The sequence below is a fragment of the Arthrobacter sp. FW306-05-C genome (assembly GCF_021801725.1).
Classification (GTDB): Bacteria; Actinomycetota; Actinomycetes; order Actinomycetales; family Micrococcaceae; genus Arthrobacter.
The window spans coordinates 3,651,959-3,765,069 of record NZ_CP084556.1 but is presented as its reverse complement, the minus strand read 5'-3'; the positions used below and the strand labels follow the sequence as shown (position 1 = coordinate 3,765,069).

Below are 113,111 nucleotides of genomic sequence, written 5' to 3'. Positions count from 1 at the left end.
TAATGCTCTCCTTGCTCGGTACCGCTGAGCCTGCAGTTCTCCACGACTGGTTCAACAAACTCAGCCTTGGCGGCCGGGTGGTTGACCCTCTTGCGGCCAAGCCCTGGGGCGCCTCTGATGGCCAGGTCATCGACCGCTACGGGCTCCACTGGCTCATTGGCTATGAGCCCGGCGCCGACGCTTAGTGCCAGCCCAAGGGCTGCGGGCCGGGGCAAGTTCCTAGCTGCCCACCTTTGCCTGCGCCGTTTCCACAATGTTTTCAGTGACCGCCCACGACGCCAGGAGCTTCAGGGCCTCAGCGGACGGGCTTCCGGGTGTGGCCGGGTAGACCGTAAGGGTATGTCCGGGGTCCTCTTCCAGCCCCAGGACCTGGTAGTTCAGCTCAAGAAGGCCCACCACGGGGTGCTGGAAGAACTTGGTCCCGGCGTAGTGGCGGCGGACGTTGTGGGCGGCCCACAGGGTGCGGAACTCGTCGCTGCGCATGGACAGCTCCCCAATCAGTTCGGCGATGCCCTTGTCATGCGGGTTGCGGCCGGCCTCGCGGCGGAGGATGGCCACGTTGGTGTTAGCCGCCCGGTCCCAGTCCGTGTAGAAATTGTGGGCGCGCGGATCCAGGAAGATGAACCGGGAGTGGTTGGCCGGCCGGGACGGATTGCGGTACATGTCCGAATAGAGGGCGTAGCCCAGGGTGTTGGCGGCCACGATGTCCAGCCGGTTGTTGCCGATGAAGGCCGGCGCGTCCGTGATGGCGTCCAGGAGGTACTGCAGCTCCGGCCGAACCTTTGACGGGGACGCGGCACCCGCGCTCGCCGCCCGCTTGCGGCCCGATGTGTTGGCCGCGCGGGCAAGGTCGTAGAGGTGGTCGTGCTCGGCGCGGTCCAGTTCCAGGGCGCCGGCAATGGCATCCAGGACGCTGTCCGAAACACCGCTGAGGTTTCCCCGTTCCAAGCGCGTGTAGTAGTCCACGCTGACACCGGCCAGCCGCGCCACCTCCTCGCGCCGCAGCCCCGGCACCCGCCGCCGGCCACCATACGGTTCGATGCCTGCCTGCTCCGGGGTGATGCGTCCACGGCGTGAGGACAGGAACTGTCGGACCTCGGCTCGGTTATCCATATGGAACACGTTACGGCGCCCGCGGCGGCGCTAAGGAGGTTCTGCCAGAACCAGTTTCAGCAGGGCCCTCGCAAACGGTTCCCACGCCGGGTTTGATGGGAGTGTCCGCTTTCAGCCTTTCACCCTTTGGAGGAGCCAGCATGCGCGCAACCATCATGCACGCCCCCGGCGACGTCCGCGTCGAGGACCGGGACAAGCCCGCCATCCAGCAGCCCACGGATGCCGTGATCAAGGTTGTTGCCGCCTGCGTCTGCGGGTCGGACCTGTGGCCCTACCGCGGCGCCGACACGCTGCACGAACCAAGGCCCATGGGCCACGAGTACGTGGGGATCGTCGAAGAGGTGGGCGCGGATGTGAAGAATGTGCAGCCGGGCCAGTTCGTCGTCGGCTCCTTCTTTGCCTCGGACAACACCTGCGAAATCTGCCGCTCCGGCTACCAGAGCGGCTGTGTCCACCGGCAGGGCGTAGGCGGCGCCCAGGCCGAGTACCTGCGCGTCCCGCTGGCGGACGGCACCCTGGTGGCCACCCCGGGAACGCCCGACGCCGGGAAGGTTCCGTCGCTGCTGGCCGCCTCCGATGTGTTGGGAACCGGATGGTTTGCAGCCAAGGCAGCCGAGGCGGGACCCGGCAAGACCGTGGCGGTAGTGGGCGACGGGGCCGTGGGACTTCTGGGCGTCCTCGCGGCGAAGCAGATGGGTGCCGAACGGATCATCGCCATGTCCCGGCACGCGGACCGGCAGGCCCTGGCCCGGGAGTTTGGCGCCACCGACATCGTGGAGGAGCGGGGGGACGCAGGCGTGCAGAAGATCAAGGAGTTCACGGATGGGCTCGGTGCGCACTCCGTCATCGAGGCCGTGGGCACGCAGGAATCGATGATGCAAGCCATCCACGCCACCCGCGCCGGAGGCCACGTGGGGTTCGTTGGAGTATCCCACGATGTGGCGCTGCCCGGCCGGGACCTGTTCTCCTCGCTCGTGCACCTGCACGGCGGCCCCGCTCCCGTCCGGCAGTACCTGCCCGAGCTGATCGACCTGATCCTGGGCGGTGGGATCAACCCTGGAAAGGTGTTCGACCTCGAGCTCCCGCTTGACCGGGCCGCAGAGGGGTACAAGGCCATGGATGAACGCCGCGCCATCAAGGTGCTCCTCCGCCCGTGACAAGTTAGTCCGAATGAAGTCCGCGTCCCATCACTTCCGCCAAAGGTAGGACTCAGAAGACCAGGCACAACAGGGCCACCCTTGCCCGCCCATTTCCGGGGTTTGCTCCGAACAACCCCGGTAGCATTTAGAAGTCCCCCAACAGATCACAGGAGAACCATGACTACCGTCAAGGCTTATGCATCCCCGTCCGCCACGGAGGACCTGGTGGCAACCACCATCGAGCGCCGCGAAGTGGGTCCTCACGATGTCCTGATCGACATCAAGTTCGCCGGCATCTGCCACTCGGACATCCACACCGTCCGCGGTGACTGGGGCCCGCAGCAGTACCCCCTGGTCCCCGGCCACGAAATCGCCGGCATCGTCACCGAGGTCGGCTCCGAGGTGACCAAGCACAAGGTAGGCGACCGCGTTGGTGTTGGCTGCATGGTCAACTCTTGCCGGGAGTGCGTCAACTGCCAAAAGGGCGAGGAACAGTACTGCCTCAAGGGCAACGTTGGCACCTACGGCGCCGTTGACCGCGATGGCACCATCACCCAGGGCGGCTACTCCACCCACGTCGTGGTGACCGAGGACTTCGTCGTGACCATCCCCGAGGGCATCGACCTCGACGTCGCCGCACCGCTGCTGTGCGCCGGCATCACCACGTTCTCACCCCTGCGCCACTGGGGTGCCGGCCCCGGCAAGAACGTTGCCGTCGTCGGCCTTGGCGGGCTGGGCCACATGGCCGTCAAGCTCGCCCACGCCATGGGCGCCGAGGTGACGGTCCTGTCGCAGTCCCTGAAGAAGCAGGAAGACGGCCTGAAGCTGGGCGCTGACCACTACTACGCCACCAGCGACGAGAACACCTTCTCCGAGCTCGCCGGCTCCTTCGACCTGATCATCAACACCGTCAGCGCCTCCATTGACATCAGCTCCTACCTTGGCCTGCTGAAGCTCGACGGCGCCCTGGTGAACGTCGGCGCTCCCGCCGAGCCGCTCCCCGTCAACGCCTTCGCATTGATCGGCGGCCGGCGTTCCTTCGCCGGTTCCATGATCGGCGGCATCCGTGAAACCCAGGAGATGCTCAACTTCTGCGCCGAGCACGGCCTGGGCGCTGAGATCGAGGTCATCCCGGCCGAAAAGATCAACGAAGCCTACGAGCGCGTCCTTGCCTCGGACGTCCGGTACCGGTTCGTGATCGACACCGCCACCCTCTAAGGCACCACGGACGCATGGCGGGCCGGCTCCCAAAAGGGGCGGGCCCGCCGTCGTGCTTTAAAGAGCGGACGACGGCGGGCCAAGCCTTTCGGCAGGGCTTACGGCGCGAGGCTCTTCAGGATTGACGCCGCCGGGCCCTCCACGACGTTCCGGTAATTGATGCCAGCCCACAGATTCAGCCAGTCCGGTTCCCCTGCCGCCGCAGCCGCGGCGCGCAGGGGAGTGGTGAGGTGGTGGATCTCGGGATAGCCGTAGGGGGCGTCGCCATCATGGCGGCGCATGAACTCGTTGTGCAGGCCCCTGGCGTTGCGGCCGGAGAAGACCCGGGTGACGGCCGTGGTGGTGAAACGGTGCGACGACGTCAATGCGGCCCGGTGGGTGGCCTTGGTTCCGGCTTCGTCCGCGCAGAGGAAAGCGGTGCCGGCCTGGACCGCCGCGGCACCGACGGCGAGTGCGGCACGGGTGTGCTCCGCAGTGGCGATGCCGCCGGCGGCAATGAGCGGCACCTCAAGGTCGGACAGCTCGCCCAGAATCCCGTGCAGGGGCACCAGCGGGGGAGGCGCGTCGGCCTTGAATGTGCCACGGTGGCCGCCGGCCTCGGGGCCCTGCACGCACAAGGCGTCGGCGCCTGCCGCCAGCGCCCGAAGCGCCTCTTCACGGCCCGTGACCGTGGCTATCACGTACATCCCGCGCTTCCGGAGTTCCTCCACCACACTGGATTCGGGGAAATCGAAAGTGAATGAGACCACGGCCGGTGCGAGCTCCAGGAGTACTTGGAGCTTTTGGTCCCAGTCGTCATCGTCGTGCTTGGGCTCTCCCAGGCTGACACCAAACCGCTCAGCGTCAGCCGCCAGCGAATCGGCGTACTGCTGCAGGGCTTCGGGGCTGATGACCGAGGGCTGGGGGACAAAGAGGTTGACACCGAAAGGGTGCGTTGTGAGCGACCTGACTGCTTCGATCTCTGCACGCATGGCCGCGGCACTCTTGTAGCCCGCCCCAAGGAAGCCGAGCCCGCCGGCGGAGCTCACCGCAGCCGCCAATTGGGCTGTGGAGGGTCCGCCGGCCATCGGGGCCTGGACGACGGGCAGCGCCAATGACTTGAGACTGAACCTTTGGCCGTGGTGCTGCGTGTCCATCTGCCCTCCCAATCGTCTGCGCGTACCTGACGAATGCTACGCCGGTACGCGCTTTCGTTCGACGAGGCAGGGGCCTGTCGCCACGATCAGCTTTGGCCGGCTTCAACCAGGAGCTTGAGGTTCTCGAGGGTCTGTTGGCGCGCCCGTTCCTGCATGCGCTCAATGATCAGTTCATCAGCGAACTTCCCCACGGCGCTGGCCGGGACGTTGTAGTCGAACTCCGCGGTCACCACGGTGGTGTTGTCTCCATCCGGGGTGTAGTCCCACGTTTGCCAGCCCTTGAGCGGGCCATCGAACTCCAGCCGCAGTCTCTGTCCACCGTTCGGAGTCTGCTCCCTGCCGGTCACGCGGGTGGTCACGTGGAACGGGACACCCGCCATGAGGTACCTGTGCTCGACGACGGTTCCCACACCGCCGTCGCCCTCAATCTTCTCCGCCTCACCGAGGTTGACCCACCACGACGCCCAGTGCTTCGGGTCCGACGCAACCTCGACGACGCGGTCCACCGATGCGTTGATCGGCGTGCTCACCTTGATATGGCCCATGGGAATCTCCTCGTGCTCGCGGCCGGATAGTTGGTGATGAGCAGACGCTATCGGCAGCCTGCCGGGCCAAACAGGGGCCAAAGCCCCGAGGGGGCCCTTGGGCGCCGGCAGCAAAAAGGACGCGGACGACGGCGGGTGGGTCCCGCCGTCGTCCGCGTCCTCTGTTTGGGGCTGCTTACAGCGCCAGTGCCGGCTCGTCCCCGCGCACGCTCAGCGTGAAGGTGTTCGGTCCGCTGCAGTGGACTGCAATGCGGCACGTGGTGGTGTTGTGACGGGAAGAGAGGTCGGAGACCGCGGAATCAAGGGTCTCGTGGAGCGACGCCCGGTCCCAGATCTTAAGCGTCACGGATTCGGCAGTGATAAACGTCATTGTTCAGTACTTTCCTGTGTCTAGCCGGTTGTCTGCCGGCGGTGGCCTGTCCGCGCTCGGAGGGTCGGTGGCCTGTGCTCACCGGTGGGCCTCGTTGCGTCACCAGGATGTCAAGGGCGGATGGTTCCCGCCCTGCCCATCCATAGTGCCCATGCCGAAAGGCGAGACTCAACCGGACGGCACAGTTATTGCGAGTGTTTCTCATCACGTGTGAGCCGCGCCACAGCTTCTATTCCTCGAAGTGGGTGGTGATGCGTTCTTCCCCCGAGATGGAAGCGATGACCATCGCGGCAACATCGCGGAGCTTGACGTTCCTGGTGCTCGAGGCCCTGGTCAGGATGTTGAAGGCCGTGTCCCGGTCGCATCGGTTCTCGGCCATGATGGCGCCCACTGCCATGTCGATCACGGTGCGGGACTGCATGGCCGCTGCAAGGTCATTCCTCGCATCACTGAGCTGGGTGATCCGCAAAATCAGCCGCAACGAACTCGCCGCCTGGCCGGCAAATGACTCCACAAGGGCGATGTCCTGCGATGAGAACCCGTTGCTGCGGCCTGAGTACAGATTGAGCACCGACTCGGCGTCCCCGGCCAAGTCCAGGGGAACGGCAAGGATGGAGTACACGCCGTGCTGCATCGCAGTCCGTACATAGGGACCCCAACGGGTTTCGGCGGCCAGGTCCGGCACAAGGAGCGTGGTCTTGTGCCGGAGCGCGGTGAGGCACGGCCCCTCGCCAAACCCGTTTTGCAGCTCATCGAGGGCCTTGGCTGCAGCATCACTGGAAGCTACTGCCTCCGGCTTCTTGCGCCGGAGGACGGTGACCCCGCTGTGGATGGTGTTGCCCGGGGCGGACAGCCGCGCCGAAGCCAGGATGGCCAGTTCCCCGAGGAAGCCCTTGATGCTGGGGTTTTCCAGGACCAGCCGCTGCAGCGAAACTTCCGGTTCAGCTGCGGCCAAGCCATCAGTTTCCCGGAAGGGACCCTCGTCGGCGCTCATTCGTCCTCATTTGCGCTTAATTCCGTCATGGCCGTGGTGATCAGTCCCACCTGGGCAGCCGGGAGGTGCAGCGCCTCATTGAGGTACGCATCCAGTGACATCTCGTCGGCATCTCCGCCGAGGCCGAAATAGTACGTCCACAGCTTGACCAGGGGGACCTCACCCTGGTGGAAACGCTGTGCCACTGCCCGGCGCTGTTCGTCTGCTTCCAGCAGGTTGTCCGGGCCGCCGGTCCAGTCGGCGTTCATGGCCGGCCTCCGTTTGCTGAAGCGGCCACTGGCACCACCTTTGGCGGGGCCTGGCGCAGCGGGGCGCCGCAGCGGATAAAGGAATCTTGGGGCAGAAGCTCCGGGAACCCCTCACGGGCTGCTGGTGGATGGTAGCTGGCCATAAGGCCTCAATCCCTGATTACGCCTGAAGGTTTAGGCCCCGGCTGGCGGCCGCCGCTCTTGGCGCGGACGGCCCGTACATTCAACCCCTGGACCTGCGCGCAATCCCGAAATCTCCTACCTTTGACACTACGCGCCCTGGCGGATTTCTGATACAGGAACTTATTCGCCTCCGGTTCACCTCCGGTTCGCCCGGCCGGAGCACGCCCGTGGCCGCTTGAACTCAAGTAAGCTGGGCGAATGTTGAGTTCATCGGACCACGAATCTGTACAGGTACTTCAAAGTATTCTGGTGGGCTCAGAGAACGGGGTCGAGTTCCTTTCGGGACTGTCCAGCCTTGCCGCTGCTGCGGTGTCTGAAGCTGCCGGGGACACGATTGAGTGCGCTGTCACGCTGAAAATGCGACGTAGGCCGGCAACCGCTGCCGGCAGCAGCGCGCGGGCTATCGAAATTGACCATGTCGAGCAGGAGTTGGGCGACGGCCCCTGCGTCCGGGCGCTCAGGGAGATGGCCCCGGTAATCATTGATGACGTGGACAGGGATCCGCGCTGGCAAACGCTGAACCAGAAGCTGGCTGAGTACAATGTGCACAGTACTTTGGGTGTGCCGCTGGAGATCACCGACGATGCCAGAGCTGCGCTGAACTTCTTCGCCACAAAACCGGGAGTGTTCACAGCTGACGTCTACGACAAAGCAGTTGGCTTCGCCGCTGCCGCCCACAACACCCTGAATCTTTCCGTTCGTATCAACAACGCGCAGAGCAGGGCGGACGACCTCGAAGCGGCAATGCAAAGCCGCACCGCCATCAACCTGGCCTGCGGGGTGATCATGGCGCAGAACCGGTGTTCACAGGAAGAAGCGATGGAGATCCTCACCAAGGTCTCCAGCAACCGCAACAGGAAGCTCCGGGATGTGGCCAGCGAGCTGATCGAGCAGTTGTCAGGAAGCAGCGCCAGGACGCACTTCGACGGATAACCCGGCTGCGCCGGGAATTAGCCCCGGGCCGTCGCCTTAACCGGGCCAGTCAGCTCAGTCGCCTTTCAGCACGGAGACCGAAGTGGCCGCGCCGCCGGTGCCCCGGATGTCCCAGCAGTTTCCGGCACCAATGACCCTGTAGTCGACGTCGCCCGCTGATTCCACCACCACTGCTGTGTTCTCGTCGATGGCCACTGCCCGCTCCGCCAGTCCGGCTGCCACGGCACCAAGTGCCCGGCTCAGCGTACCGGCCTGGGCGGCGTGGACATCCACTGTGAACGGGACCAGCCCCAGGCCCTTGCGGAGATCCACGGAATCCAGGCCTTCTGAACACTCCTCCCCGCAGACCTCTACCCCATTGATCCGGTATCCGCCGATCAGTGCCAGGCGCGGTGCCATCATCGCCCCGGCGGAAAAACCCAGGTAGGGCACACCGGCAGTGACGAGGTTGGAAATGGCGCTGGCCGCGGGGTGGAGCCATTCCCAGTAGCCGGGCGTCAGCCCGCCACCCACCACCACGCCGTCGACTCCATCAAATGTGGCCGGATCCGCAGGCTTGCCCGGCGCCAGCGGTACAACAACGATCCGGCAGTCGATCCGGCCCTGCAGGGGTTCCGCGTAAGCTGCCACGAGGTCCTGCAGGTTGACCCCCGTGCCATGCACGGCGACGGCGACATGGGCGGGCCGGCGCTGCCCGGCCTGCTGCCGGACTTCAGCTGCAAACGCGTCGAAGACGTCCGGAAAGGCATCCGGATCCGGGCCCGCTCCGGCGAGGAAGATGGTCATGCGGCCCAAGATACCGTGACCGGCTGGCGTCCTCCGGGCAGCGGGGCATGTCCACGCAGAAAACCCATTGACGCCAGTGAGCGGGCGGACTAATCTACAACCAAATGGTTGTAGATCAGCTCCGTGAGACCGAAGTGGATCGCCTCTTCCAGGCGTTCGCGGATTCCACCCGCCGGGACATTGTCCGCCGGGTCACCGTCGGCGAGTACTCCATCTCCGGCCTGGCAGCCCTCTACGCCATGAGTTTTGCCGCCGTACAGAAGCATGTGGCGGTATTGGAGCGCGCATCCCTGGTCACCAAGGAAAAGCGCGGAAGGGAGCAGATCGTGCGGGGCAATCATGAAGGACTGCAAAAGGCCCGGCGGCTGCTCGACGAATATGAACAGGTCTGGCGGCAGCGCGCCGCCAAGATGGCAGACATTCTCGCTGAAGGTTAGGACGGCATTGCCATGACAGTCATCAGTACGGAAAAAAATCCTGAGGCCCTGAGCCTTACCGTGGTCGCCGAGTTTGACGCCGGAGTCGAACGCGTCTGGCAGCTCTGGGAAGACCCCCGCCAGCTTGAGCGGTGGTGGGGGCCGCCCACCTATCCGGCAACCTTCTACCTGCATGATTTCGTGCCGGGCGGCAAGGCCAAGTACTACATGACAGGGCCTGAAGGGGATAAGGCGCACGGCTGGTGGGAGTTCACCAGCATTGAGTCACCGCGCAGGCTGCAGTTCGACGACGGGTTCGCGGACAATGACGGCAATCCCACCGGGGAATACGGCACTGCCCACGCCACGGTGACGCTGGAAACAGTGGGGGAGCGGACGCGCATGACCATCCTGTCCACTTTCGAATCCGAGGAACAGCTGGAGCAGATGGTGCAGATGGGTATGGAAGAAGGCATGAAGCAGGCAGTCGGACAGATTGACAGCATCCTCGCCGAGCACGCCAACGCCTGACTGCACAGCATCAACCAGGAACCTTTCCACGGCGCCAGGTGGAGCGGACGACGGCGGCACGTCCCGCCGTCGTCCGCTCGCCCTGGGCGTTGAACGTGCGAGCTGCCCGCTGAATACTGGAAGGTGGGGATTGAGCGAGGGAAGGCGGTGGCAGCGATGAGCGGCGGCGCACGGGATTTCCGGAAGCGGCTGGAGCGGGCGTCGGAGCTGCGTTCATACCGCGGCGCCGGCATCAGTGCCGAGGAAGAAGCAGCGCTGGATGCCCTCGACGCGCAGGAGCGGGAGAAGCGCCGGAAGGTCAGCGACGCGGCCCGCGCCGAATACCTGGTCCGGGACGCCATGGCGCAGGGCAAGTTCGACAACCTCAAGTACGCGGGCAAGCCGATTCCAGGCCTGGGCGAAAGCTATGACCCCGACTGGTGGGTCAAGGGATTGATCCAGCGCGAGAACATCAGCGGCCTGGGCCCGGCCGCCATCCTGCTCCGCACCGAGGACGCGGAACTGGATGCAAAGCTGGACGTCCAGTACACGGAGCAGCAGGTCCGGGACGTTCTGCAGGACTTCAACCGCCGGGTAATCGATGCCCGCCGCCAGCTGCAGGGCGGGCCGCCGGTGATCACCAAGACCCGCGACGTCGAGGAGGAAGTGCAGCGCTGGCGTGGCAGGCGGGCCGCGCGCGTTGAGGACGCTCCCGCCGAGCCCGAGCCCGAGCGGTCCTGGTGGAAGCGGCTCTGGAAGGGAACCGGCTAGGAGCCCGGGTTCATGCCCTCAAAAAGCTCGCATACGGCGTTGTAGTACTTGTCCGTCTGCCCCCGGTGGCTCAGCCCGATCCTGGTGCACACCCGCTGCGAGGCTGCATTCGCGGGGTTGGTGACCGCAACAACCCGTGGCAGGCCGCGCGCGAAGGCGTGGTCGAGGACCACCCGGGCGGCCTCGGTAGCGTAGCCCTTTCCCCAGTGGTCCGGGTGAAAATGCCATCCGATCTCCGTGTCGCCCGAGGGCTGGAGCGGCAATTCGCTACCCGACGCCGGAATGGACTTGAGGAGCAACGTTCCGGCGAGCTGGGGCTTTGCGGACCCGGGCTGGGAGGGCTCCGGTCGGGCGAGCCCGGGATGGGTCTTGAGCTCGACAGCCCAGATCCCGTGGATGGAGTGGTCAAGTGCGCGCCATTTCCCTATAAGTTCCACAGCCTCGCCCATGCCCACCATGACGCGGGGCTGGTTGCCAATGAAGCGCTGCACTTCCCAGCGCGAGTATAGGTCAAGCACGAATTCCGCGTCGCCCGTATGCCAGGGGCGCAGAATGAGCCGCTCAGTCTCCAGGATCGTCACGCCACCCATCGTGCCAGAGTAATCGGAACGGCTGACTTTGCGTTTTCCACATAGGGTTTTGGGTGGCTGTCGATGTCACACCCTGGTGGAAGACTTTGGTTATGGAGGCGGTTGTGGGGACGGCGGGAGTACTGGAGGCAGAGCCTCGGGGGCTGTTTGCTGCTGGTCTGCCGGAGTCATCACCTCCGTTGTCTGCAGCAGTATCTTCCGCTGCTGATGCGCGTCGGTTCCCGCCTGCTGTTCAACCCGCCGCCCCTTCCATGGGTGATGTCCTGAGCCTGCTGGCCAGCGTCCCGGTCCCTGCTGATGGTGCGGGCATGATTGACCAGCTGCGCGGGTTGGAAGACCTGAAGTGCCTGGCGGGTGCGCGGCAGGCCGAGGTTGCTGTGGCGTTTGATCGTCAGCAGCGCCGGGAGCAGGCTGCCGCCGGGGTACCGGCCGGTGAGCAGGGTGCCGGGGTGGCGGCGCGGATCGCGCTGGCCCGGCGGGAGTCCCCGGCGAAGGGTTCCCGGCTGCTGGGAATGGCCAAAACGCTCACCGGCATGCCGCACACCTCCGCTGCGTTTCAAAGTGGTTTGTTGAATGAGTGGCGGGCCACGCTGGTCGTAAAGGAAACCATTTGCCTCTCCCCCGAGGACCGGGCCGGGGTGGATGAGGAACTCGCCGCCGACACCGGCGCCCTGGATGGCATGGGCGACAAGGCCATCATCGCCGCCGTCCGCGCCGCTGCCTGCCGGCGGGATCCGGCCTCGGTCGCGAGGCGTGCTGCACACGCGGTCACGGAACGCAGCGTGAGCCTGCGCCCGGCCCCGGACACCATGACGTACCTGACCGCCCTGCTCCCCGTCTCACAGGGGGTAGCCGCCTACGCGGCACTGAACCGGGATGCCGACACGCTGCGTTCGGCCGGGGATGAGAGGTCGCGGGGACAGGTCATGGCAGACACCCTCGTCGAGAGGATCACCGGGATCCCGGGCGGGATCAGCGGCGTGGAGGTCCAGCTCGTCATGACAGACCGCACCCTCCTCCAAGCCGATGCCGAACCCGCACGGCTGCCCGGTTATGGCATCATCCCGGCGGCATGGGCAAGGGAACTCGCCCTCGCTGGTTCGTCAATGCGAATGCCGGTAACAGCCCCCGGCCCCGGCAACCTTGGTTCTCCGGCCACCCCTGAAGCCGCTGGCGAGGCCACCGTGGACGCGTCCGGCCGTCACAACCTGAATCTCTGGGTCCGCCGGCTCTACACCGCCCCCGGCAGCGGGGAACTGGTGGCGATGGACTCCAAAGCCCGGTTGTTCCCGGCGGGTTTGAAGCGTTTCCTCCAGGTCCGGGACGATACGTGCCGGACCCCGTACTGCGACGCCCCGATCAGGCACCACGACCACATCAGGCCTTGGCACAGCGGCGGCCCCACCACCACCGGCAACGGCCAGGGGCTCTGCGAAGCCTGCAACCACGCCAAAGAAACACGCGGCTGGACCACCAAACCAGTCCCCGGCCCCCGCCACACCGTGGCAACCTCCACTCCAACAGGCCACACCTACCACTCCACCGCACCGCCACTCCCCGGAACCCCGCCCAGCGCAACCTGTGGTCCACCGGGCACGACCGCCGTCGTGCCTTCCAGATCAACGGCAGCTGACTGCGCCCCTCCAAAGCGGTGGCCAGTGCCTCGCCGACAGTGAGGAACGGCAGCACTGAGGGGCGCGTCCCAACCTATGGCTTGTAATTCGGGTTCGGACCGATCATCGAAGGGGAAGGTGGTGCGAACGGGCCTGCCGGATAGAGCGGTGCCACCTTGAGCATGTAGTTGGCCCACTGCGGGCCCGCAATCATGTAGCCGTCCAGGCGCGGGTAGAAGGTGCCGTTGATGGTCACGTTCTGGCCTGCACGTTTCTGTCCTTCCAGTGCATCGCCGAAGAAGGAAGCGGTCACCAGGCCGGTGGTGTATCCCACCACCCACGTGGACCCGTTGTTGTTGGAGGTACCGGTCTTGGCAGCGGTGGGAAGCTTGTCCTGCACTTTGGGGTTGATCCAGACGCCTGAGCCCTTCTTCAAAACGTCCTGCAGAACAGAGTTGACCCCGCGGGCCACATCCGGTTTGACGGCGTCGTGGCAATCCGGGGCTTGGGCAGGCAGTTTGGCACCAGCGGCATCCTTAATCTCAACCAGTGCCATGGTGGCGCAGAACCGGCCGTCCGTGGCGAAGGTGGCAAAGGCGTTGGCCAGGGTCAGGGGAGCGACGCCTGTGCCGCCGAGCAGATTGCCCAGCTGGTGCATGTTGACGGGGGAACTATCCAGGCCGCTGTGCAGGCCAACCGCATCCACCATCTTCTGGATGCCGCAGAAATCCAGCTGGGAAGCTGAGGCGAAGGTGGCGGTGTTGATCGAGTTGTAGAGGCCGTAGTTCACGGGCATGGGCCGGTAAAACCCGTCTTCGGCATTTTGCAGGTCATCGGCCGCGCCAAGGGCCGGGTTCGCCTGGGCCGTGCTGTAGGCCCCAAGCACCTTTCCGCAGCTGTCCCTCCAAGGGAACCCAAGTGGATAAACCCGGCGTGAAGCGTCCACTTCGGCCGTGAGCGTCTTGCCCTCGTTCAGCCACTCGGCGAACGTGAAGGGCTTCATGGTGGATCCCGGCTGGAACCCCCCGGCACCATTCAGGTCGTTCCCCTGCGCGTCCCGGGCATCCACATTGAAGTTGAGGTTGGTATCGAACTTGCCGGGCTGGGGAAGGAACACCGTGTTTTGGGCCATGGCCAGGATCTTGCCGCTGCCGGGTTGGATGCTCACCAGCGACGCTGCCCAGTGGTCCGGGTTAGCCCCCGCGGTCCCGTCCACCTGGGCCTGGGCGGCAGCCTGGAGCCGGCTGTCCAGGGTAGTGACGATGGTCAGGCCGCCCCGGAAGAGCCGCCGCTCACGTTCAGCTTCCGTTGGGCCATAAGCGGGATTGTTCAGGATCAGGTGGGAGATGTAGTCGCAGAAGTACGGGGCCATGGTGGCATTGGCACAGCCCTGCTGTTGGGGGCTGATCTTCAGCTGGATGGGCGTGGCCACGGCTTCATCGTGCTGGGTCCGGGAGATCTTCCCCAGCCGCAGCATCTCGTCCAGGACCTGGTTCCGCCGCACGATCGACTTGGCCGGGTTGGTGGCCGGGTTGTAGAGGGTGGGGCTGTTGACCACCCCGGCCAGCAGGGCTGCCTGGGGGAGGGTGAGGTCCTTCGCAGTGGTGCTGAAGAGGCGGCGGGCTGCGGCTTCGATGCCGTACGCGTTGTTGCTGAAGAACACGATGTTGAGGTAGCCCTCAAGGATCTGGTCCTTGGAGTATTTCTTTTCCAAGGTGATGGCAAGCTTCATTTCCCGCAGCTTGTCGCCGAGGTTCTTTTGCCCGTTCAGGACCACCGCGTCCGGCCGGTCCTGGGAGAGTTGCGCCTCATTAAGGACATTGGTCACGTACTGCTGGGTGATGGTGGATGCGCCCTGCTCGCCGCCTCTGGTCAGGTTGGAAACCAGCGCCCGCAGTATCCCCTGCGGATCCACGCCGGCGTGCTCATAGAACCGGCTGTCCTCGATCGCGATGATGCCGTCCTTGATGAAGGGTGACATCTGGTCCAGCGGCACCTGCACCCGGTTTTCGGCGTAGAACGTGGCAATTTGCTGCCCGTCGGCAGTCAGGACCTTCGTGGCCTGCGACGGCGGCTGCACTGTGAGGTCCGACGGCAGCTTTTCGAAGAAGTCTATGGAGGAACTGACCCCCATCCCCGCGGCGGCGACGGCAGGGACCACCAGACTTGCCACCAGGACGCCGCACATAACACTTGCGGCCAGGAACCCCAGGATCCTACCCATTGTGGCGTTCAAACCGCGCCTGCGCCTAGGCTTCCGCTGCTTCGCCATTCCCCTGCCCTCGCCCTCGAAGGTGGGACCAGAATACGCTCCTGCACGAGGCGGAAACAGGTGCGGAAAGGTCAGGATTTGGTCACGTCAAAGCGTTGACGGGCGATAGTTACCGATATATCTTTTAACTATCGCTGACGCCAAAGCGACTACCTATCAATGAAAGGACGATGCCACCATGAACGGCATATTTGACGACAAAAATCCCGGCCCTGGATTCGGCCGGGGCCGCTTCGAGCGGGGAAGGGGCCATAAAGGTCCGCACGGGCACAGGGGTCCGGGGTTCGGGCCGGGATTTGGTCCCGGTTTCGGGCCGGGCTTTGGTCCGGGTTTTGGCCCTGGGTTCGGCCCCGGTTTCGGACGGGGCGGCCAGCGGGCCAACCGGGGTGATGTCCGCGCCGCGATCCTCTCGCTGCTGGCAGACGCCCCCTCGAATGGTTACGGACTGATCAAGACCATCGCCGCAAAGACCGGCGGCATGTGGCGGCCCAGCCCCGGATCCATCTACCCCACCCTGCAGCAACTGGTGGACGAAGGCTTGATCGCGGCCCTCAGTGAAGGCCGCGGGACCGAGTTTTCCCTCACCGATGCCGGCAAGGCCTACGTGGCGGAGCACGCAGAGGAAATGGAAAACGCCTGGAACGCTGAACCGGACAGTGCGGACCGGGACTTCCACCAGAGCATTGGCAAGCTGATGGGTGCCATCCACCAGTTCCGCAGTGGAGTGTCAGAGGAACAGCGGGCTGCCGCCATCGAGAAGATGGATGAAACGCGGCGCGCGCTCTACAAGATCCTTGCGGACTAGCTGCTACGCGAAGGAATCTTCCTTGGCGAGCCGTTCCACGGGGACGGCGGCAGGAGCAGTTCCGTGGTGGTGGCTCAGCATGTGGCCCAGGCTGCTGAAGCCGGAACCCATCTCGCCGAAGGCGTAGGCGGTCTCGGCGTGCTCGGACAGGTCCACGCCGGCGGCTTCGGCCTCGTGGCTGACGCGGAAGCCCACGGTCTTGTTGATGATCCGGGCAATGACCGCGGTGCCGATGCCGGACAGGAGCAGGGTGATCACGACGGCGGCTGTCTGGGCGATGAGCTGCTGGACGCCGCCGCCGTAGAAGAGTCCACCGCCCAGGCCGTCCACGGGGAGGGCGATGAAGCCGAGTGACAGGGTGCCGATCAGGCCGGCGCCGAGGTGGACGCCCACCACGTCCAGCGAGTCGTCCAGGCCGAAGCGGTATTTGAGGTCCACGAACACGCAGCACGCGGCTCCCGCCACCAGGCCCAGGCCGATTGCCGCCACCGGGCTGATGTTGGCACAGGAAGGTGTGATGGCCACCAGGCCGGCGACAACGCCGGAGGCGGCGCCAAGCGACGTGGGGTGCCCGTGGCGCATCTTCTCGGTGACCAGCCAGCTCAGCATGGCTGCCGAAGGGGCCACCAGCGTGTTGATCCAGATGAGGCCGGCCTGCTCAGCGCTGGTTGCCGCACCGCCGTTGAAGCCGAACCAGCCAAACCAGAGAATGGCCGCGCCCAGCATGATGAAGGGGATGTTGTGGGGGCGGTGGTTCGGGTCCTTGGCGAAGCCGTGGCGCTGTCCCACGATGACGGCGAGTACCAGGGCTGCCGTTCCTGAGCTGATTTCGACGACGGCGCCGCCGGCGAAGTCGATGACCTGGCCGAAGATCCGGGTGACCGCCCCGCCTGCACTCATTAGTCCGCCGCCCCAGATCATGTAGGCAAGCGGGCAGTAGATCACCGTGATCCACACCGGCACAAACAGTGCCCAGGCGCTGAACTTGGCCCGGTCGGCGATGGCGCCGCTGATCAGGGCCACGGTAATGATGGCGAACGTGGCGCTGTAGCCGGCCTTGAGCAGGTCAGGGGAGCCCATCAGGTTCTGCAGCCCGAAGCTGGTGAAGGGGTTGCCGAACAGCCCAAGGATCCCGTTGCCGGTGGTCATCGAGTAACCCCAGAGGACCCAGACAACGCCAACGATCCCTGCCGAGATGAAGCTCATCATGATCATGTTGAGCGCAGCCTTGGCGCGGGTCATGCCGCCGTAGAAGAGGCCAAGCCCGGGGGTCATCAGCAGTACCATTGCGGCTGAAATCATCAGCCAGACGTGTTGGGCAGTGATTTCCACCGGTGGGTCCCTTCGCAACGTGATCTTGGTGCGGGACCCGATTGGGCCCCGGAGCATTTCCCCCGGGATCCATTTTTGGTGCAGCGTGTTTCAGCTGATGCCCTTTAAAGTTGCGCCCACGTTACACAAATCCCGTGGGCGTGAAGATCACGTGTCGGCAATGTTTCCGGAATGTAAACGGCCTGGTCTCTGCGTTCGGGCGCGAAAGGCGAACACGGCCTCAGTTCCCCGAAACGACGGGGCGCACGGGCCTCTTGAGGTGAGGACCGCCGTCGTACGCTCTTTTGCCTTCTGTTTCGGGGCCGTGAACGGCACCTCACCCGGATCAGAACTTGCGTGCGTTGGCCAGGACCGGCAGCTTGGCGCGAACGTCGTCCACTGTTGAGGGATCGATATCGACGACGGCGAGTTCGGGCTTCCCGCCCAAGGCCACCACGGCCTTGCCCAGGGGAGTGACCACCGCGCTGTGCCCGATGCCGGTGGGCGCTGCTCCGGCCGGACCCGCGCCGATGGCTTCGGGGTCGCCCTGGCCGCACGCAACCACGAAGGTGGTGCTGTCCAGCGCACGGGCGCGCACCAGCAGGTCCCACTGTTCAGCCTTGCCCGGACCCGCGCCCCAGGAAGCGCACACAATATTCACCTGGGCGCCTGCATTGGCGTTGGCCGTGAACAGGCCGGGAAAGCGGACGTCGTAGCACGTGGCCAGGCCGAAGACCGTCCCGTCCAGCTCGAAGGTCACCGGCGCTTCCCCCGCATCAACTGTCTTTGACTCGGTGAAGCCGAAGGCGTCGAAAAGGTGGACCTTGTCGTAGGAGGCCTCCACCCCGGGACCGGTGACCAGCAGCGTGTTGCGGACGCGGCCGTCCTGGCCCGGGGTGAACATGCCGGCCACGACCGTGATCTCCAGCTCCCGCGCCATCCTGCGGACCTCGCTGGCCCACGGCCCGTCGAGGGGCTCGGCGATGCCTTTCAGGGAGTGGCCGAAGGCACGCATGGTCGCCTCCGGGAAGACCACCAATTGCGCACCCGCGTTCTTTGCCTGGGCGGCGTAGTCCCACACCAGTTCAAGGTTGGCGGCGGTGTCTGCGCCGCTGATGATCTGCGCTACTGCGATACGCATGGAAAGGCTCAATCTGTTGGTGACGGAAACAGGTGTCCGGGCCAAGCGGCCCGGACACCCAGGTTGACTCAGTGCGGCGGACTTACTGCCGGTAACCCTCAACCTCGCTGATGGGGCGGGCCTCGGCGTCGTCCGGGTTCTCGCCGGACTCCTTCTTGGCGCGGCGCTGGCGCAGCAGGTCCCAGCACTGGTCCAGGCTCTCTTCCACGTGCTTTAGCCGTGCCGGGTCCGGCTGGCCGCCTTCTGAACCTTCCCGCAGCGAGTGCTCCTCCTCCACCAGGGCCTGGATGTGCGTCAAAATATCCTGATCATTCATGGTTTCCCCTTACTCCGGTCCGGTCCCCTTCAGCGTACGTACCTGGTGCTGAAGCCACCAGTCCCCGCGCTGTACCATCAATTTCATGCCCACTGCGCTGGATATGGCAGGTCCCATCCTGGAGGTCCTCACTTGGTTGTGCCTGCCCGCCGGGCTGGGCCTGCTCTTCTATACCGGCTTCCTCCGCCGCTACGTACACCCCTGGGACGTGGCCGAGGCGGTGGTGTACTCCGATTCCACCGGGGTGGGGTTCCGCTGGTTCGACCGGAAACACCAGGTGCACAACGCCCCCATGTCCCCGTACGACATCAGGGACATGTCTGTGGGCGACACCCTGCCCATCTACTACCACCCCAAACGGCCAACTCAGTGGCAGATCACCCAGCCTGAGGAAGCAGGCCGGACGGCGTCGGTCCTTGGCCGCTGCCTGACCGCTATCGGCTCGGTGGCATTGTTGGCCGGCTTCGTCCTGCCGATGTTCTAGGAGCATCAGCCGGTGGCCGGCACCTTCAACTGACCAGGACCACAGCGATGCCCAGCACTGCCAGGGCGACTCCGGCCAACGCCGTCCACAGCACCGCCGGCAGGTCCGCCTCGATGCTCTCGCCGGCCAGCCCGTGGGACCTCTTCCGGTAGCGGCGGCGCTGGGTGAGGTAGATGGCAAGCGCGGCGCCGCCGGAAACCATCGGCAGCATCAGGATGGGCGCCCCGTACGTGGGAAGCCAGCGCAGGAAGAAGGCGCTCGCCGTCACCAGCGCCAGCATGGTCCGGCCCCACGCGAGGGCTGTCCGTTCGGGCTGGAGCCCGGGATCGCCATGGGGGATGGGTGCGGGGGACGGCACGGAATCAGCGCCAGAGGATAAAGACCAGTACGACGGCGGCGGCCAGTGCGCCTGCCCCGGCCAGGAGGGGCACAAAGAGCGGCAGCGGCAGCGGGGCTTTGTTGCGCATGCTCCGTTCCACCCGGAGCCAGCGCACGGCGGCCCCGCCGCTGAGCATCATGCCCAGCAGCAGCAAAAGGACCGCCAGGCCTTTGCGGACAGGTTCAACGAAGAGGCCCGAAGTGAACGCCTCGATCGCGATGCCGCCCGCCAGCAGCGCAAGGGACGTGCGGATCCAAGCCAGGAAGGTGCGTTCGTTGGCAAGGGTGAAGCGCGGGTCCGGTTCTTCGCCGCCGGGCAGCAGCCGTTCGGCGATTTTTCCGCGCGACGGCGGGACCGCCGGGGTGGACGGCTGCTCACTGTTGATCACCGGGCCAGTTTAGCTGTGCGGGAATGGCGCGGCCGGGCAGCCGATTTGGAAACTAAGCAAGCTTCCTATTATTTTGGTTCCAGCCTCTCCGTTTGGCCCCCCAATCAAGCGGAGAGGCTTCCATCTTCCGGCGGAGGCGGAGCACGGCCTTGTCCGCCAAAATGTTTCAGCGATCGGCAGGTCAGCGGTAAGCCCGTGCAGCCGTCATGCCAGCCGGGAATGCAGCCGCCGCCCGCGCAGTTGGGGGAGGTATGGAGCGTATCGGATTCCTTTCATTCGGCCACTGGGGCCCCGGCCAGGGTTCCCGCACCAGGACAGCGGCGGACGCCCTGCTCCAGGGAATTGAATTGGCGGTTGCCGCTGAGGAGATGGGCGTGGATGGCGCATTCTTCCGTGTCCACCACTTTGCCCGCCAGCAGGCCTCCCCGTTCCCTCTCCTGTCCGCCATCGCCGCCCGCACCAGCCGGATCGAGATCGGCACCGGTGTCATCGACATGCGCTACGAAAATCCGTTGTATATGGCGGAGGAGGCCGCGGCAGCGGACCTGATCAGCGGCGGCAGGCTGCAGCTCGGCATCAGCCGTGGTTCACCCGAGCCCGCCTTGGAAGGCGCCTCAGTCTTTGGCTACCGTCCGCAGCCGGGGGAGACCGATGCGGACATGGCCCGTCGCCACACTGATGTCTTTCGCAAGGCCATCACCGGTGCCGGCATGGCCCAGGCCGATCCGCGCTACGCCGGTGGTGCCACCGGACTCCTGCCCATCCAGCCGCAGTCACCGGGACTGGCGGAACGGATCTGGTGGGGTGCCGGCACCAGGAAAACCGCGGTTTGGGCCGCGGAACTGGGCATGAACCTGATGAGCTCAACCTTGTTGACCGAGGACACCGGCGTTCCCTTCCATGAACTCCAGGCCGAACAGATCCAGCTTTTCAGGGAAGCATGGACCGCGGCAGGACACCCCCACGCCCCGCGTGTTTCGGTCAGCCGCAGCGTCCTGCCCATCGTTGATGAAGAGGACAACTACTACTTCGCAGGCAGTGCCCTCCGCGACGGCCGGGACCAGGTGGGCGTCATCGACGGCACCACTGCCCGCTTCGGCAAGAGCTATGTGGGGCCGCCGGACCTCCTGGCGGAGCAGCTCGCTGCCGACACTGCGGTACAAGCGGCGGATACCCTGCTGCTGACCGTCCCCAACCAGTTGGGCGTGGATTTCAACGCCAAGCTGCTGGGCACCATCGCGGAGCACGTTGCCCCGGCCCTGGGATGGAGCCGATAGGACGCTGGGAACTATTAGTGAGACCCAACCGTTACTCTTGAAGAGCGTAGTGGGGGCTTCGCGCCCTACTACTAGTGTGACTGCTGAACGGTCATATGACGGAGAGAGAGAAATATGGCTCGCGCCGCCTTAGGCTTTGACGCATGATCCGGCTACGACAGCTGGCCCAGGCGGCTTCAGTACTCACTACCCCTTTGACGCCCGAGGACGTCCTCTCGCTATTCAATCCGGTCTACTCGGCCCGGCAGTTGCGTGGCGTGGTCACCCGGGTGGTCCAGGAGACCGCCCAGTCCGCCACCATCTTCTTCCGCCCCGGACGAGGCTGGAAGGCGCACCTTGCAGGGCAGTGGGCGCGCATCGGCGTCGAACTCGACGGTGTCCGCCACTGGCGCTCCTACTCGCTCAGCGCACCCGCCGGCAAGGACCCGGCGATCACCGTGACCGACGTCGGTGCCGTCTCCGGCACCCTGGTCCGCACCACCAAGCCCGGGGATGTCCTGTTCCTGGCCCCGCCGCAGGGTGATTTCGTCCTGCCGGAACATCCGCGCCCCCTCCTGATGGTTACCGCGGGCAGCGGCATCACCCCGGTGATGTCCATGATCCGCACCCTCGTGCCGCGGCGCCCGGACGCCGACGTCGTCCTGGTCCACTCAGCCCGCACGCGGGATGACAGCCTGTTCCGTGAGGAGCTGGCTGAGCTTGCCGACCAGTTCCCGAATTTCCGGCTGGCACACTGGTACACCGGCGAGCAGGGCCGCATGGACTTCTCCAGCACCAAGGAGCTGGACGAGATCTGCCCGGACTGGAAGGAACGGGCTGCCTATGCCTGCGGCCCGGACAGCTTCCTGGACGACGCCGAAGCGTTGTGGCAGCGGGCAGCCCTGACAACGCGGGCGCCCGGCACTGACGTGGCGGTGGCCGGCAGTGCCGGCAACCTGATGATCGAACGCTTCAACACCAGCTTCGACGCCGCCGTGGGGCACGACGGCGGCCTGGTCACCTTTGAAGCCAGCGACCGGGAGGTGGAGGCCGACGGCGACACACCCATCCTGGACGTCGGCGAGGACGCCGGGGTGCTGATGCCCAGCGGCTGCCGGATGGGCATCTGCCACAGCTGCCTCACGCCGCTCCTGGCCGGGCAGGTCCGCGACCTCCGTACCGGGGAAGTCCACGGCGAACCCGGCCAACTGATCCAAACGTGTGTCTCGGCAGCCGCCGGACCCGTCAACCTCGAAATCTGAGGAGCAGTACCGTATGTCTGTCATCTCACCCACAAAGACCACTGCCGCCGGAGGGGCCAGCGCCGGCTCATCGAGGACACGCCCCGGCAAGCTCGCCGAGTCCGGAAGCCCCACTGTTCGGCCGCCCGCCGCCGCGCACCTCACCGACGAACAGGTGGCGGAGCTGGGCCGCGAGCTCGACGCCATCCGGGATGAGATCCTGGGCAAGCGGGGCGCGGAAGATGCCGCCTACATCCGCCGCATGATCAAGATCCAGCGCGGCCTGGAACTCTCCGGCCGTGCCGCCCTGCTGGTGGGAAAGAACAAGGCCGCCTGGGTCACGGGCACCACGCTGCTGAGCCTTGCCAAGATCCTGGAAAACATGGAGCTGGGCCACAACATCCTGCACGGCCAGTGGGACTGGATGCGGGACCCGGACATCCACTCCACCACCTGGGAATGGGACTTCGTCACGCCGTCGCGGTCCTGGCAGCACACCCACAACGACCTGCACCACCGCTGGACCAACGTGGTGGGCAAGGACAATGACGTCGGATACAACCTCCTGCGCATGGACGAGCAGCAGCCGTGGAAGCCCATCAACCTGGCCAACCCGCTGTTCAACGCCATCCTGGCACCGGTCTTCGAGTGGGGCATTGCCATCTACGACCTCGAACTCACCGAGTACAAGGAAGGCACCAAGTCCAAGGAAGCCCTGCTCAAGGACCTGAAGGCGCTGGGCAAGAAGGTGGTCACCCAGTTCACCAAGGACTACGCCGCCACGCCCGCCCTGGCAATGCTGACCGGCTCCGCGAAGCAGGCCCTGTTCGGCACCATCGCAGCCAACGCCATCCGCAACGTCTGGGCCCACGCCGTCATCTTCTGCGGCCACTTCCCGGAAGGCACCGACACCTTCACGGAAGAGATGGTGGACGGCGAGACCCGCGGCGACTGGTATGTTCGCCAGATGATCGGGTCCGCCAACATTTCGGGCTCCAAATTCATGCACCTCATGACCGGCAACCTGTCGCACCAGATTGAGCACCACCTCTTCCCGGACCTGCCGTCCAACCGGTACGCCGAGGTGGCCCCAAGGGTCCGCGAAATCTGCCAGCGCTACGGCCTGAAGTACACCACCGGCCCGCTGCTGAAGCAGGTGGGGTCATCCTGGGCCAAGGTCTTCAAGCTGGCACTGCCGGGCAAGACCGCACAAGCCTAGCCAAAATCCCTGAATGCAGAAGTGACCCGGCCGGCCCTGCCCGCCGGGTCACTTCCGCATTTACCTGTGTTACCGCCGGGTGCCCGGAGCCAGGAGCATATGGTCCAGCTTGGGCAGCGCATGCCGGAGCTGGTGCTCCGCGCGGTGAAGGGTCTCTTCCGCCTGCGACAACGCGGTGTCCGCCAGCTCGATGCGGGCCGACCCCTGCAGCCGGTGGCCGGACCAGCGCAGCTGCAGGTGCTGCACTGAAAGCACGCCCGGCGTCCGCGCCAGTGCGGCCTCGGCACGTGATACCAGTTCCGGTTCGATCCCGTCCATCAGCCGGCGCCCGATGCTGCGGACAGTGCCCCACAGCAGCACCATGATGGCGGCGGAGATGACGAGCCCGACGATCGGGTCTGCCAACGGAAAACCGAGCATGACTCCCACGGCGCCGATCACCACGGCCAGCGAGGTAAAGCCGTCCGTCCGGGCGTGCACGCCGTCGGCAACCAACGCTGCGGAACCGATCCTGCGGCCAACCCGGATGCGGTAGATCGCCACGGCCTCGTTTCCTGCAAAGCCGATCAGGCCTGCCGCGATGACCCAGCCCAGGTTCTGCAGCGGCTGGGGATTGATCAGACGGTCCACCGACTGCCAGCCAGCCACGACGGCCGAGAGGGCCACCACGGCAACGATGAACAGGCCGGCCAAATCCTCGGCCCTGCCGTAGCCGTAGGTATATCGCCGGGTGGCGGCCCTGCGCCCAAGGATGAAGGCAACCCACAGGGGCACTGCCGTCAGGGCGTCGGAAAAGTTGTGGATGGTGTCCGCCAGCAGGGCCACCGAACTGCTGAACAGAACCACCACAAACTGCAGCACCGTGGTGGCCAGCAGGAGGAACATGCTGATCTTGAGCGCCCGGATGCCCTCGGTGCTGGCCTCCATCGCATCGTCAATCGAATCTGCAGCATCGTGCGTGTGCGGGACGAACAGCTCGATCAGCCAGCCCTTGAAACCGGAGTGGTGATGATGGTCGTGGTCGTGGTCGTGGTCGTGGTCGTGCCTGGCGTGGCTGTCCTCGTGGGGATGGCTATGCGTGTGCGTCGACTCCGGGTGCGGCCCGGTCATGAGGCGCTCCTCTCTGCACTGTGTACGGGGGCGCCGGTGTGGGAAGGGACGCGGTGGTGGGCGGGTTCCCCGCCCAGGGCGTGCTCGGCCTGGAAGATGGCGTCGGCCACCAACTGGCGGGCGTGCTCGTTCTCCAGACGGTACAGCACCCGCGTGCCTTCCTGCCGGGTGGAAACCATCCGGGCGAGGCGCATTTTGGCCAGGTGCTGGGAGACCGCCGCGGGGGACTTGCCCACCACCTCCGCCAGCGCGCCTACAGCCATCTCGCCGTCACGCAGCGCCAGGATGATCCGCACCCTGGTGGCGTCCGCCAGCATGGCGAAAACCTCCACAGCCAGCTCCACGTATTGGCTGTCCGTGCCAAGGGAGCAAGCATTCTTATCTGCATTCATGCGCATATAGTGTCACACCTTTGGCTCCCGCGGCACTTTTGGGCGTACCGCCGCCGTGAAATTCGGGCCTGCTCCCGAGCAGTCGCGCACCCTAGAGTAGGAGGTGCACTGGCGCGGCGCTCTGCCTGCCGCCCTGATCAGTCTCGAAAGGAATACGCCCCGATGGCTTTCATCACCGTAGGTACTGAGAACAGCACTGACATCGAGCTCTACTACGAGGACCACGGCTCAGGCCAGCCCGTGGTGCTGATCCACGGCTACCCGCTGGACGGCTCCTCCTGGGAGAAGCAGACCGCGGCGCTCCTGGGTGCGGGCTACCGCGTCATCACCTACGACCGCCGCGGCTTCGGCAAATCCAGCAAGCCCACAGAGGGTTATGACTACGACACCTTCGCGGCGGACCTCAACACCCTGCTCACCACCCTGGACCTGAACAACGTCGTACTGGTGGGCTTCTCCATGGGGACTGGTGAGGTGGGCCGCTACCTTGGCACCTACGGCTCCGGCCGAGTGGCCCGCGCCGCGTTCCTGGGCTCGCTGGAACCGTTCCTGCTCAAGACCGACGATAACCCCGACGGCGTCCCGCAGGACGTGTTCGACGGGCTCAACGAAGCTGTTACTGCTGACCGCTACGCCTTCTTCACCGAGTTCTTCAAGAACTTCTACAACTCGGACACCTTCCTGGGCACCCCGCGCCTCAGCCAGGAAGCGGTGAACGCCAGCTGGAACCTTGCTTCAAGCGCCGGCGCCACGGCATCCGTTGCCGCCCAGCCCACCTGGCTCACGGACTTCCGCCAGGACATCCCCAAGATCGATGTTCCCGCGCTGATCGTGCACGGCACCGCGGACAACATCCTGCCCATCGATTCCACGGGGCGGCTGTTCGCCAAGGCCCTGCCGAGCGCCGAGTACGTCGAGATTGAGGGCGCGCCGCACGGCATGTTGTGGACCCATGCGGCAGAGGTCAACGAAGCGCTGCTCGGCTTCCTTTCCAAGTAGGCACTGAAGGAAGAAGGGCGACGGCGGCTGCCCGCCGCCGTCGCCTTTCTTCCTAACTGCCGTTCCCGGCCGGGGCGTTGTGCCTGGGCGTGGGTTGTCCCGCCGCCAACTGCCGGGCAAGCTCCTTCAGTTCCCCTGGGTGGAACGGCTTGGTGAGGTAGCCGTCAGCCCCTGATGCCATGCCGGCCAGCAAATCGTCGTTCTCGGAACGGGCTGTCAGGAACAACTGCGGTGCGGTGCTGAGGGCACGGATGGCACGGGCCACTACGTGCCCGTCCATGTCCGGAAGGCCAAGGTCCAGGGTGACCAGGGCGATGGTGGGATCAGCAGCGGCGGCTATGCCCTCTGCCCCCGTGCCCACGGCTGTCACTTCGAAGCCGGCACGGGACAGGACCATTGTGATCAGTTCCCGGATATCGTCGTCATCCTCCACGACAAGGCAAACACGCTGCTGTTCCATTAAGGCCCCCCGGCGAAAAGTTGGCACTAGTCTACTTGTGGCGGAACACGTTGCCGTGTGCCGGCCACCTAACCGTCGTAATGTGTACGCGCAGGCCCCTGGCCCAGGGCATTCACCACAGCAGCGGCCACATCGTGCAGCTTGGTGTTGCGGGTGCTCGATGCCGTCTTAAGGATGCCGAACGCGTCCTGCTGGCTGCACCGGTTCTGGGCCATGATGATTCCCACCGCCATATCGATGACCGTGCGGGATTCCAGGGTGGCGCGGAGGTTCGCAGCGGTTTCGCTGTAATGCGCAAAGCGGACTGCAAGGCGGAGCGCCAGCGAAGTCTGGCTGACGAAATCCTCGGCGAACGCCAGCACACGGCCTTCGAAGCGGTGGGCCCGGCGTGAGTACAGCAGCAGCGCAGCCTTGGTTTCCCCCTCAAGCCGGAAGGGAAGTGCCGCGACCGATTGCACACCCTGGGCCACGACGGCCGAGGAGTATTCCGGCCAGCGCTCGTCCCCGGCAAGGTTCGGCGCGTGCACAGTCTCCTGGGCGGTGATTGCGGTGAGGCTGGGGGTCTCTGCAAACTTGTGCTCAAGCAGGCCGATCGACTTGGCGTCCTGGCTGCTGCTCGCGATTGTCGCCGTCTTCCGCTGCCGGAGCAGGGTGATGGCACATAGCATTTCATCGCCCGGCTCGGAGAGGTTCCGGGCGGACACCTGCGCCAGTTCCGTTAGGAAGTCCTCGACGTCGGAGCTGTTGAGGACCAATTCATGCAGGTGTTCTGTTATGGATGTATCGGTTTTTGCTGTTGACTCGCTGGCCACGGTTCTTGGTGCCATTCGTTCAGGTCAAAACGAGCCTGCAACACACAAACGCCCCGCAACTGGGCGGGGAGCCGGTGATGGTCGCTGGATCGACGAACTTTCCAACGGCCTGCTGCTAAACCGATAACCAGAGTATATACATTCGGGGCGGCGCCAAGCCCACAACCACCCGGGGCCCGACGCCGTTTGCCGGCGCCGAAAAGGGGTACCGGTCACAATGAAGCGGGCAGCACCTCGGGGAAGGGCAGGAACATGACCAGGCTCCTCATCATCGGCCCACCAGGCTCCGGCAAAGGGACCCAGGCAGAACACTTGGCCCGGCACTTCGGAGTGCCCGCCGTTTCCACCGGCGACATCTTCCGGAGCAACGTCAGCCGGCAAACGGAGCTGGGGAGCCAGGCCGCGGACTACCTGGACGGCGGCCGCTTCGTACCGGACCATCTCACCAACGCGCTCGTGAAGGACCGGCTCCTTGAACGCGATGCCCGGCACGGCTTCCTGTTGGACGGGTATCCGCGGACGCCACCGCAGGCAACGGAACTCGACAACATGCTCGCGGCGCAGGGGCATGCGCTGGATGCCGTCATCGAGCTGCAGGCGCCGGATTCGGAACTGGAGGAGCGGATGCAGCGCCGCGCCTCGGAACAGGGCCGAACGGATGACACCATCGACGTCTTCCGCCGCCGGCTGGACCTCTACCGCCGGCAGACGCATGAAGTAGTCTCGGTGTACGCGGGCCGGGGCATCCTGGTGTCCGTCAACGGCAGCGGCGATCCGGGAACGATTACCGGCCTGGCAATCGCCGCCGTCGAACAGTTCCTGGCAGCCCCGCGTCCCCCGTCCTGACCGAAACACCGCACGGAGAAGCACTCGAACAGAAGGAAACACTGATGAGAATTGCCGTTACAGGCGGAAACGGAAAGCTGGGGCGGCACGTGGTGCGCCGGCTCACCGACGACGGCCACCAGGTCCTTACCCTGGACCGCGCGGGTGACCGCAGCCCGGGCCTGCTGGTGTTGGACCTACGCAACTATGGCCAGGTGGTGGACGCGCTCTTGGGCGTTGATGACCGGCATGATGGGTTCGACGCCGTGGTGCACCTGGGTGCCATTCCCGCCCCCGGCATCCTTCCGGACGCAGCAACGTTCGAAAACAATATGCTCTCCACCTACAACGTGTTCCAGGCCGCGCGCCGCGCAGGCATCAAAAAGGTGGTGTATGCCTCCAGCGAGACCGTCCTGGGGCTGCCCTTCGACATTGACCCGCCCTACATTCCGGTGGACGAGGAATACCCGCCCCGGCCGGAAAGCACCTACTCCCTGGTGAAGCGGCTGGAGGAGCAGATGGCCGTGGAAATGACCCGATGGGATCCTGAGCTGAGCATCACGGGCCTGCGGTTCTCCAATGTGATGGATGAGGCCGACTATGCACGGTTCCCCTCCTTCGACGAGGACGCAACCCTGCGGAAGTGGAACCTCTGGGGCTACATCGACGGCAGGGACGGTGCACAGGCCGTGGCGCGGGCTCTGGAGAACGCCAAACCGGGATTCGAAGCCTTCATCATTGCCAATGCCGATACCGTCATGAGCCGGCCAAGCGCCAGCCTGGCGGCAGAGGTCTTCCCCGGCGTCAAAGTCACCAAGGACCTGGGCGAACACGAAACGATGCTGTCCATCGACAAGGCGCGGCGCCTGCTGGGTTTCGAACCCGAGCACAGCTGGCGGAACCACGTGCCGGCAACCAACAGCGCCGGCTAAAACCAGCAAAATCGCCGGCCCGCAGGAATCCCGAAGGGTTGGCACAGGATCATCCAAGGAGCCGGAAGCCATGCGCTTCCGGCTCCTATCCTTTTGGTACAGCCACCGTTGGTCCGGTTCCGCGGGGGAGGATTCTCCAGCCAGGGACCGGCCACCCAGCCACCACGAGGACCCCAAAATTCGTACCCGATCCTTCCTGCTGCCTGCCCTCGCGGCGCTGCTTTCCGCCGTCGCCCTTTCCACCGCGTCCCTTCCAGCCGTCGCCGCCCCTGCCTCCCCGGCAGGTTCCGGCGGAGCCGGCAACGCAACCGGCCGCTACATCGTCCAGTACGCGCCCGGAACCGATGTCGCTGCGGAGGTGTCCGGACTCCACGGCCAGGGACTCGCCGTCGGCCGCACCTTTGAGCACGCCATCCGCGGCGCCGTCGTCAACGCCAACCCGGCCCAGGCGGCTGCCCTTGCCAAGTCCGGAAAGGTGCTGTCCGTGGAGCCCGATGCCCCCGTCAAGGCCTCCGGGACCGAGCAGCCCGCCCCTTGGGGCCTGGACCGCGCCGACCAGCGCGCGCTCCCTCTCTCGGGTTCCTACTCATGGACCGCTGCCGGAGCCGGCGTGACCGCCTACGTGGTGGACACCGGCATCCTGGCCTCACACACCGACTTCGGCGGCAGGGTGGCCGCCGGCTGGACCGCCGTGGCGGACGGCAACGGAACCACCGACTGCAACGGACACGGCACCCACGTGGCCGGAACCGTTGCAGGCTCCACCTATGGCGTGGCCAAGAGCGCCACCCTGGTGCCGGTCAGGGTGCTTGACTGCAGCGGATCCGGATACAACTCCGACGTCGTGGCGGGCCTGGACTGGATCGCCGCCAACCACGCAGCAGGAACCCCCGCCGTGGCCAACCTCAGCCTGGGCGGAGCCGCCAGCAGCACGGTGGACAATGCCATCCAGGCCGTCCTGGACGACGGCGTCACCACCGTGGTTGCCGCCGGGAACTCTGCTACAGACGCCTGCACCACATCTCCCGCCAGGGTTCCCGGGGCCGTCACGGTGGCAGCCAGCGACTCCGCCGACAAACAGGCATCGTTCTCCAACTTCGGATCCTGCGTGGACCTCTACGCTCCCGGCGTCGGCATCACCTCCGACTACTACACCTCCACCACTGCCACGGCATCCATGTCCGGAACCTCCATGGCAGCCCCGCACACGACCGGGGCTGCGGCCCTCCTGTTGTCCCAGAACCCGGCCCTGACGCCGGCGGGGGTAGCGGCCGCCCTGGTCTCCAACGCCACGCCCGGAGTGATCAGCGGGGCCACCACCGGAACCCCGAACCGCCTGCTGTTCACGGGTACCGACGCAGCTGCTCCGGCACCTGCCCCCGCCCCTGCACCAACCGTAACGTCCGTATCGCCCGCCGGGAAGGCAGCGGCGGTGGCAGTTGACACCAACGTGACGGCCACCTTCAGCACCTCGGTGCAGGGCGTTTCCGCTGGAACCTTCGTGCTGCGGAACGCGGCCGGCAGCAGCATCACCGCGGCCGTCAGCTACAACGACACCACTAGGACGGCCACCCTTGACCCGGCCGCAAACCTGGCTGCAGATGCCACCTACACCGCAACCCTGGTGGGCGGTACCTCGGCCATCCGGGATGCCGCGGGTACGCCTCTGACCACTACCAGCTGGACGTTCACCACGGGCCCCGCGCCCACGGTCACCAGCTACAGCCCTGGCAGCAATGCCCTCCTGGTCCGCAGGAGCAGCAACGTCAGTGCCACGTTCAGCGAGACGGTCCAGGGGGTTGGTACGGCCACCTTCACCCTGAAGAACGCTTCCACCGGGGCGGTGGTGGCGGCAACCGTCTACCGCAACGGCACCACCAACCAGTGGATCCTCGATCCCCAGGCAGCATTGGCCGCCAAGACCCGGTACACCGTGACGCTGACCGGTGGCGCCACCGGCATCCAGGACCTGGCAGGGAACCCGCTCGCCTCCCGCAGCTGGCAGTTCACCACCGGCTCGTTCTAGCCGCCAACCTGCCGGACCACCGAGGCGCCCGCCCTGGACCATGCGTCCAAGGCGGGCGCCGTGGTGTCCAGCCCTGATGGAGTGAATGGCGGTTCACCGGGATAATCTTCAGCCTAGGCATTTACCATGGCCGTTATTCGGCATGGCTAGAACAGGGCGCAGGGATGGGCAGCACATTGGCACATAATTCAGCAGGTTCCGCAGTCAGGGAAAATGGCAACGGCCGGTGGCGTACTTTCCATGAGAAGTTCGTGGTGGAGGAGCGGTATATCGACCCTGCCGACCGGCGCCGCCTCTACCGGACGTCGGTGGTCCTGGCCGTGGTGGGGCTTGCCCTCTTCATTGCAACGCTGGTCAGCGTTGTCCAGGCCGACGGACTTTCCTTCGCCGACCACCCGGTGCATGACTGGCTCCTGACGACACGTTCAGCGGCAGTGACGGCCATCATGATCTTCCTGGCGGTGTTCTTCGGCCCCGTCGCGCTGCCCATCATCATCCTGGTGGTGATCCTCATCTGGGGATTCGCGGCCAAACATGCCTGGCGCCCCATCCTGCTGGCCGCGGCCATGCTGGCCGGGGTGATCATCTCCCAGATCATCCTGCATATCGTCCAGCGCTCGCGCCCACCCGTGGACCAGATGCTGTTCGGTGCGGACCAGACCTTCTCGTTCCCGTCCGGGCACGTGCTGGGGGCCTGTGACTTCCTGCTGGTGGGTGCCTACCTGATCTTCTCCCGCCACAGGAACCCGCGGGCTGCGGTCTTCGGATTTATCGGCGCCGGGATCGGGATCGTCCTGGCCATCGCCAGCCGCCTGTACCTCGGATACCACTGGCCCACGGACACACTTGCTTCGTTCTCCCTCTCGCTGCTCATCCTGGGCGGCGTCATTGCCCTGGATACCTGGCGAACCGCCCGCGTCCCCGGGGAACCTGTCACCGGAGAGCTGTCAAAGGAAGAATCTTCCCGGGAGTGAAATCTGCACTCCGGGCCTGGCCACTGCCGGGCCTGGTCACTGCGGCCGGGAACGGGCGCGCTTCAGGGCGCGGTGGAGTTTAACGTTCGCTGCCTCCAGCTCCAGGACCTTGGCAACGCCCGCCAGGTTCAGCCCTTCTTCGAGGAGCTCGCCAATCCGCAGCAGCACGGCAATATCATCTTCGCTGTACTGGCGGGTTCCGCCGGCAGTCCGCGACGGTGTCAGCAGCCCCTTTGTTTCATAAAGCCTGATGTTCTGCTGTCCCGTTCCTGTTAGCTCGGCCGCCACCGAGATCGCGTACAGCGCCCTTGAGCCGGGGGAGCGGGCGCTGCGTCCTGCATCAGGTCCTGCCATTTCTTCTCCCAAAATCGGTCCAGCCGGTGTCTTGCTTCAGTTTCCCACCAGTGCTATAAAAAATCTATATCCACCACCATAGATTACGCGGAGGTGGGTAACCACAGATCCAACACCTGGAAGCTGAAGGAGTGGGAAATGATGTTGATGCGTACCGACCCGTTCCGTGAGCTGGACCGGCTCACGCAGCAGGTCTTTGGAACCACCGCCCGCCCGGCTGCCATGCCCATGGACGCCTGGCAGGAGGACGGCGAATTCGTGGTGGCGTTCGATCTTCCCGGCGTGAAGCTGGACTCGCTGGACCTGAACGTTGAACGGAATGTCCTGACCGTCCGCGCGGAGCGCCAGGACCCCACACAGCCCAACGTCGAGCTAGTGGCCTCGGAGCGTCCCCGCGGTGTGTTCAGCCGCCAACTGATCCTGGGCGACACCCTGGACACGGAGAAGATCAAGGCCAGCTACGACCAGGGCGTCCTGACCCTGCGGATTCCGATGGCTGAGCAGGCCAAGCCACGCAAGATCGAGATCAAGACCCAGCAGGGCGAGATGCACCAGATTGGCACCTAGGTCCATGCTTTCCAGCCTGTGCCCCTGCCGTCCCGGCAGGGGCACGGGCTGAAGAGGAGGCTGGGATGACTGACCCCCCTGATTACTACGCCATCCTGGGGGTGGGCCGTGATGCCACCCGGCAGGACATCTCCCACGCGTACCGCGCCCTGATGCGCAGCCACCATCCGGACATGGACGGCGCCCGCGCTGACGGCGATGGCGGCGGGGGCGCGCAATCGAAGGCGGACAAACCGGCGAAGAACGTGGACCCTGGACAGGGGGACCAACTCCTGCGGATCATGCAGGCGTTCAACGTGCTGGGGGACCCGGAACGGCGTGCCGCGTACGACAGGAAGCTGGCGGCACCGGCACCCACGATCATTCCCGTCCGGAAAGTCCGCAGTACCCGGGGACCGTCCGGGCCCGTCATCCGCATCACTCCGGTGCGGTGGGAAAGCGGACCCTGGGCCTGAACACACAACCTTTAAACACTTTCCAAGGAGGCGGAACACCGCATGAGCGAGTGGCGGCGCTACGATTCACACCTGATCCCCGCGTTCCATGAACGTTTTGAGCAACGGTGGGGCGCCGGCACCGCGCCCTTCCTGGACCCCGAGGCGCATGAACAGCCGCTGCCCCGGGCACAGTGGATCAACCCGGCCACGGGTGCCGCCCTTGCCGTCGTCCCGGTCTGGACCGCCGACGAGCGGCAACAGCGCTCGTTCGGGGTGTTCTACCTGCCGCCAGGCGGGGACATCTGGGTCCTCCGGCCCGGGTACACCGGTTACCTGGAACCATCCGACGGCGACACCGAGCATCTCGTGACCCTGCGCAATGATGCGTTCCGCAAAGCAGTGGCGCACGCCAAGGAGTTCCTTTTCGGTTCGCAGTAGCAGCGGTGCCGGGCGCGGGTTGCTGCTCGTCAGCCGCCCTCCGCTATGACATTCTGGGACGTACCCTGACCACCGTGACCAAAAGGCTGGACCCCAAATGCACATCTCCGCCAAGGACCTCGCAGCACTCATCCCCCCGGGGTTCACCCTTGGCGTTGCCACCGCAGCATTCCAGATCGAGGGGGCACTGGACGAGGACGGACGCGGTCCAGCAGCCTGGGACAGGTTCGCAGCCAAGCCTGGTGCAATCGTGGAGGACCACAGCCCGGTGGTGGCCACAGACCACTACCACCGGATGCCCCAGGACGTGGCCCTCCTGAAGCAGCTGGGCGTTGACTCCTACCGGTTCTCCTTCTCCTGGCCGCGCATCCAGCCCGGCGGCACCGGTCCCGCCAACCGCGCCGGCCTGGCGTTCTACGACCGGCTCCTGGATGAGCTCCTGGCCAGCGGCATCTCGCCGATGGCCACCATCTACCACTGGGATACACCCTTGGAACTGGAGGAAGCCGGCGGGTGGATGAACCGGGACACCGCCTACCGCCTGGGTGAATACGCCGCCATCCTGGCCGAGGCGTTCGGGGACAGGGTGGCCCGCTGGGTCACCATCAACGAACCGGCGACGGTTAGTGCCAATGGCTATGCATTTGGGCTGCATTCGCCGGGCAAGGAGCTGGCACTGGGCGCCTTCCCCACCGTCCACCACCAGCTGCTGGGCCATGGGCTGGCTGTCCAGGCACTGCGCGCGGCGAAGGTGCCGGGCGAAATTGGCATGACCAACGTCTACTCACCCATGGTGCCGAACTCGATCAACCCGCTGGACAAAATCAGCGCCGGGATCATGGACCTGGGCCAAAACCGGCTTTACGCGGACCCCGTCCTCACGGGTAAGTACCCGGACCTGATCCGTGCCGCAAAGTTCTTCAGCTCCTTTGAGCACCCCGAAGAGGACATGGAGATCATTTCCCAGCCCCTGGACTTCTACGGGCTCAACTACTACATGCCCACCAAGGTGGCGGCCGGGCCGGGCGGCGGGACCGTTCCGTCAAGCATGGCGGAGGCCATGGGCAGCGACCTCAGCGCGACGGGCAGCGGCGCAACGCCGTTCCACGTCGAGACCTGGCCGGAAGCCGACATCACCGCCTACGGCTGGCCGGTCAAACCGGAGTACATGGCGGTTGCCCTGAAGGAAATGGCAGAGCGGTACCCCAACCTGCCCCCGGTGATCATCACCGAAGGCGGCGCCAGCTTCGAGGACATCATTGTCCGGGACAAGTCCACCAACACCCGCTTCATTCCGGACGAACGCCGGCTGAAGTACCTCTCCGACCACCTGGAAACCGCGCTGCGCGCAACGGCGCCGGGCGGCGTGGCGGAGTCCATGGATCTCCGCGGCTATTACGTGTGGTCCTTCCTGGACAACTTCGAGTGGTCCGCCGGCTACAACCAGCCGTTCGGCCTCCTGCACGTGGACTTCGAAACGCTGGAGCGGACCCCCAAGGCGTCCTACTTCTGGTTCCAGGAACTCATCGAGGAACGCGACCTCGCCGCAGCGGCGGAGCTGGCCATCGCCCAGGCAGTGGTCCCGGATCTTCTGGTCGAGGAAGGTGTGGAGGGCACCGAAGCGCCCGACGACGGCGCGGCGCTGGGTGCCAGCGCCTAGGGACCGGGGGGTGTCAGCCCCGGAGCAGGTCCAGCATGGCGAGCTGCTTTGCGATGCCGGCGCCGTCGGGGGAATAGATCCAGGGCACCCTTGAGGTGCTGTGGTCCCCGTCTTCGGAGTGGCCGCCGGCGAAGACCGACTCGCTGACGGACAGTTGACGAATGGCGATCGCCGCAACCTTGTCCGGGTTCTCAGCCGCGAAGGCGGAGTAGATGGCCTCGTCGTGCTGGCCGTTGTCGCCGATCAGGAGCCACCGCATGTCCGGAAACTCCTGCGCCAGCCGCTCCAGGTTCCGGTGCTTGTGGTCCTGCCCGCTGCGGAACCAGCGGTCCTGGGTGAGCCCCCAGTCCGTCAACAGCAGCGCGCCCTTGGGGTACATGTTGCGGGTCAGGAACCGTGCCAGCGTGGGGGCGGCGTTCCAGGGCCCCGTGGACAGGTAGATGATCGGGGCTTCAGGGTGCTCGATGGTCAGCCTGTCCAGCAGCACGGCCATGCCCGGGGTGGCCATGCGGGCGCGTTCGCTGAGCACGAAGGTATTCCACAGCGCCAGGAAGGGCCGGGGCAGGGCGGTGACCATTACGGTGTCGTCGATGTCGGAGACGATGCCGAATTCCACTCCGGGGGCGATCACCTGGATCAGTGCCTCTGCCGGCTCGGTACCCTCCGCGCGGAGCACTGCGGTGTGCCAGCCGGGGGAGAGCTTGACATCCACCTCGGTGTCGATCAGCCCGCCCCGGTCCGCCGTGACGTGGGTGACCACGTCCCCGATGGTGATTTCGACGTCGCTGTACTGCAGCGGCACCCCGGTGAAGGCGCGCCAGCCGCGGACGTTCTGGTTGCCGTTTTTCGCTTGGTGCTCCGCCTTGCTGCCCGGCTGCGGCTTCTGCGTCAGCAGCACCCGCCCCAACACCCGCACCCGGGTGGTGGAACCGTAACCCTGGTAGGCGATGGTCTGCGGCACGAACTTCCACCGTTGGGCGAGCTGGATCCTGACGTCATTGAGAGCGTCGGACAGCCGGTGTGCCAGCCGGAAGAACTGGCCTCCGGAAAGCGCAACGCGGCCCTTGGTGTTGTCCCGGGGCGGGCGTGCCGTGTCATGGGCGGGGTTCTGCGGAGCCGTGTCCATGGCACCACTCTGCCACAGGCCGGCCCCGGGCAGGCATCAGCCGTTGCCCAGGATCCCGCGCAGGGTCTGGGCGTTCCGCACCGCGTTCCCGCCGCCGTCGTTATTGAAGTAGGCGTACACGTCGACGCCGGCGCTGTCCCACTCCCGGATCCTGTCCGCCCACCAGTGCATGTCCGCGTCTGAGTAGGAGCCGCCGTACAGGTGCTCCTGGTCCGGTCCGTGCAGCCGGATGTACGTGAATGGCGCAGTGGTGCGCAGGATGCAGGGCAGGTTGGCGCCGCTCATGATGCAGTACGCCGCCTGGTGGCGCTCCAGCAGCTCAAATACCTCCGGGCAGTCCCAGGTGGGGTGCCGGAACTCAACGGCAACCCTGATCCAGGACGGCAGCACGGCCAGGAAATAGTCCAGCCTCGCATCGTCCCGCGCCAGTTGCGGAGGCAGCTGGACCAGGAGCACGGCACGTTTGTCCCCGAGCTCATGCCAGCACCTGGCGATGCGCTCCACCCAGACTTCGGGGGAGTACAGCTTGCGGGCGTGGGTCAGTCCGCGGGGAGCCTTGACGGACATGCTGAACCCTGGCGGCAGGCGCCTGTTCCAGCCAGCGAAAGTGGTGTCCCGCGGCCACCGGTAAAAGCTGGCATTCAGTTCAACCGTGCTGAACCTGGAGACGTAGCACTGGAGCCGGTCCCGGACGGGCAGTCCGGGCGGGTACAGCACGTTCTCCCAGTGGTCGTAACTCCAGCCGGAGGTGCCAATGTGGATTGCCATTTGCCTCAGGCTACACCCGGACATTTCCCCTTCCATTGGGGACTCTGTGTGGCAGGGTAATGTCATGGTGCGAATTGAGGATTATGCGGTGGTTGGCGACCTTCACACCGGGGCCCTGATCAGCAAGGACGGCTCGATCGACTGGCTCTGCCTGCCGCGGTTCGATTCCCCTGCGTGCTTCAACGCGCTGCTGGACACCCCGGACGCGGGCCGCTGGCTGCTGGCGCCCGTGGGTGGAGGTGCCTGCACGCGCCGCAGCTACCGGGACGGCAGCCTGGTCCTGGACACCGAGTGGGACACGCCGGACGGAACCGTGCGCGTTACCGACTTCATGCCGCCCCGCGACTCCGTGGCTGACATCGTCCGGATCGTGGAAGGCGTCAGCGGCAGCGTCAAAATGCACGGGGAGCTGATCCTGAGGTTCGACTACGGCCACATCATTCCGTGGGTCCGCAAGGACAAGCGCGGGCTGCACGCCATTGCGGGGCCGGACGCCGTCTACCTGGTGACCCCCGCACCCCTGCACGGGGAAAACATGCATACCGTCAGCGACTTCACCGTGAACGCCGGCGACAAAGTCCCGTTCGTACTGACCTGGGCGCCCAGCCACGTGGGCAGGCCCGTCTCCGTGGATGCCGAGGACGTCCTGGCGAGCACCTTTGAATTCTGGCGGGGCTGGTCCTCGCAATGCACCGTGGAGGGGAAATACCAGGACGCGGTGGTGCGCTCCCTGATTACGCTCAAGGCACTGACCTACGCCCCAACCGGGGGCATCGTAGCCGCGGTCACCACCTCCCTTCCCGAGCAGCCCGGCGGCCAGCGCAACTGGGACTACCGCTACTGCTGGCTGCGGGATGCCGCCATGACCCTGCAGGCGCTCCTGGCCGCGGGGTACACCGCCGAGGCCGCCGCGTGGCGGGACTGGCTGCTCCGCGCGGTTGCCGGCGACCCCGCCGACCTGCAGATCATGTACGGGATCCACGGTGAACGGCGGCTGCCGGAAATGGAGCTGCCCTGGCTGAAGGGCTATGAGAACTCGGTTCCCGTGCGGATCGGAAACGCGGCGGCCGAGCAGTTCCAGCTGGACGTGTGGGGCGAGGTCCTGGACTGCCTGGCGCTGACCCGGAACTCGCTGCTGAAGCATACCGACGAGGCTTGGGACGTGCAGATCGCGCTGATGGAACACCTGGAAACCATCTGGGACCAGCCGGACAACGGGCTCTGGGAAATGCGGGGGCCCCGCCGGCACTTTACCCATTCCAAGGTCATGGCCTGGGTGGCGGCCGACCGGATGGTGAAGGGCGTCCGCGAGTCCGGTCTGCCGGGTCCGGTGGAGCGCTGGGAAGCGCTGCGGGACCAGATCCGCGCGGACATCATGGCCAACGGTTTTGACGCCGAGCGCAATACGTTCGTCCAGTCCTACGGCCGGCCCGAGCTGGATGCGAGCCTGCTGCTGATTCCCAGGGTGGGATTCCTGCCCAACGACGACCCCAAGGTCATCGGCACCATCGAGGCCATCCAACGGGAGCTGACCCAGGACGGGTTCGTGCTGCGGTACAAACCGCAAGAGAGCGACGACGGCCTGCCGGGCGACGAAGGCGTCTTCCTGGCCTGCTCGTTCTGGATGGTTGAGGCGCTCCTGGGTGCCGGGCGCCATGAGGAATCGCGTGAACTTTTCGAACGGCTGCTGGAACTGCGCAATGATGTGGGGCTGCTGAGTGAGGAATGGGCGGTCAAGGCAGGCCGCCAGCTGGGTAATACACCGCAGGCATTCAGCCACTTCGCCCTTGTGACTAGCGCTCTGGAGCTACATCAGGATACCGTTCGGCGCAGTGACATCCCTCTTCCATCTGCAAGGGCGGATTCGCGCTGAGGCGGCGCGGACCAGGGCTGGAACTTCTCCTTCGCGCGATAGATAAGTATACTTACTAACACCTCATGGAGTGCTCCCAGGCACAGCGCCGTGATTGATGGAGGAGTGATTGTTATGGCCGGATTTTTTGAGCTCGTTGATGCCCCTGACGGTGGATACCGGATCAGGATGATGGACGGAAGCGGGAACCTGATGGCCATCTCGGTGACCTTCCCAACCAAAAGGGCAGCTGTGGCAGGCGTCGCCATGGCCCGCGAAATCGCCGGCACCGGCCTCATTCGGGACAAGAGCCTGGACGGCGCCGGGTCCGTCATCCGTGACCGCGTGCGGCCCGTCAGTTCCCCCAAGGATGAAGCGGCCAAGCGGAAAAAGGCGCCGGATGTACGACGGGCAGCGGTGGGCTGATGACTGAGTCCACGACACCCCCTGACGGTGTCCGCCGGGGGGTCCTCTTTGACGTTGACGGCACCCTGATCGACTCGTCCTACATCCACACCATCTCCTGGTGGGGTGCCTTCCGCCAATACGGGCACGACGTGTCCATGGCGGCCATCCACCAGCTCGTCGGCATGGGCGGTGCCCGCTTGGTGGACAACCTGCTGCCGTCCGGCCGCGACCGTGACGAGGACGAGGACATCATGGCCAGCCACGGTGCACTGTACGCTTCGCACTGGCCCTCGCTCCGTCCCTTGGACGGGGCCAAAGAACTGTTGGGCCAGTGCCATGCCGGCGGGTTGGCCGTGGCGCTTGCCTCCTCGGCCCGGGAGCGGGATCTGCAGGTCATGCGGTCCGTCCTGGATGCAGACGCCTTTATCGATGCCGCTACCAGCGCCAACGATGCGAAGGAAAGCAAGCCGGCGCCTGACATCCTCGAGGCGGCCCTCGAATCTGCCGGCGTGGACGCGGCGCACGCGGTCTATGTCGGCGACGCCGTGTGGGACATGAAGGCGGCCGGAGCCCTGGGGATCCCGGCCATAGGAGTCACCTGCGGGGGCATCCAGGCCGCGCAACTGCGCGAGGCGGGCGCCGTCGAGGTTTATGAAGGGCCGCGCGACCTACTGGAGAACCTTGCCTCCAGCGCCATCGGCCGCTTGCTTGCACTGCAGCCGAATCCCTGAAACCGGCTAGCACCGGTTCACAGCGGCTGGCCGCCTGGCACTGAATCCTCATCGCCCGCGATGGCCGGCTTCGGCCAGGACACCACTACCACCACCGAGCCGTCATCGTTCCGCTTGATGTCCGTGGCCACCTCGGCCGCGGGCGCACCCATCTCCTCTACCCGCCTCCGGTAGGTGCTGACCAGCTCCGTCAGGCTTTCCTCCGTCCATTCGCCAGGGCGCATGCGGGTGGAGATCTCGACCGGTTCCGGCTGGTACAGCGACATGGCGTTCCTCTTTCGGGTGCTCTTCTTGGTGTTCCGGGACTCTCCCTACGCTAGAAGCAGCGGACGGCCGCCACAAGCTTTTAGTCAGCATGCTTACTTTTTTCCCTCAAAACCGATACGGTCGAAGAAAGGGTGCCTCCGGGTGCCCTGCCCCGCCCAAGGAGATCTCCACGGGCAAAGCAGAGCGAAAGGGAGACTGTGAAAGCACTGACGTGGCAAGGAAAACGGTCGGTAAGCGTAGAAGAAGTACCTGATCCCGTTATCCAGGAACCGACGGATGCAATCGTACGGATCACCTCCACCGCCATCTGCGGCTCGGACCTGCACCTCTACGAGGTCCTGGGCCCGTACATGCACAAGGGTGACGTCATTGGCCACGAGCCGATGGGCATCGTGGAAGAAGTGGGCAGCGGCGTCACCAACCTCCGCAAGGGCGACCGTGTGGTGATTCCCTTCAACATCTCCTGCGGCTCCTGCTACATGTGCAAGCTGGGGCTGCAGTCCCAGTGCGAGGTAACCCAGGTCAAGGAAAAGGGATCCGGCGCCGCCCTCTTCGGCTACTCAGAGCTGTACGGGTCCGTTCCCGGCGGCCAGGCCGAGTACCTGCGGGTGCCGCACGCCGACTACGGACCCGTCAAGGTGGGCAACGAGCTTCCGGACGAACGCTACCTGTTCCTCTCCGATATCCTGCCCACCGCCTGGCAGGCCGTGGAATACGCCGACGTCCCGGCAGGCGGTACCCTGGCCGTGTTCGGCCTTGGCCCGGTTGGCCAGTTCGCCGGCCGGATCGGCGTCCACCGCGGGTTCCGCGTCATCGGTATTGACCCCGTTCCGGAGCGCCGGGAGATGGCTGCGCGGCACGGGGTGGAAACGCTGGACTTGAGCAAGACCATCGGGGACGAACTCCGCGAAATGACCGGGGGACGGGGCCCGGACGCGGTGGTTGACGCCGTCGGAATGGAAGCCCACGGCTCGCCTATGGCAGGCTTCGCCCACCAGGCGCTGGGGCTCCTGCCGGACAAGCTGGCCCAGAAGGCTATGGAGACCGGCGGCGTGGACCGGCTGGCAGCGCTGCACGCTTCCGTCGACGCTGTGCGCCGCGGCGGCACGCTGTCCCTGAGCGGTGTGTACGGCGGCACGGCCAGCCCCATGCCGCTGCTCACCATGTTCGACAAGCAGCTGCAGGTGCGCATGGGGCAGTGCAACGTGCGGAACTGGACGGACGCCATCCTTCCCCTTGTGGAGGACGACGCCGATCCGCTGGGTGTGATGGACCTGGTCACCCATCGTGCGGGCCTGGAAGGCGCGCCCGCTCTGTATGAGAAGTTCCAGAAGAAGGAAGACGGCTGCATCAAGGTGGTCCTCAACCCGGGCGCCTAAGCCTTCCCCAACAGCACTAAAAAAGCAGGGGCCGTTATGGAATTCCATAACGGCCCCTGCTGCTGCCCGAACGCACAAATGGCTAGGTCAGCTTCACCTGCCGGTTCATGTCCTTGTACAGCAGGTAGCGGAACTCGCCGGGGCCGCCGGCGTAGCAGGCCTGCGGGCAGAAGGCGCGCAGCCACATGAAGTCGCCGGCCTCCACCTCAACCCAGTCGTTGTTCAGCAGGTACATGGCCTTGCCCTCCAGGACGAACAGGCCATGCTCCATCACGTGCGTTTCCGGGAACGGGATGACGCCGCCGGGCTGGAACGTCACGATGTTCACTTGCATGTCGTGGGCCAGGTCGCTCGAGTCGGTGAAGCGGGTGGTCTTCCAGACGTCATTGGTGTCCGGCATTGAGGTCGGCTCCACGTCCTTTTCATTGGTGACGAAGGACTTGGCCTCGTATCCCTCGAGCCGCTCGTAGGCCTTGCGGATCCAGTGGAAGGAGACGATGTCCTCGGAGACGTTCTCCAGGCCCCACTGCGCTCCGGCGGCCAGGTAGGCGTAGCCGCCTTCCTCGAGCTTGTGCAGTTCGCCGTCAAGGGTCAGGTTGACGGTTCCCTGCGTGACGAAAATGACGCCCTCCACGCCTTCTTCGAATTCGGCGCGGGGTGCCCCGCCGCCCGGTCCGATCTCCACGATCAGCTGCGAGAACGTGGTGGCGAAGCCGGAGATGGGGCGGGCGATGATCCACGACCGGGTGTTGGCGAAGCCCGGCAGGTTGGAGGTGACGATGTCCGTCAGCACGCCCTTGGGGATGACGGTGTAGGCCTCGGTGACGATGGCGCGTTCGGTGGTGAGGTGGGTCTGCGGCGGCAGGCCGCCGGTGGGGGTGTAGTACTTGCCCATGAAGGGGTCCTTTGCTTAGGAGTTGGAAGTGGTGGCCAGCCGCGGGTGCGCCAGCGCGGTGAGCTGCGGAATTCCGACGCCGGCAAGCGCCTGGACCTCCTCGCCACCAACAGCGCCGCACTGGACGCCGCGGAGCACGAAGGCGGCAAGGGCGCGGGCGGTGGCGGGCTCGTCCATCACGCCGCCTTCGGTCCGCTCCACGTAGTTGCGCAGGCGGGCCGCGGCGGCCGGGAGGCCTTCACGGTAGAAGGCGTAGGTGGCAGCGAAGCGGCTGGGCAGCTGGGCCGGATGCAGGTCCCAGCCCTGGTAATAGCCGCGCTCCAGCGACCGGCGGACCAGGCGGCCGTGCAGCTGCCAGGCGTTCTCCACGTTGTCGCCCACCGGGATGATGTTGGTGGAACCATCGGAGAGCCGGATGCCCGTGCCGGCCACGGCCAGCTGCATGACCTCCTTGGCGAAGTCCGCCACGGGGTGCTCCATGGACTGGTATTCGGCGGAGATCTGCAGGGACGCGGAGTAGTCGTAGGTGCCGTAGTGCAGGCCGCTGATCCGGCCGGGCACGGCGTGCGGCAGCTGCGCCACCGGCGATGTGCCTTCCGGGCCAAGGATCAGCTGCGGAGTTTCCACCTGCACCTCGAACCGGAGGCGGCCGGCGGGAAGTCCGTGGACTTCCTCCAGCCGCGACACGGCAAAGTCCATGGCCTTCACCTGCGCCACCGTGGTGACCTTGGGCAGGGTCAGGACCAGGCCCTCGGGCAGTTCACCGGCCGTGGCCAGGCCGGAGACAAAGAGGTCCAGGGTCCGCAGGCCGCGGGCCCGGGTGGGGGCCTCAAAGCACTTGAACCGGATGCCGATGAACGGCGGAGCGGAGCCCGCCGCGACTGCCTGGGCCACCGTGGAAGCCGCGGCAACCGCGGCGGCGTCCTCGGCGTCGTCGCCCCTGTCCCCAAAGCCGTCCTCAAAGTCCAGGCGCAGGTCCTCAATTGGCTCGGCTGCCAGCTTTGCGGCAACCCGGCAGGCGACCGCCTCGGCGAGGCTGGCTTCCTGGCCCAGGAGCCGGCCCAGCTTTTCGAACCCGCCGTGGGCTTCCACCGTCGTGGCTGCCTGGGCGCCCCAGTCGGCAGCGAACGACGGCGTGAACCGGTCCGCCGGCACGTACACCGTATGCACGGGCTGGCGGGAGCCGTCGTCGCCCGGGTAGTTCTGCTCCAGCAACCGGTCCGTGGCGGCAAGTTGCCCGTCGATGGCGGCCAGGTCCCCTGCGGAGAGCGAAGGTTTGGGTGTTGCCATCTCAGCCCACCAGCTCGTAGGCGGGGGTGGTCAGAAAGTCCGTGTAGTCATCGGACAGGCAGATGTCCGCGATCAGTTCGCTGGCCGGCTGGTAGTAGCGGCGGAACGCTTCGTCGCCGAACTCGGTGCGGAGCCGCTCGGTTTCCTCGCTGAGGACCCGCTCCACCAGTTCCTTGGTCACGGTGTTGCCGGAGTCCGCCAGGATGGACTTGTTGCGGATCTGCTGCCACACCTGGGAACGGGAGATCTCCGCAGTGGCGGCATCTTCCATCAGGTTGTGGATGGCCACGGCGCCGTTTCCGGACAGCCACACCGCCGTGTAGGCGACGGCTACGTACAGGTTCAGCCGCAGTCCGGCCTCGGTGACCTGGCCGTCGGCGGACTGGACGTCCAGCAGCTGCTCCGCCGTCACGGAAACCTCGGGCCGCTGCTTGTCCACCTGGTTGGGCTTGTCACCCAGCACGGAGTCGAAGACTTCGCGGCAGGTGGGGACCAGGTCCGGGTGGGCAACCCAGGAACCGTCGAAGCCGTCGTTTGCCTCGCGGGTCTTGTCCGCACGCACCTTTTCGAAAGCTGCCGCGGTGACTTCCGGGTGGCGCCGGTTGGGGATGACCGCTGCCATGCCGCCCATGGCGAACGCGCCGCGCTTGTGGCAGGTCTTCACCAGGAGTTCGGTGTAGGCACGCATGAACGGGGCGGTCATCACCACGGACGCGCGGTCCGGCAGGACGAATTCCTCACCGGCGTCGCGGAAGTACTTGATGATGCTGAACAGGTAGTCCCAGCGGCCGGCATTCAGGCCGGAGGCGTGGTCCCGGAGTTCGTACAGGATCTCGTCCATCTCGAAGGCGGCCGGGATGGTTTCGATCAGCACGGTGGCTCGGATGGTGCCCTGGTTCAGGCCCAGGTAGTCCTGCGCGAACACGAACACGTCGTTCCACAGACGCGCCTCGAGGTGGCTCTCCATCTTGGGCAGGTAGTAGTACGGGCCCTGTCCGTTGAGCACCAGCTGTTTGGCGATGTGGAAGAAATGCAGCCCAAAGTCCACCAGCGCGCCCACGGCCGGTTCACCGTTGATAAGCAGGTGCTTTTCCTGCATGTGCCAGCCGCGGGGGCGGGCCACTACGACGGCGAGCGGTGCGTCGGTTCGGAGGCGGTACTCCTTGCCTTCCTCCGAGGTGAAGCTGAGGGTACCCTGGGCCGCGTCGCGGAGGTTCAGGATGGCGTCGATGACGTTGGCCCAGGTGGGCGTGCTGGCGTCCTCAAGGTCCGCCAGCCACACCTTGGCGCCGGAGTTCAGGGCGTTGATGGCCATCTTTGCCGGCGACGCGGGTCCGGTCATCTCCACGCGGCGGTCCTGCAAAGCCGCCGGTGCCGGCGCAACCTTCCAGTCGCCGTCGCGCACGTCCTTGGTCTCCGGCAGGAAGTCCAGCTTGCCGGTCTCGGCTACCCGCTGCCGCTTGACGGCGCGGGCCGCCAGGAGCTCGTTGCGGGTACCCGCGAACCGGTTGTGGAGCTCTTCCACGAAGGCCAGTGCCTTGGGCGTGAGGATCTCCTCCGCGCGGTCGATCGGCCGGGGATCTGTGACGGTGATGGCCATTTCTGGTCCTTTCCTTGGGCTGGGAAGTCGGGCGGGTCAGGCGGAGGCGAGTGCCGGCACTGATTCCTTGGCAGAGTCGGCCGATTCGGCGGCCGTTGCAACGTTTGAGGCCTGGGCTGCGGCCGCTACGGCCGCTGCGACGTCGGCGGTCACATGGGGGTCGAAAATGCTCGGAATGATGTAGCTCGCATTGAGCTCATTATCATTCACGCGGTTTGCGATTGCCTCGGCGGCAGCCACCAGCATTTCCGGCGTGATGTCGCTTGCGCCGACATCAAGGAGCCCGCGGAAGAGGCCGGGGAAGGCAAGGACATTGTTGATCTGGTTGGGGAAGTCGCTGCGGCCGGTGGCCACGACGGCGGCGTGCCGGGAGGCAACGGCGGGGTCCACCTCGGGGGTGGGGTTGGCCATGGCGAACACGATGGCGTCCTTGGCCATGGATGCAATGTGCTCTTCGCCAAGGATGTTCGGGGCGGAGACGCCGATGAAGACATCGGCACCCGCCAGGGCCTCGTGCAGGCTGCCGGCGAAGCCTTCCTGGTTGGTGTTGTCCGCGATCCAGGTGCGGTGGGGATCGTTGTAGGTCTCGCCCTTGTGGATGGCGCCGGAGCGGCCGGCGGCCACGATGTGCCGGGCGCCCTGGGCTTTGAGCAGCTGGATGATGGCAGAACCGGCGGCGCCGACGCCGGACACCACGATCTTGACGTCCGCGATCTTCTTGTCCACTACGCGCAGGGCGTTGACCAGGGCTGCCAGGGTCACGATGGCCGTGCCGTGCTGGTCATCATGGAAGACCGGGATGTCCAGTTCCTCGCGCAGGCGGGCCTCGATCTCGAAGCAGCGCGGAGCAGCGATGTCCTCCAGGTTCACCCCGCCGAAGACGGGTGCCAGGAGCTTGACCGTGCGGATGATTTCCTCAGTGTCCTGGGTGTCCAGGCAGACCGGCCAGGCGTCCACGTTGGCAAACTGCTTGAAGAGTGCGGCTTTGCCTTCCATGACCGGGAGCGCGGCTGCGGGACCGATGTTGCCCAGGCCCAGCACCGCGGAGCCGTCGGTGACCACTGCCACCGTGTTGCGCTTGACCGTCAGGTTGCGGGCAGCGGCAGGGTCCTCGGCGATGGCCAGGCAGACGCGGGCGACGCCCGGCGTGTAGGCACGGGAGAGATCGTCGCGGTTGCGCAGCGGGACCTTGGGGACCACCTCGAGCTTGCCGCCGAGGTGCATCAGGAAGGTGCGGTCCGAGACGTGCTGGACCGTAACGCCGTCGAGCGCGTTGAGGGCGTCCTTGACGCGTGCGGCGTGGTCGTCGTCGGTGGTGTTGCAGGTGACGTCAACGACGAGGGTTTCGTGGTGGGACTCCGTGACGTCCAGTGCGGTGATGGCCGCGCCGGCTGCTCCGACGGCTGCGGCAAGTTCGCTGGTGGCGCTGAAGCTTGAAGGCGCTTCCACGCGCAGGGTGATCGAATTTCCGGGGCTGGGGTTCGCCATTGAATGTCCTCCTGTTAGGCCTGGTCGGGCTTCTACTCTAATCCGAATATTTTCGTATTATGGATATTATTATCTACTTTATGGAAATACAAGCCCTGCGAATGCGACTGTCCCTGCGCGTCGCGGTGGCGCTTGCCGTGCTGTATGTTGGGTGTTCTAAGCAACTCTTTTCACGATGCGGATAAGAGTTGTCGGATTCCGAGCCATAGGAGACAACGGAATGGCAGAAAAAGCCTCTGGCGGGGTGCAGTCGGTGGAGCGCGTCTTCGAACTGCTCGAGCTCATCACCGATGCCGGCGGCGACGTCACCCTCAGCGAGCTGTCGTCCTCGACAGACCTGCCGCTGCCCACCATCCACCGCCTGCTCCGCACCCTGGTGTCGCTTGGCTACATCCGCCAGCTGCCCAACCGGCGCTACGCGCTGGGCCCCCGGCTCATCCGCCTTGGCGAGGGTGCGAACAAGCAGCTCGGAGCCTTGGCCCAGCCCCAGTTGAAGATGCTGGTGGACCGGCTGGGGGAGACCTCCAACATGGCCGTGCTGGACTCGGACATGGTGATCTACGTGGCCCAGGTGCCATCGCTGCACTCCATGCGCATGTTCACCGAAGTGGGCCGCCGCGCCCATACCCATGCCACCGGCGTGGGCAAGGCCATCCTGGCCCAGCTCGACGACGACACCGTGCGCGGCATCGTTGCCCGCGCCGGCATGCCCACCCCCACCGCCAAGAGCATCGGCGACGTGGAGGAACTCCTGGCCGACCTCAAGCTCATCCGCGAGCGTGGCTACTCCATCGACGAGGAGGAACAGGAACTCGGCGTCCGCTGCTTCGCCATGGCGGTACCCAACGCCCCCACGCCCAGTGCGATTTCCGTTTCCGGGCCGGTATCCCGGGTGGATGAAGACTTCGCCGACAAAGCTGTGCCCATCCTGCGGGAGGCCGCCGAGGCCATCTCCCGCGAGCTCAACCGCACCTGAGGCAGCGACGCGGCGTCCCGCCGTCGTCCTTAACCCGCGAGATGGCAGTTCGCGGCAATGTTCCTGGGGAACACTGCCGTGAACTGCCATCTCGCGTTGGTCACTCAGTGCTCTGATGCCTTCTCGGATGACTGGACCGGTACTTCCTTGCCGTCGCAGTCGATGAGCTTGCCGTTCTCGAACCGGTCACCCTCGGCCAGGCAGCGCAGGTCCTCGGCGCGTACCAGGCGTTCGGTACCGGCGACGAACACGGACTGGTTATCAGAGTTGCCGGCCTTGAGGTGGTTGAACAGCAGGTTCAGCAGGATGGCCATGACGGCCGCGGAGCTTATGCCGGAGTGGAAGATGGTGCCGAACCAGGACGGGAACTGGTCGTAGAAGGTGGGCGCGGCGATGGGGATCATCCCGAAGCCGATGGAAGCGGCCACCACGATCAGGTTCATGTTGTTTTTGTAGTCGACCTTGGACAGGGTGCGGATGCCGCTGGCCGCGACGGTGCCGAAGAGTACTACGCCGGCACCGCCCAGGACGGGCGTGGGGACCGCTGCCACCACCCGGCCAAGGACGGGCAGCAGGCCAAGGACCACCAGGATGATGCCGCCGGCGCTGACAACGAACCGGCTCTTGACGCCCGTGATGGCCACCAGCCCCACGTTCTGGGCGAAGGCGCTTTGGGTGAAGGAGTTGAAGAGCGGGGAGACTGCGCTGGAAAGCATGTCCGCCCGCAGGCCGTTGCCGATCCGTTTCGAGTCCACCTTGGTGCCCACGATCTCGCCCACGGCGATGATGTCGGCAGAGGTCTCGGTGAGGGTGACCAGGATGACGATCAGCATGGAGATGATGGCGGCTGCCTCGAACGTAGGCGGTCCGAAGGCGAAGGGGGTGGGGAAGGCGACAATCTCGCCCTGGCCCACCTTGGAGAAGTCGGCCATGCCGAAGACGACTGCGATCACCGTGCCCAGGACCATGGCCAGCAGGATGGACAGCCGGGAAATGGCGGCGCTGCCCACCTTGCTCAGGAGCAGGACGATGCCCATGGTGGCGGCGGCGAGCCCGATGTTCGCCATGCTGCCGTAGTTGGGCGCCTTGTTGTTTCCGCCCATGGCCCAGTTCGCGGCAACCGGCATCAGGGTCAGGCCGATGGTGGTGATCACCGTGCCGGTAACGACTGGCGGGAAGAAGCGGATGATCTTCGAGAACAGGGGAGTGATCAACAGACCGATCAGGGACGCCGCGATGACCGACCCGAAGACGGCCTGGATTCCCCCGCCGCCGTGGACGATGGCCACCATGGTGGAGACCCCCGCGAAGGAGACGCCCTGGACCAGCGGCAGCTGCGAACCGAAGAAGGGGACGCCGACGGTCTGCAGGATGGTGGCCAGGCCGCCGACGAAAAGGCAGGCCGCGATGAGCAGGCCGATGTCCTGGGAGTTCATCCCTGCGGCTGCGCCGATGATCAGGGGAGGGGCGATGATGCCGCCGTACATGGTCAGGACGTGTTGGAAGCCGTAGGCAAACATGCTTCCAATTGGGAGCCGCTGGTCCTCGGGGCGGGCCGGCCGTGCGCCTTTTGCAGCGGCTGCGGCGGCGAGTTTCTTCTTGGTGTTCATGGCAGACTTTCTTGGTTCATGGCAGACGTCATCGTCTGGCTAACTGGTGTCTGGCTAACAGGTGAATCTGTGGGGGTGACGACGGGCCCAACCAGGTAGCTGAGCCCGTCGATGGTGAATCCGGGATTTAGCAGAAGCCCGCGATGCCCGACCAGGCGGTGGGAGCCGGGGCCGCGTCGTCGCGCTGGACGGTGGCCTCGATCAGGCCGTAGGGGCGGTCCGCCGCGAAGAAGACCTCGTTGGGGTTGTCGAGGCCGAACGGTGAGAGGTCCACCAGGAAGTGGTGCTTGTTGGGCATGGAGAACTTGATCTCATCGATTTCGCTGTGTGCTTCAAGCACCTTGGTGCCCATGTCGAACAGGGTCTGCTGGAGGGCGTGGGAGTACTTCTCGGTGAAGCCTTCCAGCAGGAGGCCCTTGACGTCGTCGTAGCTCTTGTTGAAGTCCAGCGTGCTGAAATCGGTGCCGGTCTTGAAGCGCCACCGGGCTGAAACGTCCGTGGCGAGGATGCGGTCGGTGGTCTCGGGCAGCGTGGTGTAGCGGTCCCGGGGGTAGCCGACGAATCCTGACTGGGTGGACTTGAGGACGGTCAGGTCCTTGAGTCCGGAGATCAGGTGGCTCGTGGCACCGTCTCGGACCAGGACGGCGGTCCGGACTTCCTGGCCATTGCGGACGAAGGAGTGGTCGTGTTCGCTGCCGTGGGCCTGGATCCGGTTCCAGGCGTAAGACTCGGCTTCCCAGCGTCCGCCGGTGACCCAGTCGAAGCTGGAGGTGAAGTGCTCACCGAGGCGCAGCAGGAACTGTTCCGGTGACCCGATGCCCTCACGGGCAAAGGCGTAGATGGTGTTCTTCTGGGTGTCGGTGGCCACCACGTGGGCGTTGTCGCCCTCAAGGTGGGCCGCGGCGAAGTCGCCCCGCAGTTGCGAGGTGACGTTCAGGTCTTCGATCTCGTGGCGGTTCGTGTCCCGGGTGATCTTGACGACGCGGACTTCTGCCTTGCCGTACTGGTTTTCGCCGAGGATGATCTTGCTGCTCATGGTCTTTTCCCAACTTCCGGTAAGTGGAACCTAGGTTCCATCACTGAAATTAAGCGCGCGTTTCATGCGCGTTTCCGATGGAGCCGACCCAACAAAAAAGAGCCGGCATCCGTTGATGCCAGCTCATTACGACCCTGCCTGCTGCTCCCAGGTTACGTGACGTGCGCCACGAGTTGCACAACAGCGTACCCCGCAATGGCGGTGGTGTACATCACAGGTGCAAAATTCGGTTTGTGACCGGACTAGGCACTTGGGCCTCGGCAGGGGCTATTGACCCCCCGGCCAACCCAGTTCTAGAATTTCATAAAGCAGAAACAAATTTTCGTACTATGAAAAATAGGAGGCTTCGATGTACCAGCAGGACAGGACCCCGGTCGCGCCACAGCCAGCCGCACCGTCAGCAGTCCAGGAGTTCTACCTTCCCCTCGGCGGCGGTACGGACCCGGACTTCTTCGTTCCGGAGGACCGCGTCCACGAACCCGGCCGCTTTTCGCGGTGGATTTCCGCCCTCCCTGGATTCGGGCGGCGCTAAGACCAGCAGGGAGTTCCGGCTACTCCCGCCCCGGCCACTGCTTTCCGGCCCAGGGATCATAGTCGGCTATGAGCTTCTCCTGCGCCGGGCGTTCGTCTTCGGGAACATGCTGCAGGTTCACCCGCACCCGGTACCAAAGCGAGCTGGACCCGCGCATCCCGTCGACCAGGACATCAGCCGGCTGCAGGGAATTGACGACGGCGGCGTGCCGGGTTTTCCATTCGTCGAGGGCCGCGAGGGCCTCTGGCTTGGTCTTGGTGCGGGCCACCTCGATCAACGGCATCGTGGACTGCCGGCGCCCGGACCCGTTCCCCGCCCGGGGGGCCTTTTCGGCGGGGCCCAGCTCCTTGGCAAGGGCCAGGAGCCCATCCAGCCTGCCCGCAGCGCCGTCAATTTCGGAATGCGGATCACCGATCTGCGCGTACCGTTCGAGGACCGTGCGCATATTGAACTGCTCAGGCCTGGCGGTGCGCATCTCGTCCCACGTCAGCGGCGTCGAAACCCGGGCATCCGGCAACGGCCTCACCGAGTAGGCGGAGGCCACGGTGCGGTCCTTGGCGTTTTGGTTGAAGTCCACGAAGACGCTCTCGCCGCGCTCCTCCTTCCACCACCGTGCGGTGGCCAGTCCGGGAGCGCGGTTCTCCACCTCCCGCGCCAGGGTTTCGGCAGCGAGCCGGACGTCCTTGTAGGACCACTCGGGAGCAATGCGCACCAGGATATGCAGCCCGCGCGAACCGCTCGTCTTCGGCCACCCCACCAGGCCTGCGTCGTCCAGCACCTCCTGCGCCACGTATGCGACGTCCACGATCTGCGACCAGTCCACCCCCGGCATGGGGTCGAGGTCCACCCGCAGCTCGTCCGGGTGTTCAAGGTCCTCCGCGCGGACCGGATGCGGATTCAGGTCCAGGCAGCCGAGGTTGATGACCCATGCCAGACCGGCGGCATCCCGGACCACCGCTTCCTCCGCCGATGTTCCGGACGCGTAGTGCAGCGTGGTGGTGTCGATGAACGGCGGGTGGTTTTCCGGCACGCGCTTCTGGAAGAATGGCTCGGCATCGATGCCTTTGGGGAACCGCTTGAGCACCATGGGCCTGCCGCCCGCACCCCTCAGCGCGCCGTCCGCCACCGACAGGTAGTACTGGACCAGGTCCAGTTTGGTCAGCCCTGGATCCGGGAACACCACTTTGTCCGGGCTGGAGATCCGCACTTCGATCCCATCGATGTCCAGAACCTCGGGTGGCGTCTTTGACGGTGTCATGGCGCCACGCTAGCAGCGGGCCGGACGCCTGTCAGCCGTTGACCAGCCTCTTTGCCGCTGCGGAGTGTCCGGCGATGAGGCCGGCCACATCCAGCCCGGGGATCTGCCCGTCCACCACCCGCCACTGCCCGCCCACCATCACCCGGTCCGCCCGGTCGGCGGCGCAGAGGAGGAGGGCTGCGACGGGGTCATGGCTGCCGGAAAAGCGGAGGTCGTCAAGTCGAAACAGCGCCAGATCGGCCTGCATGCCAGGTGCCAGCTGCCCCAGGCCGCGCCGTCCAAGGACTGCCGCGGACCCCCGGGTGGCCCAGCCCAGCGCCCGTTCCACCGGCACGTCGGCCCCATAGCGCAGCCGCTGGAGGTAGAGGGCCTGCCGCGCTTCCAGGATCATGTTGGAGGCATCGTTCGACGCCGAACCGTCCACCCCCAGCCCCACCGGGACGCCGGCGTCCTCCAGTTCCAGGACCCGGGCAGTCCCGGAGGCCAGGCGCATGTTGGAGGTGGGGCAATGCGCGACGCCGGTCCCCGCTGCACCGAGGCGGGTGATCTCCTCGTCGCTGAAGTGGATTCCGTGCCCCAGCCAGGTGCGGTCCGTCAGCCAGCCAACGCTGTCCAGGTAGTCCACGGTCCGCAGGCCGAACATCTCTTGGCAGAAGTCCTCCTCCTCCAGGGTCTCGGCCAGGTGCGTGTGCAGCCGAACGTCCAGCCGCTCCGCGAGGGCCGCGCTTTCAGCCATGATCTCCTTCGTCACCGAGAACGGTGAGCAGGGGGCCAGTGCGATCTGGATCACCGCGTCAACCCCGCGCTCGTGGTACTGGCCCACCAAGCGCTCGCTGTCCGCCAGCACCACCTCCGGATGCTGCACGGTGGACTGTGGCGGCAGGCCGCCGTCGTCCGTCCCCAGGGTCATGGAGCCACGGGTGAGCGTGGCCCGCATGCCGACCCGCCGTACCGCCTCAACCTCGATGTCCACGGCATCCTCAAGGCCCGCGGGGAAGAGGTAGTGGTGGTCGGCGGCAGTGGTGCAGCCGGAAAGCAGCAGCTCGGCCAGTGCCACTGTTGCTGCCAGTTCCAGGTCCTTCGGCGTGAGCCGGGCCCACACGGGGTACAGGTTCTGCAGCCAGGGGAACAGCGGGGTGTTGGCCACCGGCCCCCAGGCCCGCGTGAGGGTTTGGTAGAAGTGGTGGTGCGTGTTGATCAGGCCGGGCAGCAGCACGTGGTTGCCTGCATCGAAGGTCCCGGTGCAGGCCGCGGACGGCTGCTCGCCCGCGGCCAGGACCTCGGTGATGACGCCGCCGCTGACCACCAGGCCGCCTGTTGCGTCGAGGTCATTGGCGGTGAAAGCTGCGAGCGGATTGCGGATCCATAAGCGGGATACGGGTGCAGGGGAGGGAGCGGTCATGGCTGTCCTTGTCTGAGCCGAAGGCGGATGCGGTAAGTCCAGCTCAGTGAGGCCCTGTCTGCTGATCCAGGTGCCGCGCCTGGAGGCAGGGCGGGTGGGTTCAGCGTAGGGAAATCGGCTGACGTGCGTCAACGTGGCTCTTTGTGACCGCGGCGCCGGGAGGGGCCGTGAAGAATCGGCAACATGCATTTCACATAGCGAAAATGAATTTCCAGAAAAGTATGGCGTGGCCCACAAACGGGTGCTAATCTCAATTCTGCCAAAGGCGGGCACCCGAACCCGGGAAGCTATCTACCAGGCGCAACTTAACCTTCACAGCACATGCTGAAGCCTGGTAACCGTTCGCACCTGGTTTTACTGGTCCTGCGCGGCAACAGGCTTCCCGGCAAAAGGAAGTCGCATCATGAGTACCACCGTCACGGCCGAACAGTTTTTGGCCCGCTCCATCCGGCTGGCAACGGCCAATGTCCTCAACAGCGGAGGCCCCTTCGGCGCCATGATCGTCACGGCGGACGGGCAGGCGTTCGACGGCGTCAACCGTGTCACCGCGGACAACGATCCCACCGCGCACGCCGAAGTTACCGCCATCCGCACTGCCTGCCGCGAATTGGGCACCTTCGACCTCAGCGGCGCAACCCTCTACACCAGCTGCGAGCCCTGCCCCATGTGCCTGGCCTCCGCGCTCTGGGCCCGGGTAAGCCGCGTTGTCTACGCCGCCGACCGGCATGACGCCGCATCCGTCGGTTTTGACGACGCCCTGTTCTACGAATACTTCGAAAACCAGGACAGGGATTCCCTAATGCCGGTCTCCAAGCTGGAGCTGGGCGATCCCCAGGCCCCGGCGCCGCTGGAGCCGTTCAACACCTGGAACACGCTCGAATCCAGGATCGACTACTAGGCCCGGCGGCTTCGATGACCATCCTGGACCATTCCCACGAGGAGCATTCGGCTCCAAGCACCAGCACGATCCGGCGGGCGCCGCGCACTTCCACGCAGGCTACCGGAACACCCCGGCCGCCGGCACCGGAATCCTTCCTGGACCGCTTCTTCCAGATCACCCGGCGCGGCTCCACCCTTGCCCGCGAGTTCCGCGGCGGCCTGGTCACCTTCTTCACCATGGCGTACATCGTCATCCTCAACCCCCTCATCCTGGGCGGGTTCAGCGCTGACAACGCCCCCACCGATGTTGCCGGCGGTTGGCTCTCCGCCGCCCAGGTGGGCGCCGTCACCGGCCTCACCGCCGGCGTCATGACCATCCTCTTCGGCCTTATCGCCAACCTGCCCTTCGGTCTTGCCGCCGGGCTTGGCATCAACTCCTTCCTGGCCGTCTCGGTGATTCACGAAGTCACGTGGCCCGAGGCCATGGGCCTGGTGGTGATCAACGGCATCCTTATCGTGCTGTTCGGCGTCACCGGCGCCCGGACGGCCATCTTCCGGGCGGTGCCCAAGGAGCTGAAAGCCGCGATCACCGTCGGCATCGGGCTGTTCATCGCCTTCATCGGCTTCGTGGACTCCGGCTTCGTCCGGCCCACCGCCGGCGGTCCACCCGTCCAGCTGGGCGACGGCGGCTCCATCACCTCAGTGCCCACGCTCGTGTTCGTCGTCGGACTCCTGGCCATGGGCATCCTGGTGGCGCGCAAGGTCCAGGGCGGCCTGCTCATCGGCATCGTGGGCACCACCGTGCTGGCCGCCGTCGTGGAAGCCATCATGAAGATCGGCCCCGCCAGCGCTACCAACCCCGGCGGCTGGCACCTGAACACCCCCGTCCTGTCCGGCCAGCTGGTTTCGGCGCCGGACCTGGGCTTGGTGGGCCAGTTCGACCTCTTCGGCTCCTTCGCCAGGATCGGCGGACTTGCAGCCACCATGCTGGTCTTCACGCTCGTGTTCACCAACTTCTTCGACGCCATGGGAACCATGACCGGCCTGGCCAAAAGCGCAGGCGTCGCCCACAAGGACGGCACGTTCCCCCGGCTGAAGTCGGCCTTCATCGTGGAAGGCTTCGGTGCCGTGGCGGGCGGGGCCACCTCCGGCTCCTCCAACACCGTGTACATCGACTCCGCAGCCGGCATCGGCGAAGGCGCCCGGACCGGTTTGGCTTCGGTGGTCACCGGCGCGCTGTTCCTGGGCTCGATGTTCCTTACCCCGCTCACCAGCGTGGTGCCGCTCGAGGTTGCCGCCGCCGCACTGGTGGTGGTGGGCGCCATGATGATGGTGCAGATCCGCGAGATCAAATTCACCAAGTTCACCGTGGCCCTGCCGGCGTTCCTCACCATCGTGACCATGCCGCTGAGCTACTCCATCGCCAACGGCATCGGGGTGGGCTTCGTGAGCTGGGCCGTCATCGGGGCGGCATCCGGCAAGGCAAAGAAGATCCATCCGCTCATGTGGGTGGTGAGCGCGGGGTTCCTGGTGTACTTCGCCCGCGGGCCGATCAACCACCTGCTCGGCGGCTGATCTTGCCCCACCACCCAAGGGGCCGGACCAACCGTCGGCCCGGCCCCTGGCAGGACAGACAGGCAGGACCGACAATGGACACCACCGCCGCGGAAGAAGGAGCGCCGCCATGCTTGACCTGATCCCTTCACTTGGCCCCTGGACGCGCAGCCTGGCAGGCCGACAGTTCGCCGTGGCCACCATCCTGGCCGCCACCGGATCGGTGCCGCGCCCGGTGGGGACCTCCATGCTGGTCACCGAATCCGGCGATGTCCTGGGCAGCCTCTCCGGCGGCTGTGTGGAAGGCGCCGTGGTGGCGCTCGCCCAGGAGGCAACGGACGACGGCGTCCCGCGCCACGAGACGTTCGGCTTCAGTTCCGACGACGCCTTCGCCGCCGGACTCACCTGCGGGGGAGAACTGGCCATTCACATCCAGCCGGTGCCCGCCGGGACCGGTGCTGCCAGGGATCCGCTGCGCGCTGCCCTGCTGCAGCTTGCTGCCCTCGGCCCGGACCAACCCGTAGCGCTGGTACGGCTCCTGGGTAGCCCGGGAAGCGCCGCCGTCGTCCTTTCCGATCCCGCCGCCTTCCGCCTGGCCGCCCACCCGGAGCTGGCAGCGCTGCTGCAGGGGGAGCCCGCCCTGCAGGTGGAAGCGATGGTGCGCAGCGGCGGCACCGGGCTGGTCCGCCAGGCAGGGCACCGGGAATGTCCACCGGACCGGAGCGGGCACGGGCGCCCGGGCGAAGAGCTGGCTGTCCTGGTGGAGTCCCGGCTGGCCCCGCCGCGGATGCTGGTGTTCGGCGCCAACGATTTCGGTGCCGCGCTGGTCCCGGCAGCCAAGCTGCTGGGCTACTACGTGACCCTGGTCGATGCCCGCCCGGCCTTCGCGTCGCAGCCCCGGTTCGCCGCTGCCGACCAGGTGGTGACGGACTGGCCGCACCGGTACCTGGCGGCGGAAGCCGCGGCAGGCAGGCTGGACCCCCGTACCGTGGCCGCAGTCCTGACCCACGACCCCAAGTTCGACATTCCGCTGCTGGAGGTCGCGCTGGCCCTGGACCTCGCCTATGTGGGCGCCATGGGCTCGCGCCGGAGCCACCTCCAGCGGGTGGATGAGCTCCTCAACGCAGGCGTTCCGCCGGAACGGATTGCCCAACTGCATTCACCCATCGGCCTGGACCTCGGCGCCGTCACTCCCGCCGAAGTGGCGGTGTCCGTGACTGCGGAACTGATTGCCGCCCGGAACCGCGCTGCCAGCGGCATGCCGTTGCGGGAAACTTCCGGGGCCATCCACCATCACCCGGCTGCCCCGGCAGCCGCAGACCTTACCAAGCAGGAGATCGCATGGACATGAACACCATCGAGGCGGTGGTCCGCACCACCGACCCCGCGCAATGGCGCGAAGGCGATGCCTGGCTTGCCGGCGGCACGGTCCTGTTCTCCTACGGCAGCTACGCCTTTGGGCCCCAGCCTCTCACCCGGCTCCTGGACCTCGGCGACGCCGGCTGGACGCCCGTCACCGTCACCGATGACGGCATCGAGCTGGCCGCCACGTGCACCATCGCGGAGCTGTACAACCTTCCGGTGTCGCCGGCTGTGGCGGACCGCAGCTGGCCGGCGCTGGACCTCGTCCGGGCGTGCTGCGATTCCTTCGTGGCCTCCTTCAAGGTCTGGAACATGTCCACCGTGGGCGGCAACCTCTGCACCTCCCTGCCCGCAGGGCCCATCATCTCGCTGTGCGCCGGGATGGAGGGGACGGCCACCATCCTCGGCCCGGGCGGCGCCAGCCGGCAGGTTCCGGTGGCGGAGTTCATCACCGGTGATGCCACGAACTGCCTGGCACCCGGCGAGCTGCTCCGCAGTATCCACCTGCCGGCGTCGGCCCTTAACTCACGGGTGGCGTTCCGCCGGCTGTCGCTGAGCAACCTGGGCCGGTCCGGGGCGCTGCTCATCGGAAGGCTCGACGGCGGCACCTCCCTGGTGCTCACCGTCACCGCTGCCACCAAGCGGCCCGTACAGCTGCGTTTCGACGGGGTGCCGGATGCAGACCGGCTGGCCGCTGCGTTGGACGATGCCATCCCGGCGGAGCTCTATCACGACGACATCCACGGCATGCCCGCCTGGCGCCGCGACATGACCTACCGGCTTGCCGAAGAAATCCGGGCCGAACTCGCCGCGCCCCACGGGACGCCGGGACTCGTTGTTTCCGGTGATTTCTGGCCGCCCCGGGCCGCAAGGCCCGGCACCACTCTTTCGAAAGGGGCCTAAGCATGGCCATCGAGATCAACGGCACCCCTGCCGGCACGGCGCCGCGCCCCGGGCAGTGCCTGCGCACCTTCCTGCGGGAGCTGGGTAACACCGGCGTGAAGAAAGGCTGCGACGGCGGCGACTGCGGCGCCTGCACCGTGCACGTGGACGGAACACCGGTCCACAGCTGCATCTACCCGGCCGTGCGGGCAGAGGGGCGCTCGGTGACCACCATCGAGGGGCTGGCGGCGGCTGGAGGTGGCGGCGACGGTGACTTGCACCCCGTGCAGCAGCAGTTCATGGAGCGCCAGGGGTTCCAGTGCGGCTTCTGCACGGCGGGCATGGTGATGACGGCGGCAACGTTCGACGACGAACAAGAGGACAACCTGCCCCGGAACCTCAAGGGCAACCTCTGCCGGTGCACCGGGTACCGCGCCATTGCCGATGCGGTCTGTGGGGACGCCGGCCATCCCGCCCCCGAAGGACCGGGTTCCGGCATCGCGGGGGAAGGCCAGCCGGATCCGGAGCCGGGCCGGTTGGGCGACGACGTTCCCGCACCGGCCAGCCGGGCAGTGGTTACCGGCGCCGCCCGCTACACCTTGGACCTGCCGACGGACCAGCAGCAGGCCCTGCTGCACCTGAAGATCCTGCGCTCGCCGCACGCCCACGCCCGCGTTCTCTCCATCGACAAGGAGGCAACGCTGCAGGTTCCCGGCGTCGTGGCGGTCTTCACCCACGAGGACGCTCCGGAGCAGCTGTTCTCAACGGCGCAGCATGAGCTCTTTACCGACGACCCGGATGACACCCGGGTGCTCGATGACGTGGTGAGGTTCCGCGGCCAGCGGGTTGCCGCCGTCGTGGCTGAATCCGTCGGCGCTGCGGAAGCCGGCGTCCGGGCGCTCCGCGTGGAGTATGAGGAGCTGCCTGCTGTCTTTTCGCCGCAGGACGCGCTGCTTCCGGGCGCACCGCTGGTGCACGGGGACAGGGATGCATCCCGCTCCCGAATTGGCCGGCCGGACCGCAACGTGGTGGCGGAGCTGCACTCGGAGCTGGGAAACGTGGCCGACGGCTTCGCTGCCGCCGATTTCATCCACGAGCAGACCTACCAGACCCAGCGGGTGCAGCACGTGGCGTTGGAGACGCACGCGGCCATCGCCTCGGTGGACGCCGACGGCCGGCTGCAGGTTCGCACGTCCAGCCAGGTCCCGTTCCTGGTCCGGCGGACGCTGTGCCGGGTGTTCGGGCTGGATGAGGACAAGGTGCACGTGGTGGCCGGCCGGGTGGGCGGCGGGTTCGGCGGCAAGCAGGAAGTCCTCACCGAGGACCTCGTGGCGCTCGCAGCCCTGAAACTGAAGCGGCCGGTCCAGCTGGAACTGACCCGCACCGAGCAGTTCACCGCCACCACCACCCGGCACCCGTTCACGATCAAACTGAAGGCCGGTGCCAGCAGGGAAGGCAGGCTGACGGCCCTGGAGCTGGACGTCGTCACCAACACCGGCGCTTACGGCAACCACGGCCCTGGCGTCATGTTCCACGGTTGCGGCGAATCACTGGCCGTATACAACTGCGCCAACAAGAAGGTGGATGCGCACTCGGTGTACACCAACACGGTGCCGGCCGGTGCCTTCCGCGGCTACGGACTCAGCCAGATGATCTTCGCCATCGAGTCCGCCATGGATGAACTGGCGGCCGGAATCGGCATGGATCCGCTGGAGTTCCGCCGCCGGAACATGGTCCGCGAGGGAGACCACATGCTGTCCACCCAGCCGGATCCGGAAGAGGACGTCCACTACGGCAGCTACGGACTGGACCAGTGCCTTGACCTGGTCCGCGACGCCCTGGACCGCGGCAAGGCCCGCTACCGGGATGCAGGCCTGGACGACCTTGGCCCGGACTGGATGGTGGGGGAGGGCGCCGCCCTCTCCATGATCGACACCGTGCCCCCGCGCGGCCACTTTGCCCACTCCCGCCTCCGGCTCCTGCCGGACGGAACGTACCAGGCCGACGTCGGGACCGCCGAGTTTGGGAACGGCACAACCACGGTGCACGCGCAGCTGGCGGCCACGGCCTTGTCCACGGAGGCGTCCCGGGTGGCGGTGCGCCAGTCGGACACGGACCTGGTGGAGCACGATACCGGCGCGTTCGGCTCCGCAGGGACGGTGGTGGCCGGAAAGGCCACGCTCGCCGCTGCGGAAGAGTTGGCAGTCCGGATCCGCGCCTTCGCGGCCGGCATCCGGCAGACGCAGGCGTCCGCGTGCGTCCTCAACGGCGATGCCGTGGTGGTTGACGGAACTCCCGTGGCACTGGCTGAGCTGGCGCAGGCTGCCGCGGATGCCGGCGTCGAACTCGCCGCGGAGGGACGCTGGGGCGGTACCCCGCGTTCCGTCGCCTTCAACGTGCACGGCTTCCGGGTGGCCGTGAACCGCGGCACCGGTGAGCTGAAGATCCTGCAAAGCGTGCAGGCCGCCGACGCGGGGGTGGTGGTCAACCCGCGGCAATGCCGCGGACAGATCGAAGGTGGGATTGCCCAGGCCTTGGGTGCCACGCTGTATGAGGAAGTCGTAGTGGACGACGCCGGCAAGGTCACCACGGACATCCTCCGGCAGTACCACATTCCTACTTTCGCGGACGTGCCTCGCAGCGAGGTGTACTTCGCGGATACCAACGACAAGCTGGGGCCGCTGGGGGCGAAATCGATGAGCGAAAGCCCGTTCAATCCGGTGGCGCCGGCGCTTGCCAACGCACTCCGGAATGCCACCGGAGTGCGCTTCGCGTCCCTGCCCATCGCTCGCGACCGGATCTATTTGGGGCTCAAGGAAGCCGGGCTGGTGCCCAAGCTGGAGCGTGTGCCTTCCTAGGCCAGCCGGGGTCATACTTCCGCTGGTGCGGATGCAACCCGGGGTCGGATCTGACCCGGGGTTGCATCGTTGCATATAGTCGGGGGATGGAACAGCGGATTTTAGGCAAGACCGGACGGAACGTCTCCATCGTGGGGCTGGGTACCTGGCAGCTCGGTGCGGACTGGGGAAACGTGGATCCGGCACAGGCGCAGGCCATCCTCGCAGCCTCGGTGGAGGCCGGAGTTACCCTCTTCGACACCGCGGACGTCTATGGTGACGGCAAGAGTGAGCAGGCCATCGGGAAGTTCCTGGCGGACAACCCGGGCTCCGGCGTCACGGTTGCCACCAAGATGGGCCGGCGGGTGGAGCAGCGGCCGGAGAACTACAATCTGGCCAACTTCCGCCAGTGGGTTGACCGCTCTCGGAAGAACCTGGGCATGGACACCCTGGACCTGGTCCAGCTGCACTGCCCGCCCACCCCGGTCTACAGCAACAACGAGGTCTACGACGCCCTCGACACCCTGGTGGCGGAAGGTGCCATCCGCAACTATGGCGTCAGTGTGGAACGGACGGACGAGGCCCTCGAAGCCATCCGGCATGAAGGAACGGCCTCTGTCCAGATCATCCTCAACGCCTTCCGCCTCAAGCCGCTGGACGAGGTGCTGCCCGCCGCCAAGGCTGCAGGGGTGGGCATCATCGCCCGCGTGCCGCTGGCATCCGGTCTGCTCTCCGGCAAGTACACCAAGGACACCACCTTCGCGGAGAACGATCACCGCAACTACAACCGCCAGGGCGATGCCTTCGACGTTGGGGAGACCTTCTCCGGCGTGGACTACGAGCTGGGCCTGAAAGCCGTGAAGGAGTTCGAGCAGCTGGTCCCTTCCGGCGCTACAACGGCACAGGCGGCCATCGCCTGGATTGCTGCCCAGGACGGCGTCACTACCGTCATCCCCGGCGCACGCAACGTGGATCAGGCACGGGCCAATGCCGCCGCGGCCACGGTCAGCGTGGGCAAGGAGTTCGACGACGGGGTCCGCTGGATCTACGACCACTACTTCCGCGAGTCCATCCACCCGCGCTGGTAGCGTTCGCCGCCTGCCCCAAGCCCCACTTCGCTCGCCACGGGACCCCGGGCGGCTTTCTTACCCACTCGGCTCGGTGGCACGCCGGCGGCAAGGAGTTCAGCGATGGGCAAACGGTCGGATTACCGGGCGGTGCTGGAATTGCTTCCGCCCGGGGAGTGGACCGCCTACCTGACCGCTGAGTCCGGGCTTCCTGGGCCCCGGGGCAACCTGGAACTGGCGGCGGCGTTTGCCGATGTAGCGGAGCCGGACCTGGTCCGGCTGTGCGCCGGGAGCCCCGACGAGTACCTTGCCCTGTGCGGCGCTATTGGTCTTGGCCGGCTGCTTGTGGAGGGCGATTCTGATGCTGCCGCTACCCTGCGGGCGCTGGCGGAAGACGACCGCTGGCGGGTCCGCGAGGGGGTAGCGATGGCCCTGCAGCGCCTGGGGGATGCGGACATGCCCGCCTTGTGGGCCCTGGTGGAACGATGGGCGGACGACGCGCCGCTCGTGCAGCGTGCCGTTGCGGCCGGGATTTGTGAACCGCGGCTGCTGGGTGCTCCGGAGGATGCCGCCAGAGCGGTTGAGATCCTCGACAGGATAACCAGAGTGGTGGAAGGAACGGATCCTGCATCCCGCCGGTCGGAGCAATTCCGCGTGCTGCGCCAGGGGCTTGGATACTGCTGGAGCGTTGCCATTGCCGCGGCACCGGTCACTGGGTTCGGACACCTCGCCAAGTGGGCTCGCAGCCAGGACCGTGACGTGCGCTGGATCGTACGCGAGAACCTTCGAAAAGCGCGCCTTCACAGGGCCGATCCGTCGGCAGCAGAGCGTTTGGCTGCCGTCCTCGAGAAGTCAGGCGGCGAATGACGGCTTCAGGCATCACAGCGTTCGTTGAGCGGCTTGCGGCCGTGGAGCTCGGACCGGCGTGCACTAACTTCTTCAATCATGAAGTCCCGGAGAACGCGCTGCGCAGGCGCAACCTGGAGCTCTACCTGCAGGAGATGCTGGACCGGCAGCCCAAGGTGCTGCTGGTAGGGGAGGCACCCGGTTTCCGGGGCATGCGGATCACCGGCGTGCCATTCACCAACCGGGTTATCCTCGGAGGCCCCACCAACAGCTTCGGGCTTTTCGGCCCCGGCAAGGGGTACGTGCTGCCGCCCGAAGCTGCAGGGGTGGCTGCCGAGCCAACGGCAACGGTGCTGTGGCAGGTGCTGGAAGAGGTGGGGGCTCTGCCACTGCTGTGGAGCGCTTTCCCCTGGCACACGCACCAGCCAGGAAAGCCCTTGTCCAACCGCACGCCCAAGCCTTCGGAGACAAAGCTGGGAACTCCTTTCTGGCAGGAATTGGCGGAACTGTTCGGTACTTCCTCCATCGTGGCGGTGGGCAACGTGGCCCAGCACAGCCTGCAGCGCAGCGGCCTCACTGTGCCCAAGATTCGGCATCCTGCGCACGGGGGCAGGGCAGGTTTCAAGAGCGGGCTGGAGCAGTTGCTGGAAAGTGGGATGCAGGCCTGAGCTGAACACTTCACAGCCAGAATGTCGTACCCCTTTGTCATGATTGGTTCATGGGAAGGGCGGCGGTGGTCAAGGCTTATGCGGACATCCGGGCTGCCCTTGCTGTGCTGAATGCCGAGGTGGATTGGTGCGGTTCGGAGTCGTTTTCGGTGGTTGATCCGTTGGCTGGGTTGGCGGATGGTTGCCTGGACATTCTTGCCGGTGCCCGTGAGGTTGAAGCAGGGATTGCCGGGTTGAAGGCGAAGGCTGCGGTGATGTACGCGGAGAGCGCCAGTGCTGTTGCCGGTCCGGATGTGCCGGTGCAGGCGCAGGAGATGGCCGTCGCTGCCGAGGTCGGGTGCGTGCTGGCGCTGGGGCCGCGGGCGGCGTCGTCGTTCCTGGCCACTTCGCACGCCGTTGTTTCCTCGTTGCCGCGGACCCTTGCGGGGCTGCAGGCGGGGACGTTGTCCTGGAGTCATGCGGTGGTGATGGCTGATGAGGCCGCGAGCCTGGATGCCGCGGGGGCGGCGGCGTTGGAAGCGCACTTTTTGGACCCGGATGCCCAGGATCCGGCGAGGGGATGCCCGGTGGGGGAGATGCCGGCGCACCGGTTCAGGGTCAAGGCCCGGACGTGGCGGGAACGCCACCACGCCGAGAGCATCGAAGTGCGCCATGCCAAGGGGGTGGCGGATCGGCGGGTTGAGTTCCGGCCGGACCAGGACGGGATGGCGTGGCTGTCCGCGTGTCTGCCGGCGGAGCAGGCGTTGGCGGGGTGGAACCGGCTCACCGCGATGTCCCGGTTACTGCAGGGGCGCGCGGAGTCCCGCAGCATGTCCCAGTTGCGGGCTGACAAGTTCGCTGATGTGATTCTCGGCGGCAGTGGCGCCAGTGTCACGGATGCGATTGATGAAGCTGATGGTGGTGACGGCGATACCGGTGCCCGTGCCAGCGCCGGTGTCAATGGCAGGGCTGGACGGGAAGACGTGCCTTCCCCGATCCGGGCGCAGGTTCTGGTCACCGTTCCGGTGTTCTCCCTGATGGGCCTGACCGATGAACCGGCCATGCTGGACGGGTATGGGCCGATCCCGCCCTCGATGGCCCGGGATTTGGTGGCGAACGGCGCGGCGTCCTTCTATCGGGTGTTGGTGGATCCGCGGGATGGGGCGCCGCTGGAGATCGGCCGGGACAGTTACCGGGTGACCGGGGCGATGCGGGCCTGGCTGCGGATGCGGGACGGCAAGTGCCCGTTCCCGGGCTGCAGCAACAATTCCCTGGACAACGACGCCGACCACATCCTCGCCTGGGCCAACGGTGGCACCACCGGGATCAGCAACCTGGGACAGCCCTGCCCGAAACACCACAAACTCCGGCACAGCACCGGCTGGAAACCCACCCCGGCCACCAAGAACGAACCACCTGGCTGGACCTCACCCGCTGGCAGGCACTACCCAAGCGAACACCAGGACTGGGAACCCACCCGTTGGCCTGTTCTTCGCAACGCGGACCAGGTACCGGGGGAGGGACCGCCTGGCGTGCTTTCTGATCTCGTGCAGCTCGGGATATCCCCGGCAGACGATTGGCTGCAGTGGGTCCTGCACGCTCCATCCGCCTGACGCGGCCAGGGTAATGCTGCCCTGCCCACGCCTGACCGTCTTTGCGTGCTGTTGGGGTCGCCTGCTAGTGGTGGCCCGGTGCCTGTGGAGCTCGACTGCTACTGAAGAAGGCCCAGCTGGTCCGGCGTGTCCACGTCCTCGCCGGTGGACTGGTCGCTGCAGTCCACCTCGTCCACAAGGTCAGGATGGGAACGCAGGAAGCCGCGCGCGCCGGCGTCACCCGTCACCGTTGCGCACACGGCCTCACGCAGCGAGGCGTCGATGAGCAGGGGGTGGCCGCGCTGGAGTTGGCGCGCTTGCCCACGGTTGTCTCCGTGGGGGGCGAATCCTGGCTGTCGTGACCTGTGTTGCTGCTCTGTGTTTTCGTTCCCTCCTGCTGTCTCCTTTGGCTCAACACAGTCTCCGCGGCCAGCGTCGCCTTCGTGGCTTCGGGTGTCCGGCAGCCCGCCGTCGGAAGGCGCACGGCGGTAGGCCGCCGCAGTGACACGCCCCGGACGATGGGCGGCCAACAGCCGCCGGACAGTCTCCGGGGTCAGTCCGGGCTGGTCCACAAGGGCTATCAAAAGGTGGCTTCCGGGGTCCGCGGCGTGGTTCCCGAGCAGGAATGAGCTGCCCATGCCCGTCTGCCAGTCCGCGTTGTCTACCACTCGGAAGCGGTCGAGGCTGGCAGCTGCCTGAACTTCAGACGCTCCTGCGCCGAGGACCACCACTACTTCCCGGCAGCCGCCCTCCAGCAGTGCATTGCCGACGGACTCCACCAGCGGCCGGCCCCGGTAGGGCAACAGGGCTTTCGGTCCCAGGCCCAGACGTGTCCCGGCCCCGGCGGCAAGGAGTACTCCCGTGACAGGCGTGGCCGGGACCCTCAGATGTTCCGCGTTCCTCATAGCTGCACCCTAGCCAATGACAAAGCAGTCGGGTCAGCCTCCCACGGAGACTGCCCCGACTGCTCCTGGGTGCTTCTCAGGCGTCGCCGCCCGCCCCGCCCGTGGTGCCGGCGTTGACGTCCAGGAGCTTGTACCGGTCAATCGCGTATGACGGCGCACCCTCCTCAACTTCGCCCCTCGCCGCCAGCATCTGCAGCACTTTCACCACGATGGAGTGGGTGTCGTTCTTGAAGTAGCGGCGGGCTGCTGCGCGGGTGTCGGAGAAGCCGAAGCCGTCGGCGCCGAGGGTGGCGAATTCGTTGGGGACGAACTGCCGGATCTGGTCCGGGACTGCCTTCATGTAGTCGGATACGGCGACGATGGGGCCGGTGGCTCCTTCGAGTTGCTGGGCGACGAAGGGGACGCGGGCGGGCTGGCCGGGGTTGAGGAAGGCTTCCTCTTCGGCGGCGAGGCCGTCGCGGCGCAGTTCGTTCCAGGAGGTCACGGACCAGACGTCGGCGGAGACGTTCCAGTCATCTGCCAGCACGCGCTGGGCTTCGAGGGCCCAGGGTACGGAGACGCCGGAGGCGAGGATCTGGGTGCGGGGACTGCTTTCGTTCAGTCCTGCGGCCTTCGCCGGGGCGAGCAGGTAGATGCCCTTGATGACGCCTTCGACGTCGAGGTTCTCCGGTTCTGCGGGCTGGATGATGGGTTCGTTGTACACGGTGAGGTAGTACATGACGTTCTTGTCGCCGTTGTGTCCTTCGGACTCTGCCCCGTACATCCGTTCCAGGCCGGAGCGGACGATGTGTCCGATTTCGTAGCCATAGGCGGGGTCGTAGGTGAGTACGGCGGGGTTGGTGGAGGCCAGCAGGGGGGAGTGGCCGTCGGCGTGCTGGAGGCCTTCGCCGGTGAGGGTGGTCCGTCCTGCGGTGGCGCCGATGATGAAGCCGCGGGTCATTTGGTCCGCTGCTGCCCAGAAGGCGTCGCCGGTGCGTTGGAAGCCGAACATGGAGTAGAACACGTAGACCGGGAACAGGGGGATGCCGTGGGTGGCGTAGGAGGTTCCGGCGGCGGTGAACGCTGCCACGGCGCCGGCTTCGTTGATGCCGGGGTGGATCAGCTGGCCCGCGGGGGACTCCTTGTACGCCAGGACCAGGTCACGGTCCACCGACAAGTAATTCTGGCCGGCCGGGCTATAGATCTTGGCAGTCGGGAAGAACGCGTCCATGCCAAAGGTGCGGGACTCATCCGGCACGATGGGCACAATCCGGTTCCCGAATTCCTTGTCCCTGAGCAAATCCTTCAGCAGGCGCACGAATGACATCGTGGTGGCCGCCATTTGCTTGCCCGAACCGCGTTTGGCCACCTCATAAGACTTCGCATCCGGGAGTTCCACGGGCTGGTGTCCGCCGCGGCGCTCAGGAACGGAGCCGCCCAGTGCCCTCCTTCGTTCGAGGAGATAGGCAATTTCGGGTGCATCGAATCCGGGGTGGTAGTAGGGAGGCCGGTACGGATCGGCGTCGAGCTGCTCATCCGAGATGGGAATGCGCAGGTAGTCCCTGAACTCCTTGAGATCCCCGATAGTGAGTTTTTTCATCTGGTGGGTGGCGTTGCGGCCTTCGAAGTGGGGGCCGAGGCCGTAGCCCTTGACGGTGTGGGCGAGGATGACGGTGGGTTTGCCCTGGAATTCGGTGGCGGCCTTGTAGGCGGCGTAGACCTTGCGGTAGTCGTGGCCGCCGCGTTTGAGGTTCCAGATCTGGTCATCGGTCAGGTCCGCGACGAGGTCTTTGGTTTGCGGGGTTTTGCCGAAGAAGTGTTCGCGGACGAACCCGCCGGATTCGGCCTTGTAGGTCTGGTAGTCCCCGTCGACGGTTTCGTTCATGATCTTCACCAGGGAGCCGTCGGTGTCGCGGGTGAGCAGGTCATCCCATTCCCGGCCCCAGACGACCTTGATCACGTTCCAGCCCGCGCCGCGGAAGAACGCTTCGAGTTCCTGCATGATCTTGCCGTTGCCCCGGACCGGCCCGTCCAGGCGCTGGAGGTTGCAGTTGATCACGAAGTTCAGGTTGTCCAGGTTCTCGTTCGCGGCGAGCTGGAGCAGGCCGCGGGACTCGGGCTCGTCCATTTCCCCGTCGCCCAGGAACGCCCAGACCTGCTGGTCGGAGGTGTCTTTCAGGCCGCGGTTGTGCAGGTAGCGGTTGTTCTGGGCCTGGTAGATCGCGTTCATCGGCCCGATGCCCATGGACACGGTGGGGAATTCCCAGAAGTGCGGCATCAGGCGCGGGTGCGGGTAGGAGGACAGGGCGTGGCCCTGGCGGGACTTTTCCTGCCGGAACCCGTCCATGTCTTCCTCGGAGAGCCGGCCTTCCATGAATGCCCGGGCGTACATGCCCGGGGAGGCGTGGCCCTGGAAGAAGACCTGGTCCCCGCCGCCGGGGTGATCCTTGCCGCGGAAGAAGTGGTTGAACCCGACCTCGTACAGGGTCGCCGCGCCGGCGTAGGTGGAGATGTGGCCGCCGACGCCGATATCGGGCCGCTGCGCCCGGTGCACCATGACCGCGGCGTTCCACCGCATGTAGGCCCGGTAGCGGCGTTCGTATTCCTCGTTGCCCGGGAACTCTGCTTCCTGGTCCACCGGGATCGTGTTCACGTAATCGGTGGTGGTCACCATCGGTACACCCACGCTCTGCGCGCCCGCGCGCTGCAGCAGGCTCCGCATGATGTATTGGGCACGCTCGGTACCCTGTTCCCTGATCAACGCATCCAGGGACTCAACCCACTCGGCAGTCTCTTCCGGATCACGATCAGGCAGCTGGTTAGTCAACCCGCTGAGGATATGGGAGGTCTCTTCTCCTGCAGCCACGGCAGCCTCTTTTCATCTTTGAATGCTTGGCCTCATGTTTTCGTATTGTGAGAAAACATTATTGCTAGACGAGATTAGTAGGAGGCGTGTCCAGGGTCAACGTGATAGCCGCCACCAACCGGCCGCAGCGGCGGGTTGGAGCGAATCAACGTATTGTGACCGGCCGGGGGTGCCCGTGGCCCTTGACCCGCAGTGACCCAAGTCATACCATTATTTTCACTATTCAATATCTCGTTTCCGGTATGTGGAATAACAGAAACGACTCCCCGGTCGGCCTCACCACCCGGATTCCCAACGAATTGAGACCCTTATGCAAACCCCTCCCACGGCGGGCGTTACTGCTGAGCAGGGCCTGGCAGCGCCGTCAGCCCCCGCAGTACATACCCCCGGAAGCGTTGAAGCCTTGTGCGAATCAGCAAGCGCAGCCTCGGGCACGAGCATCAGCCCTTCCCTGTACAACTCCGATCTTGCCCCCACCAAGCGCGCCGGCCGCAGCTGGACCAGTTACAGCATCTTCACCCTGTGGGCCAACGACGTGCACAGCCTGGGCAACTACGCCTTCGCCATCGGGCTGTTCGCCTTGGGGCTGGGCGGGTGGCAGATCCTCATGGCCCTCGGCATCGGCGCGGCGCTGTTGTTCGGCCTCCTGACGCTGTCCGGATTCATGGGCGTCAAGACCGGTGTTCCCTTCCCGGTCATGAGCCGAATCAGCTTCGGCATCAGGGGGGCCCAGATCGCCAGCCTCCTCCGCGGCGCAGTGGCCGTGGCCTGGTTCGGCATCCAGACCTACCTCGCATCCGTGGTGTTCCGCGTGATGCTCGTGGCCATGTTCCCCGCGTTGGCGGACATGGACAAAGACTCCATCCTGGGCCTGTCCACCCTGGGCTGGATGGCATTTGTGACCCTTTGGGTGGTGCAGTTGGTGATCGTCAGCTTCGGTATGGAGATGATCCGCAAGTATGAGGCCTTCGCCGGCCCGGTCATTCTTGCCACCATGGCCGCCATGGCCATCTGGATCTTCGTCGAGGCAGGCGGAAGCATCGCCTGGTCCTCCGACAAGGCGCTGGAAGGGCCGGAAATGTGGCTCACCATCTTCGCCGGCGGCGCCCTGTGGGTGTCCATCTACGGCACCTTCGTCCTGAATTTCTGCGACTTCACCCGCTCGGCAGTCTCCAAGAAGGCTGTGGTGCGCGGCAACTTTTGGGGCATCCCCATCAACATGCTGGTTTTCGGCGCCATTGTGGTGGTCATGGCCGGTGGCCAGTTCAAGATCAACGGCACCATCATCAAGAGCCCCTCGGACATTGTCCAGACCATCCCCAACACGCTCTTCCTGGTCCTGGCCTGCCTTGCCCTGCTGATCCTGACCATCGCCGTGAACCTCATGGCCAACTTCGTTGCCCCGGTTTACGCACTGACCAACCTGTTCCCCAAGCGGCTGAACTTCCGCAAGGCCGCCATGGTCTCAGCGACGATCGGCTTGGTCATCCTGCCCTGGAACCTCTACAACAACCCGCTGGTCATCGTGTACTTCCTCGGTGGACTCGGTGCGCTGCTCGGCCCGCTGTTCGGCGTCGTCATGGCCGACTACTGGCTCATCCGCCGGGGGAAGGTCAACGTGCCGCAGCTCTACACGGCATCCCCTGACGGAACGTACTTCTACAAGAAGGGCGTCAACCCGCGGGCCATCATCGCCATGGTTCCGGCCGCCGTCCTGGCCCTCCTCATCGCCTTCGTCCCGGGACTGGCTGCGGCCGCTCCCTTCGCCTGGTTCTTTGCAGCAGGCATCGCCGCCACGCTCTACTTCTTCATCGCCGACCGCAACCAACGGCTGGAAGACCACGACGGTGAGGCCATCGCCGTCGTCAGCACCCACTGAGCCCCACCCCCCAGCAACCGGCCCCACAGGGACCCGGAGCACCAAAGGACTTCCCCATGCGCATACTCGTTGCCAATGTGAACACCACCTCGTCGATGACGGACTCGATTGCGGCCTCGGCACGCAGTGTGGCCGCTCCCGGTACGGAAATCATCGGCATCACCCCGAGGTTCGGCGCAGACTCCTGCGAGGGCAACTTCGAAAGCTACCTCGCCGCCATCGCCGTCATGGACGCCGTCACCTCCTACCCGGAGCCCTTCGACGCCGTTGTCCAGGCCGGCTACGGCGAGCACGGCCGCGAAGGCCTGCAGGAGCTGTTGGACGTGCCGGTGGTGGACATCACCGAAGCCGCAGCCAGCACGGCTATGTTCCTGGGTCACAAGTACTCCGTGGTGACCACCCTGGACCGGACGGTTCCCCTTATCGAGGACAGGCTGAAGCTGGCCGGACTGGACGCCAGATGTGCGTCTGTCCGTGCCAGCGGCATGGCTGTGCTGGAACTGGAGGAGGAACCCGAGCGGGCAGTGGAGGCCATCATCAATCAGGCGATGCTGGCCGTCACCCAGGACAAGGCCGAGGTCATCGTGCTCGGCTGCGGCGGCATGGCCGGGTTGGATGAGCAGATCCGGCAGCGGGCCGGAGTCCCCGTAGTGGACGGCGTGGCTTCCGCGGTGACAATCGCCGAATCCCTGATCCGGATGCGACTCTCTACCTCCAAAGTGCGGACGTTCGCTGCGCCCCGCCCCAAGACCGTCATAGGCTGGCCGCTGAACAAGCCGGCCGTGCCGGCGCAGTCCTAAGCCAGGAGACAGAATGGACACGTCCCCTCCCACTGCCCGCGTCGCCGTCGTTACCGGGGCCGGCTCCGGCATTGGCCGGGAGGTCGCCCGGCAGATGCTGGCCGACGGCTTCCGCGTGGTGCTGGCCGGCCGACGAGAAGCGCAGCTGAAGGAGACAGCGGACAGTCACCCCGACGCTCTTGTGGTGCCGTGCGACGTCACGCGGCCCGACGACGTCGAGCGCCTTTTCGAGGCTGCCCGCCGGCAGTGGGGGCGCGTGGATGTCCTGTTCAACAATGCCGGCGTGTTCGGCCCGGCAGCCGGCGTGGACGAGATTAGCCTGGACGACTGGAACGCCACGCTGGCCGTGAACCTCACAGGCTCCATGCTGTGCGCGGCCGCGGCCGTCCGGGCCATGAAAGCGCAGGTGCCGCAGGGCGGGCGGATCATCAATAACGGTTCCATCTCCGCCCATTCGCCCCGGCCCCGGACGGTCGCATACACGGTCACCAAGCACGCCATGACCGGCCTGACCAAGAGCATCGAGCTGGACGGCCGCGGCTATGGCATCACCTGCGGGCAGATCGACATCGGCAACACGGCCACGGAAATCATGGACACCATCGGCGTCGGCTCGGGGGCACTGCAGGCCGACGGCAGCCGCAAGGTGGAGCCAATGTTCCCCGTGAAGGACGCGGCGCGCGCGGTGCTGATGATGGCCAACATGCCGGCCACAGCCAGTGTTGGCTCAGTGGTGGTTACCGCGGCCGGCATGCCTTTCATCGGCCGCGGCTGACGTGCTCCGGCCGACTCGCCGCGGCTGGGGAGGAGGCGGCAGGGCTAGAGGGGCAGCAGGGCCGACAGGTCGGCCCGCAGGCCTGATGCTGCCACTTTGCCGGCAGCAACTGCATCTGCCCACCGCACCTGGCCCGTCACCATCCCAAGCCAGGTGGCGGCGTCGCACTCAATCACATTGGGCGGGGTGCCGCGCGTGTGCCGCGGCCCCTCCACGCACTGTGTGACGCCAAAGGGCGGCACACGCACCTCAACAGAGTTGCCCGGGGCGCGGGCGGTGACTTCCTCCAGCGAGTACCTCACTGCGGTGGCCAGGACCGTGCGTGGCACGGGAACGTCCGACGGCGGCTGGGCGGCTTCCAGCCATGCCTTCAGTGCTGCTTTGCCTTCCTGGACGTCGATACGACGGCGGGCTACGGCCATGCTTTCAGTCTTTCCTTTTGCGGCGGTGCGGATTTTGCGGCGGCGGGAGAACGGGGTGTCAGTCCAGAAGGGCGGAAACTGCCGGGCCCAGCCGGATCTTGCCCACCGGTCGGCCGCCGCCAAGCACCGGCTCAACCACTTTTTCCAGGGCGCTGGCAACGCCCGGAATCTCCACGGCCCCCGCTGCCGCAAGAAGGGTCAGGGCCACAAGCGAGGTGGCGCGGACATTGCCGTCGAGGATCTTGACGGCCACGGAAACGCCTTGGGGCGTGGCCATGGCCAGGACTCCCTCGGCCCCGATCTTGGCGATGACCTCCAGTTCGTCCATCACCAGCGTGTTGGCTTCGCCTCGGCCCTGCACGGCCCACGGGTAATCCAGCATCGAGGTGGCGATGGTGGCCGCCCTGGCGCTGAAGCTCTGGTCGCCGGGCGCCTTGGCCAGCTGGGAGTAGGCCCTGGCCAGCCCCTTCAGGGAAACTGCAGCTACCGGAGCGCCGCAGCCGTCGATGCCCAGGTGCGCGATCTGCTCGCCCGTGTATTCCTCGATCACGGTGCGGACCCGCTGCTGCAGGGGATGGTTGGGCTCCAGGTAGCTGTGCGTGTCCCACCCGTTTTCCGCGCAGGCCCAAAGGAATGCTGCGTGCTTCCCGGAACAGTTGTAGGCCAGCCGCGACTTCCCCTTTTCCGAGCGCACCAGCCAGTTGCGGGCCGTCTCGTCCTGGGGCCAGGCTTCGGGGCACTGCAGCTGGTCTTCACGGACGCCGGCGGCCTTGAGCATGCCAGCCACCACGTCCATGTGGTCCAGTGACCCGGTGTGGCTGCCGCAAGCGATGGCCACCTGGGCGCCGCGCAGCGGAACCCCGGACTGCATGGATGCCAGCGCCTGGAACGGCTTCAGGGTGGACCGGGCGTAGATGGGGGTGTTGATGTCGCCAAGCTCGGTGACCACTGACCCTTCGGCGGACAGAAGGACGGCGGAACCGATGTGCCGCGACTCCACAAAGCCGCTGCGTTCGATCACGGCCAGTTCGACGGCGGAGTCCACGGTGAAGGTGGCATGCGGATTATGCGGCATACCGTCAGTCTATGGGCCAGCCTGCCACTGCACGGGGACCCGCCACTGAGCGCTGACCATCTACTGCACGGTCACCATTACCGACTGCCAGCCGGAGGCGCCATCCGGAACCGGGTCGGCACGCTTGTCCGTTTGGATTTCGCCGGTGCCGTCGGTGGCCCGGACCTTGATGTAGTGCGGGCCGGGCGTGGCGTCCCACTCGTAGGACCACTGGCGCCAGGTGATGGTGGACGCTTCGGCCGACAGGGTGGTTTCCATCCACTCGCCGTTATCGATCTGAATCTCAACCTTGGTGATGCCGCGCGTCTGGGCCCAGGCGGTGCCGCCCACGGCAACCTTCCCGGCAGGCACCTTGGCGAAGGACTTGGGCACCTCCACGCGTGCCATGGTCTTGATGGGACCGCGCTCGGACCAGCCGCGGTTGGTCCAATACGCCTTGTTGTCGGCGAAGCGGGTCACTTCCAGGTCAACCACCCACTTGGTGGCGGAGACGAATCCGTACAGGCCCGGAACCACCATCCGTACGGGGTAGCCGTGCTCCAGAGGAAGGGGCTCGCCGTTCATGCCGATGGCCAACATGGCGTCGCGGTCGTCCTGCAGGACCTCCAGGGGAGTGGAGGCGCTGAAGCCGTCGATGGAGGTGGACAGCACCATGTCCGCCCCGTCCTTGGGCTTGGCCCGGGCCAGGACCTCGCGGATGGGAAGGCCAAGCCACTTGGCGTTTCCGGCCAGGTTGCCGCCCACCGGGTTGGAAACGCAGGTGAGGGTAACGTGCGATTCGATCAGTTGAGCATCCAGCAGGTCCTGGAAAGTGAGCGTCACTTCCTGCTCCACCAGCCCGTGCACGCGCAGTTCCCAGTCGTTGACGTTGATTTCTGGAACGCTTAGGGCCGTATCGATGCGGTAGAACTCATTGTTGGGTGTCAGCCAGGGGGTAACGCCCTGAACGGGGGACTGGACGCCCGCGGGTACGGGCGGTGCAGCCTTGGCCGGTGCCGGCAGCCGGAGGGCCTCCCTGGCCTGGGCCACATTGTTGCGCGCGGCACCCAGCAACCGCCCGCCGGTCGCCGCGATTCCCGCAGCCACCGCGGTGATCCCCGCGGCGGTGAAGAAACCCCGGCGGCTGGTGCCTTCGCCGCTTTGCCGGGCGTCGCCGTCGTACGCTGTGTCCGCCGGCGCTTCGGGCCATTCCTTCATCCCCCACAGCGGCACCAGCAGGCGGCGCAGGACCACCAGACCCGCCACCGTTCCCAGCACGGACGGGATGGCGTCCACGGCGCTGACACCCGCGCGGCTCACGACGCAGGCAACGATCACGGCGCCCATGAACAGGACCCCCAACACGCCCAACGCCCACTTCCGGTAGGCCACCACGCCAAGAATGCAGGCAAGCACCGCGATGGTGAGGCCCATGCCCACGAACAGGGCGGCCTTGTCATTGGTGCCGAAGGTGGCGATCGCAAAGTCCTTCAGCCACGGCGGCGTGAAGTCGATGAAGGTGGAGCCCAGGGCAAACAGCGGCGTGGCCCTGGCGGTGAAGAATGCGCCGATCAGCTCCGCAACGGCAAGTACGACGGCGGCCGCCACCACGCCTGCCAAAGCGGCCATGGCGGCGGTGCCGGTTTTCCGGTTTCGAAGCGTTGTCATGTGTATGGTTCGGAGCGGCCGGGGCCGCGGATTGACGGGCCGGGCAGGGAAGGTCACAGCTTAGGAGCCGGAAGGGTGCACAAAGTACCCTTGGAGACTGTGAAGGTACTCGTCATTGGCCCCGGAGGCCGCGAACACGCCATTGTCCGCTCCCTGCTCGCCGACCCGAACGTGTCCGAGGTCCACGCGGCGCCGGGCAATGCCGGCATCAGCAAGCTGGTCCCTACCTACAACATCAACGGCAACGATCCCGAGGCGGTTGCGGAACTGGCCACCCGGCTGGGCGTGGACCTCGTGGTGGTGGGCCCCGAGGCTCCGCTGGCCGCCGGTGTCTCCGATGCCGTGCGCGAAGCCGGCATCCCCGTCTTCGGACCCAGCATGGCGGCGGCACAGCTGGAGGCCTCCAAGGCTTTTGCCAAGGAAGTCATGGCAGAAGCCGGGGTACCCACGGCGATGGCCATGGTGGCCACCAATGCCGAGGAAGCAGCGTCAGCACTGGACACCTTCGGCGCCCCCTATGTGGTGAAGGACGACGGCCTGGCCGCCGGCAAGGGCGTGGTGGTCACCAGGAACCGCGACGAAGCCCTGGCCCACGCGCAGTCCTGCTTCGACGCCGGCGGATCAGTGGTGATCGAGGAGTTCCTGGACGGGCCCGAAGTTTCCCTGTTTGTGCTCTGCGACGGGCAGAACACCGTTGCGCTCACACCGGCGCAGGATTTCAAGCGCATCTTCGACAACGACGAAGGCCCCAACACCGGCGGCATGGGCGCCTACACCCCGCTTGAGTGGGCCCCTGAAGGGCTGGTGCAGGAGGTCCTGGACCGGGTGGCCCAGCCCACCGTCAACGAGATGGCCCGCCGCGGCACCCCGTTTGTCGGCGTGCTGTTCGTCGGCCTGGCCCTCACCTCACGCGGTACCCGCGTTATCGAATTCAACGTGCGCTTCGGCGACCCCGAAACGCAGGCGGTCCTCGCCCGGCTCAAGACGCCCCTCGGCGCCCTGCTCATGGCGGCTGCCAAGGGCGAACTGGACAAGGCAGAGGAGCTGCGCTGGTCCAAGGAAGCCGCTGTCGCCGTCGTCGTAGCCTCGGAAAACTACCCGGACAAGCCGCGCACAGGTGACCGGATCCGCGGACTCAAGAAGGTGGAAGCGCTTGAGGGCGTGCACGTCATCCACGCCGGAACCGCCCTGGATGATGAAGGCAAAGTAGTTTCCGCCGGCGGCCGCGTCCTGGCCGTCGTAGCCCTGGGCAGCGACCTGGTGGAGGCCCGCGAAAGAGCCTACGACGGCGTGGAGCTGGTCCAGCTGGAAGGCTCGCAGTTCCGCAGCGACATCGCCCGCAAAGCCGCCCGTGGCGAAATCAAGGTTCCCTACGGCGCCACGGGTTCAATGCCCATCGTGAAAGCAAAGGCCTGACATGACTGACACTTCAGAAAACCGCGGCTACGCCACCGAGACGCTTGACCTGCCCGGTTGGAAGCATGTCTATTCCGGCAAAGTGCGCGACCTCTATGAGCCCGCCGATGAGTCCATCCTGCAGCGCTTGGGCCAGGACTGCGTGCTGGTGGTGGCCAGCGACCGGATCAGCGCCTACGACCACGTGCTGTCCAGTGAAATCCCTGACAAAGGGCGCATCCTCACGCAGCTGAGCCTCTGGTGGTTCGACCAGTTGGGCGTTGAGCACCACGTGCTCGGTTCCACTGTGGAGGACGGCGTGCCGGCCGAGGTTGAGGGCCGGGCCATGATCTGCAAGAAGCTGGATATGTTCCCGGTGGAGTGCATTGCCCGCGGCTACCTCACCGGTTCCGGGCTCCTTGAGTACAAGGCCTCGGGCACGGTCTGTAACATCCCGCTGCCCGAAGGGCTGGTGGACGGATCCCGGCTGGAGCACGCCATCTTCACCCCGTCGGCGAAGGCTTTGATCGGCGAGCACGACGAGAACATCACCTATGACGCCGTGGTGGCGCTGGTGGGGGACGACATCGCCGCCCGCCTGAAAGAGCTGACGCTGAAGATCTACACCACCGCGGAAAAGATCGCCCGGGAGCGCGGCATCATCCTGGCGGACACCAAGGTGGAGTTCGGATACGACGCCGTCTCCGGGTCCATCACCCTGGGCGATGAGGTACTGACCCCGGATTCCTCGCGGTTCTGGGACGCCAGCACCTATAAACCGGGCCAGGCCCAGCCGTCCTACGACAAGCAGTATGTGCGGGACTGGCTGACCTCCGCCGAGTCCGGCTGGGACAAATCCTCCGACACCCCGCCGCCTGCGCTTCCAGCCGACGTGGTCGAGCGCACCCGCAGCCGGTACGTTGAAGCGTACGAGAGGATCACAGGAAAGACGTTTTCCTAGCTGTTCAGACCGAAGCCAGGTAGGCCCGAAAGCCGGCCAGGTAAGCCTCCCGCTTACTTGGCCGGCTTTATTTAGCTTGCTTTAGCCGCTGCTGCCGCTCTTTTTTGCGCGAGCTTTATTTCCAGGATCGCATCCAGCGCCTGCTGAACCCGGTCTTGGGCGCCGGCAGTAGCGAAGGCTTTCTGGGCTTCCTCAAGGTGGACCAATGCTTCGTCGTTGTCACCCGCGGCCTTGAGGGACTTGCCCAGGAGCAGGGAGACCTCACCGGCGGTGTGCTTTGCGAGGTGTTGCCGCTCGGCATGGATTTCGCGCAGCTTCTCGACTGCGGCAACGATGTCCCCCGTGAGATATAGCCAGCGGGCGCGAATGAAGGCAACTTCCAGTTGGTCCGACTTGTTGCCGCCCACGATGGACAACGCCAGTTCTGCGCGCTCGATGGCTGACAGGGTTTCCGGCTCAACGATCCCCGAAGAAAGCCTCACCGCGGCGGATGCCTTATTGAACCGCGCCCAGAGGCCGATGTCGTTGGCGGGGGACAGGAGACGGGCTGCCCGCTCGTGGTGCTTGACGCCTTCTGCATAGTCATGCCGCATGAAGGCAACGTTTCCCACTACCCAGGCCACTTCGCCAGCGAGTTGGGTCATGGAAAGCTCGTCCACGTGATCAATCATGGCCTGGCAGTACTTCCAGGCCTCATCGAGCCGACCGCTTTCCGCAAGAGCGCCGATCAGGGCGTGATGGGCGTTGACGATAAGGGTGGATCCCTTGGGGAGTTGCCTGCATAGATCTACAGCTTGGATCCCCTGATCAACTGCAAGGCTTAGCTGGCCTTGTCCCTGATAGATGCCTGCAAGCATTTGGTGCGCCCGTACCGCCAGTCCCGCGGATTCCCTTGCCATAGGGTGTTCCAGTAGGTGCTGCATGATTTTCTGGGCCTCGCGCCAGTTGCCCTGCTTGATGAGGCATTCGGCCTGCATATAGGTCATGTTCCACCAAGCGCTGGTGTTGCGTCCTTCAAGGGCGATCTTGGCGGCTGTGGCAGCATGGCTCGCCGCCAGAGGATAGTCGCGAAGATCCCATGCTTGGCGTGCATAGAGGCCGGCAAGCACGTATTCCGCATCGCTGACAGAAATCGGTTGGCTCCAAGCCTCCAGCGCCTTAGGTGCCAACTCCAGCCTGCGGGCCAGTTCTTCAATGACTTCAGCCGTTGGTTCACGCCGGCCCGTCTCTAGCAGCGAGATGTAACTGGGTGAATACAGGTCCTTGCCCAGTTCGGCCTGCGTCAGTCCACGCTCAAGGCGCTCCGCGCGGAGTTTCTCTCCGAACCCGTTGCCCACGCGTTTCCTCCTTCTGGACACTCGGCCTGCCGAATGCTTGACAGGCCCTGTGGAAAATATTTTACAATGTGTGTCAACAAGGACAGTGCTGGCTTTGTAACGAATCCGACTCGTATTGAGGAACTTATATGTTGAAGAAGATCGCAACCGCGGCCGCCTTGGCTGGGGCCCTGGCTTTTTCTGCGGCGGCTCCGGCCGTCCTGGCTTCAGGTTCCGTCGCCGACACTTCGGGTGTGTCGGTAGCTGTTGGTAACTGGCCTGATCCCGCCTCCGCGAAGGTGAAGAAGGACAAGAAGACCGATACTACCTTCACCACGTACGTAGGAAACTGGCCTGACCCCGCATAAATAGCTTCCTCACCATAGGAGGCGAAGGCAGCCCCGGAGCAACTGCTCCGGGGCTGTTCCTTTTAAGGCCACCATGCGTAAGGCCGGAAGCCGGCTGGTCGCGATGCTTTCGCAACCCCTTTGAGATGCAAAAAGAGGGCCTCCGCAAGGAGACCCTCTTTTCATTATGGTCGGGATGACAGGATTTGAACCTGCGACCTCTTCGTCCCGAACGAAGCGCGCTACCAAGCTGCGCTACATCCCGATCCGCTGCAAAAGCAACTTTACAAGGATAGCCGATCCAGGGCCCCGATGCGAAATCCTGAACGGGATGGCTAGACCAGTGAATCCTTCCAGGCCCCGTGCAGGTCGGCGAAGCGTCCGCCGCCACCAATCAGTTCCTCAGGCGTCCCGTCTTCCACGATCCGGCCGTCATGCACCACCAGGACGCGGTCAGCGGTCTCCACCGTGGACAGGCGGTGGGCGATGATCAGTGCCGTCCTCCGTGCTGCCTCCGTGCCGGCCAGGAGCCGGGCCAGCCCAGCCTGCACCAGTCGTTCGGACGGGATGTCCAGCGAGGAAGTGGCCTCGTCCAGGATCAGCACCGCCGGCCGTGCCAGGAAAGCCCGCGCAAAGCTGATGAGTTGCCGTTGCCCGGAGGAGACCCTGCCGCCGCGCTTGTTGACGTCCGTGTCGTAGCCTTCGGGAAGTTCAAGGATGAACTCGTGTGCCCCAACCGCCTTGGCGGCTTCCTCGATTTCCTCCCGTGAGGCTTCCGGCCGGCCCAGGGCGATGTTGTCCGCCACCGAGCCGCTGAACAGGAAGGCTTCCTGGGTGACCATGACGATGTTCCGCCGGAGGTCGGAAGTGGCCAGGTCGCGAAGGTCTACGCCGTCCAGGGTGAGCGTGCCGGAGGTAACGTCGTAGAACCGGGCAATGAGTTTGGCCAGGGTCGATTTGCCGGCCCCCGTCTGGCCCACCAGCGCTACGGTCTGCCCGGCCGGGATGTGCAGGTCGAGGCGGGGGACCACCACAGGCCCGTCGCCGTAGCGGAATTCGACGTCGTTGAAGTCGATGCGACCCGTGGCGCTGCGCAGGGCAACCGGGTTCTTCGGTGGCCGGACTGTGGGCACCTCTTCCAGCAGCCCGGAGACCTTTTCAAGGGCTGCCTGCGCGCTCTGGAACGAGTTGTAGAACATGGCCATCTGGTCCACCGGCTGGAAGAACCGCTTGGTGGAGAGGATTAGGGCCAGGAGCACGCCAACGGCCAGGTCGCCGCCCAGCACCCGGAAGCCGCCGAAGAGGAGGACAACTGCCACGCAGACGTTGCCGATCAGCACCAGTCCCGGCTGGAAGATGCCGTTGAGGTTGATGGAGCGGACGGTGACCAGCCGGTAGTCCTCGGCAAGCTTGCCGTAGCGCTCGGAGTTTTCCTTTTCCTTGCGGAAAGCTTTGACGGCGCGGATTCCGGTCATGGTCTCCACGAAATGCACAATGAGCCGGGCGGAAACCACACGGGACTCACGGAAGGCGATCTGTGAGTGCTTCTGGTACCAGCGGGACAGGAAAAACATCGGAACACCGGCGGCCAGCACCAGCAAACCGCTCCGCCAGTCGAGGGCAAAAATGGTGATTGCGGTAAACGCCATGAACAGCATTCCCGAGGCCAGGGAGCTGACGCCGGAATCCAGCAGTTCCCGCAGCGCCTCCAGGTCCGAGGTCTGCCGGGCGATAATCCTGCCGGAGGTGTACTTCTCGTGGAACTCCAGGCTGAGGCGTTGGGTATGCCGGAAGACACGCACCCGCAGGTCCAGCAGCATGGCCTGGCTGAGCCGCGCCGTGGAGGTGACGTAAAGGGACGTGAGTCCCGCCGTCGCAATGGCTGCCAGCAGGTAGGCGACGCCGGTGAATACCAGCGGAAGGTTGTCGCCGGCCCGGAGCGCGGGAAGCGCGCGGTCGATGCCGAAGGCGATCAGTGCCGGGCCTGCGACGCGCGCGGCCTGCGAAAGGACCACCATGGCGATGGTCAGCCAGAACCGTACCCGTACCGGACGGATCAGCGACCCCAGCAAGGCGAGTGACCGCCGTCGTACTGCCCTGCTGTCGCTCTTGCTGAGGTGGGCATTGTCTTCATTGGCGGTGCCGAACGTTGCGGGGCTCATCGGGTCACTTCCTCGGCCTGGTCCTCAAGCGCCGACAGTTCGGAGTCCAGGTCGCGCGGTTCGCGGTCCAGGCTGGCGATGACGTAGCGGTAGTGCTGGTTGTGGGCCAGGAGTTCGGTGTGTGTCCCGACAGCGGTGATGCGGCCATCCTCGAGCAGCGCCACCCGATCCGCCAGAGCCACGGTGGAGGGGCGGTGGGCCACGATCAGGGTGGTGGTGTCCTTCAGCACTTCCCTGAGGCGGGCTTCCACCAACTCCTCGGTGTGCACGTCCAGGGCGGACAGGGGATCGTCCAGGACCAGCACGCGCGGGCGGGCGGCGATGGCGCGTGCCAGCGCGATCCGCTGCCGCTGCCCGCCGGACAGGCTTAGGCCTTCCTCACCGATCAGCGTGTCCACCCCTTCCGGCAGAGAGTAGGCGAAGTGTGCCTGGGCCACATCCAGTGCTTCGTCGAGGACCTCCTCCGTCCGGACCGGGGCGCCCAGGAGGACGTTGTCCCGTACGGAATTGGAGAAGAGCGTGGTGTCCTCGAACGCCACGCCAACAACCCTGCGAAGCTCCTCAACCTCGAAGTCCCGGATGTCCACGCCGTCGATGGTGATGGCCCCTGTGGTGACGTCGTAGAGACGCGGCACCAGCTGGATCAGCGCGCTCTTGCCGCTGCCGGTGATGCCCACCAGGGCCATGGTTTCGCCGGGACGGATGTCCAGGTTGATGTCCTTGAGGATGGGCTTGTCCGGCGCGTCCTCGAAGGCGAAGGTTGCGTTCGCGAAGCGGAGTGCCCCAGCGAGTTCCTTGGGGCGCCGTGGCTGAGTTGGGCTGGTGATGGTGTTTAGCGTGTCCATCACCTCGTAATGGCGGTCGACGGCGGTCTTGGCCGTGAGTGCCATGGCCAACAGCATCCCGGAGAATTCCACGGGGGAGGCAATAACTGCCGCGGTGGCGAAAAACGCCACCAGGGCGCCGATGCTCAGTTGACCGCTGGCGCACAGCATGACGCCCACCACCAGCCCGGCTCCCAGCGCCAGCTCGGGAAGCAGGGTGACCACCATTGTGAACGTTGCCTGGTGGCGCGCCTTCTCAATCTCGGTCTGGCGCAGTTCCTCGGCCTGCTCGTTGAAGTTTTCCAGGGCTTCCCGGCTGCGTCCAAAGGCCTTGAGCACGCGGATGCCGTGGACGGATTCCTCCACGGTGGTGGCGAGGTCGCCGGCTTGGTCCTGGCTGCGGCGGGCAACCTTGCTGAACCGGGTGCGGAACCGGAAGCTGTTGATGGTGATGGGAACGGCGGCGGCAAGGAAGATCAGGGCCAGCTGCCAGCTCATGGCGAACATGGCAACGATGCCGATGATCACGGTGAGGGTGGTGACCACCAGCATGATGGCGCCGAAGGCCATCCAGCGGCGCAGGAAGTTCAAGTCCGTCATGGCCCGGGACAGCAGCTGGCCGGAGCCCCAGCGGTCATGGAAGGAAACGGTGAGGTCCTGCAGGTGGTCGTAGAGGGACACACGCATCCGGGTTTCCACCGTGGTGGCAGGGTTGATGACGAATTGCCGGCGCAACGCCACCAGGCCAGCTTCGGCGATACCCAGGACCAGGATGACGCCCGCTGACGTCCAGACTGCCTCCGGGGTACCTCCGGGCTGCAGGGCGGTGTTGACCAGGACCCGCAGCACCTGGGGGATGGTCAGCGCAACGATGCTGGCCAGGAGTGCACAGAGCAGCCCCAGCAGGAGCCTGGGGATGATGGGCCGGACGTGGGGGTAAAGACGGCTGATGGATCGGAAAAAGGGAGTCTGCTTGACCATGCCCGCTTCTCAAGCTATAAAACGAATGTAGTTTCCTCTAGCAACAACCCTATGCCATGGCGTGAGCTGCTTCACAGCGATTGTGCGGGCCACTGGCTGCTTCCCCAGTTATAGCACTCCGTAATGCCGGATGCCCTATCAGTTATGGTCCCCATAACCCGCTTTGGGGACCATAACTGATGGAGCAATGGGTTAGTTCGGTGAGGTGAGGGTCAACAGGACGGCTTCGGGCTTGCAGGCGATCCTTACCGGGGCGAAGCGCGAGGTGCCGATGCCGCCGGAGACGTTGACCGGCGTCGTGCTTCCGTTGCTTGACCAGTCGTTGAGGCCTTTGGCGCGCCAGGTGGGAAGGTCGCAGTTGGAGATGATGGCGCCGTACCCGGGGATGCACAGCTGGCCGCCGTGAGTGTGGCCCGCCAGCAGGAGGTCGGCGCCGCTTTCGGTGAAGTGGTCCAGTACCCGCTGATAGGGCGCGTGGATAACAGCCACCTTGACGTGGTCTTTTGCGTTCTGGCTCACTGTTCCGCGGGGCCAGCCTGCATACCGCTCCCGCTTCAGGTGCGGATCGTCGACCCCGGAGAAGTCGAAGCGCATGCCGTTCAGAACCAGGGACTGGTTGCGGTTGGTCAGGTCAACCCAGCCGCTCATGCCGAAGCCTGAGCGCAGGCGCGGCCAGTCAAGGGCTACCGGCTTGGGCTTCACCTTGGACGGTCCCAGTAAGTAGGCCGCTGGGTTTTTGGGGCTGGGGGCGAAGTAGTCGTTGGAGCCGGGGACAAAGACACCGGGGAACTGCAGCAGCGGCTTCAGTGCCTCCAGCAGCGGGTCCACCGCCTTGACGTGGCTGAGGTTGTCGCCGGTGTTGACCACCAGGTCCGGCCGGAGGTCCGCCAGGGACCCGAGCCACTCGGCCTTCTTCCGCTGCCCGGGGACGAAATGGATATCGCTGAGGTGTAGGATGCGGAATGGTTCGCGCCCGGGCGGGAGGATGGCAAGATTCTCCTCGCGCAGGACGAACTGGTTCTTCTCCCACAGGCCGTACCCGAACGTAGCAACGCCGGCCGCGGCCCCGGCGCCGGCAGTGACGGCAAAGCCGCGCCCGATCGAACGGGCGCGGCTTGCCAGGCTATCGATGCTCATATGCGCTTAGCCGTTTCCTCTGCCGTTGTTGCCGTTTCCGTTGCTGGTCGGGGCCGGGGCGGGTGCCTGCGTGGCAGGAGCCCGGGTTGCCTGGGGGGCAGGAACGGGAGCCTGGGTGACCTGGGGCGTGGTCCTGCCAGGCGAGGTAGTGGTTACGCCATTGATCATGTTGCTCGGCGGGGCAGGGAACGGGTTGGTCCCATAGGCCGGAGCAATCTTGGCCATGTAGCTGGAGAACATGGGACCGGCGATCATGTAGCCGTCAATGCCTTCATAGAACTTTCCGTTGACGGTGATGTTCTGCCCTGCGCGGTCCTGCGCCCCCAGCGGGTCGCCGAACCAAGCGGCGGTGGCCAGGCCGGTGGTGTGGCCAACAACCCAGGTGGAGCCGTTGTTGTTGGAGGTACCGGTCTTGGCGCCGATGGGGAAGCTGGTGGTCGTGGAAATCCGCGGCCGGATCAGCGATCCTGAACCCCTGTTCAGGACTTCCTGGAGGGCATAGTTCACGCCGCGGGCAACTTCAGGCTTGATGGCATCGCGGCAGCTGCTGGACTGGGCCGGCAGCTGCTTGCCCGTGGCATCGACAACAGAGGTGATGGCGATGGGCTCGCAGTATTTGCCGTCATTCGCAAACGTGGCGAAAGCACTGGCCATGGTCAGCGGCGAGGTCTGCGTGGAACCCAGCAGGTTACCCAAGGTTGACATGTCGATTTTCGGGTGCGGATCATCTGCGGAGGGCAGGCCACCGTGCAAACCTGTCGCATCCACGATTTTCTGGATTCCGCAGAGATCCAACTGGGCGGCTGACGCGAACGTCACGGTGTTGATCGAGTTGTAGAGGCCTTCCAAAACCGTCAGCGGCTTGTACCACTTGGTCTCAGCGTTCTGCAGGTCGTCCGCCGCATCCAGGCCCTGGTTCTTTTGCGCCGTGCTGTACGCGCCCTGCACCTTGCCGCAGGTGTTGCGCCAGGGGAAACCGATGGGGTAGACCCGCTGGGCGGCGTTAACCACCGTGTTCATGGTCTTGCCTTCGTTGAGCCACTCGGCAAAAGTAAAGGGTTTCATGGTGGACCCAGGCTGTGCGCCACCCATGCCGTTGAGGTCGTTCCCGTCCTTATCCAGCTTGTCCACGTTGAAGTTCAACTGGGAATCGAAGCCCTGGCCGGGCAGGAACGTGGTGTTCTGGGCCATTGAGATGATCTTGCCGGTGCCCGGCTGCACCGACACCATCGAGGCGCCCCACTTGTCCGGGTTTGCGCCCGCAGCAGCGTTGACCTGTTCCTGGGCGGTGGCCTGCGCGTTGGGGTCCAGTGTGGTGGTGATGGTCAGGCCGCCGCCGTAAATCAGCCGCTGGCGGTCCTTTATGTCCGCACCATAGGCCGGGTTGTTTTCCAGCAGGTGCAGGATGTAGTCGCAGAAGTAGGGGGCGGAGGCCGCGTACGCACAGCCCTGCTTGGGCTGGGTTACCTCGGGCGCCACCGGGGTGGCCACGGCGGCGTCGTGTTCGGCCTGGGTGATCTTGCCCTGGTTCAACATCAGCCCGAGCACCAGGTCGCGGCGCTGCTTGGACTTCTCCGGATTGGTGATGGGGTCAAACGCGGACGGGCTGTTGACCAGGCCGGCCAGGAGGGCTGCCTGCGGCAGGGTCAGGTCCTTGGCGGTGGTGCTGAAGAAGTAGCGGGAGGCGGCTTCGATGCCGTACGCGTCCCGGTTGAAGAAGACGATGTTCAGGTAGCCCTCAAGGATCTGGTCCTTGGTGAACTCCTTCTCCAGGGCGATGGAGAGCTTCATCTCGCGGAGCTTGTCGCCCACGCCCTTGTTAACACCGTTGAGCTTGATCTGGTCTTCCTCGCCGGCGGCGGCAAGGTTCGCGTTGAGCACGTTGTTGACGTACTGCTGCGTGATGGTGGACGCGCCCTGCTTGTTGCCGCGGGCGGTAGCGACCAATGCTCGCAGGATGCCGGTGGTGTCCACGCCGCCGTGCTCGTAGAACCGGCTGTCCTCCACGGCGATGATGGCGTTCTTCATGTTCGGTGAAATCTGGTCCAGCGGAACCTTGGTGCGGTTCTCGGTGTAGACGCTGGCGATCTCGCTGCCATCCGCGGCCAGGATCCGGGTGGTCTGGCTGGGCGGATCGACCTTCAGCTCGGCCGGAAGGGAGTCGAAGAAGTCGATGGAACCGCTTGCGGCGCTGCCGGAGACGGCAGCGGCAGGGACCAGCAGGCCCGCCACGAGGACACCGCAGATTGCGCTCACGCCAAGGAAGAGAAGAATCTTACCCAGTGTGGTGGCAGTGTCGAATAAGGGGTTGTTGCGAGTCGCCATGTTTTCCACTTTACCGGCAAGGACTACGCTTTCTTTCATGACCAAATGGGAGTACGCGACGATTCCGCTCATTATTCACGCCACAAAACAGATCCTGGACCAGTGGGGAGAGGACGGCTGGGAGCTCGTCCAGGTAGTCCCGGGACCTGACGGCAACGGCCTTGTCGCCTACCTCAAGAGGGAGAAGCAGTAGCATGAGCACCCCCGCAGAAGCCCAGTCCAGCGCGGCTACGGCGCCCGCATCCGCCGTCGAGCAGCGCCTCGCGGAACTTGGCATTACCCTCCCTGAGGTGGCCGCTCCCGTGGCTTCCTACGTCCCCGCCGTGGTGTCCGGCAGCCACGTCTACACCTCGGGCCAGCTGCCGTTCATCAACGGCAAACTCGAAGCCACGGGCAAGGTGTCCGCCGGCACCGAAGGGTTTGCCGACGAGCCCACTGTCTCTCCCGAGGATGCCCAGAAGTACGCAGCCATTTGCGCTGTCAACGCCCTTGCCGCCGTCAAGAGCGTCATCGGGGACCTGGACCGGATCACCCGAATCGTCAAGGTTGTGGGATTCGTCTCCTCAGACCCCTCGTTCACCGGCCAGCCAGCCGTCGTCAACGGGGCGTCGGAACTGCTGGGCCGCGTCCTTGGTGACGCCGGGCAGCATGCTCGTTCCGCCGTCGGCGTTGCCGTTCTTCCGCTCGACTCTCCCGTAGAGGTCGAGCTGATCGCCGAATTCAGCTAAGACCGGACACTTCCCTTGCCTCACCTCGCACGACGCCTTTTTGCACTGCCCCAGGATCTTGAAGGGGCAGCGCAAAGCTGGCTCGAACACGGCGAGCGCACCCCCCGTGCGGCGCGCTTCGCCTCATCCGTCGTCCTTCTCCGGGACTCACCTACCGGCCTGGAGACCTGGCTGGGCTACCGGCCGGGCTCCTCGCCGCTGGGGGTCCTCGCCTTTCCCGGAGGTTCCCTGGACCCGGCCGACGACGACCCGATGGGTTGGCTAGGCCCCTCACCGCAGCACTGGGCTGAGCAAATGGGAACGGACGACGTCGGGCTGGCGCGCCGCCACGTGGTGGGCGCCATCCGCGAACTCTTCGAAGAAACAGGCGTGCTGTTGGCCGGTCCGGATATGTCGAACACCGTCGAGGGCACATCAACGTCGGAGTGGATGCGCGCCCGGATGGCCGTGGCGGACCAGGAAAAGACGCTTTCCCAGGTGCTGGGCAAGCGCGGCCTGTCCCTGCGCACCGACCTGCTCAAATCCCTGGTCAACTGGCGCAGCCCGGACTTTGCGCACCGCAGGTTCGATACCCGCTACTTCGCGGCCACCCTGCCGCTTGGCCAGGAACCGTCGCTGCTGGAAGGCAAGGGCGTGTGGGGCCGGTGGGTCAACGCCGCGGAGGTGGTCCAGGAACGGGATACCACTGCCCTGGGCGATGAAGTGGGGCAGGAGAACACCGTGGGCCGTGCCTTGGGTGAACTGCTGGTCCCTGGCTCAGAGATCATGCTCGAAAAAATGGCATCAGCAAACGGCTGCATTGCCTACCTGAGCTACAAGCGCAAGCCGCACGTCTATCAGCCCAGCCTGGTGGAAGAGGACGGCAAGCTTATGCTGGAAGTCGAGGCCGCCAAAACCGTGGCGGGGGACCACCAGCGCGAACGCTGACGTCCGGGGAGCCGGGTAAAATCTCCAGCAAAGCCACACCGGAAGCAAGGGGGGCGCCTTTGCGCGCAACGGTCAAGGACGTAGCGCGCCTCGCAGGGGTTTCGCCCAAGACAGTCTCCAATGTCATGAACGGAATTGTCCCGGTCAGCGGTCCCACCCGCATCAAGGTGGAGCAAGCCATGGCGGAGCTGGACTATGTCCCCAACCTCTCCGCCCGGGGACTGCGCAATGGCAGGTCCGGCGTCATCGCCCTGGCGTTGCCGGACCTCGGCACTCCGTACTCCGCCGAAGTCGCCCACAGCGTGGTGGAAGTTGCCCATGAGCAGGGGTGGAGCGTACAGATCGAAGAGACAGGGTCCGACCCCACCCGCGAATACGAACTCATGTCGCGGGCTCGGTCCAATCTGATCGACGGGCTCATCCTCAACCCGGTGGTGCTGGACCAGAGTGCTGTCAAAGTCGGCGTTGCCCTCCCTCCGGTAGTCCTGCTCGGGGAAGTGTCCCAGAAGCTGGCCGACCGCGTCTGGGTGGACAGCGTGGCCGCGGCCCGTGACATGACACTGGCGCTTGGCAGGACGGGAAGGCGCCGTATTGCCGTCCTTGGCGCCCCCGGTGGCCGGGGCTCTGCGGCCGCTGCCCTGCGCACCCGTGGCTACCAGGACGCACTTGCTGAACTCGGCATTGCCCGGGATGACTCACTGGTCATTCCGTGTGAAAAGTGGAGCCCCGATGCGGCCGCCCGTGCGCTGTCCGCTTACCTGGATTCAAATCCCGTTCCCGATGCTCTTTTCTGTTTCACCGATTCCATGGCCATTGGCGCGCTCAGTGTGTTCTGGAAGCGCGGCCTGAAGGTCCCAGATGACGTTGCCGTGGCCGGTTTCGATGACATCGCCGACGCGAAGTATGCGGTACCGGCGCTGACAACTGTTTCCTTCGACAAGCGCCAGCTGGCCCGTGAGGCCCTTCGCCTCCTCACCGAGCGCATGGGCAACCGTGAAGGCCCGCAGCGGGTGGTCGCCATCGACTACGAGATCGTGGAACGGGAAAGCACGGCCCGCTAGCCTTCGGTCGACGGACGGGCCACCAGACCCGGACTAATCGAGACCGCGCCGTTACTTTGCGAACGCTAACAAATTTTCATTGCGGCTCCCATTACATCGATGTAACGTGTTGCCTGCGTCACACCCCGGAACCAACAGGGCTGCAACGAAGGGATCCTGCCGGGCAAGGGGGTTGAGGCACGAAATGACTTTCAGCGGACCCATCCAAAGGAGTGACGGGTGAAGCAGTTTGACTTTTTCGCAGGCAAGGAGCTGTCCAGGCGGCATCTGCTGTCTGGTACGGCAGCAATAGGAAGCCTGCTAGCCGCGGCGACCCTTTCCGGGTGCGGTGGGAACGCCTCCGCCGCGGCTCCCAGGGACATCCAGTTCTGGCATCTCCTGTCAGGCGGCGACGGCATAAAGATGCAAGCCTTGATCAGCAAAGCCAATGAGGGCAACCCCGGGTTCAAGGTGCACCCGACCGTCCTGGCATGGGGCCCGCCCTACTACACCAAGCTGGCCATGGCATCGGCCGGCGGCCGGCCGCCGCAACTCGCCATCATGCACGCCAGCAGGGTCCCAGGCTATGCGCCCGGTGGACTGATCGATCCATGGGACCTGGACCTGCTGTCGGAGAACGGCGTCACGGCAGACAGTTTTGCGCCCAGGATCTGGGACAAAAGCCAGCAAAACGGCAAAGTGTTCTCCATCGCCCTGGATTCACACCCGTTCATCATGTTCTACAACACGGACGTGGCACGCAAAGCCGGTGTCCTGGCCGGCAACGGACAGCTGCAGGAGGTGAAGTCCCCGCAGGAGTTCATCACCATGGCCAAGGAAATGCAGAAGGTTACCCAAGCCCACGGGTTGTCCTTTGGCTACCTGGGCAGTGGATCGCAGATGTGGCGGCTTTTCTACACGCTCTACAAACAGCACGGCGCGGACATGGAACTGACACCGGGCCAGCCGATGAAGGTTGATCGGGACGCAGCCATAGAGTCGTTGGAATTCATGGCATCGCTTTTTGATGACACCATCGCGGCCAAAAGCGGCGATATCAGTACCGGCATCGCGGAATTCGCCCGTGGCGGCTCAGGGATGCTGTTCAGCGGTGTCTGGGAGCTGCCGACGATGAAGAAGGCAGGCCTCCCCGTGGACGCCGCAACTATCCCAACCCTCTACGGCACGGCGGCTGCATACGCCGACTCACACTCTTTCGTCCTGCCACGGCAGCTGAACGTGGATGACGCCAAGCGGCGCGACGTGTATAAGTTCGTCAGCGACATCCTCAAGGGATCACTTTCCTGGGCAGAAGCAGGACACATTCCCGCTTATCAGCCCGTGGTCCAGTCACAGGCCTACAAGGACCTCAAGCCGCAGGCGCATTACGCGAATGCCGCGGACGTCATTGCGTACGATCCCCAGTCCTGGTTCAGCGGCTCGGGCTCCGACTGGCAGACCTACTTTGCGGAAAACGTACAGAACGTCCTCCTTGGGCGTGACAAGGCAACTGATGGATGGGCCGCCTTCGAGAAGCGCACCAACACCCTTCTTTCCCGGCCCAACCCGGTCTAACCGTACTGAGCGACAAAGGAGTCCTTCATGAGTTCTTCATTAACAGCCCGGCGGAGTCCGGGGAGCCGGGTTTCTTCACCAGCAGCCCGGGGGAGCCGCGACAGCGTCACCAGGAACAACCTCAGCGGTTGGGGGTTCGCCGCGCCGTTCCTGGCATTCTTCCTCGTTTTCCTTGTGTGGCCCATTGTCTACGGCATCTACATGAGCCTCACCGGCAAGTCCCTTACCGGAGCCAATGACAGCCTGATTGGCTTCGCGAACTACGCCGAGGCCTTCGTTGACGCGGACATGTGGCGCTCGCTCGGAAATACCCTCTACTTCACGGTCATCAGCACGGTCCCCCTCGTGCTGGTCGCCTTGGTGATGGCGGCACTGCTAAACGTCGGATTGCCGGCGCAGTGGCTGTGGCGCCTCTCGTACTTTGCCCCGTACCTGCTGGCGTCCACCGTCGTGTCCCTGTTCTTCACGTGGATGTACAACCCGCAGCTTGGCCTGATCAACGATGCTCTGTCCAAGATCGGCATCCCAAAGATCGCCTGGCTCAACGACCCCAACGTGGCCATGTGGGCGATCGTCATTGCCACCCTCTGGTGGACGGTGGGTTTCAACTTCCTGTTGTACCTGGCTGCGATGCAGAACATCCCCGCCCAGCATTACGAGGCGGCGTCATTGGATGGTGCCGGGGCCTGGCGCCAGCTCTTCTCCATCACCCTGCCGCAACTGGTCCCCACCACCGTGATGATCGTGCTCCTTCAGGTCCTTGCCTCGCTCAAGATCTTCGATCAGGTGTACCAGATGACCGCCGGTGGACCGGGAGGATCGACCCGTCCCGTGGTGCAGTACATCTTCGAAACCGGGTTCACCGGCTACCGGCTGGGCTATTCCGCAGCCATCTCCTACATCTTCTTCGGACTGATCGTGCTCGTCTCGGCCATTCAGTTCGTCATCACCCGCCGCAGGAGCGCATAACCATGGCAACCCAGACCCTCAACCGTGCCACATTGGGCACAAGCACCAGCCCAGCCGTCCGCCAGCCACACAGGAAGATGTCGGCCGGCAAGGTCGCTGCCGTAATTGTCGCCGCCGTTATCGCAGTCCTGTGGCTGGTCCCCTTCGCCTGGGCGACCGTTACGGCGTTCAAGAGCGAGACGGATGCCGCCTCGCCGAAAATCAACTGGATCCCGCCGTCTGGCTTTACCGCCGACGCGTTCGTGAAGGTGTTCCAGGACGGCAACATCCCACTCTGGACCTGGAATTCGCTTTACACTTCGGCGGCCATCACGGCCGTCACGCTGGTGATCTCGTCGCTCGTGGCGTACGCCTTGTCCCGGATCGACTTCAAGGGAAGGAAGGTGCTGATGACCGTGATCATCGCCTCCATCATCGTCCCTCCGCCGGTCCTAATCATTCCGCTGTTTTACCAGATGCTCGCCCTCCACATGATCGATACGTCCTGGGCCATCATCCTGCCGCAGGTCATCCACCCCGCCATGGTGTTCGTGCTCAAGAAGTTCTTCGACCAGATTCCCCGCGAACTTGAAGAAGCCGCAGTGATGGACGGCGCCAGCCGGATGAGGATCTTCACCCAGATAATCCTGCCGCTGTCCCGGCCCATCCTGGCCGCCGTCGCCATCTTCGTGTTCATCGGCGCCTGGAACAACTTCCTGTGGCCGTTCATCGCCACCAACGACCCGTCCCTCCTCACCCTCCCGGTGGGCCTGCAGACCATCAAGAGCGCCTATGGCATCCAGTACGCGCAGAACATGGCGTCCGCGTTGCTCGCGGCCCTGCCCCTGATCCTGGTCTTCCTGTTCTTCCAGCGCCAGATCATCAAGGGCGTTGCGACGACGGGCCTCGCCGGCACCTGATGCCCACCGTCACTTTTCACCCCGTACCTGCTGCACAACCAAGGAGATAGTCCTCATGTCCCGCGCCAGAATCACCCTCGACCGCGACTTCACCATTGGTGAAGTGCCCCGCCGGCTGTTTGGCTCCTTCGTGGAGCACATGGGCCGCTGCGTCTACACCGGCATCTTTGAACCGGGCCACCCGGAGGCCGACGAGAACGGCTTCCGCCAGGATGTCCTCAAGCTCGTCAAGGAGTTGGGCGCCACCGTGATCCGCTATCCCGGCGGCAACTTCGTTTCCGGCTATGACTGGGAAGACGGGATCGGTCCCCGGGAGGACCGCCCGCGCCGGCTTGATGGCGCGTGGCACACGGTGGAAACGAACGCCTTTGGCCTCCACGAGTTCGTGGACTGGTCCCGCCAGGCAGGAACCGAAATCATGGAAGCCATCAATCTCGGCACCAGGGGAGTAGACGCCGCCCGGGCAATCGTGGAGTACGCCAACCACCCCGGCGGCACCCGCCTCTCCGACCTGCGCGCAAAGAACGGCCACAAGGACCCGTTCAACATCAAGCTCTGGTGCCTGGGCAACGAGATGGACGGGCCGTGGCAAATTGGCCACAAGACCGCCGACGAATACGGCCGCCTGGCACAGGAGGCTGCCAAGGCCATGCGTTATGTTGACCCTGGCATCGAGCTGGTGGCCTGCGGAAGTTCCAATTCGCGCATGCCTACGTTCGGCGACTGGGAGCAGACTGTCCTGACACACGCCTACAACGAGGTGGACTACGTGTCACTGCACGCCTACTACCACGAGTATGAAGGTGACGCTGGCAGCTTCCTCGCAAGCGCAGTTGATACCGACTACTTCATCGAATCAGTCATCGCAACTGCCGATGCCGTCCGGGCGAAGGGAAAGCACAAGAAGCACATCAACCTTTCCTTCGACGAATGGAACGTTTGGTACCAGCGCGGCAGGGACACCGAGGACCAGTTGCGGAACGTCGCCAAGGCCGGCTGGCGGGAGCACCCGCGACTCATCGAGGACAAGTACAACGTGACCGACGCCGTGGTGGTGGGCACCCTGCTTAACTCGCTGCTCCGCCACGGCGACCGCGTCAAGATCGCCAACCAGGCGCAGCTGGTCAACGTCATCGGCCCCATCTTCAGCGAAGAGAACGGACCGGCCTGGCGGCAAACCATTTTCCACCCCTTCTCCCGGATGGCAGAACTCGCCAAGGGCCAGATCCTGCGGCTGTCCGTTGACTCGGACAAGTACGAAAATGAGCGCTTTGGCGGCACGGACCTCGTGGATGTCAGTGCCACCTGGAACGAGGAGACCGGCCGCGTGGCGCTCTTCTTCGCCAACCGGGGCCTTGAAGAAGCGGCCGACGTGGAGGTCAGCCTGCGCGGTTTCGACGCCCAACGGGTAGTCCGTGCTGAGGTCCTGGAAATCCCGGAAGGCGGCGACCGCTTCACCATCAACAGCCAGGAAAACCCCGACCGGGTGGGCCTCAAGCCGCTGGAGGGAGCAAAGGCAAACGGTTCCGAGCTGCGGCTCAGCCTTCCCGCCCTCTCGTGGGCCGTCGTCGAACTGGACGTGGCGAAGAGCTGATCCGACGGCGGGTCAACGAACCTCCGGCAACAAAAAAGCCGCCCCCTCGGGCGGCTTTTTTGTTGGGTTCCAGCTTTATTTAGCGCGAGCGCTGGCGGAGGCGCTGCATGTCCAGGATGACCACGGCGCGGGCTTCGAGGCGGAGCCAGCCGCGCTGGACGAACTCGGCCAGGGCCTTGTTGACCGTTTCGCGGGAGGCGCCCACCAGTTGGGCCAGTTCTTCCTGCGTGAGCTCGTGTGCCACCAGGACACCGTCGGTTGCCGGCCGGCCGAAGCGGTCTGCAAGATCCAGCAGGGCCTTGGCCACGCGCCCCGGGACGTCGGAGAAGACGAGGTCGGAGAGGGAATCGTTGGTGCGGCGCAGGCGGCGGGCCAGGGCCTGCAGCAGCTGGGCCGAGACCTCCGGGCGGGTGCGGAGCAGGGTGTTGAGGCTTTCGTTCTTCAGCCCGGCCAGGCGGGTCTCGGACACCGCGGTGGCAGTAGCCGTGCGGGGACTCGGATCGAACAGGGCCATCTCGCCGAAGAGCTCACCCGGGCCAAGGATGGCCAGGAGGGACTCGCGGCCGTCGGGGGAGGTGCGGCCGAGCTTCACCTTGCCGGAGACGATGAAGTACAGCTGGTCACCCTGGTCGCCCTCGCGGAACACCGACGCGCCGCGGGAAAGGTCCACCTCGGTGAGCTCGTCCGTCAGCAGACGGAATGCGTCGTCGTCGAGCGTGGCGAAAAGGGGTGCTCGGCGCAGTACCTCGATGTCCATGAAATCTCCTACGTAAAAGTATCGGCTGTGGCGCTTTTGCCATTGTTTCAGAATTTTCAAGGTTCTGTGACGAACTTGGCAGCCGAAACACCTGCGGGCAGTGCACAGCCGGTCTTCCGGAGGGGGCGGCAGGCCACAGAAGATTGTCAGCCACCCCCCACTAGAATGGAGGTTCAACTGTTAATAAGGAGCCTTTGTGGTCGGCCTGACTGTCCTGGACATTGTCCTGATCCTGGCGCTGCTGTCATACCTGATCTACGGCCTCCGCAACGGGTTCCTGGTCACGGTCGGCGGCCTCGTGGGCTTTGCTGCCGGCGCCATCGCAGCCTTCTTCGCCGTCCCCCTCGTCAGCACCTTCGTTGAGGATTCAGGATGGCGGCTCACCGCCATCATCGCCGCCGCCGTCGTACTCATGGCACTGGGACACGGCCTGGGGACCATGGTGGGCCGGCAACTGCGCGGCGTGGTTCGGATCCGGCCGCTGCGCGCGGTGGACCGCCTGGTGGGCGGGGCGCTGAACCTTGTGGTCGCCGCGCTGGTGATGTCCATGCTGGCATTCAGCGTCAGCTCCCTCGGCGTGCCTGTTGTGTCCCAGCAGTTGGCCGAATCCAAGGTGATCCGCTTCATCGACGGGCTCACTCCCACGCCGGTCAAGGCCACCATGGCGCAGCTGCGTTCCACTGTGATCGGCAACGGCATTCCCACGTTGATTGAAGGGCTGGACCAGGGCCAGGCGGTCCAGGTGCCCAACACGAGCACCAACACGCCGGCGCTCAACAAGGCTGCCCAGTCCGTCCTGAGGATTGCGGGCACGGCCTACGAATGCGGCCAGAACCAGACCGGCAGCGGCTTCGTGGTCTCCGATGACCGCGTGGTGACCAACGCGCACGTGGTGGCCGGCGTCTCGCAGCCCGTGGTGGAAATGCCCGACGGCGGTGCCATGCCCGGCCGGGTGGTCTACTTCGACACCAAGCACGACCTGGCAGTCCTGGCAGTGGATAACCTGCCCTCCCGGCCGCTGCCGCTTAGCCGCGACCTGCCCGGCGGCAGCCAGGCTGCATTCGCGGGGTACCCGCACGGCGGTCCCTTCCAGTCCAAGCCTGCCACCGTCCAGGACATAGCCACCGTCCTGGTCCCGGACATTTACGGCAACAACCCCTCGCCGGAGGACATCTACCGCCTGGCCGGGGACGTGCAGCCCGGAAATTCGGGCGGCCCGCTGCTCACCACCGACGGCCAGGTGGCCGGGGTGGTGTTCGCTAAGGCAACCTCGGATGCCGAAGTAGGGTTCGCCATCACCATGAATGACCTGGAGCCTGTGGCAGAGCAGGCGCCGGGACTGTCCTCCCCGGTTTCCTCCGGACAGTGCATTCAGAAGTAGGGCAGGTCCAGCAGTAGGACCTGCCGGTCAGAGGACCTCGGCCAGGTAGTCGATGGCCAGCTTGTAGCCGAACACACCGGCACCCACGATTACTGCCGCGCAGACCGGCGACAGGTAGGAGTGGTGCCGGAATTCCTCGCGCTGGTGGACGTTGGTGATGTGAACCTCGACGGCGGGAAGCTGGACGGCTGCCAGGGCGTCACGGAGTGCCACGGAGGTGTGCGTGAAGGCGCCGGCGTTCAGGACGATGCCCGCGGCGGTGCCCCGGGCGGCGTGGATGGCGTCCAGCAGGACGCCCTCGTGGTTGGACTGAAGGCATTCCACCGCGAATCCGTGCGCCTTGGCAGCGGCCGCTGCCAGCTGTTCCACGTCGGCAAGGGTTGAGGTGCCGTACTTCTCCGGCTCACGGGTTCCGAGGAGGTTCAGGTTGGGGCCGTTGATGACCAGGATGGTGCCGCGGCCGGCTTCGACAGTGGAGGAGGCTTCAGTCATGCCTGCAAATCTATCGGGTGGCCCGGCCCGCCGCGCATTCTTACGCAACTCCCTCCCACCGGCTGCTGAATACTTGTCGTTTTCAGGCCTGTAAACGACAAGTACTCAGCAATCGACGGTGATGAAGACTGTTAGAGGGCTGTGACCTTCAGCAGCAGCGCGTGCTCCGGGTTCAGGATGGGCATCGGCAGGCCGACTTCGGCAAGGAACCTGCCGCTGGCCACCGCACCCTCGGCCAGCCATGCCGGCGGCTGGGCCTGGGTGAACGTGTGGCGGTAGTCGGCGTCCTCTGCGGTGGGGAAGACCGCCTCCACGCGGTAGCTGCGCGCATCATCGAGTCCCGGAATGCCCATCCGCCCCGGCTGCTCGGCAGCCGAGGTACGCGTGCTGACCAGGGCGAACAGGGCCGCCGTCGTCCCTGCCGCCACGGAGCTGTCCGCCACCACGCCGTGCAGCAGGAAGGAATCGTCCGCAACGTCCGCATGGACGGCACGGCCGCTGTGGATCAGGTCCCGGTGCTCCTTGTACAGGGCCACGATGCGCCGCAGCTCCTCGCGCTCCTTGCCCTGTACGCTGCGCACGTCCCATTCCATCCCAAAGTGGCCGAACAGTGCCGTGATGCCACGGAAGGACAGGTCGTGGGTGCGGGCGGTGGTGTGCGAGGTGGTGGGCCCGATGTGGCTGCCCACGAGTTCCGGCGGAACCACGGCCTCCGTCCAGCGCTGGATGGTCTGCCGCTCCAGCGCGTCGTTGCAGTCCGACGCCCAGATCCGGTCCGTCCGCTCCAGGATGCCCAGGTCCACCCTGGCGCCGCCGGAGGAGCAGCTTTCAATTTCGACGCCGGGGTGGGCCTGGCGGAGTGCGTCAAACAGCCGGTAGGCGGCAAGGGTTTGTTCGTGGACGGAAGCGCGGCCGCCGTGGCCGTGTTCCGTGAGGTCCCGGTTCTGGTCCCACTTCAGGTAGCTGATGTTGTTGCCGGCCAGCAGGGCGTCGATCCGGTCAAAGACGTACTGCCAGGCTTCGGGGTTCACCAGGTCGAGGACATGCTGGTTGCGCCACTCAAGCGGCAGCCGGCCGCCGTCCTTGTGCGCGGCGGCCGAGGGACCCACGATCCATTCGGGGTGCGCCCGGGCGATGTCCGAGTCCAGGTTGATCATTTCCGGTTCCACCCACAGGCCGAACTCCATGCCGCGGGAGGTGACCGCGTCAATCAGCGGCGCCAGGCCGTCCGGCCACACCGTCTCGTCCACATACCAGTCGCCCAGGCCTGCGCGGTCGTCGCGCCGCCCGCGGAACCAGCCATCGTCGAGCACAAAGCGCTCCACGCCGAGGTCCGCGGCGGAGTCGGCCAGCTCGATCAGGGTGTCCAGGTTGTGGTCGAAGTACACAGCCTCCCAGGTATTCAGCACCACCGGGCGCGGTTTGCCGGCGGGCAGCCCGGTGGCTGCGGCGGGCAGCACGTGGTGCGGGCGGGAGCGGAACCAGCTGTAGAAGGCTTCAGTGATACCGTCCAGGCCCCGGTCCGAGTAGGCGGCGAACAGGGCGGGCGTGGTGTAGCTGCCGCCCGCTGCCAGGATGACTTCGGCAGGGCCCAGGAGTTCCGAGCCGCCGATCATGGTCCGGCCGTCACCGATGGTGTCCGCAAACTGTTCGTGGTTGCCGCTCCAGGCCAGGTGCGTCGCCCAGACCTTGCCGTGCCGGTTGCCGAAGCCTTGGGTGCCGGCGGCGAACAGCAGGGAGGAATCGTGCCCGGTGCGGCCGTGCCGTCCGGTCCGTACCCAGGTGCCCTGCTGGATCCGGTGCCGCTGCGGGTGGCGTTCCCGGCACCAGCGCCCGGTCAGGTCCAAAAGTTCGACGGCGTCCGGTCCCACCGGGAGGACGGTTGCCAATTCGTCCACCTGGAAGGGCGTGGTGCCGTTGTTGGTGACGGTGTGCCGCAGTTCCAGCAGCCCGCCGGGGTGCAGCGTGAGGGAGGTTGTTACGCCGATGCCGGTGTCGGCGTCGGCGTGTTCAATGGTGGCCGATGCCCCTTCGGGGCTGACGGACGTGACGCGGAGGCGGGAGGAGAAGTCAAGGCCGGCCGCGCCGTCGCTGATCCGGTGGCCGCGCAGGGCCGGGCGGCCGCGCCAGGAGGAAGAGGCTTGGGGAAGGAGGCCGGCAGGGACGCGGGCGTCGATGGAGGAGTGCCCCACGGGCGTGGCCAGGATCGCGAGGTCCGGCAGGGCGTCGCCCAAGTCGGCACCCCAGTGGATGACCTCGGCCTCCCCGCTGTCGAAGCTAATCACCAGGCTGGTGCCGGCGGAACGGAGGTTGAGGGGTTCCATAGGATCTCTTTCAGTGTTCAAGGGGTGCATCTTAAGTTACGCACGGGAGAAAGCAAGGGAAAGGGGTGGCCGGATGCCGCCGCCGCGAGGTGGAAGCGGAGGCATCCGGCCGGTGGTTGCGACCACATACGCAACCACATACTGAGGGCTACTTGAACAGGGCGTTGACCTGGTCGTTGGCCTGGGTGAGGGAGCTGGCTGGTGCCTTGCCGGACACCACCGAGTCCATGGCCGGCTTCATGATGCCGTCAACCTTGGCGGCGTTGTCCGCAATCGGGTACAGGAACGTGGTGCCGTCCTTGACCTGCTCGCTGAAGGGGGTCACGTCCACGCCCTTGGCCTTGAAGGCTTCAACGGCCTTGTCGGCAGAGGTCTTGATGGCGGGGAAGACGACGGCCTTGGAGGCGACCACGTCCTGGCAGGCGGCGGAGCCCAGGTACTCCACCCACTTGATGGCGGCTTCAGGCTTCTTGGTGCCGGCGTAGACGGAGTCCGCCAGGCCGTTATACATGCTGGCGCGCTTGCCGTTGACTCCGACGGGAGTGGGGGCGATGCCCACCTTGATGTCCTTGTAGCCGGCGTACTGGCCGATCATCCAGGAGCCGTTGGCGTTGATGACGGACTTTCCGGCGGCAAAGGTATCAGCCATGCTGGCGCCAACCGTGGTTTCGAGCTTGGGCATGTAGCCCTTTTCCACCAGGCCGGCGAACCAGTCGATGCTCTGCTGGAACTTGGGGTCGTCGTAGTTGAAGTGCTTGCCCCAGGGGTTCTTGTCGGTGTGCGTCCAGTCGGTGGTGCCTGTCAGGTAGCTCCACTCGGTCTGGCCCTGTCCGGAGCCGGAGCCGTTGAGGCCCAGCCCGTAGACCGCCACGTTGTTCTTGTCGAAGCCGGGTTCGTCGCCGCGCTTGCCGTTCTTGTCCACGGTCAGGTGGGCGATGGTCTTTTCGTAGGTGCCGCCGTCCTGGGGGTTCCACGTGAGGCTGGCCATCTGTTCAGGCGTGACGCCGGCGTCGGCCGCGAGCTTGGTGTTGTAGAACAGCGCGATGGTGTCCCAGTCCTTGGGCAGTCCGTAGCGCTTGCCGTCCTGTCCCACCCACAGGTCGGCGAGGCCGGAGTTGTAGACGCTGGTGTCGATGTTGTCCTTCTTGACGGCGTCATCCAGCGCCAGCAGCTGCTTGTTCTTGATGAATTCCGGGTACTTGCCCAGGTGGTCAGTGAAGACGTCAGGGGCGGTGCCCGCCACGAAGCCGTTGGTGAGGGTGCCCCAGTAGTCGTCCCAGCCGCGCTGGGTGACCTTGACGGTGATGTCCGGGTTGGCCTTGTGGAAGTCGTCGGCGCACTGCTTGTACGCCGGCAGCTGGTTTGCGTCCCAGAGCCAGTAGTTGATTTCGCCCTTGCCGGCTTCCGAGGATCCACCGCTTCCGCAGGCCGAGAGTGCCAGTACTGCGGCAGCGGCTGCTGCCAGGGAGCCGAGCGCTTTTTTGTTCATTTTCATTACAGGTCCTTTCAAGGTGTTTCCGGGCACGCCGCCATGGCCTGTGCCGGGACAGGGTGTTGGGGAGTTGCGTGGGGAGGGTTACTGCTACTTGATGCCGGAGAAACCGATGGAATTGACGATTTTCTTGCCGAAGATGGCGAACAGGATGAGCACGGGAAGGGCGGATACCAGGGTGGCCGCCATGAGTCCGGACCAGTCGGGGGCGCCCTGCGGCGACTGCGACTTGAAGACGCCCAGGCCCACCGTGAGGACCCGGACGGATTCGTCCTGGCCCACCAGGAGGGGCCAGAAGTATTCGTTCCACTGGCCGATGAAGGTGAGCAGGGCAAGGGTGGCGATGGGGGCTGCGGCGTTTGGCAGGATGATCTGGAAGAAGATCCGAAGGTGCTTGGCGCCGTCGAGCATTGCCGCTTCCTCCACCTCGCGGGACATGTTCAGGAAGAACTGCCGGAGGAAGAAGATGGCGAACGGGGTCATGAAGATATAGGGGAGCACCAGTCCCACCATGGTGTTGAGCAGGCCCAGGTTCTTGATGAGCAGGAAGTTGGGCAGCGCGGTGAAGATCGGTGGCACCATCATGGTGGCCAGGAACAGGCTGAAGACCAGGTTCCGTCCCCGCCACCGCAGCCGGGCAAACGCGTAGGCGGCCATGGCGCTGAAGAACACGGCGCCGGTAGTGGTGATGGAGGCGAACAGGACGGAGTTGCGCAGGTAGATCCAGAAGTCGATCTGGGCACCGGATCCGCCCTGGGCCACGGCCTCTTCCGGGGACTGCAGGCCGAAAACGCGCTGGAATGCGCCGAGGTTGAAGTCTGCAGGGAGCAGGTTGGTGGCGTTGCCGGCCAAGGCCCCGTTGGTGGACAGCGCGGTCCGGAGGATCCAGTAGAACGGGAGGACCGAGACGGCAACGGCGAGGGCTACGAGGAGCCAGGCGCCGCCGCGGCGCCAGGTAAACGTCCGACGGCGGGCGGTTGCCCGGGCGGGTGCGGAGACTTTTGCGGTGGTCATGGAAGTGTCCTTAGTCCAGGTCTGATTCGTTGCCCTTGAGGAACTTCATCTGGATGAAGGCCACCAGGGCGAGGATGACGAAGAGGATGACTGCCAGGGCGGAGCCGTAGCCGAAGTCCGATTCCGTGAAGGCCTTTTGGTAGATGTAGAACTGCAGCACCCGGCTGGCGTTGACGGGGCCGCCCATGGTGGTTACGGCTACGGTGTCGAACACCTGGAAGGAGCCGATCACGGTGACGATCAGCACCAGCGCAAGCACCGGCCGGAGCAGCGGCATGGTGATTTTGCGGAACGTCTGCCAGGGGGAGGCGCCGTCCAGGTTGGCCACTTCATAGACGTGGCTGGGGATGGCCTGCAGGCCGGCGAAGAGGAGCAGTGCCGTGTAGCCCATGTGCCGCCAGGTGTTGATCAGGGCCTGGGTGGGGATGGCCCATTCCTCGCTGCCGAAGAATGCCACCTTGGGCAGGCCGAATGCCTCAATGAAGTAATTGACGATGCCGATCTGGTAGTCGAGGAGCCAGAACCAGAGAAGGGCGGCGATCACGTTTGCCATGAGGTACGGCAACAGGAGTGCGCCGCGGATCAGGGTTGACTTGGCCACCCGGTGCATCAGCAGCGCCAGCCCGAGTGCCAGGGCAGTCTGCAGGACGATGTTGATCAGGACGTACTGCGCGGTGACCGCCAGGGCGTTCCAAAACAGAGGGTCCTTGGCGATGGCTTCATAGTTGGCAGTGCCAATCCATGTTGGGTCACCGAGGATGCTGTATTCGGTGAAGCTGAGGTAGATGCCCCGCAGGGTGGGCACCAGGTAGAAAACGATAAATCCGATCATGGCCGGGGCGATGAAGAGCAGTGCGATCTTCAGGTCGCTTTGTCCCCTGCGCTTCAGGGGCCGGTGCACTGAGTGCTCCGTCCGGCTGGCGTTCCTGGTAAGGGTGGTCATCGTCGACCCTTTCCTGAGTGTGATGGAAGTAACAAGCTGGGTAGCAATCTACACGAGTAGATAAGAGGATCGCAAGAGACCCTATGAGGTTTAGTTTTCTTGATGTTTTCGCCAGTAAATGGATATTGACTCGAGTAGATAGTGATGAAACACTCGGGGAAACTTCAAATGGAAGGCAGACAATGGCGTTTTCGATCGGCGTACTCGGCGTTGGGCAGTTCGGCGGACAGTTCGCGCACCTTTTCAACCTCCACCCCGGCGTCAGCGACGTCTTCGTGGTGGACGAGCGGCCCGAGCGCGCGGCCGAGGCTGTGGAGCGGTACCACTTGGCAGGGGCCAAGGCGGACTTCGCGGAGCTCCTCGCCTCCGACGTTGATGCCGTTGCCATCTTCACCCAGCGCTGGACCCACGGCCCGCTGGTCGAACAGGCGCTCCGGGCAGGTAAGCACGTCTACTCAGCAGTACCCATGGCGGTATCGGAAGAGGAGATCGCCCGCATCATCCAGTCCGTCCGGGAAACCGGCTTGGTGTACATGATGGGGGAGACCAGCTACTACAACCCCGCTACGGTGTATGCCCGCGAACAGCAGGCGGCCGGCAGGTTCGGGCGAATCTTCTACTCTGAGGGCGATTACGTCCATGACATGGACCTGGGCTTCTACGACGCCTACCAGTACAGCGGGGGTGAGCGGTGGAAGGAGACCGCCAGCTACCCGCCGATGCTGTACCCCACCCACGCAATCGGTGGTGTGCTGGGTGCCATTCCAGGACACGCCGTCAGCGTCAGCTGCGTTGGAGTCCGCGACGACCGGAACGACGGCGTCTTCAACAGGGACATCAGTATGTTCGGCAACGACTTTTCCAACGCCACCGCACTGTTCGAACTGAACGACGGCGGCGTGATGCGAACCAACGAGATGCGCCGCGTGGGCTATCCCTCCCATATCCGTGAGTCCCGCTTCAGGTTCTTCGGCACGGAGGCGAGCTTCGAACAGCTTGCCAAGGTTACGGTCTGGCAGGACAAACAAAACGTCCATGACATCTCCGAGCAGATGGAGACCCGTCCCAGCATGTCCCTGGACGACCCCTCCCTGGCAAACGTGGCCCCGGAGCTTCGCGACGCCTTCGTCTCCGGACTCTCGCCCGTCCACGACGCAGAACGGCTCCCGGAGGAGTTCCGCGGCGCACCCAACGGACATGAAGGCAGCCACCACTTCCTGGTGGACGACTTTGTCACGGCCGTGAACACCGGCACCCTGCCGCCGGTCAATGCTTGGGTGGCGGCCCGTTACACCCTGCCTGGCATCGTGGCCCACCAGTCAGCACTTCAAAACGGCGTACGGCTTCCCATCCGTGACTTCGGTGATGCGCCCGGTACCAGCAGTTAGCATGGACACTATGACCTCCCCGCCCGCGCAGGCCTCCCGCGGCGGCCCCGTAACCCGCAAGGACGTTGCGCGTTATGCCGGCGTCAGCACCGCCGTCGTCAGCTACGTTGTCAATGGCGGGCCCAAGAAAGTGGCACCGGCAACGGAAGCCAAGGTCCAGGACGCCATCCGCGTCCTTGGCTACCGTCCCAACGCCGCCGCCCGGGCGCTCAAGCTGGGTTCAAGCGAGACGCTGGGGCTCATCATCCCGGACAACACGAACCCCTTCTTTTCCCTCCTGGCCCATGCTGTTGAGGACGCTGCCGCGGATCTGGGCTACGCCCTGGTGCTCAGCAACTCCGACGGGAACCTGTCCAAGGAGCGGCGGAACATCCGCAACCTCGCCGCCCGCCAGGTGGACGGCGTGCTGCTGGCAAGTGTCCTTTTCGAACCTGACCTGGAAGCGCTGGAAACGGCGGACATCCCGGCCGTGCTGCTGAACCAGGAACGCGATGCCCCGGGCTTCAACAGCATCGGTGTGGACCTCGCAGCAGGGGCCAGGATCGCAGTGAACCATCTGATCGGTCATGGGCACACCAATATCGGTCTGGCGATGGGCACCAACGTTTCCGGCAGCCTGGACGGCCGCGAGGTGGGTTGGCGCCAGGCGCTCCAGGAGGCAGGCCTGCCGGAGGGCCCCATCGTATACAGCGGCTTCACCTGGCCCGGCGGCTATTCGGCCGGCCAACGGCTGCTGGCCTCGATCAACAGGCCCACGGCGATATTCGCAACCTCGGACACCCAGGCGGTGGGCCTGCTCCGCGCCATTCATGAGGCGGGCCTGGCCGTGCCGGGTGAGATCGCCGTCGCGTCCTTCGACGGTTCCATTGAATCCGAATATTCGTGGCCGCCCCTGACCACTATGGAGCAGCCCGTGGCTGCGATGGCGGAAGCCGCCGTGCAGGCCCTGGTGGAAGCCAAGCGCGGCGGGAAGCCAAAGCACAGAATATTTCCCACAAAGCTCCACGTCCGGCAGTCGTGCGGGTGCCCCTGAAGGCCGTCTGACAACAAAGGCCACCATCCCCGCGGCGCGGGGATGGTGGCCTCTGTTGTCAGGAGTTGTGTCGAGGCTGTGCCTCCAGCTCGTTATTCCTTGACGGGGATGGACTGCGCCTTCAGGGCATCGACGGTCTTCTGCTGGCCGCTCTTAAGTGCATCCAGGAGCGTGCCGCTGCCGCCGGCTGCCTTGCCGAAACCATCCGACACATCGGTGTAGGTCTTGGTCATGGTGGGGCCCCAGGTGAAGTTCGGATTCACGTTGGACGAGGCCTCGGCGAAAACGTCGTAGATCTTCTGGCCACCGAAGTAGTCCACGCCGCCGGAGAAGGCGCCGAGGTCCTTTGCCGATTTGGCCGCGGGGTAGAGGCCGCCGAGCTTGTTGGCCAGCGCCAGCGCCTCAGGATCCGTGTTCAGCCACAGCGCGAATTTGGCTGCCTCGTACGGGTGCTTGGAGCCCTTGAGGACTGCAGTCGAGGAACCGCCCCAGTTGCCCGCGGCCTTTCCGCCGGCCTCCCACTGCGGCATGGGTGCAACTGCCCACTTGCCCGCGGTGTCGGGGGCTCCGCTTGCCAGGGTGGACGCGCCCCAGACCGCAGAGACCCAGGTCCACTGCTGGCCTTTGTTGAAGGAGGCGTTCCACTCATCGGAGAAGGAGGGAAGCGTGGATACCTCGCCCTTTTCGAGCAGCTTCTGCCAGTAGTTGGCCACCTTCGCGGACTCCTTGCCGGTCAGGTTTACCTCCCACTTGTCATCGGTGTTGGAGAACCACTGTCCGCCCGCCTGCCATACGTTGCCGGCAAACCAGTTGACGTCGCTGCGGGGGAAGTTGGTGATGTAGGAGCCGCGGGCCTTGATCTGCTCAGCTGCCGCAGCGTATTCGTCCCAGGTGGTGGGGACCTTGATGCCCGCCTCCTTGAAGAGGTCCGCCCGGTAGAACATCGCCATCGGACCGCTGTCCTGCGGGATGGCATAGACGGCCTTGTCCTCGTTGAAGGTGACCTGGCCCCAGGTCCAGTCCACGAACTTGTCCTTGGCTTCTGCCACTCCCTCGCAGCCGGCGATGTTCGCCAGTCCGTCCTGCACACGGAAGTTGGGGAGTGCGTCGTATTCGATCTGCCCCAGGTCGGGGGCGTTGCCCGCCTGTAGCTGGTTGAAGAAGTTTTGGTAGGTGCCCGAGTTGCCGTTGGGCCCGGTCTGGACCTTTACCTTGATGTCAGGATGGTCCTTGTTCCAGAGGTCCACCACCTTGTCCATGCCAGGCACCCAGGTGGTGAAGGACAACTCAACCGGTCCGGAGGAGGGCTTGCAGGAGGTGGTGTCCTGGGCAGCAGAGGTGCTTTCGCCGCTTGAGCAGCCCGCAAGGGACAGCGCCGAGACTATGGCAAAGGCGGCAGTGGCTTTTCCGTAACGCACGCGCATTTCTATTCCTTATTAGTGGGGTGGGTGTACCGGGGCAGTGGGCCGCGGGACGGGTTGTGGGGGGAAAATTTTGTGGGCTATTTGACGCTTCCAGCGCCCAGGCCGCTGCTCCAGAAGCGCTGCAGCCCGAGGAACGTTGCGATCAGCGGGAGGATCGACACCAGGGCGCCGACGATCACCAGGACCCGGAGCTCCGGAATCTGGCTGATCTGGCTGTTCCACGCATACAGGCCCAGCGTGACCGGAAACAGTGTCTGGTCCCGCAGCATGATGAGGGGCAGGAAGAAGTTGTTCCAGATGGCTACGAACTGGAACAGGAAGATGGTCACCAGGGCAGGAGCCATAAGGCGGGTGGAAACCGTGAAGAAGGTCCTGGCCTCAGATGAACCATCGAGGCGTGCAGCCTCCAGCAGCTCCGTGGGGACGCTTGCCGCCGCGTAGATCCGGGCAAGGTAGACGCCGAAGGGGCTGACCAGGCTGGGCAGGAACACTGCCCAAAGGGTATTGGTCAGTTTCACCTGGCTGAAGATCAGGAACAGCGGGAGGGCGAGTGCAGTTGCGGGCACCAGCACCCCGCTGAGCACGACGTTGAAGATGGCCTCACGGCCACGGAACTCATACTTGGCCAGGGCATAGCCGCACATGGCGGCAATGACGGTACCAACCAGGGCGCCCAGCCCCGCGTAGAGGGCGCTGTTGGCCAGCCAGCGCCCGAACACGCCGTCGCTGTAGGTGAACAGGTTGCCCAGGTTGGCGAAGAAGGTGGGGATGGAGTCCGCGGTGAACCACAGCGGTGCGGTGCCTGTGATGTCCCCGCCGGTCTTGGAGGAGGAGACCAGCAGCCACCAGATGGGGGTCAGAAAGTAGAGCGTGAAGACGCCCATGATGAGCATGGCCGCTCCCCGGGACATGATGCTTTGCCGGGGTCCCCGGGGTGTGGTTGCCGTGGTGGCCGGCTTTTTTGTGGTCATGGCCGTTGCTGCGCTCACTGGGAAACCTTCCGCTGGGTTGCCTTGAGGAAGACGAAGGAAAGAACGAATGTTGCCAACGCAAGCACCACCGAGAATGCTGCAGCCAGGCTGTAGTTCGGGACTGATGCTGTTGTGTAAACGGCGAGGTTGGGAGTGAAGGTGCTGCTGATGGCCGTGCTGAAACTGCGCAGGGTCTGCGGTTCCGCCAGGAGCTGGAGCGTTCCGATGATGGAAAACACGCCGGTGAGGATGATGGCCGGCACCACGAGGGGAATCTTGATGCGCCAGGCGATCTGGAAGTTGCTGGCACCGTCCAGCCGGGCCGCTTCGTAGATCTCCGTTGGGATTGCCAGCAGGGACGAGTAGATGATCAGCATGTTGTAGCCGACGTATACCCAGGTCACAATATTTGCCACTGCCCACAGGACCAGGTCTGCCGAGAGGAAGTTGACCTGCGAGGTAACGGCATCAAAAGGGGAAAGCGACGGCGAATAGAGGAAGCCCCACATGATCGCTGCGATGACGCCGGGGACGGCATAAGGGGCGAAAAACGCCAGCCGGAAGAACTTCGTCCCCTTCAGGAGGGGCGAGTCGAGCAGCAGGGCGAAGAGGAGTGCAAGGCCAAGCATGACGGGCACCTGGACCACTCCGAAGAGCAGTACCCGCCCCACAGACTCCCAGAATTCACTGTTCTGGAACACCTGCTGGTATTGGACCAGCCCGCCGAAGACCTGCTGGGGAGGTCCGAATGTTCCCTTGCGTTCAACGGTGAGCAGCGACTGCACCACGGCAAAAATGATCGGAACCGCATAGAAGGCAAGGAAAAGGACGCCGAATGGCGCAACGAACAGGAGGACGGCGCGGCGCTGGGCGCCTGTGGTTTTGGACTTCCGGGGCATCGGCACTCCGGTGGCCGTTGCCGGCGCGGTAATGGGTCTAGTCACGTTCATCATCTTTCTGGCCGGTGTTCTTGCCAGTAGTCGGGGGAGCTGATGTGGCGGTGCGGACAACCCTCACGGCGCCCGCAGGAATGGCGACGGCGGTGGCGACTTCTTCGCCGGCGATCAGTTCGTGGCCGCGGGCCGCGTACTTGTGCTCTTCTTCGGTGTGGTTGATCAGGAAGGTGTAGTCGTGGTCAAGGCCTGCCCGGACCACGACTTCAAGCCCTGGGGCTGACTCATAGGCAACCACTCCAGCGCCGGCAGCAGCCTCGGACACGGTGTGGCGAAGTGCTGCCTGGTCCAGCGCCGTCGCCAGGTACCACGCCGTTCCGGACCCGTGCTGGTTGCGGGTGACGGCGGCCGTGCCGGCGAGGGGCCCATCGGTGAAGGAGGCTATTGCCTCCGCTCCCTCCAGCCGCAACGCTTCGGTCCACAGGGAGGCATCAGCACCGTTGTCGAGGGTCCTGGCCTGTCCCGGGGCCAGGGGGATGAATTCCTCCGTCCGGATGCCGAGCAGTTGCCGGAAGGCGCCGGGATAGCCGCCGGCCAACACCTTTTCGTTTTCGTCCACAATGCCGCTGAAATAGGTAACGATGGCATGGCCGCCGCTGCTGACGTAGTGCGCAAGCGCTGCTGACTCCTTGTCCCGGACGAGGTACAAGCCGGGCACCACCACGAGTTTGTAGCCGGAAATGTCGGCGCCGGGGGCCACGATGTCTACCGTGATGCCCGCGTCCCACAGTGCCTTGTACATCGCGTGCACTTGGTCCAGGTACCGAACGTCTGAAGATGGGTGGGACTCCTGGTCGTAGGCCCACCACGCTTCCCAGCTGAACATTAGGGCCGCCTCCGCCGTGACTGTCGAACCGGCTACCTCGGCAAGCTGCTCCAGTATGCCGCCGAGTTCCACCACCTCCTTCCAGATCCGGGAATCCGTTCCTGCGTGGGGAAGCATTGCGGAGTGGAACTTTTCACTGCCCTGGACTGAAGCGCGCCACTGGAAGAAGCAAAGCCCATCGGCGCCGCGGGCCAGGTGGGCAAGTGAGTTGCGGAGCATCTCGCCAGGGTTTTTGGCAATGTTGCGGGGCTGCCAGTTCACGGCCGACGTTGAGTGCTCCATGAGCAACCACGGCCGGCCCTGGGCGAGGCCCCTGGTTGCGTCGGCGGCAAAGGCCAGTTCGATGGTGGGGTCTTCAAGCCGGTGGTCGAGGTAATGGTCATTGGCAATGACGTCCATATGCGGTGCCCATGACCAGTAATCCTGGTTGCGGATGTGGGCGGCGACCATGAAATTGGTGGTGACGGGAACGTCGCTGTGCCGCCTCAGGACCTCGGCTTCGGACTGGTAGTAACCCAGCAGTTCATCCGAGCTGAAGCGGTGGAAGTCCAGTACCTGGGTCGGGTTGCTGGTGGAAACAGTGGTGCGGGGCGGCAGGATTTGGCTCCAGTCCGAGTACCGCTGTGACCAGAAGGCGGTGCCCCAGGCGCTGTTGAGCGACTCGAGGGTCCCGTACCGGGTGACCAGCCAGCCGCGGAAAGCCTCGGCGGAGACGTCGCAGTAGCACAGTGCGTTGTGGCAACCGAGTTCGTTGGAGACGTGCCACAGCCTGACGGCCGGATGGGCGCCGTACCTGCGCACCACCTCGGTGACCAGCCGGAGGGCGTATTCGCGGTAGTGCGGGGAACTGGGGCACCAGGCCTGGCGCCCGCCGGGCCAGGCGCGGGTTCCGGATGCCGACTGGGGGAGGATGTCCGGGTGAAGCGCTGTGAGCCAGGCCGGTGTGGAGGATGTTCCCGTCCCCAGGTTGACGCCAATGCCGTTGGCGTGGAGCAGGTCCAGGATCTCGTCAAGGCGGTCGAACGTAAAGATGCCCTGGGTTGATTCCAGTTCTGCCCAGCCAAAAATATTGACGGCGACGAGATTTACGCCGGCCTGTTTCATGAGGCGGACGTCTTCCTGCCACACGGTGTTGTCCCACTGCTCGGGGTTGTAGTCGCAGCCGTAAACGAGTTGTCCGCTCGGGGACAGCCCGGCAACCGGCGTTCTGGTGGGGCTCAACCCTGCTCCTTCGGCTTGCAGCAGACGTGCAAGACCGGGGCAGACCCGGACTCCTGGACGCTGTTGTCTCAACGATTTCTGTGAACGTTCCCAGAAAAGCAATGCAGTGAGTGATGTAGATCATCTGGGAACGTTCCCAGAGTACGCATCGGCGCGAGGGGTGTCAATGCGTGCGGCAGGACATCCCTTCCTGCAGACTCGGCTACAGTACAAATATGTCGCTGACACGCACCCGTGCCCGCCGCGCCACCATCAACGATGTGGCGGACGCTGCCGGGCTTTCCAGGGGGACCGTTTCACGTGTTATGAACGGGGAAAAATATGTGTCGGACGAGGCCAGGCAGGCGGTGGAGGAAGCCATTGCCCGGGTTGGGTACGTCCGGAACAGCGCCGCCCGGAACCTGGTTACCCAGGAGTCCCGGGCCATCGGGCTGATCATCCACGAACCACACTCGCTGTTGTTTGAAGATCCGAACATCGGCTCCATCCTGCTGGGGGCCAACGAGGTCCTGTCCAAGGCTGACTATCAACTGGTTTCGCTGATCATTGACTCGGACCGTGACAGCCGCCGGGTGGCTGATTACCTGCGGGGCGGCCTGGTTGATGGTGCCGTCATCATCTCGGCCCGCGCCTCCGATCCGATTGCGGCGGCCGTGGCGGAGATCGGCTTGCCGGCCGCTTTTGTGGGGCATCCGGAGGGGACTCCCGAGTTGCCCTACGCCGCCATCGACAATGTGGAGGCCGCCCGCAACATCACCGGAAGGTTGCTCGAAACTGGGCGCAAACAGGTAGGTATGATCGCCAGCGCATTGGACCGCGATTCCGGGAAGGACCGCGTGGCAGGCTTTCGCGCTGCACTGGGCGGACGCTTCAATCCCGACCTGGTTGTTGAGTATCCCCTGTACACCTATGCCGCAGGCTTCGATGGAATGCAGGAGTTGCTGCGGCGGGCGCCGGACATCGATGGAGTCTTCGCCGCCTCCGATGCCGTGGCTGCGGGCGCAATGACCGCGCTGCAGGAGGCCGGCCGAAGGGTGCCCGAAGATGTGGGCGTTGTCGGTTTCGATGACAGCAGTTGGGCCCTGCGCTGCCGCCCGCAGCTCTCCACAGTCCGCCAGCCCGCGGATCTGCTGGGGAGCGCCGCTGCTGAGCTCGTCCTTGCCCAGCTCAAGGGGCTTCCGGGCACGCCGCGGGTCCTTGAGACAGCGATCCAGTGGCGCGGTTCTGCCTGACCTTTCGGGGCGCATCCCCGCTCTGGTTCCGGAACAGGATGAAACCAAGGGACGCGAGAACCACCATGCCGCCAAACGCCTGTCCGGCCGAGAGTGATTGCCCCAGTACTATCCATCGCGCCAGAACTGCAGTGGAGCTGAACAGCCGCGAATTTGGGCCGGGAAGGTCAAGTGTGCGTCAGCACTGAATAACAGGAGCGAGAAACAATGCATCTCAAAAGCATTCGGATGCCTTCCCCTGATCTTGAAGGCAGCGCAGTTTTCTACCGTGACGTTCTTGGTCTTCCGGTCCGGCAATCCAAGGAAACGGTGGTCGTCGAGGTTGGCTCCAGCCTGCTTGAGTTCTTCGAAGGCAATGCCTCTGAAGGCAGCAACCATCTGGCTTTCACCATTCCGGCCAACCAGTTGGCAGACGGGAAGCGCTGGCTGTCTGGCAGAACCAGGGTCATAAGCCTCAATGGAAATGACGAGTTTCAGCTGGGGGA

106 protein-coding genes and 1 tRNA gene (2 of these 107 running past the window's edge) are annotated in these 113,111 nt (G+C 65.3%); 56 read left to right on the top strand and 51 right to left on the bottom strand.

Translation table 11 applies throughout. The annotated features are described in order from the left end of the window. Positions 1–185: the final stretch of a VOC family protein gene (locus LFT44_RS17490; protein ID WP_236799680.1), read on the top strand. It extends 223 nt beyond the left edge of the window; 185 of the gene's 408 nt are visible here — the last part of the coding sequence; its start codon lies beyond the left edge, outside the window; it ends in the stop codon at positions 183–185. Positions 186–219: 34 nt separating this feature from the next. On the opposite strand, the gene LFT44_RS17485 is transcribed toward LFT44_RS17490, so the two are convergent. After that, entirely contained in the window at positions 220–1,113 is an 894-nt protein-coding gene (locus tag LFT44_RS17485) for a helix-turn-helix transcriptional regulator (protein WP_236799679.1), read from the bottom strand. A gap of 140 nt (positions 1,114–1,253) precedes the next feature. On the opposite strand from LFT44_RS17485, the gene LFT44_RS17480 reads away from it, so the two are divergent. Both LFT44_RS17480 and LFT44_RS17475 read left to right on the top strand, forming a co-directional pair. Beyond that, entirely contained in the window at positions 1,254–2,270 is a 1,017-nt protein-coding gene (locus LFT44_RS17480) for a zinc-dependent alcohol dehydrogenase family protein (protein WP_236799678.1), read from the top strand. A gap of 159 nt (positions 2,271–2,429) precedes the next feature. After that, a complete protein-coding gene (locus LFT44_RS17475; RefSeq protein WP_236799677.1) occupies positions 2,430–3,470 on the top strand; it encodes an NAD(P)-dependent alcohol dehydrogenase in 1,041 nt (346 codons plus the stop codon). Between the two features lie 98 nt (positions 3,471–3,568). On the opposite strand, the gene LFT44_RS17470 is transcribed toward LFT44_RS17475, so the two are convergent. The 5 genes from LFT44_RS17470 to LFT44_RS17450 form a co-directional block, all read right to left on the bottom strand. Next, on the bottom strand, positions 3,569–4,606 hold the full coding sequence (locus LFT44_RS17470) for a nitronate monooxygenase (protein WP_236799676.1): 1,038 nt from the start codon (positions 4,604–4,606) through the stop codon (positions 3,569–3,571). An 86-nt stretch (positions 4,607–4,692) separates the two neighbouring features. Continuing rightward, positions 4,693–5,151, bottom strand: coding sequence for an SRPBCC family protein (locus LFT44_RS17465; RefSeq protein WP_236799675.1), 459 nt, complete (start codon positions 5,149–5,151; stop codon positions 4,693–4,695). A gap of 175 nt (positions 5,152–5,326) precedes the next feature. Further along, on the bottom strand, positions 5,327–5,521 hold the full coding sequence (locus LFT44_RS17460; RefSeq protein ID WP_236799674.1) for a hypothetical protein: 195 nt from the start codon (positions 5,519–5,521) through the stop codon (positions 5,327–5,329). A 229-nt stretch (positions 5,522–5,750) separates the two neighbouring features. Next, the gene (locus LFT44_RS17455) at positions 5,751–6,515 is read right to left on the bottom strand and encodes a GAF and ANTAR domain-containing protein (protein ID WP_236799673.1); all 765 of its coding nucleotides are present in this window, start codon (positions 6,513–6,515) and stop codon (positions 5,751–5,753) included. Further along, on the bottom strand, positions 6,512–6,763 hold the full coding sequence (locus LFT44_RS17450) for a hypothetical protein (RefSeq protein WP_236799672.1): 252 nt from the start codon (positions 6,761–6,763) through the stop codon (positions 6,512–6,514). Before LFT44_RS17450 ends, LFT44_RS17455 begins: the two co-directional genes overlap by 4 nt. Positions 6,764–7,144: 381 nt before the next feature. Here LFT44_RS17450 and LFT44_RS17445 point away from each other — a divergent pair, with 381 nt between their 5' ends. After that, positions 7,145–7,879: a GAF and ANTAR domain-containing protein gene (locus LFT44_RS17445; protein WP_236799671.1), complete on the top strand. Its 735-nt coding sequence runs from the start codon at positions 7,145–7,147 to the stop codon at positions 7,877–7,879. 54 nt (positions 7,880–7,933) lie between these two features. On the opposite strand, the gene LFT44_RS17440 is transcribed toward LFT44_RS17445, so the two are convergent. Further along, complete coding sequence (locus LFT44_RS17440) at positions 7,934–8,665, bottom strand: Type 1 glutamine amidotransferase-like domain-containing protein (RefSeq protein ID WP_236799670.1); 732 nt, start codon at positions 8,663–8,665, stop codon at positions 7,934–7,936. A 104-nt stretch (positions 8,666–8,769) separates the two neighbouring features. Here LFT44_RS17440 and LFT44_RS17435 point away from each other — a divergent pair, with 104 nt between their 5' ends. The 3 genes from LFT44_RS17435 to LFT44_RS17425 all read left to right on the top strand — a co-directional run bounded on the left by LFT44_RS17435 (position 8,770) and on the right by LFT44_RS17425 (position 10,362). Beyond that, positions 8,770–9,102, top strand: coding sequence for an ArsR/SmtB family transcription factor (locus tag LFT44_RS17435; protein ID WP_236799669.1), 333 nt, complete (start codon positions 8,770–8,772; stop codon positions 9,100–9,102). A 12-nt stretch (positions 9,103–9,114) separates the two neighbouring features. Continuing rightward, complete coding sequence (locus LFT44_RS17430) at positions 9,115–9,612, top strand: SRPBCC family protein (protein ID WP_236799668.1); 498 nt, start codon at positions 9,115–9,117, stop codon at positions 9,610–9,612. A 156-nt stretch (positions 9,613–9,768) separates the two neighbouring features. Beyond that, complete coding sequence (locus tag LFT44_RS17425; protein ID WP_236799667.1) at positions 9,769–10,362, top strand: J-domain-containing protein; 594 nt, start codon at positions 9,769–9,771, stop codon at positions 10,360–10,362. On the opposite strand, the gene LFT44_RS17420 is transcribed toward LFT44_RS17425, so the two are convergent. Continuing rightward, the gene (locus tag LFT44_RS17420) at positions 10,359–10,952 is read right to left on the bottom strand and encodes a GNAT family N-acetyltransferase (RefSeq protein WP_272910867.1); all 594 of its coding nucleotides are present in this window, start codon (positions 10,950–10,952) and stop codon (positions 10,359–10,361) included. The two genes, LFT44_RS17425 and LFT44_RS17420, sit on opposite strands and share 4 nt — an antisense overlap. 251 nt (positions 10,953–11,203) lie before the next feature. Here LFT44_RS17420 and LFT44_RS17415 point away from each other — a divergent pair, with 251 nt between their 5' ends. Then, positions 11,204–12,628 (top strand): HNH endonuclease, encoded by a 1,425-nt coding sequence (locus LFT44_RS17415; protein ID WP_236799665.1) that lies wholly within the window; start codon positions 11,204–11,206, stop codon positions 12,626–12,628. A gap of 31 nt (positions 12,629–12,659) precedes the next feature. Here the strand turns inward: LFT44_RS17415 and LFT44_RS17410 are convergent, their stop codons facing one another. Continuing rightward, entirely contained in the window at positions 12,660–14,837 is a 2,178-nt protein-coding gene (locus tag LFT44_RS17410; protein WP_236799664.1) for a transglycosylase domain-containing protein, read from the bottom strand. Between the two features lie 178 nt (positions 14,838–15,015). Here LFT44_RS17410 and LFT44_RS17405 point away from each other — a divergent pair, with 178 nt between their 5' ends. Further along, complete coding sequence (locus tag LFT44_RS17405) at positions 15,016–15,642, top strand: PadR family transcriptional regulator (protein ID WP_236799663.1); 627 nt, start codon at positions 15,016–15,018, stop codon at positions 15,640–15,642. A gap of 3 nt (positions 15,643–15,645) precedes the next feature. Here the strand turns inward: LFT44_RS17405 and LFT44_RS17400 are convergent, their stop codons facing one another. The 3 genes from LFT44_RS17400 to LFT44_RS17390 form a co-directional block, all read right to left on the bottom strand. Further along, complete coding sequence (locus LFT44_RS17400) at positions 15,646–16,974, bottom strand: ammonium transporter (RefSeq protein ID WP_236799662.1); 1,329 nt, start codon at positions 16,972–16,974, stop codon at positions 15,646–15,648. Positions 16,975–17,299: 325 nt separating this feature from the next. Next, positions 17,300–18,094: a carbon-nitrogen hydrolase family protein gene (locus tag LFT44_RS17395; RefSeq protein ID WP_236799661.1), complete on the bottom strand. Its 795-nt coding sequence runs from the start codon at positions 18,092–18,094 to the stop codon at positions 17,300–17,302. An 82-nt stretch (positions 18,095–18,176) separates the two neighbouring features. Then, positions 18,177–18,410 carry a DUF2630 family protein gene (locus tag LFT44_RS17390; RefSeq protein WP_236799660.1) on the bottom strand — a complete coding sequence of 78 codons (234 nt, stop codon included), beginning with the start codon at positions 18,408–18,410 and terminating at the stop codon, positions 18,177–18,179. A gap of 85 nt (positions 18,411–18,495) precedes the next feature. On the opposite strand from LFT44_RS17390, the gene LFT44_RS17385 reads away from it, so the two are divergent. After that, positions 18,496–18,894: a hypothetical protein gene (locus tag LFT44_RS17385; RefSeq protein WP_236799659.1), complete on the top strand. Its 399-nt coding sequence runs from the start codon at positions 18,496–18,498 to the stop codon at positions 18,892–18,894. A gap of 25 nt (positions 18,895–18,919) precedes the next feature. On the opposite strand, the gene LFT44_RS17380 is transcribed toward LFT44_RS17385, so the two are convergent. Beyond that, the gene (locus LFT44_RS17380) at positions 18,920–19,252 is read right to left on the bottom strand and encodes a DUF202 domain-containing protein (RefSeq protein ID WP_236799658.1); all 333 of its coding nucleotides are present in this window, start codon (positions 19,250–19,252) and stop codon (positions 18,920–18,922) included. A 4-nt stretch (positions 19,253–19,256) separates the two neighbouring features. Beyond that, positions 19,257–19,661: a YidH family protein gene (locus tag LFT44_RS17375; RefSeq protein WP_236799657.1), complete on the bottom strand. Its 405-nt coding sequence runs from the start codon at positions 19,659–19,661 to the stop codon at positions 19,257–19,259. A gap of 251 nt (positions 19,662–19,912) precedes the next feature. Between LFT44_RS17375 and LFT44_RS17370 the strand changes: the two genes are divergently transcribed. The 3 genes from LFT44_RS17370 (at position 19,913) to LFT44_RS17360 (ending at position 23,377) form a co-directional block, all read left to right on the top strand. Then, positions 19,913–20,938 (top strand): LLM class flavin-dependent oxidoreductase, encoded by a 1,026-nt coding sequence (locus tag LFT44_RS17370; protein WP_236799656.1) that lies wholly within the window; start codon positions 19,913–19,915, stop codon positions 20,936–20,938. A gap of 143 nt (positions 20,939–21,081) precedes the next feature. Then, a complete protein-coding gene (locus LFT44_RS17365) occupies positions 21,082–22,179 on the top strand; it encodes a ferredoxin reductase (RefSeq protein ID WP_236799655.1) in 1,098 nt (365 codons plus the stop codon). A 13-nt stretch (positions 22,180–22,192) separates the two neighbouring features. Beyond that, positions 22,193–23,377, top strand: a complete 1,185-nt coding sequence (locus LFT44_RS17360) for a fatty acid desaturase family protein (protein ID WP_236799654.1) — start codon at positions 22,193–22,195, stop codon at positions 23,375–23,377. 69 nt (positions 23,378–23,446) lie between these two features. On the opposite strand, the gene LFT44_RS17355 is transcribed toward LFT44_RS17360, so the two are convergent. After that, positions 23,447–24,487: a cation diffusion facilitator family transporter gene (locus LFT44_RS17355; protein ID WP_236799653.1), complete on the bottom strand. Its 1,041-nt coding sequence runs from the start codon at positions 24,485–24,487 to the stop codon at positions 23,447–23,449. Beyond that, the gene (locus tag LFT44_RS17350; RefSeq protein ID WP_236799652.1) at positions 24,484–24,879 is read right to left on the bottom strand and encodes an ArsR/SmtB family transcription factor; all 396 of its coding nucleotides are present in this window, start codon (positions 24,877–24,879) and stop codon (positions 24,484–24,486) included. Before LFT44_RS17350 ends, LFT44_RS17355 begins: the two co-directional genes overlap by 4 nt. Before the next feature lie 162 nt (positions 24,880–25,041). Here LFT44_RS17350 and LFT44_RS17345 point away from each other — a divergent pair, with 162 nt between their 5' ends. Continuing rightward, positions 25,042–25,878, top strand: coding sequence for an alpha/beta fold hydrolase (locus LFT44_RS17345; RefSeq protein WP_236799651.1), 837 nt, complete (start codon positions 25,042–25,044; stop codon positions 25,876–25,878). A 52-nt stretch (positions 25,879–25,930) separates the two neighbouring features. Here the strand turns inward: LFT44_RS17345 and LFT44_RS17340 are convergent, their stop codons facing one another. Beyond that, entirely contained in the window at positions 25,931–26,338 is a 408-nt protein-coding gene (locus tag LFT44_RS17340) for a response regulator transcription factor (RefSeq protein WP_236799650.1), read from the bottom strand. A 68-nt stretch (positions 26,339–26,406) separates the two neighbouring features. After that, positions 26,407–27,150 carry a GAF and ANTAR domain-containing protein gene (locus LFT44_RS17335; protein WP_236802943.1) on the bottom strand — a complete coding sequence of 248 codons (744 nt, stop codon included), beginning with the start codon at positions 27,148–27,150 and terminating at the stop codon, positions 26,407–26,409. A 252-nt stretch (positions 27,151–27,402) separates the two neighbouring features. Here LFT44_RS17335 and LFT44_RS17330 point away from each other — a divergent pair, with 252 nt between their 5' ends. The 4 genes from LFT44_RS17330 to LFT44_RS17315 all read left to right on the top strand — a co-directional run bounded on the left by LFT44_RS17330 (position 27,403) and on the right by LFT44_RS17315 (position 31,907). After that, on the top strand, positions 27,403–27,996 hold the full coding sequence (locus tag LFT44_RS17330) for an adenylate kinase (RefSeq protein ID WP_236799649.1): 594 nt from the start codon (positions 27,403–27,405) through the stop codon (positions 27,994–27,996). Positions 27,997–28,040: 44 nt separating this feature from the next. Further along, positions 28,041–28,907: an NAD-dependent epimerase/dehydratase family protein gene (locus tag LFT44_RS17325; RefSeq protein WP_236799648.1), complete on the top strand. Its 867-nt coding sequence runs from the start codon at positions 28,041–28,043 to the stop codon at positions 28,905–28,907. Positions 28,908–28,977: 70 nt separating this feature from the next. Beyond that, entirely contained in the window at positions 28,978–30,933 is a 1,956-nt protein-coding gene (locus LFT44_RS17320) for a S8 family serine peptidase (RefSeq protein WP_236799647.1), read from the top strand. 176 nt (positions 30,934–31,109) lie between these two features. After that, positions 31,110–31,907 carry a phosphatase PAP2 family protein gene (locus LFT44_RS17315; RefSeq protein WP_236799646.1) on the top strand — a complete coding sequence of 266 codons (798 nt, stop codon included), beginning with the start codon at positions 31,110–31,112 and terminating at the stop codon, positions 31,905–31,907. 36 nt (positions 31,908–31,943) lie between these two features. Here the strand turns inward: LFT44_RS17315 and LFT44_RS17310 are convergent, their stop codons facing one another. Next, entirely contained in the window at positions 31,944–32,261 is a 318-nt protein-coding gene (locus tag LFT44_RS17310) for a MerR family transcriptional regulator (RefSeq protein WP_236799645.1), read from the bottom strand. A gap of 141 nt (positions 32,262–32,402) precedes the next feature. On the opposite strand from LFT44_RS17310, the gene LFT44_RS17305 reads away from it, so the two are divergent. The 4 genes from LFT44_RS17305 to LFT44_RS17290 all read left to right on the top strand — a co-directional run bounded on the left by LFT44_RS17305 (position 32,403) and on the right by LFT44_RS17290 (position 35,363). Beyond that, on the top strand, positions 32,403–32,828 hold the full coding sequence (locus LFT44_RS17305) for an Hsp20/alpha crystallin family protein (protein ID WP_236802942.1): 426 nt from the start codon (positions 32,403–32,405) through the stop codon (positions 32,826–32,828). Between the two features lie 65 nt (positions 32,829–32,893). Further along, complete coding sequence (locus LFT44_RS17300; protein WP_236799644.1) at positions 32,894–33,283, top strand: DnaJ domain-containing protein; 390 nt, start codon at positions 32,894–32,896, stop codon at positions 33,281–33,283. 42 nt (positions 33,284–33,325) lie between these two features. Then, on the top strand, positions 33,326–33,703 hold the full coding sequence (locus tag LFT44_RS17295) for a hypothetical protein (RefSeq protein WP_236799643.1): 378 nt from the start codon (positions 33,326–33,328) through the stop codon (positions 33,701–33,703). 97 nt (positions 33,704–33,800) lie between these two features. Beyond that, on the top strand, positions 33,801–35,363 hold the full coding sequence (locus LFT44_RS17290; protein WP_236799642.1) for a glycoside hydrolase family 1 protein: 1,563 nt from the start codon (positions 33,801–33,803) through the stop codon (positions 35,361–35,363). A 13-nt stretch (positions 35,364–35,376) separates the two neighbouring features. On the opposite strand, the gene LFT44_RS17285 is transcribed toward LFT44_RS17290, so the two are convergent. Then, positions 35,377–36,489: an App1 family protein gene (locus tag LFT44_RS17285; protein WP_236799641.1), complete on the bottom strand. Its 1,113-nt coding sequence runs from the start codon at positions 36,487–36,489 to the stop codon at positions 35,377–35,379. A 36-nt stretch (positions 36,490–36,525) separates the two neighbouring features. Then, entirely contained in the window at positions 36,526–37,257 is a 732-nt protein-coding gene (locus LFT44_RS17280; RefSeq protein ID WP_236799640.1) for a DUF72 domain-containing protein, read from the bottom strand. A 64-nt stretch (positions 37,258–37,321) separates the two neighbouring features. On the opposite strand from LFT44_RS17280, the gene LFT44_RS17275 reads away from it, so the two are divergent. The 3 genes from LFT44_RS17275 (at position 37,322) to LFT44_RS17265 (ending at position 40,248) form a co-directional block, all read left to right on the top strand. After that, the gene (locus LFT44_RS17275) at positions 37,322–39,130 is read left to right on the top strand and encodes a glycoside hydrolase family 15 protein (RefSeq protein ID WP_236799639.1); all 1,809 of its coding nucleotides are present in this window, start codon (positions 37,322–37,324) and stop codon (positions 39,128–39,130) included. 114 nt (positions 39,131–39,244) lie between these two features. Further along, positions 39,245–39,535, top strand: coding sequence for a hypothetical protein (locus tag LFT44_RS17270; protein WP_236799638.1), 291 nt, complete (start codon positions 39,245–39,247; stop codon positions 39,533–39,535). Continuing rightward, positions 39,535–40,248, top strand: coding sequence for an HAD family hydrolase (locus tag LFT44_RS17265; RefSeq protein WP_236799637.1), 714 nt, complete (start codon positions 39,535–39,537; stop codon positions 40,246–40,248). The genes LFT44_RS17270 and LFT44_RS17265 overlap by 1 nt, the downstream gene beginning before the upstream one ends. Positions 40,249–40,265: 17 nt before the next feature. Here LFT44_RS17265 and LFT44_RS17260 read toward each other — a convergent pair whose 3' ends face one another. Then, entirely contained in the window at positions 40,266–40,514 is a 249-nt protein-coding gene (locus LFT44_RS17260; protein ID WP_236799636.1) for a hypothetical protein, read from the bottom strand. Positions 40,515–40,712: 198 nt separating this feature from the next. On the opposite strand from LFT44_RS17260, the gene LFT44_RS17255 reads away from it, so the two are divergent. Then, the gene (locus LFT44_RS17255; protein WP_236799635.1) at positions 40,713–41,894 is read left to right on the top strand and encodes a zinc-dependent alcohol dehydrogenase; all 1,182 of its coding nucleotides are present in this window, start codon (positions 40,713–40,715) and stop codon (positions 41,892–41,894) included. Between the two features lie 82 nt (positions 41,895–41,976). Here the strand turns inward: LFT44_RS17255 and LFT44_RS17250 are convergent, their stop codons facing one another. The 4 genes from LFT44_RS17250 to LFT44_RS17235 are packed head-to-tail and all read right to left on the bottom strand — an operon-like array spanning position 41,977 to position 47,167. Continuing rightward, a complete protein-coding gene (locus LFT44_RS17250; protein ID WP_236799634.1) occupies positions 41,977–42,789 on the bottom strand; it encodes a bifunctional allantoicase/(S)-ureidoglycine aminohydrolase in 813 nt (270 codons plus the stop codon). 15 nt (positions 42,790–42,804) lie between these two features. Then, positions 42,805–44,079: a DUF6986 family protein gene (locus tag LFT44_RS17245; protein WP_236799633.1), complete on the bottom strand. Its 1,275-nt coding sequence runs from the start codon at positions 44,077–44,079 to the stop codon at positions 42,805–42,807. A gap of 1 nt (position 44,080) precedes the next feature. Further along, positions 44,081–45,679, bottom strand: a complete 1,599-nt coding sequence (gene aceB / locus LFT44_RS17240; RefSeq protein ID WP_236799632.1) for a malate synthase A — start codon at positions 45,677–45,679, stop codon at positions 44,081–44,083. 36 nt (positions 45,680–45,715) lie between these two features. Continuing rightward, positions 45,716–47,167: an NAD-dependent malic enzyme gene (locus tag LFT44_RS17235; RefSeq protein ID WP_236799631.1), complete on the bottom strand. Its 1,452-nt coding sequence runs from the start codon at positions 47,165–47,167 to the stop codon at positions 45,716–45,718. Between the two features lie 220 nt (positions 47,168–47,387). On the opposite strand from LFT44_RS17235, the gene LFT44_RS17230 reads away from it, so the two are divergent. Further along, positions 47,388–48,143, top strand: coding sequence for an IclR family transcriptional regulator (locus LFT44_RS17230; protein ID WP_236799630.1), 756 nt, complete (start codon positions 47,388–47,390; stop codon positions 48,141–48,143). A 104-nt stretch (positions 48,144–48,247) separates the two neighbouring features. On the opposite strand, the gene LFT44_RS17225 is transcribed toward LFT44_RS17230, so the two are convergent. Both LFT44_RS17225 and pucL read right to left on the bottom strand, forming a co-directional pair. Beyond that, positions 48,248–49,753 (bottom strand): nucleobase:cation symporter-2 family protein, encoded by a 1,506-nt coding sequence (locus LFT44_RS17225; RefSeq protein ID WP_236799629.1) that lies wholly within the window; start codon positions 49,751–49,753, stop codon positions 48,248–48,250. Positions 49,754–49,880: 127 nt separating this feature from the next. Next, positions 49,881–50,789 (bottom strand): factor-independent urate hydroxylase, encoded by a 909-nt coding sequence (gene pucL, locus LFT44_RS17220; protein WP_236799628.1) that lies wholly within the window; start codon positions 50,787–50,789, stop codon positions 49,881–49,883. 349 nt (positions 50,790–51,138) lie between these two features. On the opposite strand from pucL, the gene LFT44_RS17215 reads away from it, so the two are divergent. Further along, complete coding sequence (locus LFT44_RS17215; protein ID WP_236799627.1) at positions 51,139–51,321, top strand: hypothetical protein; 183 nt, start codon at positions 51,139–51,141, stop codon at positions 51,319–51,321. Positions 51,322–51,340: 19 nt separating this feature from the next. On the opposite strand, the gene ligD is transcribed toward LFT44_RS17215, so the two are convergent. Together ligD and LFT44_RS17205 are read right to left on the bottom strand one after the other, a co-directional pair. Beyond that, the gene (gene ligD / locus LFT44_RS17210; protein ID WP_236799626.1) at positions 51,341–52,579 is read right to left on the bottom strand and encodes a non-homologous end-joining DNA ligase; all 1,239 of its coding nucleotides are present in this window, start codon (positions 52,577–52,579) and stop codon (positions 51,341–51,343) included. Positions 52,580–52,610: 31 nt separating this feature from the next. Then, complete coding sequence (locus LFT44_RS17205) at positions 52,611–53,981, bottom strand: 8-oxoguanine deaminase (RefSeq protein ID WP_236799625.1); 1,371 nt, start codon at positions 53,979–53,981, stop codon at positions 52,611–52,613. A 403-nt stretch (positions 53,982–54,384) separates the two neighbouring features. Here LFT44_RS17205 and LFT44_RS17200 point away from each other — a divergent pair, with 403 nt between their 5' ends. From LFT44_RS17200 to LFT44_RS17160, 9 genes are all read left to right on the top strand, one after another. Then, a complete protein-coding gene (locus LFT44_RS17200; protein WP_236799624.1) occupies positions 54,385–54,879 on the top strand; it encodes a nucleoside deaminase in 495 nt (164 codons plus the stop codon). A 14-nt stretch (positions 54,880–54,893) separates the two neighbouring features. After that, positions 54,894–56,435, top strand: a complete 1,542-nt coding sequence (locus tag LFT44_RS17195) for an NCS2 family permease (protein WP_236799623.1) — start codon at positions 54,894–54,896, stop codon at positions 56,433–56,435. Between the two features lie 109 nt (positions 56,436–56,544). Continuing rightward, positions 56,545–57,765: an XdhC family protein gene (locus LFT44_RS17190; protein WP_236799622.1), complete on the top strand. Its 1,221-nt coding sequence runs from the start codon at positions 56,545–56,547 to the stop codon at positions 57,763–57,765. Beyond that, positions 57,756–58,679 carry an FAD binding domain-containing protein gene (locus LFT44_RS17185; RefSeq protein WP_236799621.1) on the top strand — a complete coding sequence of 308 codons (924 nt, stop codon included), beginning with the start codon at positions 57,756–57,758 and terminating at the stop codon, positions 58,677–58,679. The genes LFT44_RS17190 and LFT44_RS17185 overlap by 10 nt, the downstream gene beginning before the upstream one ends. A 2-nt stretch (positions 58,680–58,681) precedes the next feature. Continuing rightward, on the top strand, positions 58,682–61,516 hold the full coding sequence (locus tag LFT44_RS17180) for a molybdopterin-dependent oxidoreductase (RefSeq protein ID WP_236799620.1): 2,835 nt from the start codon (positions 58,682–58,684) through the stop codon (positions 61,514–61,516). Positions 61,517–61,602: 86 nt separating this feature from the next. Continuing rightward, a complete protein-coding gene (locus LFT44_RS17175; protein ID WP_236799619.1) occupies positions 61,603–62,583 on the top strand; it encodes an aldo/keto reductase in 981 nt (326 codons plus the stop codon). A gap of 102 nt (positions 62,584–62,685) precedes the next feature. Beyond that, positions 62,686–63,429, top strand: coding sequence for a HEAT repeat domain-containing protein (locus tag LFT44_RS17170; protein WP_236799618.1), 744 nt, complete (start codon positions 62,686–62,688; stop codon positions 63,427–63,429). Further along, positions 63,426–64,076 carry a uracil-DNA glycosylase gene (locus LFT44_RS17165; protein ID WP_236799617.1) on the top strand — a complete coding sequence of 217 codons (651 nt, stop codon included), beginning with the start codon at positions 63,426–63,428 and terminating at the stop codon, positions 64,074–64,076. The genes LFT44_RS17170 and LFT44_RS17165 overlap by 4 nt, the downstream gene beginning before the upstream one ends. A 50-nt stretch (positions 64,077–64,126) precedes the next feature. After that, positions 64,127–65,668 carry an HNH endonuclease signature motif containing protein gene (locus LFT44_RS17160; protein ID WP_236799616.1) on the top strand — a complete coding sequence of 514 codons (1,542 nt, stop codon included), beginning with the start codon at positions 64,127–64,129 and terminating at the stop codon, positions 65,666–65,668. A gap of 98 nt (positions 65,669–65,766) precedes the next feature. On the opposite strand, the gene LFT44_RS17155 is transcribed toward LFT44_RS17160, so the two are convergent. Together LFT44_RS17155 and aceE are read right to left on the bottom strand one after the other, a co-directional pair. Next, positions 65,767–66,552 (bottom strand): nucleotidyltransferase family protein, encoded by a 786-nt coding sequence (locus LFT44_RS17155; RefSeq protein ID WP_236799615.1) that lies wholly within the window; start codon positions 66,550–66,552, stop codon positions 65,767–65,769. A 76-nt stretch (positions 66,553–66,628) separates the two neighbouring features. After that, complete coding sequence (aceE, locus tag LFT44_RS17150) at positions 66,629–69,397, bottom strand: pyruvate dehydrogenase (acetyl-transferring), homodimeric type (protein WP_236799614.1); 2,769 nt, start codon at positions 69,395–69,397, stop codon at positions 66,629–66,631. A gap of 310 nt (positions 69,398–69,707) precedes the next feature. Here aceE and LFT44_RS17145 point away from each other — a divergent pair, with 310 nt between their 5' ends. From LFT44_RS17145 to LFT44_RS17135, 3 genes are read left to right on the top strand one after another with little or no spacing between them, the layout of a single operon-like run. Next, a complete protein-coding gene (locus tag LFT44_RS17145) occupies positions 69,708–71,276 on the top strand; it encodes an NCS1 family nucleobase:cation symporter-1 (RefSeq protein ID WP_236799613.1) in 1,569 nt (522 codons plus the stop codon). Between the two features lie 56 nt (positions 71,277–71,332). Continuing rightward, positions 71,333–72,076, top strand: a complete 744-nt coding sequence (locus LFT44_RS17140; RefSeq protein ID WP_236799612.1) for an aspartate/glutamate racemase family protein — start codon at positions 71,333–71,335, stop codon at positions 72,074–72,076. 13 nt (positions 72,077–72,089) lie between these two features. After that, positions 72,090–72,851, top strand: a complete 762-nt coding sequence (locus LFT44_RS17135) for an SDR family oxidoreductase (RefSeq protein ID WP_236799611.1) — start codon at positions 72,090–72,092, stop codon at positions 72,849–72,851. A gap of 44 nt (positions 72,852–72,895) precedes the next feature. Here LFT44_RS17135 and LFT44_RS17130 read toward each other — a convergent pair whose 3' ends face one another. From LFT44_RS17130 to LFT44_RS17120, 3 genes are read right to left on the bottom strand one after another with little or no spacing between them, the layout of a single operon-like run. Then, positions 72,896–73,273, bottom strand: a complete 378-nt coding sequence (locus LFT44_RS17130) for a sterol carrier family protein (RefSeq protein ID WP_236799610.1) — start codon at positions 73,271–73,273, stop codon at positions 72,896–72,898. Between the two features lie 58 nt (positions 73,274–73,331). Then, complete coding sequence (locus LFT44_RS17125) at positions 73,332–74,348, bottom strand: asparaginase (RefSeq protein WP_236799609.1); 1,017 nt, start codon at positions 74,346–74,348, stop codon at positions 73,332–73,334. 60 nt (positions 74,349–74,408) lie between these two features. Beyond that, on the bottom strand, positions 74,409–75,995 hold the full coding sequence (locus tag LFT44_RS17120; RefSeq protein WP_236799608.1) for a molybdopterin-dependent oxidoreductase: 1,587 nt from the start codon (positions 75,993–75,995) through the stop codon (positions 74,409–74,411). Positions 75,996–76,094: 99 nt separating this feature from the next. Between LFT44_RS17120 and purD the strand changes: the two genes are divergently transcribed. Both purD and LFT44_RS17110 read left to right on the top strand, forming a co-directional pair. Next, a complete protein-coding gene (gene purD, locus LFT44_RS17115) occupies positions 76,095–77,411 on the top strand; it encodes a phosphoribosylamine--glycine ligase (RefSeq protein ID WP_236802941.1) in 1,317 nt (438 codons plus the stop codon). A 1-nt stretch (position 77,412) separates the two neighbouring features. Beyond that, complete coding sequence (locus LFT44_RS17110) at positions 77,413–78,351, top strand: phosphoribosylaminoimidazolesuccinocarboxamide synthase (protein WP_236799607.1); 939 nt, start codon at positions 77,413–77,415, stop codon at positions 78,349–78,351. A gap of 71 nt (positions 78,352–78,422) precedes the next feature. On the opposite strand, the gene LFT44_RS17105 is transcribed toward LFT44_RS17110, so the two are convergent. Beyond that, the gene (locus LFT44_RS17105) at positions 78,423–79,688 is read right to left on the bottom strand and encodes a helix-turn-helix domain-containing protein (protein ID WP_236799606.1); all 1,266 of its coding nucleotides are present in this window, start codon (positions 79,686–79,688) and stop codon (positions 78,423–78,425) included. Between the two features lie 128 nt (positions 79,689–79,816). Between LFT44_RS17105 and LFT44_RS17100 the strand changes: the two genes are divergently transcribed. Then, positions 79,817–80,035 carry a hypothetical protein gene (locus LFT44_RS17100; protein ID WP_236799605.1) on the top strand — a complete coding sequence of 73 codons (219 nt, stop codon included), beginning with the start codon at positions 79,817–79,819 and terminating at the stop codon, positions 80,033–80,035. 167 nt (positions 80,036–80,202) lie between these two features. On the opposite strand, the gene LFT44_RS17095 is transcribed toward LFT44_RS17100, so the two are convergent. The 5 genes from LFT44_RS17095 to LFT44_RS17075 form a co-directional block, all read right to left on the bottom strand. Beyond that, positions 80,203–80,279, bottom strand: a tRNA-Pro gene (locus tag LFT44_RS17095). A 70-nt stretch (positions 80,280–80,349) separates the two neighbouring features. After that, a complete protein-coding gene (locus LFT44_RS17090; RefSeq protein ID WP_236799604.1) occupies positions 80,350–82,176 on the bottom strand; it encodes an ABC transporter ATP-binding protein in 1,827 nt (608 codons plus the stop codon). Then, on the bottom strand, positions 82,173–83,981 hold the full coding sequence (locus LFT44_RS17085) for an ABC transporter ATP-binding protein (RefSeq protein ID WP_236799603.1): 1,809 nt from the start codon (positions 83,979–83,981) through the stop codon (positions 82,173–82,175). Before LFT44_RS17085 ends, LFT44_RS17090 begins: the two co-directional genes overlap by 4 nt. A 192-nt stretch (positions 83,982–84,173) precedes the next feature. Then, on the bottom strand, positions 84,174–85,118 hold the full coding sequence (locus tag LFT44_RS17080; RefSeq protein WP_236799602.1) for a metallophosphoesterase: 945 nt from the start codon (positions 85,116–85,118) through the stop codon (positions 84,174–84,176). Between the two features lie 6 nt (positions 85,119–85,124). Beyond that, positions 85,125–87,443 (bottom strand): transglycosylase domain-containing protein, encoded by a 2,319-nt coding sequence (locus tag LFT44_RS17075; RefSeq protein ID WP_236799601.1) that lies wholly within the window; start codon positions 87,441–87,443, stop codon positions 85,125–85,127. A gap of 37 nt (positions 87,444–87,480) precedes the next feature. Between LFT44_RS17075 and LFT44_RS17070 the strand changes: the two genes are divergently transcribed. The 8 genes from LFT44_RS17070 to arfA all read left to right on the top strand — a co-directional run bounded on the left by LFT44_RS17070 (position 87,481) and on the right by arfA (position 95,175). Further along, positions 87,481–87,636 (top strand): DUF4177 domain-containing protein, encoded by a 156-nt coding sequence (locus tag LFT44_RS17070; RefSeq protein WP_009359196.1) that lies wholly within the window; start codon positions 87,481–87,483, stop codon positions 87,634–87,636. Position 87,637: 1 nt separating this feature from the next. Beyond that, entirely contained in the window at positions 87,638–88,171 is a 534-nt protein-coding gene (locus LFT44_RS17065) for a RidA family protein (RefSeq protein WP_236799600.1), read from the top strand. A gap of 15 nt (positions 88,172–88,186) precedes the next feature. Next, on the top strand, positions 88,187–89,098 hold the full coding sequence (locus LFT44_RS17060) for an NUDIX hydrolase (protein ID WP_236799599.1): 912 nt from the start codon (positions 88,187–88,189) through the stop codon (positions 89,096–89,098). Positions 89,099–89,157: 59 nt separating this feature from the next. Beyond that, on the top strand, positions 89,158–90,159 hold the full coding sequence (locus tag LFT44_RS17055; RefSeq protein ID WP_236799598.1) for a LacI family DNA-binding transcriptional regulator: 1,002 nt from the start codon (positions 89,158–89,160) through the stop codon (positions 90,157–90,159). A gap of 219 nt (positions 90,160–90,378) precedes the next feature. Further along, positions 90,379–91,713 carry an extracellular solute-binding protein gene (locus tag LFT44_RS17050; RefSeq protein WP_236799597.1) on the top strand — a complete coding sequence of 445 codons (1,335 nt, stop codon included), beginning with the start codon at positions 90,379–90,381 and terminating at the stop codon, positions 91,711–91,713. A gap of 27 nt (positions 91,714–91,740) precedes the next feature. Next, on the top strand, positions 91,741–92,682 hold the full coding sequence (locus LFT44_RS17045; protein WP_236799596.1) for a carbohydrate ABC transporter permease: 942 nt from the start codon (positions 91,741–91,743) through the stop codon (positions 92,680–92,682). Between the two features lie 2 nt (positions 92,683–92,684). Continuing rightward, the gene (locus LFT44_RS17040; RefSeq protein ID WP_236799595.1) at positions 92,685–93,581 is read left to right on the top strand and encodes a carbohydrate ABC transporter permease; all 897 of its coding nucleotides are present in this window, start codon (positions 92,685–92,687) and stop codon (positions 93,579–93,581) included. A gap of 55 nt (positions 93,582–93,636) precedes the next feature. After that, entirely contained in the window at positions 93,637–95,175 is a 1,539-nt protein-coding gene (gene arfA, locus LFT44_RS17035) for an arabinosylfuranosidase ArfA (RefSeq protein ID WP_236799594.1), read from the top strand. Positions 95,176–95,254: 79 nt separating this feature from the next. Here arfA and LFT44_RS17030 read toward each other — a convergent pair whose 3' ends face one another. After that, positions 95,255–95,932, bottom strand: a complete 678-nt coding sequence (locus LFT44_RS17030; protein WP_013602309.1) for a Crp/Fnr family transcriptional regulator — start codon at positions 95,930–95,932, stop codon at positions 95,255–95,257. A gap of 196 nt (positions 95,933–96,128) precedes the next feature. Between LFT44_RS17030 and LFT44_RS17025 the strand changes: the two genes are divergently transcribed. After that, the gene (locus tag LFT44_RS17025; RefSeq protein WP_236799593.1) at positions 96,129–97,313 is read left to right on the top strand and encodes a MarP family serine protease; all 1,185 of its coding nucleotides are present in this window, start codon (positions 96,129–96,131) and stop codon (positions 97,311–97,313) included. A gap of 27 nt (positions 97,314–97,340) precedes the next feature. Here the strand turns inward: LFT44_RS17025 and aroQ are convergent, their stop codons facing one another. The 5 genes from aroQ to LFT44_RS17000 form a co-directional block, all read right to left on the bottom strand. Beyond that, positions 97,341–97,805, bottom strand: a complete 465-nt coding sequence (aroQ, locus tag LFT44_RS17020) for a type II 3-dehydroquinate dehydratase (RefSeq protein ID WP_236799592.1) — start codon at positions 97,803–97,805, stop codon at positions 97,341–97,343. 131 nt (positions 97,806–97,936) lie between these two features. Then, positions 97,937–100,129, bottom strand: a complete 2,193-nt coding sequence (locus tag LFT44_RS17015) for an alpha-galactosidase (protein WP_236799591.1) — start codon at positions 100,127–100,129, stop codon at positions 97,937–97,939. Positions 100,130–100,277: 148 nt separating this feature from the next. Continuing rightward, a complete protein-coding gene (locus LFT44_RS17010; RefSeq protein ID WP_236802940.1) occupies positions 100,278–101,618 on the bottom strand; it encodes an ABC transporter substrate-binding protein in 1,341 nt (446 codons plus the stop codon). A 93-nt stretch (positions 101,619–101,711) separates the two neighbouring features. Then, complete coding sequence (locus LFT44_RS17005) at positions 101,712–102,635, bottom strand: carbohydrate ABC transporter permease (protein ID WP_236799590.1); 924 nt, start codon at positions 102,633–102,635, stop codon at positions 101,712–101,714. Between the two features lie 10 nt (positions 102,636–102,645). Further along, on the bottom strand, positions 102,646–103,578 hold the full coding sequence (locus LFT44_RS17000) for a carbohydrate ABC transporter permease (RefSeq protein ID WP_236799589.1): 933 nt from the start codon (positions 103,576–103,578) through the stop codon (positions 102,646–102,648). A 182-nt stretch (positions 103,579–103,760) separates the two neighbouring features. Between LFT44_RS17000 and LFT44_RS16995 the strand changes: the two genes are divergently transcribed. Both LFT44_RS16995 and LFT44_RS16990 read left to right on the top strand, forming a co-directional pair. Then, positions 103,761–104,966, top strand: a complete 1,206-nt coding sequence (locus LFT44_RS16995) for a Gfo/Idh/MocA family protein (RefSeq protein WP_236799588.1) — start codon at positions 103,761–103,763, stop codon at positions 104,964–104,966. A 10-nt stretch (positions 104,967–104,976) separates the two neighbouring features. Beyond that, entirely contained in the window at positions 104,977–105,999 is a 1,023-nt protein-coding gene (locus LFT44_RS16990; protein WP_236799587.1) for a LacI family DNA-binding transcriptional regulator, read from the top strand. Positions 106,000–106,091: 92 nt separating this feature from the next. On the opposite strand, the gene LFT44_RS16985 is transcribed toward LFT44_RS16990, so the two are convergent. The 4 genes from LFT44_RS16985 to LFT44_RS16970 form a co-directional block, all read right to left on the bottom strand. Beyond that, positions 106,092–107,423: an ABC transporter substrate-binding protein gene (locus tag LFT44_RS16985; RefSeq protein ID WP_236799586.1), complete on the bottom strand. Its 1,332-nt coding sequence runs from the start codon at positions 107,421–107,423 to the stop codon at positions 106,092–106,094. Positions 107,424–107,500: 77 nt separating this feature from the next. Continuing rightward, positions 107,501–108,334, bottom strand: coding sequence for a carbohydrate ABC transporter permease (locus LFT44_RS16980; protein ID WP_373462131.1), 834 nt, complete (start codon positions 108,332–108,334; stop codon positions 107,501–107,503). 74 nt (positions 108,335–108,408) lie between these two features. Beyond that, positions 108,409–109,344, bottom strand: a complete 936-nt coding sequence (locus LFT44_RS16975) for a carbohydrate ABC transporter permease (RefSeq protein WP_442863655.1) — start codon at positions 109,342–109,344, stop codon at positions 108,409–108,411. Then, complete coding sequence (locus tag LFT44_RS16970) at positions 109,331–111,394, bottom strand: beta-galactosidase (protein ID WP_236799585.1); 2,064 nt, start codon at positions 111,392–111,394, stop codon at positions 109,331–109,333. The genes LFT44_RS16975 and LFT44_RS16970 overlap by 14 nt, the downstream gene beginning before the upstream one ends. 215 nt (positions 111,395–111,609) lie before the next feature. Between LFT44_RS16970 and LFT44_RS16965 the strand changes: the two genes are divergently transcribed. Together LFT44_RS16965 and LFT44_RS16960 are read left to right on the top strand one after the other, a co-directional pair. Further along, complete coding sequence (locus tag LFT44_RS16965; protein WP_236799584.1) at positions 111,610–112,626, top strand: LacI family DNA-binding transcriptional regulator; 1,017 nt, start codon at positions 111,610–111,612, stop codon at positions 112,624–112,626. 228 nt (positions 112,627–112,854) lie between these two features. Continuing rightward, positions 112,855–113,111: the start of a hypothetical protein gene (locus LFT44_RS16960; RefSeq protein ID WP_236799583.1), read on the top strand. The gene runs 412 nt beyond the window's last position; only the first 257 of its 669 coding nucleotides appear in the window; it begins with the start codon at positions 112,855–112,857; the stop codon falls past the right edge of the window.

Coding starts and splice junctions, on each gene's coding strand:
- LFT44_RS16985 (WP_236799586.1), bottom strand. CDS start 107,423: ATGCGCGTGCGTTACGGAAAAGCCACTGCCGCCTTTGCCATAGTCTCG.
- LFT44_RS17475 (WP_236799677.1), top strand. CDS start 2,430: ATGACTACCGTCAAGGCTTATGCATCCCCGTCCGCCACGGAGGACCTG.
- LFT44_RS17450 (WP_236799672.1), bottom strand. CDS start 6,763: ATGAACGCCGACTGGACCGGCGGCCCGGACAACCTGCTGGAAGCAGAC.
- ligD (WP_236799626.1), bottom strand. CDS start 52,579: ATGACACCGTCAAAGACGCCACCCGAGGTTCTGGACATCGATGGGATC.
- arfA (WP_236799594.1), top strand. CDS start 93,637: ATGTCCCGCGCCAGAATCACCCTCGACCGCGACTTCACCATTGGTGAA.
- LFT44_RS17390 (WP_236799660.1), bottom strand. CDS start 18,410: ATGAATGATCAGGATATTTTGACGCACATCCAGGCCCTGGTGGAGGAG.
- LFT44_RS17205 (WP_236799625.1), bottom strand. CDS start 53,981: ATGACCGCTCCCTCCCCTGCACCCGTATCCCGCTTATGGATCCGCAAT.
- LFT44_RS17190 (WP_236799622.1), top strand. CDS start 56,545: ATGCTTGACCTGATCCCTTCACTTGGCCCCTGGACGCGCAGCCTGGCA.
- LFT44_RS17415 (WP_236799665.1), top strand. CDS start 11,204: ATGGGTGATGTCCTGAGCCTGCTGGCCAGCGTCCCGGTCCCTGCTGAT.
- LFT44_RS17085 (WP_236799603.1), bottom strand. CDS start 83,981: ATGGTCAAGCAGACTCCCTTTTTCCGATCCATCAGCCGTCTTTACCCC.
- LFT44_RS17465 (WP_236799675.1), bottom strand. CDS start 5,151: ATGGGCCATATCAAGGTGAGCACGCCGATCAACGCATCGGTGGACCGC.
- LFT44_RS17485 (WP_236799679.1), bottom strand. CDS start 1,113: ATGGATAACCGAGCCGAGGTCCGACAGTTCCTGTCCTCACGCCGTGGA.
- LFT44_RS17135 (WP_236799611.1), top strand. CDS start 72,090: ATGGACACGTCCCCTCCCACTGCCCGCGTCGCCGTCGTTACCGGGGCC.
- LFT44_RS17245 (WP_236799633.1), bottom strand. CDS start 44,079: ATGGCAACACCCAAACCTTCGCTCTCCGCAGGGGACCTGGCCGCCATC.
- LFT44_RS17295 (WP_236799643.1), top strand. CDS start 33,326: ATGAGCGAGTGGCGGCGCTACGATTCACACCTGATCCCCGCGTTCCAT.
- LFT44_RS17175 (WP_236799619.1), top strand. CDS start 61,603: ATGGAACAGCGGATTTTAGGCAAGACCGGACGGAACGTCTCCATCGTG.
- LFT44_RS17310 (WP_236799645.1), bottom strand. CDS start 32,261: ATGGCAGGACCTGATGCAGGACGCAGCGCCCGCTCCCCCGGCTCAAGG.
- LFT44_RS17460 (WP_236799674.1), bottom strand. CDS start 5,521: ATGACGTTTATCACTGCCGAATCCGTGACGCTTAAGATCTGGGACCGG.
- LFT44_RS17365 (WP_236799655.1), top strand. CDS start 21,082: ATGATCCGGCTACGACAGCTGGCCCAGGCGGCTTCAGTACTCACTACC.
- LFT44_RS17395 (WP_236799661.1), bottom strand. CDS start 18,094: ATGCGTATCGCAGTAGCGCAGATCATCAGCGGCGCAGACACCGCCGCC.
- LFT44_RS17120 (WP_236799608.1), bottom strand. CDS start 75,995: ATGACAACGCTTCGAAACCGGAAAACCGGCACCGCCGCCATGGCCGCT.
- LFT44_RS17015 (WP_236799591.1), bottom strand. CDS start 100,129: ATGGAACCCCTCAACCTCCGTTCCGCCGGCACCAGCCTGGTGATTAGC.
- LFT44_RS16990 (WP_236799587.1), top strand. CDS start 104,977: ATGACCTCCCCGCCCGCGCAGGCCTCCCGCGGCGGCCCCGTAACCCGC.
- LFT44_RS17005 (WP_236799590.1), bottom strand. CDS start 102,635: ATGACCACCGCAAAAGTCTCCGCACCCGCCCGGGCAACCGCCCGCCGT.
- LFT44_RS17030 (WP_013602309.1), bottom strand. CDS start 95,932: ATGGACATCGAGGTACTGCGCCGAGCACCCCTTTTCGCCACGCTCGAC.
- LFT44_RS17130 (WP_236799610.1), bottom strand. CDS start 73,273: ATGGCCGTAGCCCGCCGTCGTATCGACGTCCAGGAAGGCAAAGCAGCA.
- LFT44_RS17235 (WP_236799631.1), bottom strand. CDS start 47,167: ATGGCGAACCCCAGCCCCGGAAATTCGATCACCCTGCGCGTGGAAGCG.
- LFT44_RS17200 (WP_236799624.1), top strand. CDS start 54,385: ATGAGTACCACCGTCACGGCCGAACAGTTTTTGGCCCGCTCCATCCGG.
- LFT44_RS16965 (WP_236799584.1), top strand. CDS start 111,610: ATGTCGCTGACACGCACCCGTGCCCGCCGCGCCACCATCAACGATGTG.
- LFT44_RS17280 (WP_236799640.1), bottom strand. CDS start 37,257: ATGGCAATCCACATTGGCACCTCCGGCTGGAGTTACGACCACTGGGAG.
- LFT44_RS17070 (WP_009359196.1), top strand. CDS start 87,481: ATGACCAAATGGGAGTACGCGACGATTCCGCTCATTATTCACGCCACA.
- LFT44_RS16995 (WP_236799588.1), top strand. CDS start 103,761: ATGGCGTTTTCGATCGGCGTACTCGGCGTTGGGCAGTTCGGCGGACAG.
- LFT44_RS17000 (WP_236799589.1), bottom strand. CDS start 103,578: ATGACCACCCTTACCAGGAACGCCAGCCGGACGGAGCACTCAGTGCAC.
- LFT44_RS17100 (WP_236799605.1), top strand. CDS start 79,817: ATGTTGAAGAAGATCGCAACCGCGGCCGCCTTGGCTGGGGCCCTGGCT.
- LFT44_RS17270 (WP_236799638.1), top strand. CDS start 39,245: ATGGCCGGATTTTTTGAGCTCGTTGATGCCCCTGACGGTGGATACCGG.
- LFT44_RS17470 (WP_236799676.1), bottom strand. CDS start 4,606: ATGGACACGCAGCACCACGGCCAAAGGTTCAGTCTCAAGTCATTGGCG.
- LFT44_RS17325 (WP_236799648.1), top strand. CDS start 28,041: ATGAGAATTGCCGTTACAGGCGGAAACGGAAAGCTGGGGCGGCACGTG.
- LFT44_RS17160 (WP_236799616.1), top strand. CDS start 64,127: ATGGGAAGGGCGGCGGTGGTCAAGGCTTATGCGGACATCCGGGCTGCC.
- LFT44_RS17455 (WP_236799673.1), bottom strand. CDS start 6,515: ATGAGCGCCGACGAGGGTCCCTTCCGGGAAACTGATGGCTTGGCCGCA.
- LFT44_RS17145 (WP_236799613.1), top strand. CDS start 69,708: ATGCAAACCCCTCCCACGGCGGGCGTTACTGCTGAGCAGGGCCTGGCA.
- LFT44_RS17065 (WP_236799600.1), top strand. CDS start 87,638: ATGAGCACCCCCGCAGAAGCCCAGTCCAGCGCGGCTACGGCGCCCGCA.
- LFT44_RS17195 (WP_236799623.1), top strand. CDS start 54,894: ATGACCATCCTGGACCATTCCCACGAGGAGCATTCGGCTCCAAGCACC.
- LFT44_RS17300 (WP_236799644.1), top strand. CDS start 32,894: ATGACTGACCCCCCTGATTACTACGCCATCCTGGGGGTGGGCCGTGAT.
- LFT44_RS17385 (WP_236799659.1), top strand. CDS start 18,496: ATGCCCACTGCGCTGGATATGGCAGGTCCCATCCTGGAGGTCCTCACT.
- LFT44_RS17360 (WP_236799654.1), top strand. CDS start 22,193: ATGTCTGTCATCTCACCCACAAAGACCACTGCCGCCGGAGGGGCCAGC.
- LFT44_RS17440 (WP_236799670.1), bottom strand. CDS start 8,665: ATGACCATCTTCCTCGCCGGAGCGGGCCCGGATCCGGATGCCTTTCCG.
- LFT44_RS17435 (WP_236799669.1), top strand. CDS start 8,770: ATGGTTGTAGATCAGCTCCGTGAGACCGAAGTGGATCGCCTCTTCCAG.
- LFT44_RS17480 (WP_236799678.1), top strand. CDS start 1,254: ATGCGCGCAACCATCATGCACGCCCCCGGCGACGTCCGCGTCGAGGAC.
- LFT44_RS17250 (WP_236799634.1), bottom strand. CDS start 42,789: ATGGGCAAGTACTACACCCCCACCGGCGGCCTGCCGCCGCAGACCCAC.
- LFT44_RS17420 (WP_272910867.1), bottom strand. CDS start 10,952: ATGGGTGGCGTGACGATCCTGGAGACTGAGCGGCTCATTCTGCGCCCC.
- LFT44_RS17165 (WP_236799617.1), top strand. CDS start 63,426: ATGACGGCTTCAGGCATCACAGCGTTCGTTGAGCGGCTTGCGGCCGTG.
- LFT44_RS16980 (WP_373462131.1), bottom strand. CDS start 108,334: ATGTCCCGGGGAGCGGCCATGCTCATCATGGGCGTCTTCACGCTCTAC.
- LFT44_RS17180 (WP_236799620.1), top strand. CDS start 58,682: ATGGCCATCGAGATCAACGGCACCCCTGCCGGCACGGCGCCGCGCCCC.
- LFT44_RS17345 (WP_236799651.1), top strand. CDS start 25,042: ATGGCTTTCATCACCGTAGGTACTGAGAACAGCACTGACATCGAGCTC.
- LFT44_RS17430 (WP_236799668.1), top strand. CDS start 9,115: ATGACAGTCATCAGTACGGAAAAAAATCCTGAGGCCCTGAGCCTTACC.
- LFT44_RS17110 (WP_236799607.1), top strand. CDS start 77,413: ATGACTGACACTTCAGAAAACCGCGGCTACGCCACCGAGACGCTTGAC.
- LFT44_RS17370 (WP_236799656.1), top strand. CDS start 19,913: ATGGAGCGTATCGGATTCCTTTCATTCGGCCACTGGGGCCCCGGCCAG.
- LFT44_RS17215 (WP_236799627.1), top strand. CDS start 51,139: ATGTACCAGCAGGACAGGACCCCGGTCGCGCCACAGCCAGCCGCACCG.
- LFT44_RS17320 (WP_236799647.1), top strand. CDS start 28,978: ATGCGCTTCCGGCTCCTATCCTTTTGGTACAGCCACCGTTGGTCCGGT.
- LFT44_RS17140 (WP_236799612.1), top strand. CDS start 71,333: ATGCGCATACTCGTTGCCAATGTGAACACCACCTCGTCGATGACGGAC.
- LFT44_RS17225 (WP_236799629.1), bottom strand. CDS start 49,753: ATGAACACCAAGAAGAAACTCGCCGCCGCAGCCGCTGCAAAAGGCGCA.
- LFT44_RS16975 (WP_442863655.1), bottom strand. CDS start 109,344: ATGAACGTGACTAGACCCATTACCGCGCCGGCAACGGCCACCGGAGTG.
- LFT44_RS17285 (WP_236799641.1), bottom strand. CDS start 36,489: ATGGACACGGCTCCGCAGAACCCCGCCCATGACACGGCACGCCCGCCC.
- LFT44_RS17290 (WP_236799642.1), top strand. CDS start 33,801: ATGCACATCTCCGCCAAGGACCTCGCAGCACTCATCCCCCCGGGGTTC.
- aceB (WP_236799632.1), bottom strand. CDS start 45,679: ATGGCCATCACCGTCACAGATCCCCGGCCGATCGACCGCGCGGAGGAG.
- LFT44_RS17170 (WP_236799618.1), top strand. CDS start 62,686: ATGGGCAAACGGTCGGATTACCGGGCGGTGCTGGAATTGCTTCCGCCC.
- LFT44_RS17305 (WP_236802942.1), top strand. CDS start 32,403: ATGTTGATGCGTACCGACCCGTTCCGTGAGCTGGACCGGCTCACGCAG.
- pucL (WP_236799628.1), bottom strand. CDS start 50,789: ATGAGCAGCAAGATCATCCTCGGCGAAAACCAGTACGGCAAGGCAGAA.
- LFT44_RS17425 (WP_236799667.1), top strand. CDS start 9,769: ATGAGCGGCGGCGCACGGGATTTCCGGAAGCGGCTGGAGCGGGCGTCG.
- LFT44_RS17080 (WP_236799602.1), bottom strand. CDS start 85,118: ATGAGCATCGATAGCCTGGCAAGCCGCGCCCGTTCGATCGGGCGCGGC.
- LFT44_RS17330 (WP_236799649.1), top strand. CDS start 27,403: ATGACCAGGCTCCTCATCATCGGCCCACCAGGCTCCGGCAAAGGGACC.
- LFT44_RS17090 (WP_236799604.1), bottom strand. CDS start 82,176: ATGAGCCCCGCAACGTTCGGCACCGCCAATGAAGACAATGCCCACCTC.
- LFT44_RS17075 (WP_236799601.1), bottom strand. CDS start 87,443: ATGGCGACTCGCAACAACCCCTTATTCGACACTGCCACCACACTGGGT.
- LFT44_RS17155 (WP_236799615.1), bottom strand. CDS start 66,552: ATGAGGAACGCGGAACATCTGAGGGTCCCGGCCACGCCTGTCACGGGA.
- LFT44_RS17260 (WP_236799636.1), bottom strand. CDS start 40,514: ATGTCGCTGTACCAGCCGGAACCGGTCGAGATCTCCACCCGCATGCGC.
- LFT44_RS17040 (WP_236799595.1), top strand. CDS start 92,685: ATGGCAACCCAGACCCTCAACCGTGCCACATTGGGCACAAGCACCAGC.
- LFT44_RS17185 (WP_236799621.1), top strand. CDS start 57,756: ATGGACATGAACACCATCGAGGCGGTGGTCCGCACCACCGACCCCGCG.
- LFT44_RS17445 (WP_236799671.1), top strand. CDS start 7,145: ATGTTGAGTTCATCGGACCACGAATCTGTACAGGTACTTCAAAGTATT.
- LFT44_RS17355 (WP_236799653.1), bottom strand. CDS start 24,487: ATGACCGGGCCGCACCCGGAGTCGACGCACACGCATAGCCATCCCCAC.
- LFT44_RS17340 (WP_236799650.1), bottom strand. CDS start 26,338: ATGGAACAGCAGCGTGTTTGCCTTGTCGTGGAGGATGACGACGATATC.
- LFT44_RS17410 (WP_236799664.1), bottom strand. CDS start 14,837: ATGGCGAAGCAGCGGAAGCCTAGGCGCAGGCGCGGTTTGAACGCCACA.
- LFT44_RS17275 (WP_236799639.1), top strand. CDS start 37,322: ATGGTGCGAATTGAGGATTATGCGGTGGTTGGCGACCTTCACACCGGG.
- aroQ (WP_236799592.1), bottom strand. CDS start 97,805: ATGACTGAAGCCTCCTCCACTGTCGAAGCCGGCCGCGGCACCATCCTG.
- LFT44_RS17010 (WP_236802940.1), bottom strand. CDS start 101,618: ATGAACAAAAAAGCGCTCGGCTCCCTGGCAGCAGCCGCTGCCGCAGTA.
- LFT44_RS17045 (WP_236799596.1), top strand. CDS start 91,741: ATGAGTTCTTCATTAACAGCCCGGCGGAGTCCGGGGAGCCGGGTTTCT.
- LFT44_RS17265 (WP_236799637.1), top strand. CDS start 39,535: ATGACTGAGTCCACGACACCCCCTGACGGTGTCCGCCGGGGGGTCCTC.
- LFT44_RS17230 (WP_236799630.1), top strand. CDS start 47,388: ATGGCAGAAAAAGCCTCTGGCGGGGTGCAGTCGGTGGAGCGCGTCTTC.
- LFT44_RS17405 (WP_236799663.1), top strand. CDS start 15,016: ATGAACGGCATATTTGACGACAAAAATCCCGGCCCTGGATTCGGCCGG.
- LFT44_RS17350 (WP_236799652.1), bottom strand. CDS start 24,879: ATGAATGCAGATAAGAATGCTTGCTCCCTTGGCACGGACAGCCAATAC.
- LFT44_RS17125 (WP_236799609.1), bottom strand. CDS start 74,348: ATGCCGCATAATCCGCATGCCACCTTCACCGTGGACTCCGCCGTCGAA.